This window comes from Algoriphagus chordae (assembly GCF_003254055.1).
Lineage (GTDB): Bacteria > Bacteroidota > Bacteroidia > Cytophagales > Cyclobacteriaceae > Algoriphagus > Algoriphagus chordae.
Genome location: NZ_QKZT01000002.1, coordinates 115,343 through 230,685 on the forward strand (window position 1 = coordinate 115,343; position 115,343 = coordinate 230,685).

Consider the following 115,343-nt stretch of genomic DNA (forward strand, 5'->3'; position numbering starts at 1 on the left):
TTTCGAGTGGCCGGATTGGATCGTAGAAGCTGAGAAACTCTCGATCAAGTCCACTGATATAGAATACAAAACTGCTGACACGCCTATCACCAAAGGCAAGTTTAATCCAGAAGTGATTGTGGTTTCTGACTTGGCTTTTGATGCATCAGATATAATCCTAAAAGATGAAAAACTACGGGCAAAGCTAGAGGAGTTTCATTTCCTAGAAGGTTCAGGATTTGAACTGAAAGAGTTTCATTTTGATCTGAGAGCTGGAAATAATGAGGCTAAGCTGGAAGATCTGCTGCTTGCTACCAATCGGAGTAAGTTGGACGCAGCTATCAGCATTGAGTACCCTTCTATCCAAGAACTCATAGACGATTACGAAAGCATATCCTTTGATTTGTCCGTGAACAAATCCAAGCTAGATGTACGTGACAGCTATTTCTTTGACCCTGCACTTGCTCAGGATACCCTCATTAGAGAAATCGCCTCTTTCCCCATTTTGCTGGACCTGGAAGCCTCTGGAGATTTAAGGGCAATGGACATTCCAAGTCTTAAGCTCAACTGGGGGAAAAGTGAATTCGATGCTAGCGGAGAGCTTCAGAATCCGATGGATGTGGATCAGCTAGCCTTTGATTTCCCGAAATTGAACTTAAAGACGAACCGAGAGACCTTATTGAAATTTGTCAATGAAGATGACTATGGGGTTCAATTTCCTGAAAGGATCGAATTGAAAGCAGGCGCTAGCGGAATGCTCGATGACATAATCGCAAACCTGGATTTGGAAACTGACCTGGGAAATATACTCCTGAATGGAGCATACCAAAATGACGGGCTGCTTGCTTTTGATGCAGATCTCAAGGTGAATCAGCTACAGCTAGGCAACCTATTGAAACAACCAGAGCTGGACACCTTGACATTTGAAATAATAGCAAACGGTTCTGGATCCACCCTAAATGATCTGAATGCTGAATTATCCTCCAGCTTTGAGCGACTACGCCTGTATGGTTCAGATTACTCTGGGTTGAAATTGGATGGGAAATTGGTCGACGGAATAGGAGATGTAGAAGCCGCTCTGAAATCAGAATTTTTGGATTTCGACTTGCTTACTAAGTTGGACCTAGATACGGCTAATTCTAAAATCGATCTAACACTTGACTTAAAAGGAGCAGATTTTTATGCGCTTGGTATGTCTGCAAAAGACTCGCGTGCTAAACTAAAGTTCGATGCAAATTTCGAAGGAAACTTGGATGAATTTGACCTTAAGGCACTACTGCATGACGGAACTATTCTATATGACGATCGAAATTATCCTTTGGGAAAAGTATCCGCTACTGCAAGCGTGAGAGAAGATTCTACCAGCGTTGACATTGCCAGTAATTTACTAAATGGCTTTGTGCGTACTAACACAAACCCTACTGAGCTAACGGATGCGCTCACCGCCCATTTCAAGCATTATTTAGATAAAAATGACAGCTCTTACACCAGTAGTGAACGAGATATTGTAATGAACATGGACATGAAGATCTCCGACGATCCTGTACTTACAAATGTGCTCGTGCAAGGCTTGGAGCAATTTGATTCCGCTAGAATTCAAGCTGATTATTTTCAAGACATTGACTCTTTGACAGCTACGATAGAATTCCCATACATCAAATACGGAGGAACAGAGGTGGATAGTTTGGGCATACGGGTAAGGTCCAACAAAGAGGAACTTCGACTTTATTTAGGTTTTCAGGACTTGACCTCAGGCCCAGTTAGTATGGATCAAACTTTCGTAACAGGTCAGTTGGCGGATAGAAGATTATATTTTGATTTTCATTCCTATGAGCAAAAAGATCGTACCTATCATTTGTCTTCAGATATAGGGTTAGACGGCGATACACTGAGTTACCATGTCTCCTCCATCGACTTGATATTGGATGGAGAGCAATGGAATATACCGGAAGAAAATAGCGTCAAATACTCAGGAAATAGCCTTGAATTCAATGAATTCACCTTCACAAAGGAAGGTCAAGAACTGTCACTATTGAATAATATAGAAGGTTTTACAGATGAAAACATCGCCGTTTTATTCAAAGGGTTTAGACTTTCCACGATTACTAGTTTGGTCAACCCTGATGAAATAATTGCTGGTGGATTGATGGATGGTAAATTGGTTGTGGAGAATCCTTTTGGAGCGATCGGCCTGATGGGTCAACTCGAGGTGGACAGTCTAAAAGTCCTGGATGTACCTCTGGGAAATCTAAATCTGGAAGCTACAGCAAAGAGTTTGGGGAATTATATTTTGGCACTAAAGCTCAAAGATGATGGGGTTGACCTAGATTTAAATGGGGAATTTGTAGCTGATGAAAGCGGTGGCAACTTTGACATAAAGTTAGATCTGAATAAGATTGAAATGCAAAAAATAGTAGGGCTTTCGCAAGACCAGCTATCGGAAGGCTCAGGTTATCTTTCTGGAACTATCACTGCAAATGGCACAACTACTGAACCCATTTATGAGGGCGAATTTCAGTTTCATGAGGCTTCCTTAGTTCCTGCTGAAGTTGGTACAAAGTACTTACTTTCTGACGAAAAGCTACGTGTGGACAATGCAGGTGTCTACTTCGAACAGTTCACCATTAGGGATGTGGAGAATAATACCTTTGCCATAGACGGTACCGTGTTCACCGAGAGTTATATCAACCCATCTTTTGACCTGAAACTAACTTCAGATAACTTCATGGCTGTAAATTCCACAGATGAAGACGGCGAATTAGTATATGGAAAAGCAACGCTAGATGCGGATGTAACCATCCAAGGAGATCTAGTGCTCCCTATTGTTAGGGCTAAACTGGGGATCCGAGACAATACTGATTTGACAGTGATCATACCGGAGTCTCAGGTAGACTTGGTGGAGCGTGAAGGAGTAGTACTCTTTGTCAATAAAGAAAACCCTGACGACATCCTTACCAGACAGACCGAAGTTACTTCCAATGCTTTTTCTGGATTTGATATTCAAGCAATATTGAACGTGGACCCGAAGGCACTTTTCACTATTGTCATAGACCCAGAAACAGGCGACAATTTGCAGATAGCTGGAGATGCTGACCTACAAATGGACATCAATCCAAATGGTCGAATCACCCTAAGCGGCAACTATGAACTCACCGGCGGACACTATGAGATGTCCTTATACAATCTAGTAAGCAGGAAATTTGACATCAATCCGGGAAGCCGAATCACTTGGAATGGCGATCCAATGGATGCCAATATGGATATCCAAGCCATCTACGAAGTAGAAACTGGCTCCACTGAATTGATGTCTTCGCAACTTACTGGTAGCGACAATGAAACCAAAAGCCAATACCAACAGCAACTTCCTTTCTTGGTCTATTTGAATGTCAAAGGTGAATTGCTCAAACCAGAAATCAGCTTCAGACTGGATATGCCGGAAAATCAACGAGGAGCATTTGGCGGAAATGTCTATTCTAGGGTCTTGGAGATCAATGAACAAGAAGATGAACTCAATAAGCAAGTATTTTCACTTCTGGTACTCAACAGGTTCTTCCCTTCCTCAGGCAGTGATGGATCCAATGGTGGTGCAGAGGCTATTGCCAGAAACAGTGTGAGTCAGATTCTTTCTGATCAAATGAATGCGCTGTCAAGCAAGCTATTTGGAGATAGTGGCTTCAAAGTTGGTTTCGATGTGGATAGTTATCAAGACTATCAATCGGGAAGTGCTCAAAACAGAACCGATTTGAACATCAACGCCCAGCAGACACTCTTTGACGACAGATTGACCGTACAAGTGGGAAGTCAGGTAGGTATAGAAGGAAGCTCGCAAAGTGGTGGCGAGGCCAATTCTATATTGGCAAATATCAGTTTCGAATACAAGTTGACTGAAGATGGACGCTGGAGAATCCGAGCTTTCAGAAAAAATCAATTCGAAAGTATCATTGACGGTCAGCTGGTAGTCACAGGTGGTGGTTTGATATTCCACCGAGAATTCAATGAATTCCCTGAGCTCTGGAGGGCACCTGTACCGCTGGAAGAACAGCACAAAACCAATCCAATAGATGAATTAGAAAACAAGGGCAAAAAGAAAGACAAAACAAAAAATAAAGCTACTGAGGAATCAAAAGAAAATGAAAACTAGGGGACTAATATCGACTTTACCAATACTACTACTTGCACTTGTTCTGAGCTGCAGTGTAAAGAAGTATATCCCCGAAGGTGAGTTTCTATACACAGGAGCCAAATTGGAGGTAAATACCGAAGAAAAAACCCAAGGCTTAGATGAGATAAAGGAGGAGTTGGAAGATTTGCTTAGACCTAAGCCCAACAAAAAATTCCTTGGTATGTATGTGAAACTTTGGGCTCACTATAAAGGGTCCCAAGATAGCGCTGGATTCGTCAATCGTTTCTTGAACAAAAAAATCGGAGAAGAGCCTGTTTATTTCAGTCAAGTTGACCCATCCCGGACGGAAGAGTTGATCGTAAACCGCCTAGAAAATCGTGGCTTTTTCTATAGCATGAGCAATTCGGAGGTGACTCGAAAAAAACAATACGCTCATGTAAATTATACCGCAAATATTTCCGTTCCATACAGGCTCAGCGAGTTGATTGTAGAGCGAGATAGTATGGAGATCGACAGAGAAATCATCGATATGATGCAAGAAACTCTGCTTGATTCTGGAAGTAGATTTGACCTCAATACGCTCAATGCAGAACGAGTTCGAATTGATTCTACACTGAAAGTAAAAGGCTATTACAATTTCAATAATGACTTCCTGATTTTTGAAGCCGACACAAATATTTCAGATAGCCTTCGCTTATTTAAGCTTTACCTTCGGTTAAAGAAAAATGTCCCAACAAATGGCATTATCCCATACACAATTGACACGATTAATGTATTCCCTAACTATTCGATCGATGAGGATGGCGAAAAGCTGGATACGACAGTAGTAGATGATAAAAATTTCATCCAAGGAAATCTGGTCTTCAAGCCAAAATTGCTTAACGAATATATCCTTATCGAAAATGGGCAACGTTACGACCCCAAACTTTCTCGACTTTCCAGCAATCGCCTTAGTTCTATTGGTAATTACAAATTTGTAAATCTTCGCTATGAGGAGCTAGCTAATTCTGACTCTTTGGGTCATCTCAAAGCCAACTTTTACCTTTCCCCAATGACCAAGAGATCCGTACGAGCAGAGCTGCTAGCCGTATCCAAGTCTAATAATTTCGCGGGACCAGCATTAAACATCGTCTATCGTAACAGAAATCTATTCAAAGGTGGCGAAACACTGAATGTCACAGCACAAGTAGGATATGAGTTTCAAGTTGCTGGTGGGGCAGATCGAAAAGGGCTACAATCATTGCAGCTAGGCCTAGGCGCAGACCTGATTATACCTAGGGTGATCTTTTTTGTCCCTGTCAATGAAAAATTCAGCTACTCAGTACCAAAAACTAAAATTGGAATAGGTACAGAATACCTAAGTAGAGGAGGACTTTATACGCTAAACTCTCTATCTACCAATTTCGGTTACCTCTGGAATGCCAACCAATATGCCTACCACGAGATCAATCCTATAAGCTTAAATGTGGTCAACCTTAGTAATACCTCACCGGAATTTGATCAAATACTGGCAGACAATCCTTTCTTACAGCGAAGTTTCGAGCAAAACTTCATTGCGGGAATTAATTACACTTTTCACTATAACAAACTCAATGACAGGTTCCGAACGCACGCCTACTTCTTAGGATTGGGATTGGATTTTGCCGGAAACACCATACATCTTATCGACCAAATTTCGAAAAAGGATGATGGGAAATTCCTAGGATTGGAGTATGCCCAATATGGTAAAATTGATCTTGATTTAAGATACCATTTCAACATCGACAAAGACCAAACAATAGCCACCCGTTTATTCGCAGGAATGGGCATGCCTTTCGGCAACTCCCAATCATTGCCCTATATCAAGCAATATTTTTCTGGTGGCCCTAATAGTGTGAGAGCCTTCCGAATCCGCTCTATAGGACCAGGCACCTATCGTCCTGACGACTTCGATGTCAATTCTTACTTTGATCAAACTGGTGACATCAGGTTTGAAGGTAATATTGAATATCGTTTTCCGATCGTCTCACTATTGAAAGGAGCACTATTTATGGATGCAGGAAATATCTGGCTGATCAACGAAAATGAGGCGCTTCCTGGCGGTAAATTCACTTCTTCTTGGTGGGATGAACTAGCTGTGGGTACAGGCGTAGGTTTACGCGTGGATATTCAGTTTTTTGTAATTCGTTTTGACCTGGCCACACCGATACGGATTCCTTATTTGCCTGAAGGGGAACGTTGGAGTAACTCCTTTGATTTTGGCAGTAAATCCTGGAGAAAAGAGAATCTGATTTTCAATTTCGCCATAGGATATCCATTCTAGGACCATAGTCTCAGCAAGTACTGGATAGATTAAATTTCATGTCCCGCAATTGTAAGCTATCTTAGAGTGAAATCATTTTTCACCAAAGAAATTCTAATGAAATTCCCGTCGATTGCTCAGCTTAAAGAGGAAGGAAGTACTGCGGCACTACGCTTTCCAGTGAGTTTGATTTTTGGTTTCTTAGCTGCAGGATTAGGCTGCTATTTGATCGAGATAGAACCAGCGGATGATCTCAGCCTACTCAATCTCCTACTCACTTTTGCCCTTGGAATTCCTCTTTATTTTTGCATTGACGTTCTGGCCGAAAGGAAAAAATTTACGGCTTTCCAACGGCAGATGGCATGGCTTATTGGCTTATTATTTTTAGGGTTAATCTATTTCAGCTTTCCTAGCCAAAATACTTTTACTAACACACGAGTTCCATATATCCGATACGCTATTTACAATTTAGCTATTCATTTGATGGTTGCCTTTCTCCCCTATTTTGGAAGCGATAATCAAGAAGAATTCTGGAATTATAACAAGAATCTATTCATCAGGTTTGTTCAAGGCTTATGCTATTCTTTGGTGATTTTCATAGGAATCAGCCTTGCATTGCTGGCTATAGACGCGCTCTTTGATGCAAAGATCCAAGGAGAGACCTATCCTCAAATCTTCGCCCTCACCTTTGGCATATTCAATACCTGGTTTTTCTTAGCTGGTATCCCAAAGAGTTTTGAAAGCAAAGTTTCCCTAGTACAATATCCAAAAGGGCTCAAGATTTTCACACAATTCATCCTAATCCCACTCCTGCTAATTTACCTCTGCATTCTGTACTTCTATGGCGCTAAAATCATCATAACTGGAGACTGGCCAAAGGGAATAGTCAGCTATATGATCATAGCTATAGCTGTGCTGGGGATATTCACCAATCTTCTGCTTTACCCCTATCAATATTGGAAAGAAGGTAACTGGATCAAGAGATTTCATCGAGCATACTATATATTTCTCATTCCTTTGATCATCCTACTTTTCTTGGCTATAGGCATTCGTATCCAAGATTATGGCCTCACTGTGAATCGCTACATTATCACCTTAATGGGTATTTGGCTAGCATTTATCGCTATTTATTATTCCCTAGGAAAACAAAACATCAAGGTCATTCCTATTTCACTTTCACTATTTATGATCCTTTCATCATTTGGTCCTTGGGGGATGTTTAGCCTAAGTGAATTGATGCAGAGAAATCGCTTGATTAAGATTTTGACTGAACACAATATCCTAGTGGATGACAAAATTCAAAATGAAGTCATGTGGGAAATAACTAATACAGGAAAACATAAGCCGATAGGAGATTTGCAACTGAACTCACTGCCGACTCCCGAACTGAATGAGGTAAACTCAATCTTACAATACCTCGAAGATTATCATGGAATGACAAACTTATACCCTTGGTTTGAACAGGATTTGGAAAGTATGATGAAGCAAGTAACCAGTAAACGATCTGCCCCCATCACTCTTCCCAGTGAATTCCTAGTGGAATCAATGGGCTTGACTTATAAGAACCGGTATCAACTACTGACACATGATGCACTACCACAAAATCTAACGCTAGAAGTAAATCAAAACATTCAGCTTGACATCACAGCATATGATTATTTGAGTTCTGTAGACCTGGGAGAATGGACGATTTCTAACCAATCGCCTAAGGAGGAAAAATATGCATTAGAAATTGACCCCAAATCTCAGGAAATACTGATACTAACCTGGGAAAATAGCCAGATACAAATCCCACTTTCAGACTACTTACAAAATTTAGTAAACCAATATGGCTATGACTTTCATAGAGTAGATAATGATGAATTGCTTATTACAAGTACTGGAGAAAACCTCCATGTACTACTTCAAGTTCAGACATTGCATATCGAACAGTCGGAAAAGGCAAATAAACTTATCAGCTTACGGGGCATTTTGCTTATTAAAGAAATCGAGCAGGAATAATCGCTCCGTTTTCCATTCTAGCGTCATAGTCAGTATATTAATGAAATGAAAACCAGCTGGGTTTTAACACATGATTTTTCCACACCTAAATAAATTCCAGTTAGAAATATGGCATTTATAGATTATTACAGCGTCCTAGGCATAGACAAAAATGCAAGCGAGGCGGATATCAAAAAAGCATACCGAAAGCAAGCTCGAAAATATCATCCTGATGTCAATCCTGATGACAAGGAGGCAGAGCATAAGTTTAAGGAAATAAACGAGGCAAATGAGGTGCTTAGTGATCCGGAAAAGCGTAAGAAATACGATAAGTACGGAAAAGACTGGAAGCATGCGGATCAATTTGAACAAGCAGGGGGAGGCGCAGGTAGACAGTATCAAAATCAAGGAAACCCAGGTGCAGGCTTTGGTGGCGGAGGCTTTGGTGGTGCTGACTATTCGGACTTCTTTGAGTCCATGTTTGGTGGCGGAGGCGGATTTCGACAAGGAGGAAGAAGTGCCAAATTCAAAGGTCAGGACTTCAACGCCAAGTTGGAGCTAAGCATACAGGATGCTTACAAAACCCATAAACAAGTACTCACCGTCAATGGTGAAAATATCCGATTGACCATCGCCGCTGGTATTGAAGATGGACAGACTATCAAGATCAAAGGAAAGGGAGCACCGGGTTCTAATGGCGGCCCAAATGGTGACCTGTACATAACCTTTGTGATCAAAAACAACACGAAATTCATGCGAGAGGGCGATAATTTATACTCCACCGTAGAGGTGGACCTCTATACTGCGATACTGGGAGGCTCACTTTTGGCAGACACTTTCGAAGGAAAAGTCAAATTGAAAGTTGCACCAGAAACTCAGAATGGAACTAAGGTACGGCTCAAAGGGAAAGGATTTCCTGTCTATAAAAAGGAAGGTGAATTTGGGGATTTGATCCTTACCTATTCTATTAAAAACCCTACAAACCTGAAGGACGAAGAGAAAAAGTTATTTGAAGAACTCCAAAAACTACGATAAGATGGCACAGCAAGAATTAATAGTCATAGAGACACTCTGTACGCATTATGAGATCGAAGTATCATTTGTAGATAGCCTTTACAGTTTGGGCTTGATAGAGATTCAGACAGTGGAGCAAACACGCTATATCTCTGAAGAAAAAGTATCTGATTTGGAGAAAATGATCCGTATCCATCAAGAACTGGAAGTCAACCCAGAAGGAATAGATGTGATATTCAATTTACTCCAAAAAGTAGATGAGCTAAAGAGCGAACTAGCTACCACCAAAAATCGACTCAAACGTTACGAACTAGAAAATCAATAAACCAATCACACCATACTGCTCATGAATATTTCATTCCATATCTGGAAAAACAATCGTGCTATTTACTCCAAATTTCTTCAGCATAATACCTTGGAGCAGCTGAACAAAATCCCCGTCGGATTCAACAATAACCTGATCTGGAATATTGGACACGTGATAGTCGTACAGCAGCGATTGGTCTACGGCTTATCTGGACTTCCTATGAATGTATCAGACGAGCTTTTTCAGAAATATAAGCCAGGAACCAAGCCTGAGACGGATGTAGATCAAGCCACGGTAGAGCTATTCAAAGAACTTTTGATGACTCCTATAGAGCAAACCATCGCTGATTTCGAATCAGGGAAATTCCAAAATTACAAGGAATACACTACCTCCAAAGGCTTTCACCTTGGGACTGCTGCAGATGCCATCACCTTCAATAATTACCATGAGGCACTACATCTGGGCACCATGACCAGCATACTTAAATTCCTCAAATAACCTCAAACAATTCTGTTATGAATCGACTGACCTTTTTCGCAATTGCTATTTCAATTTCTTTTAGCCTAGGGTTTCTCCTCAATTCATATATATATTCCAAACCAGCAATTCCATCGCAAAACATAAATCAATCAGCCATGAAACTAGGAGCCTTTTCTATCAGCCTCAGCGTCAAAGATCTTGCAACATCGAGAGAATTTTATGAGAATCTAGGCTTTACTAAGTTTGGAGGATCTATGGAAAGCAAGTACTTGATCATGAAAAATGAGCATACACTTATTGGCTTGTTCCAAGGAATGTTTGAAGGAAATATGATGACATTTAATCCTGGTTGGGATGACAATGCCAAAGAAATAGAGGATTACGAAGATGTGAGAAAAATCCAGCAGCATCTCAAATCTAAAGGAGCAGAAATCATCAATCCCGCAGATGAAACCACTACTGGCCCAGCTAGTTTTTTGGTCCAAGATCCCGATGGAAATACCATTCTGTTTGATCAACATTTGTAATACTCAACAAGTCTCCATTTTTATATCTTCCAAGCTCAATGAATAAATCTAGTACAGCAGAGATCCGTGCACGATTCGAAAACGATGTAGAACGATTTTCAAACCTAGACACTGGACAAGTGGCGACCATCGACGCCACTATTTCCCTTGAACTTATCACCGAGGCAGCCAAACGCATCGTCCCAAATGCCAGTTCAATTTTGGATGTAGGTTGCGGGGCGGGAAATTATTCACTCATGATGCTCACCAAACTGCCAGATTTAAATTGCACACTAGTGGATTTAAGTGGTAAAATGCTCGAAAAAGCTGTAGAGCGAGTTTCTGCCGAAACCGATGGGAAAGTTGCTGCTTTTGAAGGAGATATTCGTGATATATTCCTGCCAGAAGGCAGCTATGATATCATCTTAGCAGGGGCAGTTTTGCATCATTTAAGGGAAGATTCTGACTGGGAGAATACTTTTGCGAAGCTCTTCAAATTACTCAAACCAGGAGGATGCTTGATGATTTCTGATTTGATCACTCAGGATACTGACTTGCTCAATGACTATACCTGGGAGCGCTATGGCGACTATTTGGAAAGTATCGGGGGAAAAGAATATCGAGAAAAAGTGCTTGCCTATGTTGACAAAGAAGACTCGCCGAGATCAATGAATTATCAATTAGATCTGATGAAGCAGGTCGGCTTCAGTAAAGTAGAAATCCTTCACAAAAACATGTGTTTTGGTGCTTTCGGTGGAATAAAAGAAAAAGCAGCTCAGGAAATCTCGGAGGCAGATGTCACTAACAGAAAAATCATCCTTGATTTTCTCCAAGAAATCGGAATCCCTACGAAATCGCAAAAACTAGAAAAGACCTTCTTGCCTGGAATAAAAATCGATAAAGGAATCCTGCTTTACGATCCGGAAAACCTGTTATATCCTGGCGATTTACTTCATGAGGCTGGGCATATTGCACTGATGACTGAGGAAGAACGTAAAATAATCATCGGAAATGTAAAAGAATATAGATCGCCTGGGCAGGACGATGAAATGGCAGTAATGCTCTGGTCATATGCTGCCTTGAAGTACTTGAATCTCAGTCCAGAAGTAGTCTTTCATCCTGATGGTTATAAAGGGGATGCAAACATGCTTATTGCTAGTTATGAAAGTGCAGACTACAAGGGCTTGCCTCTTCTAGTATGGATGGAGCTTTGTGAAAGTTCGGAATTTCCAAAAATGAGAAAATGGCTAAGAGGCTAGATATGCAGTATTTACGTGCTATTTCCCTACTGCTTTTTCTTCAATTTTCCATTGATCAAGTAATGGATAATTCCAAAAATCATTTTCATATCTTAGAATACCCATTAACCATAGACCCTTTTCGATGACAGTGTTGAAACTTTCTGGCCAAGACAGGCTCGTTTCCCTAGATGTATTCCGTGGATTGACAATGTTTTTGCTAGTAGCAGAGGCTGCTTCAGTATATAGCAGCCTACTCGATGCGAACCCTGAAGGCACCTTCTTACATAGTTTCTTCCTGCAGTTCACTCATCATCCTTGGCATGGACTTCGTTTTTGGGATTTGATTCAGCCATTTTTCATGTTTATAGTAGGAGTAGCGATGCCATTTTCTCTGAATAAAAGAATGGCTGTAGCAGGCGATCGAGCTAAGGTAACTCGACATATCCTGAAGCGTTGTTTACTGCTTTTTCTCTTCGGTACAGGGCTCCATTGCGTGTATGCTGGTAAATTGGTTTTTGAGCTCTGGAATGTTTTGACTCAATTGTCCTTCACCATTTTAATCACTTATTTCCTTCTAGACAGATCATGGAAAATTCAATTAGGCGTTTCTATCGCTTTAATTGCCTTGACCGAAATCCTGTACAGACTTTATAATCCTGAAGCTGCATTTGAGCATGGGGCAAACTTCGGGAATTACATAGATCAAATCTTAATGGGACAAATTAATTCGGGCGGATGGGTAGCAATCAACATCATTCCAACAGCTGCTCATACGATCTGGGGAGCTATCTGCGGGAATCTGCTTTTGTCTTCTAAGACAGAAAAAGAAAAGATCAAGCTTTTGGTGATAGCAGGCCTTACGGTATTGGTGCTTGGCTATGGCTTGGATCTGGCAGGAATCACTCCTATTGTCAAGCGAATTAGCACTTCAGCCTTCACCTTTGCTTCTGGTGGCTGGGCAATTCTGGCTTTAGCCGTCTCCTATTGGTTGGTCGATGTCAAAAAAATGAATTCCTGGGTTTTCCCTTTTGTGATAGTGGGTATGAACTCTATTTTCATTTACCTATTTGCAGAGATTTTAGGACATCGCTGGCTATATGGATTTATCGATATTTTTAGCAGTGGGATACTAAGCCCTATTGGATTAAATGAGTCTAGCATAGCAGTGATTACAGCCTTCCTGACTTTGGGAGCGATGTGGTATTTATGCTATTTCTTATATAAAAAGAAAATCTTCTTTAAAATATAGTAGTCTCGCGGTGGCGCAGTGGCGCAGCAAAATAATAAAGTACAGCTGTACTCTCAACTTGTTTCCATAGCAAGGATTTTCACTGCTGAAAAACAAAAAAAATGTGATCCAGTTTCCCAGATCACATAATGAACTTTGAAGTATCCCAACTACACGTTCAAAGTCCCCTCAATGGAATCATCCATTGTTTTTCCGGATATTGCGCTGATCAAAACCTTGATACCCGCAACGGTATTCCCATGCTTATTATCCCAATAATATCCGCTGTCGGGAATAAACTGAATTACTGAGATTCTAGGATCATCTTTCCCTTCGGTAAACCAAGCTTTGACCGTTGGGTCCCAAAGCTCTTCAATTTTTGCTTTGTCATCCGTAATTCTCGCATGACCATTTAACTCCAAGAAATCAGAATAGGATGAACCTTGGAAATAGAGAGTCACATCAGTATCTGCGGCAATCTCCATGTTTTTCATACTGTCCTTTGCACTTAGAAACCATATATTACCAGCATCGTCAGTCTTCTGAACAGACATAGGACGTGACTTATGAGAATTGTTTAAGGTGGTAGATGTGACAAAAAAGCAGGACCCTGACTTATCTATCAGTTCTCTGATTTTCTCTACAGCTTTCGGACCTGCAAGATTTTCCCTATTGTGCTCTTCTTGATTTTCGTTAATTGAGTTCATGGTATAGTTGGTTTAATATTTCAAAAAAAAGCCCAAAATCTGGCTTCAACTATACTATTGCAAATGGATTGCCGAATGGAAAAAGCCAAGTCATGAAAACAGACCAACTTAAAAAAACAGCCTTCTGAGAGTATCAAGTGAGATATACCAATTTCTCCTCCTTGTTATTAAAAATCAAACACAGCCAAGAAACACCTCAATTATACCTGAATCGGGGAAATAGATTCCTAGGGAAAGGCAGAAAGAAATGAAGAGTAGAATTGAATTGGACTAGCCAAAAAGATCAGAACTCAAATATCGATCTCCTCGGTCACAGGTGATGCAGACGATAAGGCCTTCTTTCAAAGTCTTGGAAAGTTCAATGGCAGCATGAAGTGCTCCACCGCTACTCATACCTGCGAGTATTCCTTCTTCTCTGGCCATTCTTCGAGTCATCTCAGTGGCTTGCTCCTGACTCACATCTATCACCTGGTCTACCTTACTTGCATCAAAGATCTTAGGTAAAAATTCAGGAGACCATCTTCGGATTCCGGGAATACTAGATCCGTCGGTAGGTTGAGTACCTACTATTTGAATATCAGGATTTCTCTCTTTCAAGTACTGAGACACCCCCATAATAGTCCCAGTAGTCCCCATGGCTGATACAAAATGAGTGATCTCACCATCCGTATCTTCCCATATTTCTGGGCCGGTAGTTTTATAATGAGCGAGATAATTATCCGGATTGCCAAACTGATCAAGCATGAAGTATCCTTCTTTACTCATCTGTTCAGCGAGGGTCCTAGAATACTCTATAGTCTTAGCAGCTGGTGTCAAAATCACTTTAGCACCATAAGCTTCCATAGAGATCACTCGCTCTTTGGTAGAGTTGTCTGGCATAATTAAGGTCATCTCCAAGCCCAAGACTTTAGATACCATAGCCAAAGCAATTCCAGTATTACCACTTGTAGCTTCTACCAACTTGTCACCGGATTTGATTTCACCACGATCCATGGCTGCTTTAAGCATATTATAGGCTGCACGATCTTTCACACTTCCACCTGGATTCTGACCTTCCAGCTTACAAAAAATTTTAACCTTAGGATTTACTGAAATATGATCTAACTGTATTAGAGGTGTATTTCCTATTAGTTCAACTAGTTTCATGGACTTGGTATTGAAATTTGATAAGCAAAAATTCTTCTGAAATAAACCTAAGACATCTTAGTGGCTTACTTCATCTTGGTCATTTTTGAAAACATACATATCTGTCACTGCAGAATCTGCATGATACATTTGTGTTTGGTAATAAACCTTACTTCCAGCAGATACACTTTTCGTTAGCCATACATTTCCTCCTATCACAGAGCCTTTGCCGATAATGGTATTTCCTCCAAGAATCGTAGCTCCAGAATAGATCACCACATTATCTTCTATGGTCGGATGTCTCTTACTATCCGCATCAGCCTTATCCACACTCAGTGCACCAAGAGTCACCCCTTGATATACCTTCACATGCTTGCCGATTATAGTAGTCTCACCGATCACCACTCCTGTGCCGTGATCAATGCAAAAATACTGACCAATGCTAGCTCCAGGGTGAATATCTATGCCTGTACGACTATGAGCAAACTCAGTAATCATCCTTGGAATAAGATCCACGCCCAAGCTATGAAGTGCATGAGCAATTCTATAGGCAGATATGGCATAAAAACCGGGATAGCTTCTAAGGATTTCTGTTCTAGATTTGGCAGCTGGATCACCTGCAAACATCGCATCTACATCCTGATGTATCCAATCAAAAACCTGTTCAAGGTTTTGAAAAAAGGCATTTGCAGTGTCTGAACCTAGTCCTCTATGCAAATGCGGATTACGTTCAAGAATGGAGGACAAATCCTCTTGAAGTTGAAGTAATGAGGCCTCAATCTCTGATTTATCAGAGATTTTAGTTACTGTATATTCTGGAAAAAGCAAGCCTAGCAAATCTTCAAAAAACTGCTGAATCACCTTAGGAGAAGGGCATTCTGAGCAATCCTGATGCGCTTTGTATAATTTTGAAACAAAAGAATTCATGAAAAATGTGTTAGGTTTAGTTACAGCACAAAACCCACACGGATCACATAAGGTTCACCATAGGGAGAACGGAGATTATCATGCATCACATTATAGAGGAAGGTGAAATTAACGCCACCTCTTTGTCCAAATGGGGCAAAATAACCACCGCCTAAGAATAAAGCGTTAGACCATATTCGTTCAAACTCATTTGTCCCGTAAATGTTATTGTCAAAATTTATAGACTCAAACTCAGCATGAGCAAAAATATTAGGCATAATATTATATCGAGTAAAAATTTTACCACCATATGATGTGGATTCGCCTCCATAATAATTCCTGGCTTTGAAATACTGATAAGTTACTCCTACCCCAGAGGAAAATTTGGGAGTAATCATTACACCTACAATCGGAGAAATTTCAATCATAGTGGTCGAGCCAAATTGCATGCCGAAATTACCTCCGTAATACAGGCGATCCTTGAAAGGGATGGAATCCTCAGGGTAATATTCTCTTTGAGCAAAAGAAGATGTTTGGAACAAGCCAAAGGCTATAAAAAACAGAAGTAGGTACTTACTTTTCAACAATGACATAAAGGTCTTCAGTATTTTTTTTCATTAAGTACTTTTCACGAGCAAACTTCTCCAAGAGTTCAGGGTTGCTCATCAATTCCTCTCTCTCAGCTTTGATCTTCTCTCTTCGTTCTAAGTAAAACTCCTTTTGATCTTCGAGTTGTCCCAGCTTAGTACTCAACTTCACTTGGTTGACTACATTATTAGAATCAATAAAAATCATCCACGCCAGAAAAAAGACAATGCCCAGAAAGTAGAAACTCTTAGTGTACTTAAGGTATTTGCTCATTTGCCTTGCTTGATATGATACTTGAAGATACAAAAATGGTGCAAAAAAAAGACAGCTCACCAAAGCAAGCTGTCTTTTTACTAATATTTTGATAAGCTCTTATTAGAACTTACCCTTGAAAACAGCTGAATCGCCCAATTGCTCCTCGATTCTTAGCAACTGATTGTATTTGGCCATACGGTCAGATCTAGAGGCAGAACCAGTTTTGATCTGTCCACAGTTCAATGCTACCGCAAGATCAGCGATTGTAGAATCTTCTGTTTCACCTGATCTATGCGACATTACAGCTGTAAAACCAGCTTTGTGTGCAAGATTAACAGCATTGATAGTTTCTGTTAAAGTACCGATCTGATTCACCTTGATTAAGATAGAATTAGCAGACTTCTCTTCGATACCTCTTTGAAGGAACTTCACGTTTGTTACAAAAAGATCATCACCTACTAATTGGACCTTATCACCAATTTTGGCTGTCAACATAGCCCAAGCTTCCCAATCTTCCTCAGCACATCCATCTTCGATAGAATCGATTGGATACTTCTCAGTAAGTTCAGCTAAGTAAGCTACTTGCTCTTCTCTGCTTCTTGCTTTTCCAGTAGGACCTTCAAATTTAGAATAGTCATACTTTCCATCCACAAAGAACTCAGATGCTGCACAATCCAAGGCGATAGTCACATCATCACCTGCTTTGTAACCAGCCTTCTCGATTGCATCCAAAATACTACCAAGAGCTTCTTCAGTTCCTCCAGAGAAATTAGGTGCAAATCCACCTTCATCCCCTACTGCAGTGCTCAATCCTTTGTCATGAAGGATTTTCTTAAGATTGTGGAATATTTCCGTTCCCATTCTCATTGCTTCTGAGAAAGTAGGAGCTCCTACTGGACGAATCATAAACTCTTGGAATGCGATAGGCGCATCAGAGTGAGATCCTCCATTGATGATGTTCATCATAGGAACAGGAAGTGTATTAGCATTCACACCACCTACATATCTGTATAGAGGCTGATTTGACTCCATAGCTGCAGCTTTAGCTACTGCCAAAGAAACTCCTAAAATTGCATTCGCACCAAGGTTACTTTTGTTTGGTGTACCATCTAGCTCAATCATGATCTGATCAATCATGTTTTGTTCAAACACGTCAAATCCAACCAATTCAGAAGCGATAGTGTCATTTACATTAGCAACAGCTTTCATTACGCCTTTGCCCATGTATGCGCCTTTGTCACCGTCACGAAGCTCAACAGCCTCGTTGACACCTGTAGAAGCACCACTTGGTACAGCAGCACGACCAAAAGCACCATTTTCTGTGTAAACATCTACCTCAATAGTAGGATTTCCTCTTGAATCGAGGATTTGTCTTGCATGAATTGATTGAATCAACGTCATAGTTTTAAAAGGTTTAATGGAATTAATTTTTATTAATTAAAGAAATAAAATCGTCAAACAGGTAGCGCGAATCATGCGGGCCTGGAGATGATTCAGGATGATATTGAACTGAAAAAGCCGGCTTATTTTTAAGACGAATTCCAGCTACCGTATTATCATTCAAATGAACATGGGTGATTTCGATATCAGGATTTTGCTCTGTATCCTCACGCGTAATATTGAATCCATGATTCTGGGAAGTTATTTCACTCTTACCCGTCATCAGGTTTTTAATTGGGTGGTTTAATCCTCTGTGGCCATGGTGCATTTTGTAGGTAGAAATCCCACAGGATTCAGCTAGTAACTGATGACCTAGGCATATACCAAAAACCGGCTTGCCTGTCTCCAGGATATCTTTAGTAGTTTTTACAGCGTAATCCATCACTGCAGGATCACCAGGGCCATTAGAAAGGAAATAAGCATTTGGTGCCCATTCCTCCATTTCGGCTAAGGTAGCTTTGGCTGGAAATACCTTGCAATAGACTCCTCTGTCTGCCAGGTTTCTTAGAATATTCTTCTTAATGCCAAAATCCATACAGGCTACTTTGATCGCTGAATTCTCATCACCAAAGAAATATGGTTCTTGTGTACAGACAGTAGAAGAAAGCTCAAGGCCATTCATATCCGGTACTTTTTCAAGCTCAGCTTGCAAGCCATCTAAATCATCTTCAAATTCTGAACTGATGATCGCATTCATTGCGCCCTTAGAGCGAAGATGTCTAACCAGTTGCCTAGTGTCAATATCCGCAATACCAGTTACTCCATTCTTCACAAGGTAATCTTGCAAAGTACCTGAAGCATCTAGACGTGAATGCACCTCAGAGAAGGTATTGACCACGATGCCACCTATGGTAGGGTGATCAGATTCCACTTCCTCATCGATCACACCATAATTTCCGATGTGAGAGGTGGTAGTTACAATGATTTGTCCGGTATAGGATGGATCTGTATAGATCTCCTGATAACCTGTCATTCCGGTGTTGAAGCAAATCTCACCACCATTTGTACCAGGGTTACCGATTAAAGAACCATGAAAGACGGTTCCATCTGCCAAGAGTAAAGTCGCTTTTTGTTTGATCATTTTGCTAAGTAATTGCCCAAAGTTAAATATTTATTGGGAAGGAAGATAAATGAAAAGGGTATAAAAAAAGGATTGAACAAATGTCCAATCCTTTCAATATCGTGAAGCCACTGATCAACTTATTTGTTATCAGTTTCTTCTTCCGCTGAATCAGCAGAAGCTTCAGGAGCCTTAGGCTCTTCCACATCCTTTGCAGGAGCTTCTTCTTTAGCTTCAGCTGCTTTTTTAGCTGGAGTTTCTTTTTTGGCTGGAGCAGCTTCTGCTGCTGTATCTTCAGCACCTGCAGCTTTACCAGAACCTCTACGAGATCTTCTAGTAGTCTTCTTAGCAGGCTTAGTGTCTTTCAACATCAATTCGTTGAAGTCAACCAACTCGATGATACACATCTCTGCGTTATCACCTAATCTGAATCCAGTTTTGATAATTCTAGTGTATCCGCCTGGACGAGTAGCTACTTTAGAGATTACTTCACCAAATAGTTCGATGATAGCTTCCTTATTTTTCAAATAAGCAAACGCCATACGTCTATTGTGTGTAGTATCTTCTTTAGCTCTAGTTACCAGAGGCTCCAAATACTTCTTCAATTCTTTTGCCTTGGCAAGCGTGGTTGAGATACGCTTGTGAAGAATCAGCGAAGTTGCCATATTAGAAAGCATTGCTTTTCTATGAGCGGCCTTCCTTCCAAGGTGGTTAAATTTCTTACCGTGTCTCATTATTATTTATTCTTCATCAAGTTTATACTTAGAAATATCCATCCCGAAGGTCAGGCTTTTTTCTTGGATAAGTTGCTCTAGCTCAGCTAGGGATTTCTTACCGAAGTTTCTGAATTTCATCATATCAGAAATTTCAAGTTTGGCAAGATCACCCAAAGTCTTCACATCAGCAGCTTTAAGACAGTTGAACGCTCGAACTGAAAGGTCAAGGTCGCTCAAAGAAGTCTTAAGAAGCTTTCTCATATGCAAGAACTCTTCGTCGATTGGCTCCGGCTCTGCTACTCCAGTTGAATCAAGAACCATAGTCTGGTCAGAGAACAACATAAAGTGTTGGATAAGGATTTTGGCAGATTCCTGCAACGCTTTCTCCGGGTGGATAGAGCCGTCAGTAGAAACTTCCATGATCAATTTTTCGAAGTCAGTCTTCTGTTCTACTCGCGTATTTTCTACAGAGTATTTCACATTCTTAATAGGAGTGAAAACTGCATCAATAGCGATAGTACCGAATATCTGCTCTTTTGGTTTGGATTCTTCAGCTGGTAGATACCCTCTTCCCTTATCCATCGTCAATTCGATCTCAAAGTTTTTGGACTCGTCGATATGACAGATCACCAACTCTGGGTTCAAGATTTCGAAAGAAGAAGTAAACTTAGCAATGTCCCCTGCAGTAAGTACAGACTGATTTTTGACTTCCACTGTGATTTTTCCGTCAAATGCTTCATGCACTTTCTTGAATCTCACCTGCTTCAGGTTCAAAATAATATCTGTAACGTCTTCAACTACACCTTCGATGGTCGAAAACTCATGCACTACACCAGGAATCTTAATCGCAGTGATGGCATAACCTTCCAAGGAAGAAAGCAAAATTCTTCTCAGGGCGTTACCTATTGTAACTCCATAGCCTTTTTCGAGTGGTTTGAAAGTGAATAGGCCATGAAAATCATCGGCTTTTTCCATTACCACTTTCTCGGGCATTTGAAATGCTAGTATGGACATATATCTCGTTCTTTTTTAAAAGCTGAAAATATTAAAATATTACTTAGAGTAAAGTTCGACAATGAGTTGCTCCTTGATATTCTCAGGAATATCATCTCTGCCTGGAACACTGACGAATTTGCCGGTCAACGATGTGCCATCCCACTCTAACCAGGAATATTTATTAGCACCTCTACCAGCTAAGCTACTAGTGATTGCTTCTAGAGACTTTGATCTTTCTCTTACAGAAACTACATCACCTGGCTTAAGCGTAAACGAAGGAATATTAACTACCTCACCGTTTACAAGCACATGCTTGTGAGAAACTAGTTGTCTAGCACCTCTTCTGGTAGGGGAGATTCCCATTCTATATACCGTGTTGTCCAATCTTGCTTCTAGAAGCTGAAGAAGGTTTTCACCGGTAATTCCATTTTTCCTGGAAGCAATATTAAACATCTTAGCGAATTGTCTTTCCAATACACCATAGATGTATTTTGCTTTTTGCTTCTCAGCAAGCTGGATTGCGTATTCAGACTGCTTTTTTCTTCTACCTCTACCATGTTGTCCAGGAGGGTAGTTTTTCTTTGCAAGTGCTTTGCTATGTCCTTCTATAGCTTCGCCAAATTTTCTGGCAATCTTTGCTTTAGGACCTGTATATCTAGCCATTGTATTACAATTTTATGATTAAACTCTTCTACGCTTAGGTGGACGACAACCGTTGTGCGGCATTGGAGTCACATCGATGATCGTAGTCACATCCAATCCTACATTTTGCAATGTTCTGATCGCTGATTCACGACCAGATCCTGGACCTTTTACAAATACTTCGATTTTTCTCAAACCTAAGTCGTATGCTACTTGCCCACAGTTCTGTGCGGCCATCTGCGCTGCGTAAGGAGTATTTTTCTTAGAACCTCTGAATCCCATTTTACCGGCAGAAGCCCAAGATATTACTTGACCTGCATTGTTGGTAAGAGAGATAATGATATTGTTGAAGGACGCTCTAATGTGAGCTTGCCCTACAGCTTCTACCTTTACTACTCTTTTTTTACCTTTTGCTTTATCGTTTCTTTTCTGAGCCATAATCTAAATCAGGTTTTATTTAGTTGCTTTCTTCTTGTTAGCAACTGTTTTTCTCTTACCCTTCCTTGTTCTGGCGTTGTTCTTGGTATGTTGACCACGAACTGGAAGTCCTTTTCTGTGTCTCAAACCTCTATAGCAACCAATATCTTGTAGTCGCTTGATGTTCAATTGGATCTCTGACTTCAGTACACCTTCGGTTCTGAACTCTTCAGCGATAATGTTACGGATGGAAGTTGACTCATCGTCATCCCACTCACCAGCTTTCTTGTCGAAAGAGATACCAGCCTTGGTCAGGATAGCTTTGGCTGCAGATCTACCTATTCCGAAGATATAGGTAAGTCCGATTACGCCGCGCTTATTGTCTGGTATATCTACACCTGCAATTCTAGCCATAATTTAACCTTGTCTTTGTTTAAACTTAGGATTCTTCTTATTGATGACATACAATACTCCTTTTCTTCGGATTAGCTTGCAGTCAGCACTTCTCTTTTTGATGGATGTTTTTACTTTCATCTCAGTCTTATTTATATCGATATACAATTCTGCCTTTACTCAAATCATAGGGAGACAGTTCTAATTTAACTCGATCACCAGGAAGGATCTTTATGTAATTCATCCTCATCTTACCAGATATATGGGCGATCAGCTGATGCCCATTCTCTAGTTCCACTTTGAACATCGCATTAGACAATGCTTCCTTGATCGTACCGTCTTGCTCTATTGATGTTTGCTTGGCCATATTAGAATTTAAAATTCTCTTCTATGTATTTATGAGAGGTTAACACCTCTGTTCTATCTTCAAATATCGCTACTGTGTGCTCATAATGTGCTGAAGGTTTTCTATCCGCTGTTCGTATAGTCCATCCGTCGCGCTCTTGGACAATGTTACGTGTTCCAAGATTAATCATGGGCTCAATGGCGATCACCATTCCATCTTTCAGTAAAGGACCACTTCCCTTCTTTCCATAATTGGGAACTTCTGGTGCTTCATGTAGATTTCTACCTAATCCATGTCCGACAAGCTCTCTAACTACTGTGTAGCCTTTAGCTTCAACAAACTTCTGGATGGCATTGCCTACATCACCGATTCTTTTCCCAAAGACAGCTTGCTCAATTCCAACGTAAAGTGAATCTTTGGTGGCTTTTAATAATGCTTTGACAGCTGGGGAAACCTCACCAATAGGGTATGTATAAGCGGAATCGCTATGAAAACCTTGGTGAAAAACTCCACAATCTACTGAGATTATATCGCCATCTTTCAATTCATATTCGCTAGGAAAACCATGTACTACTACTTCATTCACAGAAATACATAGTGAAGCAGGAAATCCATTGTAGCCCTTAAATGAAGGAACTCCGTTGTGATCCCTGATAAACTCCTCAGCAATTTTGTCTAGAAAAGAGGTCTTTACCCCTTCCTTGATATGTTTCGCTACTTCCCCATGGGCTCTCGCTAGTATATCGGCACTTTCTTTTATTAACTTAACTTCCTCGGAAGTCTTGTAATTGATCATCTTAGGCAACTTGGTAATTGGAAGGATTATTCTTCACATTACCGCTCTTCATCATGCCTTCGTAGTGTCTCATCAACAAGTAACTTTCAATCTGTCTCAAGGTATCCATGATTACCCCTACCATAATAAGTAGAGATGTACCACCATAGAACTGAGCAAATTCACCACCGACTCCAGATATAATCGCAAGAGCAGGAAGTATAGCTACAGCAGCTAAGAGAATAGATCCCGGAAGTGTAATCTTGGAAATGATTCCGTCGATAAATTCCGATGTTGGAGCTCCTGGTTTAATACCCGGAACAAACCCTCCATTTCTTTTCATATCTTCTGCAATCTGCTCAGGATTAACCGTGATAGCAGTATAGAAGAATGTGAACAGAATGATCATCAGTGCAAAGAGCAAGTTGTATTGCCATGATGTGAAATCACTAAATGTAGCTCCAATGTAGTTGGCAATGTCATTCTCAGAAGCCCAGATCTGCGCAATAAGTGCAGGTACGAACATCAAAGACTGAGCAAAGATAATTGGCATAACACCTGACGCATTTACCTTGATAGGTATATACTGTCTTTGTCCACCATATACTTTACCTCCTACCACTTGCTTGGCATACTGTACTGGTATTCTTCTAGTCGCTTCTGTCAAGGCAATCACCCCAACAACCACGAAGAACAATACAGCCGCTTCAATAAGCAGTAGCAACATACCTGAAGTACCTTTCTCAAGACCTTCAGCGATAATCGCTCCAGGAAATCTTGAAATAATACCAATCATAATTAGCATTGAGATACCGTTACCGATGCCTTTTTCAGTGATTTTCTCTCCCAGCCACATGCAAAACATGGTACCAGCGGAAAGTAAAACCAAAGAACTAAACATAAACAAGGTAGAGCTAACCATCACCGCTCCAGTAGGCATAATCGTAGCGGATACATATCCGATACCCTGCGCTATTGTAATCAAGATGGTCAATACTCGAGTGATCTGGTTGATTCTTTTTCTTCCAGACTCACCCTCTTTCTGCATTTTCTGAAAATATGGTACTCCGACAGTCAATAACTGCAACACAATGGATGCAGATATATATGGCATAATGCCTAGACCGAAGATAGATGCGTTACTGAACGCTCCACCAAGGAAGGTATCGATCAATCCAAAGATCCCTTCTGGGGCATCACCTAAACGAGAAGGATCAACTCCTGGAAGAACTATGAATGACCCTAATCTGAATATGATCAAAAATCCGATCGTATTCATGATTCTAACTCTAAGGTCTTCGATAGAGAAAATGTTCTTAACTGTCGAAATAAACTTTTTCATTAACTTAAATTGTGTTTACCGTTCCGCCAGCTTTCTCGATAGCTGCTACTGCAGTAGCCGAGAATTTATGTGCAGTTACGTCTAATTTGGCTTTCAATTCACCTCCACCGAGGATTTTGATTTTGTCATTCTTAGAAGCAATACCATGAGAAACCAAAGCTTCCATGTCTATAACTTCAAGATTGTATTGCTCGGAAATGCCTTGCAATGTATCCAAATTTACTGGTTTGAACTCAACTCTGTTCAAGCTTTTGAATCCAAATTTAGGAACTCTTCTTTGAAGTGGCATTTGACCACCTTCAAAACCTAATTTAGACTTATAACCTGATCTTGATTTAGCTCCTTTGTGACCTCTTGTAGAAGTTCCACCTCTACCTGAACCTGTACCTCTACCAATTCTCTTACGATTTTTGGTAGATCCTTCAGCTGGTGTTAATGTATGCAGTTTCATAATTAAGCTTCCTCCACTTTTACAAGGTGATTAACTTTATTTACCATACCGGCAATCTGAGGCGTATTCTCTACGACTCTAGATTTGTTGATACGACCTAGACCTAGTGCAGTAATAGTTGCTTTCTGATCCTTTGGTCTATCGATGGTACTTTTGGTTTGCGTGATTTTGATCTTAGCCATGATGATTATCCGTTAAATACTTTAGACATTTTAACGCCTCTCTGTTGTGAAACAGCGATAGCATCTCTTAGCTGAACCAATGCTTCAATAGTAGCTTTCACCACGTTATGAGGATTAGATGATCCTTTGGACTTTGCCAAAACGTCTGTAACGCCAGCACTTTCCAAAACAGCACGCATTGCACCACCAGCGATAACACCAGTACCTGGCGCAGCAGGCTTGATCAATACAAATCCTCCACCGTATTTACCAATTTGCTCATGAGGGATAGTACCTTTCAAAACTGGCACTTTCACCAAGTTCTTCTTTGCATCTTCGATACCCTTAGTGATTGCATCAGTTACTTCATTGGCTTTACCCAATCCGTAACCAACCACACCTTGGCCATCACCCACTACAACAATTGCTGAAAAAGAGAATCTTCTACCACCTTTTACCACTTTGGCAACTCTATTGATAGATACTACTTTTTCTTTTAAATCTGTATCTGTAGCCCTGATAGGCTTTCTTCTTAGTTGAGACATAGCTTATTAAAATTTAAGGCCTCCTTCTCTGGCACCTTCTGCCAAAGCTTTCACATTCCCATGATACAAGTAGCCATTTCTGTCAAATACTACGGAGGCAACTCCGTTTGCAACAGCTCTTTCAGCAAGTTTTTTACCTACTTCTTTGGATACTGATACATTAGCGTTAGCCTTTGCTCCTAATTCTTTGGAAGAAGCTTGAGCCAAAGTCTGACCCTTAAGGTCATCGATAAGCTGAGCGTATATGCCAGTATTACTTTTGAAAACTGACAAACGAGGTCTGGAATCAGTACCAGAAATCTTTCTTCTGATACCCTGCTTGATTCTAAGTCTTCTGGAATTCTTATTAAATGCCATAACCTATTATTTTTTAGCGGCAGTTTTACCAGCCTTACGTCTAACTTGTTCACCAACGAAGCGCACACCTTTTCCTTTGTAAGGTTCAACCTTACGAAGAGATCTGATTTTTGCAGCAACTTGTCCAATCAATTCTTTATCTATCGATTCTAAGGTAATGATTGGATTCTTACCTTTTGCTGTCTCAGCTTTTATAGCCACTTCCTCAGGAAGCAACATAAAAATATTGTGAGAATAACCCAGATTCAATTCAAGAACCTGTCCTTGATTAGACGCCTTATAACCTACACCCACAAGTTCCAAATCCTTCTTGTATCCTTCAGATACGCCTATCACCATATTGTTGATAAGTGATCTATAAAGACCGTGAATAGATTTGTGTCTTTTGGAATCTGTAGGTCTAGTGACAACTACATCGTTGTCTTCTACTTTCACTGTAATATCAGGATTCACATCCTGAGTCAGTGTACCCTTTGGACCTTTAACAGTCACAGTTCCATGAGCTGTGACGTCTACAGTAACACCGCTGGGTATATTTATTGGTTTTTTACCTATTCTAGACATGATAGTAAATTAGTATACGTAGCAAAGAACTTCTCCACCAACACCCTCAGTGCGGGCTTCTTTGTCTGTCATCACACCTTTAGAGGTGGATACGATTGCTATCCCCAGACCATTGATTACTCTTGGAAGCTCCGTATGTTTCACATATTTTCTCAAACCTGGCGTACTAACTCTCTTCAAGCTTACAATTGCGTTTTGCTTTGTCACAGGATTGAATTTCAGAGCAATTTTGATAGATCCCTGAGGACCATTTTCTTCAAACTTGTAATTCTGAATGTATCCTTTGTCGTGCAATACCTTAGTAAGCTCTTTTTTGATGTTAGAAGCAGGGATTTCTACGATTCGGTGAGATGCCTTGATGGCATTTCTCAACCTCGTCAGATAATCAGCTATTGGATCAGTCATTGTATTTTATAGTCTAGCTACACCCGATTTGGGCGTGCAAAGTTACGAATTGATTTTTAGAATAAAAACTACTGTCGTTATTTTACCAGCTGGACTTAGTCACTCCAGGGATTTTGCCCGCTGAGGCCATTTCTCTGAAGGTTACCCTGTTGATACCGAACTTTCTCATGTAGCCTTTAGGGCGACCAGTAAGTTTACATCTGTTGTGAAGTCTTACTGGAGATGCGTTCTTAGGCAATTTATCAAGAGCTTCATAATCACCGGCTGCTTTCAGCGCGGCTCTTCTATCAGCATACTTGGCTACCAGACGCTCTCTTTTTCTCTCACGAGCTTTGATTGACTCTTTTGCCATGACTATTCTTCTTTAGTTTTTTTAACGAAAGGCATTCCGAAAGCCTTAAACAATTCTAAACTCTCTTCATCTGTTTTGGCAGAAGTCACAAAAGTGATGTCCATACCTGAGATTCTGTTCACTTTCTCAATGCTGATTTCAGGGAAGATGATTTGCTCTTGCACACCTAGTGTGTAATTGCCTCTTCCGTCAAAACCTTTATCAGAAATACCTTTGAAATCTCTCACACGTGGAAGTGCGATAGTGATAAGACGATCTAGGAATTCATACATTGTCTGACCTCTCAAAGTAACTTTAGCTCCGATTGGCATTCCTTCTCTCAACTTAAAGTTGGAAACAGAAGTCTTTGCGATAGTCGAAACAGCTCTCTGACCAGTGATCAAAGAAAGTTCTTCTACACCTTGATCAACCAATTTCTTATCTGCTACAGCAGCACCGATACCTTTGTTGAGAACAATTTTCTCCAACTTAGGCACTTGCATTACTGAAGAGTATTGAAATTTCTCTTTCAAAGCTGGGACGATATCGTCCACATATTTTTGCTTGATTCTTGGATTAGCCATTGATTACCTCCCCAGTTTTCTTAGAGTATCTTACTAATTTACCATTTTCGCCTGCTTTGCGACCTGTTCTAGTGGCTTCACCAGTTTTAGGATCTACAAGTTTCAGGTTACTAATATGCATTGAAGCTTCTTTCTTGTCGATTCCGCCCTGAGGCTTAGCTGCAGTAGGCTTCACATGCTTCGTGATCATATTAAGACCTTCTACAATTGCTCTACTTTTCAGTTTATCTACAGAAAGTACTTTCCCTGTTTTGCCTTTGTCATCACCTGCGATCACCTTAACAGTGTCACCAGTTTTGATATGCAGCTTGGTTTGCTTGTTCATTTTTCTTTCCATGATTACAATACTTCAGGGGCCAATGAAACGATTTTCATGAACTGCTTCTCTCTCAACTCTCTAGCCACAGGGCCGAAGATACGCGTGCCTCTAGGCTCGTCGTTGTTGTTCAATAGTACAGCTGCATTATCCTCGAAACGAATATAAGAACCGTCTTTTCTTCTTATTTCTTTACGAGTACGTACGATTACCGCTCTTGATACGGTACCTTTTTTCATACTGCTGGAAGAAAGAGCAGATTTTACTGTCACAACGACTTTATCGCCGATGGAAGCATATCTCTTTTTTGTTCCTCCCAATACGCGGATTACTAGTACCTCTTTGGCACCAGAGTTGTCCGCTACACCTAGTCTAGATTCTTGCTGGATCATAATTACTTAGCCCTTTCAATAATTTCAACTAATCTCCAACGCTTGTTCTTACTCAGCGGACGAGTTTCGCTTATTTTCACGAGGTCACCTGGGTTACACTCGTTGCTCTCGTCATGAGCCATAAATTTGGTTGTTTTGGTAACAAACTTACCGTAGATAGCGTGCTTTACGCGACGTTCTATCAATACAGTGATGGACTTGTCCATCTTGTTGCTTACCACCTTACCAACTCTTTCTTTTCGAAGATTTCTCTCTATCGTAGCCATATTCTTTTTGTTAGCTAGTTATTTGGCAGCCAATGCAGTCTTTAATCTTGCGATAAAGCGCTTGGTCTCGCGGATTCTGTTAGGATTCTCTATAGGAGATATCGAGTGCGCAAACCTAAGTTTGGTTAGACTCTCCTGCTCAGCGACAAGTCGCTCGGCGATTTCACTTACTGATAGTGAATTGATTTCTGTATTTTTCATAGTGCTTATAATTCAGCGTAATCTCTACGAACAACAAATTTAGTACTTACTGGTAGCTTTTGCTGTGCAAGTCTTAACGCCTCTTTAGCTGTCTCCAGGCTTACGCCTGTAGCTTCGAAAAGGATCGTTCCGGGTTTGATAACGGCCACCCAATACTCAGGAGCACCCTTACCTTTACCCATACGAACCTCTGCGGGCTTTTTAGTGATAGGCTTATCAGGGAAAATTCTGATCCAAACCTGTCCTTCTCTTTTCATTGCTCTCGTCATTGCGATACGAGCTGCCTCGATCTGACGGGATGTGATCCATCCTGGCTCAAGGGACTTGATGCCAAAGTTGCCAAAAGAAAGCGTGTGCCCTCTTTGTGCAATGCCTTTGACACGGCCCTTTTGCATTTTCCTATATTTAGTTCTTTTTGGCTGTAACATGAGTTCTCACTTATGGGGTGAAAATTAGTTATTTCTTTTTCTTCGTCTTGGACCATCATTTCTCTTAGGACCAGAGTTGCGCGCGCCCTTAGGCTCATTCGCTGCACCTTGGTTTGGAGATAGGTCTCTCTTTCCGTACACTTCACCTTTGAAGATCCAAACTTTGATTCCGATGATTCCATAGACCGTAAGGGCTTCTGAAAGTGCGTAATCAATATCTGCTCTCATTGTGTGAAGAGGAATTCTTCCTTCTTTGTACATTTCAGAACGGGCCATTTCGGCTCCGCCTAGACGTCCAGAAAGTTTAACTTTGATTCCTTCCGCTCCCACTCTCATGGACGCTGCGATAGCTTGCTTCATAGCTCTTCTAAAAGAAATTCTTGCTTGAAGCTGCTGAGCGATTGATTCACCTACCAATTTCGCATCCAATTCAGGACGCTTGATTTCGAAGATATTAATCTGAATATCTTTCTTAGTGATATTCTTTAGTTCTTCTTTCAGTTTATCTACTTCGGCTCCACCTTTACCAATTACAACACCTGGACGAGCAGTATGTATCGTAAGAGTGATTCTTTTGAGCGTACGCTCAATAATCACTTTAGAAATACCACCCTTAGGAATTCTGGCAAGGACGTACTTACGGATCTTCTGATCTTCGTATAGTTTTTCAGCAAAGTCTTTCCCACCATACCAGTTGGAATCCCAGCCTTTGACTACACCAAGTCTAAATCCTATTGGGTTGATCTTTTGTCCCATAGTCTGTTCTTAATTTGCCTTTTCGTTTGTTTCTACTACATCAGCGGTAACAGCCTCATCGTTGAATGAATCAACTACTAGGGTTACATGATTTGATCTCTTGCGGATTCTGTGACCTCTACCTTGAGGAGCTGGTCTTAATCTCTTAAGCATTCTACCTTCATCTACCATTACAGTTTTGATGAAAAGGTCAGCCTCTTCTAGTTTGGCATCAGGGTTTTTCGCTTGCCAGTTGGCTACAGCGGAAAGCAACAACTTCTCAAGTCGAATCGCTCCATGATTAGGAGTAAATTTCAATATGCTAAGTGCTAATCCTACTCTCTTGCCTCTGACAAGGTCAGCCACAAGGCGCATCTTACGCGGAGATGTAGGGACATTATTTAATTTTGCTAATGCTTCCATGATTATCTCTTTCCTTTATCTTTTTTGGCAATGTGGCCTCTGAAATTTCTGGTAGGAGCAAATTCACCTAGCTTATGACCTACCATGTTGTCTGTTACAAATACTGGAATGAATTTATTCCCATTATGCACAGCGAAGGTATGTCCTACGAAATCTGGAGAAATCATTGATTTTCTTGACCAAGTCTTGATTACCGACTTCTTTCCTGATTCGTTCTGAGCATCCACTTTCTTCACAAGATGGTGCTCGATATAAGGACCTTTTTTTAATGAACGTGCCATAATTATTTAGATCTTTTGCTTACGATGAACTTGTTTGAATACTTCTTAGGAGATCTTGTTTTCTTTCCTTTAGACAATAGACCTTTTCTAGATCTAGGGTGTCCTCCAGAAGAACGACCTTCACCACCACCCATTGGGTGATCTACTGGGTTCATCGCAACACCTCTTACACGAGGTCTTGATCCGAGCCATCTCTTACGACCGGCTTTACCCAATACTACGTTCATGTGATCACCATTGGAAACAGTTCCAACAGTTGCCATACACGTATTTAGTACAAGTCTCATCTCACCAGATGGAAGTTTTACAGTTACGTATTTCCCATCACGGGCTACGATCTGTGCATAACCTCCAGCACTTCTTACCATTGCGGCGCCTTTTCCTGGCTTCAATTCCACACAGTGTACGATTGTACCCATTGGAATATTAGCTACTGGCATCGCGTTGCCCACTTCTGGAGCAACTTGCTCACCGGAAATCACTGTCTGTCCCACTGACAAACCTTCCGGGGCGATAATGTAGGCCTTAGCACCATCTGCATAATATAGTAGGGCGAGACGTGCCGTTCTGTTTGGATCATACTCGATAGACTTAACTACCGCAGGAACACCAAACTTGTTTCTCTTGAAGTCTACGATACGTAGTCTTCTCTTATGACCACCGCCAATATTGCGGACAGTCATTTTGCCTTCATTGTTTCGTCCACCTGACTTCTTGATAGGAGCAAGAAGAGATTTTTCCGGCTTTGACGCTGTAATCTCGTCAAATGCTGGAGCTACTCTGAATCTTGTCCCTGGAGTTACAGGCTTCAACTTTTTAATTGCCATGATATAGATTCAATTAAATTTCTCCGTAAAAATCAATCACTTCACCATCGGCTACTTGCACGATTGCTTTCTTGAAAGCGTTGGTAAAGCCTGAAACCACTTTAGCTTTGGTGTATCTAGATTTATGCTTTGCAGCATATCTGATGGTTCTTATAGAAACCACTTTCACACCAAACGTTTTCTCTACAGCATGTTTGATTTCTGGTTTCTTCGCGGTTTTTTCCACGATGAATCCATAAACGCCTCTTTCGTTCATGGCAGAAATCTTCTCTGTAATTAAAGGCTGCTTTAGAATATCCATTGTCTTATTTCGATAAAATGGTTTCCAACTTACTGATAGAACCTTCACAGATCACTAAGTGATCAGCATTCAGCACTTGGTAAGTATTTACATCATTTACAGTCACAACTTTAGCTTTTGGCAAGTTTCTGCTGGCTAAGAATACATTGGTGTTTTCCTCAGGAAGTACCAATAATGTCTTCTTATCTCCTAGAGACAATCCATTAAGCAAAGCCAAGTAACTCTTAGTCTTAGGGGCATCAAATGAGATGCTTTCCAAAACTGACAAGCTGTTATCTTTCACTTTATAAGCAAGTGCAGATTTTCTGGCTAGTTGTTTTACCTTTTTATTCAATTTGAAAGAATAGTCTCTTGGCTGTGGGCCAAATACTCTTCCTCCTCCTCGGAATAGTGGCGACTTGATAGACCCAGCACGTGCACTACCAGTGCCCTTTTGCTTTTTGATCTTACGAGTAGAACCAGCTATCTCATTTCTCTCTTTAGACTTGTGCGTACCTTGTCTTTGGTTTGCCAAGTACTGCTTTACATCAAGGTAGATCGCGTGATCGTTAGGAACGATAGCGAAGATCTCATCAGACAAGCTGATTTTTCTACCTGTGTCTTCTCCGTTTTGATTAATTACTGCTAATTCCATGGCTTACTTCTCTAGAATAACGAAAGAATTTTTAGGACCAGGTACAGAACCAGAAACCAATAGTAGGTTTTTGTCAGCATAGATTTTCAACACTTTAAGGTTGATCACCTTTACTCTGTCTCCACCAGTTCTACCAGCCATTCTCATTCCTTTGAATACTCTGGATGGCCAAGAACATGCACCAATTGAACCTGGGTGTCTGCCTCTGTTATGCTGACCGTGAGTTTGTCCACCCACACCTGCAAAACCATGACGTTTTACCACACCCTGGAATCCTTTACCTTTTGAAGTTCCGATTGCATCTACGAAGTCACCTTCGATAAATACTTCATCAGCCTTCACAGTAGCTCCTAGATCTACCTGGCCTTCAAACTCGACCCGGAATTCTCTGAACTCAACAACTTTGCGCTTTGGAGTTGTACCAGCCTTTTTAAAATGACCGATCAATGGCTTAGGCGTATTTTTCTCTTTACGCTCACCATAACCCAACTGCACGGCGTTGTACCCGTCTGTTTCAACGTTTTTTACTTGCGTAACTACACAAGGACCAGCTTCTATTAGCGTGCATGCGACATTACGTCCATCGGCACTGAAAATGCTAGTCATTCCTACTTTTCTACCTATTATACCAGACATCTTTTATAAGATAATATAATAACCCACAAGCATTTATCTGCCGGGGCTCCTTTTAAAGGACTGCAAAGTTACTGAAATTAAATTCTGCAACAAATTCGAAATCCTATATTTTAAATGTATTTCAAAATATTTCAATTGTGCCTCAGGCTTTTACACCCTTCGCGACACCATATCCATATGCTAAAGCAAAAAAGACCTGCTCCGAAAAGCAGGTCTTTTGTATATCAATCCAGTTGGATCAAACCTTGATTTCTACATCTACTCCACTAGGAAGCTCGATTTTCATCAAAGCATCTACAGTTTTAGAAGAGTTAGAATAGATATCTACCAATCTTTTGTATGTACAAAGTTGATACTGATCTCTGGCTTTCTTACTTACGTGTGGAGATTTCAATACTGTGAATTTCTCCTTTTTAGTAGGCAATGGAATTGGTCCTACTACTACGGCACCAGTGGCTTTCACTGCCTTTACAATCTTCTCTGATGACTTATCCACCAGGCTGTGATCGTATGATTTTAGTTTTATTCTGATTTTCTGATTCATCGCAAATATTATTTAGTCCTTCTGACCGTTTACTGTAGCAATTACACCTTCGGCAATGTTGTTAGGTACTGCCTCATAGTGAGAGAATGTCAATGAAGCTGTCGCTCTACCAGAGGTGATAGTTCTAAGGTCAGTAATGTAACCAAACAACTCAGACAATGGTACAGAAGCCTTGATTACGGAAGAAGTACCTTTGGTATCCATTCCTTTCATCAAACCTCTTCTTCTGTTCAAGTCACCGGTAATTGGCCCAGTGTACTCATCAGGAGAAACTACATCTACAGCCATGATTGGCTCAAGCAATTTAGGCTGACATCTTTTAGCGGCATCTTTGAAGCCAAGTCTCGCTGCCAATTCGAAAGAAAGAGCATCTGAATCGACATCGTGGAATGATCCGTGAAACAATCTAACCTTCATAGACTCAATAGGATATCCTGCCAATGGGCCATTCTTCATAGACTCAGCAAAACCTTTCTGTATAGAAGGAATAAATTCCTTAGGAATCACACCACCTACGATATTATTCACAAAATCCAATCCTGGCTTGATCTCACCAGTCTCTGGGTCTGCATCTCTAGGGCTAAGTTCGAAGGAGATATCAGCAAATTTACCTTTACCACCTGTCTGCTTCTTGTAAACTTCTTTGTGTTCTACAGAACCAAATAGCGCTTCTTTGTAAGCAACCTGAGGAGCTCCTTGGTTGATCTCAACTTTGAATTCTCTCTTCAAACGATCAATGATGATGTCCAGGTGAAGTTCACCCATACCTCTCAAGATAGTCTGACCAGTTTCGTGATCTGTATTTACTACAAGAGTTGGATCTTCTTCTACTAGTTTGGCGATAGCCATACCTAGCTTGTCCACGTCCGCTTGAGTCTTAGGCTCAATAGCATAACCGATAACAGGCTCAGGGAAGACCATTGATTCCAAGATCACCTTACGGCTTTCGTCACAAAGGGTATCACCAGTTTTGATATCTTTAAAGCCTACCACTGCACCAATATCACCCGCTCTTAGCGCATCGATTTGGTTTTGCTTGTTAGCATGCATTTGGAATACTCTTGAGATACGCTCCTTGTTTCCAGAACGGCTATTGAAGATATAAGAACCAGAATTCAAGATTCCAGAATAGGCTCTTACAAAACAAAGACGACCTACAAATGGATCAGTTGCGATTTTGAAAGCAAGACCTGTGAAAGGCTCCGATTCGTCTGGAGAGATTCTTACATCTACTTCTTCATCATCTATATCATGAGCAAAGATATCGTCCTTGTCCATTGGAGAAGGAAGCAATTCCATTACAAGATCTAGCATTGTTTGAACTCCTTTGTTTTTGAAAGAAGATCCACATACCATAGGTACGATCTTCATATCAATCACCGCTTTTCTCAAAGCTGCAAGAATTTCTTGTTCGGTGATAGAATCAGAATCTTCGAAGAATTTCTCCATCAATGATTCGTCATAATCAGCAACTGCTTCGAGTAGATACTCTCTGTATTCAGCTACTTCTTCCAGCATATCTTCAGGAATAGGAATCTCTTCGAAAGTCATCCCGAAATCTTCCTCATTCCATACGATAGCTCGGTTGTTGATCAAATCAACTACACCACGGAATCTATCTTCTGCACCGATTGGAAGTTGCAAAGGAACAGCGTAGCTGCCTAGCATCTCCTTCACCTGCTTACATACTTCTAGGAAGTTTGCACCAGCACGGTCCATTTTATTTACGAAGCCAATACGAGCAACTTTATAGTTATCCGCAAGTCTCCAGTTAGTCTCTGACTGTGGCTCTACGCCATCTACAGCAGAAAACAAGAATACTAATCCATCGAGAACACGAAGTGATCTGTTTACCTCTACGGTAAAATCAACGTGACCGGGAGTATCGATGATGTTGATCTGATATTTCTTGTTTCTATAATCCCAAAAAACGGTAGTTGCAGCTGAAGTAATAGTAATACCTCGCTCTTGCTCCTGAGCCATCCAGTCCATGGTGGCTGCTCCGTCGTGAACCTCACCTATTTTGTGAGATACGCCAGAATAAAAAAGAATTCGTTCTGTCGTAGTAGTCTTTCCTGCATCAATATGCGCGGCGATACCAATGTTTCTGGTAAGTGTTAAATCTCTTTTAGCCATATTGATTAAAATCTAAAGTGGGAGAATGCTTTGTTGGCTTCTGCCATTCTGTGCGTATCATCTTTCTTCTTCACACCGGCACCTTCGCCTTTGGAAGCAGCGATAATTTCGCCAGCTAGTCTGTCCATCATTGTTTTCTCTCCTCTTCTTCGGGCGTAGCTGATCATCCATTTCATCCCAAGGGCAATCTTCCTGTCTGGACGGACTTCCATTGGAACCTGGAATGTAGCACCACCAACTCTACGACTCTTCACCTCTACAGATGGAGAAATATTGGTTAGCGCTTTTTTCCAAATTTCAAGACCATTCTCACCTACTTTCTCTTCAACTTTTTCTACTGCATCGTAGAAAATTCTGTAAGCAATACTCTTCTTCCCATCTACCATTAGATTGTTCACGAATCTAGTTACTAGCGTATCGTTGAACTTTGGATCAGGAAGAATATATCTCTTCTTTGGTTTCGCTTTTCTCATTTTTTCTAAATGTTATAAAGTATTATTTCTTTGCCGGGCCTTTTCCAGCCTTAGGTCTTTTAGCACCATACTTAGAGCGACCTTGCTTACGGTCTTTAACTCCTGCGGTATCTAGTGCACCACGGATGATGTGATATCTCACACCCGGTAGATCTTTCACACGACCACCTCTGATCAAGACGATCGAGTGCTCTTGTAGATTGTGACCTTCTCCAGGAATATAAGCATTCACTTCTTTTCCGTTTGTCAATCTCACCCTCGCCACTTTTCTCATTGCAGAGTTTGGCTTCTTAGGGGTTGTAGTGTATACTCTGGTACAAACTCCTCTTCGCTGTGGACATGCGTCCAAAGCTCTAGATTTTGATTTGGTCTCCAGTGTTACTCTACCTTTTCGTACTAACTGTTGAATAGTAGGCATTAACTGATAAAATTTAGTTTTCCCGTAAACTGTTAAATTTTGGACTGCAAAGGTAACCAAAGTAATAAGAGTAACAAAGCTAAGCAGTTATATTTTTGCTAGGCTTCTCCCGGTGTTCCGAAACTGATCGGAAACTGAGGTGCTCCTCCTGATTGATTGATTTTCCCAAAGGCGTCTTCGTACTTTTCAATATTATCTTTGAGAGCAGCGAGCAATTTCTTTGCATGATCCGGAGTCACAATTATCCGTGACTTTACTTTCGCCTTCGGCACACCTGGCATCAAGCGAATAAAGTCTATTACAAACTCAGAATTAGAATGAGCGATCATCGCCAAATTGGAATAAATACCCTCTGCTACTTCTTCTGATAGCTCCACATTGATCTGCTGATCTGCTTTTTTTTGTTCGTTGTCGTCTTGCATGATTTGTATAGTTTTTATTTACATTGATACCATTGGCCAAAATCCTTTTGCTCACTGGGTCAGATGACCGAAGTGGCGTCAATGCATATGATGACCTAATTCTATTATGCTTTTGTCTATTTATTTCAAATTAAGATTACGTTTCTATTAGCACTCCAGTAGTCTTATTTATTGAGTTGTCAAATCTAGTTTTTACGAAGATATATTGACTGTGTACTCTGCGAAAAACTCAGCGTCCACCTCGGTTATTTTAGATATTCACAAAAAAGGCCTGTCGCAAAACAGGCCTTTTATATTAATTTATTCGAATATTACAGGATTGCTTCGCTAGATCTCTTAGCGTTACGCTCCATGTTTTCTGAAAGCTTATCATACTCTTCCTGAGAACCCACGATGATTGGTTGCAATCTTCGCTGGCCTGTACCTGCAGGAATCAAATGACCTACCAATACATTTTCCTTCAGACCTTTCAACTCATCTCGCTTGCCTCTGATAGAAGCTTCAGAGAGAACTTTAGTAGTCTCCTGGAAGGATGCTGCAGACAAGAAGCTCTCTGTGCCTAAGGAAGCAGCTGTGATACCTTGTAGTGTAGGCTTAGAAACCGCAGTTTCAGCATCACGAACTTGTACCAACTTAAGATCCTTACGCTTTAAGCTTGAATTCTCATCTCTCAATCTTCTTGCAGAGATAATCATTCCTGGCTTCAAAGTAGAAGATTCCCCAGCATCCATGACCACTTTACGATCAAGAATATTATCATTCTCTTCTCTGAATGCCCACTTGTCCACTACCTGATTTTGTAGGAATCCAGTATCACCTGCATCAAGGATCTCCACTTTCTGCATCATCTGGCTTACAATCACCTCAATGTGCTTATCGTTGATTTTCACACCCTGAAGCCTATAAACTTCCTGAATCTCATTCACCAAGTACTCTTGAACAGCAGTTGGGCCTTTGATAGACAAGATGTCATTAGGAGTGATCGCTCCATCAGAAAGTGGCTCGCCAGCTCTGATAAAGTCATTCTCCTGCACCAAGATGTGCTTAGACAAGGATACCATGTATTTCTTGATCACACCATCTTTAGATTCGATGATGATCTCTCTATTACCACGCTTGATACCACCGTAAGTTACTACACCGTCGATTTCAGAAACTACAGCCGGATTGGACGGGTTTCTTGCTTCAAATAGCTCAGTTACTCTTGGTAGACCACCCGTAATATCTCTAGTCTTACCTACAGATCTTGGGATTTTCACCAAGATTTGTCCAGATCTAACCTTATCTCCTGCGTCAATTGCCAAGTGAGCTCCTACTGGGATATTGTATCCCTTAGACTCTTCACCATAGTTTACAATTATCGCTGGGTTCTTAGTTCTATCTTTAGTATCAATAATTACCTTCTCACGGAAACCAGTCTGATCATCGGACACTTCCTTGAAAGTAACGCCTTCTACAATTGCTTCAAATTCAATTTTACCATCGAATTCTGACAAGATTACTGCGTTGTATGGATCCCACTTACAAAGGGTCTGTCCTTTGGTGATTTTCTCTCCATCCTTCACATTCACAATAGCACCGTATGGAGCATGGTTAGACACAAGTGTCTTACCAGTCTTCGCATCATTGACTTTGATCTCACCAGATCTACCCATCACAACAGTGATATGCTCACCATCCTTATTAGTAGTCTCGATCAATCTCAATTCATCGTCAAATTCTACTACACCGTCGAACTTAGCAATCACAGAAGCTTCTACCGCCATGTTGGATGCTGTACCACCTACGTGGAATGTTCTAAGTGTAAGCTGCGTACCTGGCTCACCGATAGACTGTGCTGCAATAACACCGACAGATTCACCTTCCTGTACCATATGGCCAGAGGTAAGGTTTCTACCGTAGCATTTGCCACAAACACCTCTACGAGTCTCACAGGTCAATACAGATCTGATCTCAACTTCATCTATTCCTGATTCGTCGATCAATTTCGCTACTTCGTCATTGATTTCAAGACCAGATTCTACGATCAATTCATCCGTAGTAGGATGGAAAATATCGTGAACAGAAACTCGTCCTAGCACTCTCTCAGAAAGTGGCTCAACGATCTCGTCATTGTCTCTCAATGGTTGTACCAGCAATCCTCTCAAGCTACCACAATCGTCTTCAGTGACAATCATATCCTGAGCTACATCTACCAGACGTCTGGTTAGGTAACCAGCATCGGCAGTTTTCAATGCAGTATCGGCAAGACCTTTACGTGCACCGTGAGTAGAGATAAAGTACTCCAATACATCTAGACCTTCTTTGAAGTTAGAAAGGATTGGGTTTTCGATGATTTCACCTACAGAACCTTGAAGGTTTTTCTGTGGCTTAGCCATCAAGCCTCTCATACCACCCAACTGACGAATCTGTTCTCTGGAACCACGAGCTCCTGAGTGCATCATCATGTAGATAGCATTGAATCCTTGCTTATCCTCTTCCATCTGCTTCATCAGATTATTAGTCAAATGAGAGTTGGTACGAGTCCAGATATCAATTACTTGATTGTACCGCTCGTTATCCGTGATTAGACCCATAAGGTAGTTGTTCCAAACCTGGTCAACTTCTTCTTGAGCTTTGTCAATCATCGGCTGTTTTTCTTCTGGGATAATTACATCATTCAATCCCATAGATAGACCGCCTTTGTAGGCCATCTGGAATCCAAGGTGCTTGATATCATCCAAGAACTGAGCTGTACGTGCCATTCCACATACTTTGACAACCTTAGCAATAATCTGCTGAAGTTTTTTCTTGGTCAAAAGCTCATTTACATAACCTACTTCTTTTGGTACAAACTGATTGAAAATCAAACGACCGGCTACGGTCTCAATGATCTCATCCTTGTAACCTCCATCTTCGGTTCTTACTTGTACTTTACACTTGATATTCGCATGCTTGGAGATTTGCTCTTCATTCATTGCGATAATCACTTCTTCTACGCTGTAGAAAGTCATTCCTTCACCGAGAACAATCTCTTCAGGAGTAGATCTCTTACCCTTGGTCACGTAGTATAGACCCAACACCATATCCTGAGAAGGTACAGTAATCGGAGCTCCGTTAGCAGGGTTAAGAATATTGTGCGAAGAAAGCATCAAAGTAGAAGCTTCCAAGATCGCCTCATGTCCAAGAGGTACGTGAACCGCCATCTGATCACCGTCAAAATCGGCGTTGAATGCAGTACATACCAATGGGTGAAGCTGGATAGCTTTTCCTTCTATTAGTTTTGGCTGGAAAGCTTGGATACCTAGTCTGTGAAGCGTAGGAGCACGGTTGAGGAGCACTGGGTGTCCTTTAAGTACATTTTCCAAAATATCCCAAACCACTGGATCTTTACGATCCACGATTTTCTTAGCAGACTTTACAGTCTTTACAATACCTCTTTCGATCAGTTTTCTGATTATAAAAGGCTTGAAAAGCTCAGCCGCCATATTTTTAGGAAGACCACACTCGTGAAGCTTCAACTCAGGCCCTACCACGATCACAGAACGACCGGAGTAATCCACACGCTTACCGAGCAAGTTTTGACGGAATCGACCTTGCTTACCTTTCAACATATCGGAAAGGGACTTCAAAGCACGGTTTCCATCGGATCTTACCGCATTTACTTTTCTAGAGTTATCGAATAAAGAATCTACAGCTTCCTGAAGCATTCTCTTTTCGTTTCTCAAAATCACCTCTGGAGCTTTGATATCTATCAATCTCTTCAGACGGTTGTTTCTGATAATTACTCTTCTATAAAGGTCATTCAAATCGGAAGTCGCAAAACGACCACCATCCAAAGGAACCAAAGGACGCAATTCTGGTGGAATCACTGGAACCATACGAACGACCATCCACTCAGGGCGGTTTTCGATTCTAGTTCTAGCATCACGGAATGCCTCTACTACTTTCAGTCGCTTCAGTGCTTCTGCCTTTCTCTGCTGAGAAGTATCAGTAGCAGCCTGGTGACGAAGTGAGTAAGAAAGATCATCCAAATCGATTCTTGCCAATAGCATCTCCAAAGCTTCAGCACCCATTTTGGCGATGAATTTATTTGGATCTTCATCGTCAAGCATATGGTTTTCCTTAGGAAGCTTGTCCATAATATCCAGGTACTCATCTTCAGTCAAGAAGTCCAGGTATTGAACTCCTTCTTCTGCTTTGATACCTGCCTGAACAACCGCATAACGCTCGTAATAGACAATTTGATCAAGCTTCTTAGTTGGAAGACCAAGAAGGTAACCGATTTTATTAGGAAGGGATTTGAAATACCAAATGTGCGCAACTGGTACTACCAGTTCGATGTGGCCCATTCTCTCTCTTCTTACTTTCTTCTCTGTAACCTCTACACCGCAGCGGTCACAGATAATACCTTTATACCTGATGCGCTTGTACTTGCCACAATGACACTCCCAGTCTTTGACCGGACCAAAGATTCTCTCACAGAACAAACCACCCATTTCTGGCTTGTAAGTTCTATAGTTGATCGTCTCTGGCTGGGTCACCTCACCGTTTGAGCTATCCAGAATAGATTCTGGGGAAGCCAAACTAATGGTGACTCTGGAAAAATCATTGCTAAGTTTTTTATTTTTTCTGAACGCCATAGTTTTTTGAAAGATATGTAAAGGGCTCTTGCGAGCCCATTCGCTTTATTAATCTAGGGTAATTTCAAGAGCCAAACCTCTTAACTCATGAACCAATACGTTGAATGATTCAGGAATATTAGGCTTAGGAAGGTTTTCACCTTTCACAATCGCTTCATAAGCTTTTGCTCTACCGATTACGTCATCAGACTTCACTGTCAGGATCTCCTGAAGTACGTGTGATGCACCGAATGCTTCCAGTGCCCAAACTTCCATCTCTCCGAAACGCTGACCACCAAACTGAGCTTTACCACCCAATGGCTGCTGCGTGATCAATGAGTATGGACCGATTGAACGTGCGTGCATCTTATCATCTACCAAGTGACCCAGTTTCAGCATGTATGAAATACCTACTGTAATAGGCTGATCGAATTTCACACCTGAAAGACCATCGTATAGGTAGGTACGTCCATAAGCTGGTAAGCCTGCCAATTCCAATTCGTGAGATACCTCTTCCATAGAAGCACCATCGAAAATTGGGGTAGCATATTTCTTATCCAGTTTCTGTCCAGCCCAAGCCAATACAGTTTCAAAGATCTGACCGATGTTCATACGAGAAGGTACACCTAGTGGATTCAATACGATATCCATTGGAGTTCCATCCTCTAGGAATGGCATATCCTCGTCTCTTACGATTCTTGCTACGATACCCTTGTTACCGTGACGACCTGCCATCTTATCACCTACTTTCAGCTTACGCTTCTTAGCGATGTATACTTTGGCCAGTTGAACGATACCAGCAGGAAGTTCATCACCTACTTCTAGCGTAAATCTCTCTCGCTTGAACGTACCCGCAATCTCATTTCTAGAGTTGGTGTAGTTTTTCACAAGGTCAACAATCAAACCATTGATGTGAGCATCATTAGTCCAATCGTCAAGAACGATATCAGTAATTAGATTAGCTTCTTCTGGCACATTGTAATTACTCTCATCTCTGTAAGGATTCTTAGCAGGGAATAGGTTATTCTCAATGTTCTTCAAGTTGAACTTCTGACCTTTAGTGATGATCTCATCACCAAACTTATGCTTAACTCCCTGAGAAGATTTGCCTTCTAGAATAGTAACCATCTTATTGATCATTCTAGCTCTAAGAGCCAATAGATCTTTAGAGTATCTACCCTTCAGTTTTTCAACCTCAGCTTTAGATTTAGCTCTGATGTCTTTGTCCTTCTTAGGTCTTGCGAAAAGCTTAGTCTCGATTACCACACCATTCAAGGAAGGTGAAGCTTTCAAGGAAGCATCTTTCACATCACCAGCTTTATCACCGAAGATTGCTCTAAGCAATTTCTCTTCTGGAGTAGGATCAGTTTCTCCTTTTGGAGTGATCTTACCGATGATGATATCGCCTTCTTTGACCTCAGCTCCAATCGCGATGATACCATGCTCATCAAGATTTTTCACTGCTTCTTCAGAGACGTTAGGGATTTCAGAAGTCAATTCTTCTTCACCTCTCTTCGTGTCACGAACTTCCAATTGGAATTCTTCCACGTGAATAGAAGTAAAGACATCTTCTCTTACTACTCTCTCAGAGATTACGATCGCATCCTCAAAGTTGTATCCTTGCCATGGCATGTATGCCACTTTGAGGTTTTTACCTAGCGCTAGCTCACCGTTATTAGTAGAGTAACCTTCTACGAGAACCTGACCTTTTTTCACCTTCTGGCCTTTCAGCACCAAAGGAGTCAAGTTGATTGTCGTATCCTGGTTAGTTCTTCTGAATTTGATCAAGTCATAAGACTTGTATTCATCTGTGAAATTAACTAACAACTCATCATCAGATAGATCATACTTGATAGTGATTTTCTTAGCATCCACATAATCAACTACACCACTTGCTTCCGCAATGATCAGTGATCTAGAATCTACTGCAGCTTTTGCTTCAAGGCCAGTACCTACAATAGGTGCTTCAGCTTTCAACAAAGGAACTGCCTGACGCTGCATGTTGGACCCCATCAATGCACGGTTGGCATCATCATGCTCCAAGAATGGAATCAAAGATGCCGCAACAGATACAATTTGATTAGGAGCAACGTCCATATACGTGATTTTGGATGGTTCCAACACAGGGAAGTCACCTTCAAATCTCGCTTTTACTTTTTCATTGATAAACTTTCCAGACTCGTCCAAAGGAGCATTTGCCTGTGCAATGTTATGATCATCTTCTTCTTCAGCAGTAAGGAATAGAACATCCTCAGACTTCATACTTGCTTTGCCATCCTTCACCTTACGGTAAGGAGTCTCAAGGAAGCCCATTGAATTCACTTTGGCGTGCACACAAAGAGAAGAAATCAAACCAATGTTTGGACCTTCTGGAGTTTCGATAGTACACAGACGACCGTAGTGCGTGTAGTGAACATCTCGAACCTCAAATCCTGCTCTTTCTCTAGATAGACCCCCTGGACCCAAGGCCGAAAGTCTTCTCTTGTGAGTCAGCTCAGCCAATGGATTGGTTTGATCCATAAACTGAGAAAGTTGGTTGGTACCAAAGAATGAATTGATCACCGAAGAAAGCGTACGTGCATTGATCAAATCGACTGGTTTAAAGTCTTCATTGTCACGAACGTTCATTCGCTCACGGATTGTTCTAGACATTCTAGCCAAACCAACACCGAATTGACTGTAAAGCTGCTCGCCTACAGTTCTTACTCGTCTATTGCTCAAGTGATCAATATCATCGACCACAGCTTTAGAGTTGATAAGACCAATAAGGTATTTTACGATATGGATAATATCTTCCTTAGTAAGGACGATTTTAGCAGAATCGATGTCAAGACCTAGTTTTTTGTTGATTCTGTAACGACCAACTTCTCCTAGATCATAACGCTTGTCAGAGAAGAATAAACTATGAATCACCTCACGAGCCGTAGACTCATCAGGAGCTTCAGTATTTCTCAACTGACGGTAGATAACTTCCACAGCCTCTTTTTCAGAGTTGGAGCTATCTTTTTGTAATGTATTATAGATGATAGAGTAATCAGCCACATTCACATCTTCTCTATGGAGAATGATGCTTTTGGAACCTGATTCCAAGATCATTTCAATGTCTTCGTCTGAAAGAACGGTATCACGCTCTAGCAACACCTCATTTCGGTCGATGGAAACTACTTCACCAGTATCTTCATCTACGAAATCTTCTACCCATGTTCTTAGAACCCTAGCAGCTAGCTTACGCCCAGCCACTTTTTTCATAGCGGTCTTAGTAGCATTGACTTCCTCAGATAGACCGAACAAATCGAGAATATCTTTGTCAGAGCCATAGCCAATAGATCGTAACAAGGTTGTTACAGGGAATTTCTTCTTACGGTCGATGTATGCATACATGACATTATTAATGTCAGTAGCAAATTCAATCCATGATCCTTTGAAAGGGATAATTCTGGCAGAGTAAAGTTTCGTACCGTTTGTGTGCTTGCTTTGCGCAAAGAACACACCTGGAGAACGGTGAAGTTGTGAAACAATAACTCGTTCTGCACCATTAATTACAAATGACCCTTTCTCGGTCATATACGGAAGATTACCTAAGAATACTTCTTGCTCAATCGTTTCGAAATCTTCATTATCCTCGTCATGGCAAAGTAGTCTCAACTTTGCTTTCAACGGTACAGAGTAGGTCAAGCCACGGTCAATGCATTCGCTCACCGAATATTTCGGTGGATCCACTGCGTAATCAATAAATTCAAGAGTAAAGTTTTCTCTTGAATCAGAGATTGGGAAGTTTTCTGCGAATACTTTAAATAAACCGTCTGCCCGGCGTTTTTCTGCTGGCGTATCCAGTTGAAAAAAGTCTTTGAAAGACTGCAACTGAATATCTAGAAAATCCGGATAGCTTTTGACCACCTTAATGGAGGAGAAACTTTTCCTTTCGGTTTGATTCTTGATAGCCAAGGTAGTGTATGTTTATGGTGAAATATTAATAGCGATAAATTACAATTTTCGCTTAGAATAATGCAATTTTAAACCTGTGCATAAACAGGAAAAGACCTGACTAAAATAGTCAGGTCTTAGGTGTGAACCCCAACCTAATAGTTGCGGCTCAGCAAATTATTTGATCTCTACTTCAGCACCAGCTTCTTCCAAAGACTTCTTCAAGCCTTCAGCTTCGTCCTTAGCTACACCTTCTTTCAATGCTTTAGGAGCAGAGTCAACTAGTTCTTTTGCCTCTTTAAGACCAAGACCAGTTAATTCTTTTACAAGCTTAACAACTGCCAGTTTTGATCCACCAGCAGCTTTCAAGATAACGTCGAAAGTCGACTTCTCTTCTTCAGCTGCAGCTTCTCCAGCACCACCACCTGCTACAACTACTGCGCCTGCAGCAGCTGGCTCGATGCCATACTGATCCTTAAGGATATCTGTCAATTCTTTAACCTCTTTTACAGTCAAGTTTACCAACTGATCTGCAAGTTGCGTAAGATCTGCCATTGTATTTGAAATTTAATATTTGTTTGAATTATTTTTTTTAACTTATTTTTCTTCTCTATCTGCAAGCGTACTAAGCACACCAGAAATATTGTTCTGGCCACTTTGCAATGCAGAGATAAGATTCATCGCTGGAGATTGTAGCAAGCTGATAAGATCGCCTAACAATTCTTCCTTCGACTTCAACTTAGATAACATTACTAGGTTTTCTTCTCCGATGAATATATCTGCATCGATAGAAGCTCCTTTGAATGCTGGCTTCGTTGCTTTTTTACCTATTTTTTTTCTAAAATCCAGCAATACGTTTGCCGGAAGATTACTTGTCTCTTTTGAGAATAAAATTCCAGAGAATCCTTTCAGTGCATTATCTGACAACTCCGTAAAGTCGGCATCTAAATTTTCCAATGCTTTGCTGATCAAGGTGTTTTTGTACACTTTGTACTCTACTCCTTTTTCAAAACAAGCTCTTCGGAATGCATTCACTTGAGCTACAGAAAAACCTGAAGCGTCTGTGATATAGAAGAAAGGGTTTTCCTTAAATTTCTCAGTAAGACCGTCGATTATTACTTTCTTTTCGTCTCTAGTCATGATTAAATTCCTTGAATGCTACCCTTGTCCACTGCAATCCCAGGAGACATTGTACTGGATAAATAAATACTCTTGAAATACGTTCCCTTAGATGATGAAGGCTTCAGCTTAGAAATAGTAAGGATAAGCTCTTTTACGTTCTCTTCAATCTGCGCTGCAGTGAACGATGCTTTACCTATACCAGCATGAATAATTCCAAATTTATCTACTTTGAAATCGATCTTACCAGCTTTTACTTCTTTTACAGCTTTAGCTACATCTAGCGTAACCGTTCCTGATTTAGGATTTGGCATAAGACCTCTTGGTCCTAATACTCTACCCAATCTACCTACTTTCGCCATCACGTTAGGCATAGTGATAATGACATCAATGTCAGTCCACCCACCTTCGATCTTTGCGATGTATTCGTCCAAGCCTGCGTAATCTGCACCTGCTTCGGTCGCTTCTGCTACTTTGTCAGGAGTACAAAGAACCAATACTTTGATGTCTTTGCCTGTACCATGAGGAAGCGCAACAACGCCTCTTACCATTTGATCAGCTTTACGTGGATCCACACCCAAACGGATGTCAAGATCTACAGAAGCGTCAAACTTCGTCATAGTAATATCCTTCACGATAGTAGAAGCTGCCTCCAGGGAGTACACTTGGCTTGGGTCGTATTTAGAAAGAGCTTCTTTTTGCTTTTTTGTTAACTTAGCCATTGTTTTTTATTTATACTTCCCAAGGGGCTTTACCAGATACTGTGATTCCCATGCTTCTTGCTGTACCAGCCACCATTTTCATAGCAGACTCCACTTTGAAAGCATTAAGGTCAGGCATTTTTACCGCTGCTATTTCTCTCACCTGATCCCAGGTTACTGATCCTACCTTCTTACGGTTTGGTTCAGCAGATCCGCTCTTCAATTTCGCAGCCTCTAGCAACATGTTTGCTGCAGGAGGTGTTTTTACTACGAAGTCAAAAGACTTATCTGAGTAGATTGTAATCAATACAGGTAGCACTTGACCCATTTTATCTTGGGTACGTGCATTGTACTGCTTACAAAACTCCATTATGTTCAGACCCTTGGAACCAAGAGCTGGACCTACTGGAGGCGACGGGTTTGCCTGGCCACCTTTCACTTGTAGTTTTAAATAACCAGTGATTTCCTTAGCCATTGCTTAGTCTTGTTTTTCTACTTGTATAAAGTTTAATTCAACAGGAGTATTTCGGCCGAAGATCTTAACCATAACATTAAGTTTTTTCTTCTCCTCAAATATCTCCTCTATTGTTCCGGTAAATCCACTGAAAGGACCGTCCATTACTTTGACAGTCTCTCCGACTATAAATGGTGTATCCAGTTTCTCTGCGAACTCATCAATCTCCTCAACCTTACCTAAAATACGGTTGATTTCTGACTGACGAAGAGGCTCAGGGGTTTTGGAAGCCCCGCCTGAGCTAGATCCTAAGAAACCGATTACTCCCGGAATACTTGTAATTACGTGATTGGCCTCACCATTCGAGAGATCCGCATTAACTAAAACGTAGCCAGGAAAGAAGTTTCTCTCTCTCACACGCTTTTTACCGTTGCGCATCTCATATACCTTCTCAGAGGGTATTAAGACTTCTGGAATAAAATCCCCTATTTCCTGTCTGGAAATTTCATTATCCAAATAGGTTTTAGTTTTTTTCTCCTGTCCCGCTACTACTCTGAGTACGTACCATTTATGTTCAGCCATTCTGTAATGTCAATTCAATTAGAATAAATCATAAAACCATTTCATGATGTTCTCGAATCCCAAATCTACCACACCGATGAATAGGGCGAAGATCAGAGAGGCGACTAACACCAATACTGCACTATTTTGAAGAAATGAAAATTTCGGCCAGGTGACCTTATTTACCATCTCATCATAAGATTCTAGAACAAAGTTTTTCAGATTCATAGTGTACTTAACTTACTGGCACGGGCAGAGAGATTCGAACTCCCATCAACGGTTTTGGAGACCGCTATTCTGCCGTTGAACTATGCCCGTGTAAATGAACGCCCCGCTAATGGGAACGCAAAATTAGGTATTGATTACTAAAGAAACAAATGCGATCCCAAAATAATTTGAGATCGCATTATATTACTTAGTCAATCTGTGATTGATAATTAGTCAAGGATTTCAGTAACCTGACCAGCTCCTACTGTTCTACCACCCTCACGGATCGCAAAACGAAGACCTTTCTCAAGAGCAACTGCGTTAAGCAAAGTCACCTCGATAGTCACGTTATCACCTGGCATTACCATCTCAACGTTTTCTGGAAGCATAATCTCTCCAGTTACGTCTGTAGTTCTAAGGTAGAACTGTGGACGGTATTTGTTGAAGAATGGAGTGTGACGTCCACCTTCTTCTTTAGAAAGAACGTAAACTTCAGCATTGAAGTGAGCGTGAGGAGTTACAGATCCTGGCTTACAGATAATCATACCACGTTTGATTTGTGATTTTTCAATACCTCTTAGCAATAGACCTACGTTGTCACCAGCTTCACCTCTGTCAAGGATCTTACGGAACATCTCAACACCAGTAACTGTAGACTTAAGTCCTTCAGCACCCATACCGATAATGTCAACCGCTTCTCCAGAGTTAACAACTCCTCTTTCTATTCTACCAGTAGCTACAGTACCACGACCAGTGATCGAGAATACGTCTTCTACAGGCATCAAGAAGTCCTTGTCAATAGCTCTTTCTGGAAGAGGAATATAAGAATCAACAGCAGCCATCAATTCCATTACAGTATCAACCCACTTTTCTTCACCGTTCAATGCACCTAGTGCAGAACCAGCGATCACTGGGATGTTGTCACCGTCAAATTCATAGAAAGAAAGTAGCTCTCTGATCTCCATCTCCACAAGCTCAAGAAGCTCAGGATCATCAACCATATCCACTTTATTCATAAATACTACTAGCTGAGGTACACCTACTTGGCGAGCCAAAAGGATGTGCTCTCTAGTCTGAGGCATTGGTCCGTCAGTAGCCGCTACCACTAGGATAGCGCCGTCCATCTGGGCAGCACCCGTTACCATGTTCTTAACGTAATCAGCGTGACCTGGACAATCTACGTGAGCGTAGTGTCTGTTTTCAGTTTGATATTCTACGTGAGAGGTGTTAATGGTGATACCTCTTTCTTTTTCTTCTGGCGCGTTATCGATAGAAGAAAAGTCTCTTAATTCAGATAGACCCTTACTAGCCAGTACGGTAGTGATGGCAGCAGTCAAAGTGGTCTTTCCATGATCTACGTGACCAATCGTACCGATATTAACGTGCGGCTTGGAACGGTCGAATTGTGCTTTTGCCATGCGTGAAAATCCTCAGTTTAAGTTTAAAGATATATTTAATTTTTTTTCCTAATTAAGCCGAATGAGCCAACGAGGGGATTTGAACCCCTGACCCCTTCCTTACCAAGGAAGTACTCTACCCCTGAGCTACGTCGGCTTAGACTCTCTTATGCTTTCTTTCGAAAACACAGAGCGGGAGACGAGGCTCGAACCCGCGACCTGCAGCTTGGAAGGCTGCCGCTCTACCAACTGAGCTACTCCCGCTTGTAATCTTTCGAGATAAAATTTATCTCTGGCCGCTCTACCTCTAAGCACTTCACCTTGCGGCTAATACTCTGGAGAGCTACTTCCATTTCAATCTGGTCTTATCCAGATCTTTTTTCGCCCTGCAAAATTAGAAAAAAATTTTGCATTCCGGCAATGGTGTGGGGGAAATAGGATTCGAACCTATGAAGACTTAAGTCAACGGATTTACAGTCCGTCCCAGTTGGCCGCTTTGGTATTCCCCCAACTAGTGCTACTTTTCGAGCCCTTTTTCTCGGGCTTTTCTATCGTAACGGATGGCAAAATTATAGGCTTTTATTAAAGATTCAAAACATGCATTTCAAATTTGATGAGATTTTGTTGTTTTTCTTTCCAAACAATTAAAAATCAAGGCATTAATTTTCATCTTTTCTCGCATCTAAAAAATAATCGTAGTACAATATCAACTCATTGTCCGTTTCTTGGCTCGCTACCGCAGCAATTCTCTTCAAAATCTCTGGGTCCTCCGAAAAAATCAATAAGCTCTGAAATGCCCCCATACGTAGATAGCTTCTCGAATCATTTTTCATTTTTTCCAGCAAAAATTCAACTGCCTCTTCTGAACCTTCTTCTGGAAAACGACTGAAATACTCTGAAAAATACCCCATGAAATAGTACAAACCTTCTCCAGAAATAGATTTAGCTTTCAGCATAAACCATTTTCCCTTAGCAGGAATAGCGTTAATTATGTAATAATCAGCTACTGGGATTACGATACGGAAGTTGTTCTCATCTGCATAACCTTCCACTATTTCTGCATCTAGCACTCGCGACTCCATACCAACCAAGCCTGTCAGTGCAGACCCAGCAACCAAATAGGAAGAATCAGCAGCTAATTCCAGAAAAGTGTCGTAATAAGCATCTGGTGAAAAAGCAGAAAGTACATCCAGCGCTCCTGCGCGAACAGAGTTTCTTTCATCATGCTCAGCGATATAAGCAATCTTTCGAGCCAATTCCGGAAAATCCTCCAGCCATTCTGAGTTCCCTTGTAGCACAAATAAGGCTGATTCGCGTACAGCCCAAAATTCATCTTCTAGGGCATCAGGCATTATGGATTCTAACTCAGTCAGCGCATCCCATGACACCAAACTATCCAACGCCTCATATCTGGAAATACCGTATTTGCTTGTTCTGAATTGCTGACGCATTTGATCAGCCGTCATGTCGACAAACTTCTTAGCAAGCAGATTTTTCTCTTCATCGATAAACACCAAATCCACAGGATCTTCATTCTCCAAAGCAAATTGCTGAAATGCCTTCGTCATCATCACTCTTTTGCTTTTTCGCTTGGCACCATCATACCAACTCAGCTCCAATGGAAGCTGATACAGCGGTCTAGATGCTAAATCTTGCTCTTGCCTCACGGAAACCAGCACATTAGATTGATCAGAATAGTCCAGCTCAAAATGAAGTTCAGGATGACCTTTGGCCAAAAACCACTGATTAAAAAACCAATTCAAATCCTCTCCACTTACTCTTTCAAATGCCATTCGGAGGTCATTTACCTCCACATTTTCAAAAGCATGTTCCTCCAGGTAATCATGTAGCCCCACATAAAAAGCTTCCTGTCCCAGGTATTCTCGAAGCATGTGTACGATGGCTCCCCCCTTGGAATAACTATGCGAATCAAACAAGTCTTCAGCATTATCATATTCAAAGCGGACTAGGTCTTCCTCCTTTGTCTCAGCCTCCATAAAGTAATTCTCTGTCTCAGCAATCAGCTTCAGCTTAGCTTCATCTATGCCATACTTATATTCATTCCAGAGAAACTCACTGTAGTTAGCAAAACCTTCATTCAGCGTGATATTGGCCCAGGATTCTGTAGTCACATAGTCCCCAAACCACTGGTGAAAAAGCTCATGCGCAATGATATAATCCCATTCAGAATCTATGGCCTCACGCTCATTGAGACGCAGTTCTTCCATGAAAATCGAAGCGGTAGTATTCTCCATCGCTCCTGACACAAAATCCCTAACAACTATCTGATCATACTTAGGCCAAGGATACCGAACTCCTAGTAAATCTGAAAAGAAACCAATCATTTCTGGCGTATTTTCAAAGACCTTTTCAGCTCCCTTTTCATAGCCTTTTTCCACAAAATACCCCAAGGGAATATCCTCCCATTTATCTTCCACTTTACCAAAATCACCTATGGCAAAGGCCGCCAAATAAGCAGAATGCGGTAGCTTCATTTCCCAGAAATCCTTCCTAAAACCAGCTCCTAGATCCTCCTGTTTGATCAATTCGCCATTACCTATGGTCAGCAAACTGTCAGCTACAGTCAATTTGATCAGCTGAGTAAATTTGTCATTGGGAGAGTCTATCGTAGGAAACCACTTGGAATTATGTGCCGTCTCCCCCTGAGTCCAGATCATAGTAGGCTTATCCGGAACTGTGTCCAGGGGATCTATAAAATAAAGTCCTTTGGTATCCGTGATAGCTTCACTCCCACCACCTGCATTTCTCTCCGGAAATGCGGTATAATCGAAGGCAATTCGAAAAGTATCCGCCTTGGTCAAGACCCTTGGCAGATGTATATGTATTTTAACCTCATCATACTCATAGCTGACAGATTCTCTTTTTCCCTTTTGTATGAAAAATATTTCATCCAGCTCAAAATCCTGCGCATCAAGTATCAGTTCCTGACTTGGGTAAAAAAATGGCTTTATCGTTAATTCAGCCTTCCCTATTACAGTTTGAAGCTGATAGTCAAAAGAGAGATCTAGGTCAGTATGCAAAATATCAAAGTCCTTTTTTGCGGAAGGTTTATACCTGGCTATTGCCTGCTCCTTCTGTGCAATCAAGGCTTTTACGGCTGTGCTATCTATTTCCTCTCCCGTAATTTCACTTAGTTGATATTCGAATTCACCGAGTTCAGGCACTTGGCTCGATTTGCATGCAAAGGATAAAAGCAGTGAAAAAATGGCTGGAAATATGAGAGATCGCCCTCTTGCGCTTGGGGTTAAGATTGTCAATTGATTCATATTTAAAACGTATGAAAAAGAATCGGTTTTATGGGAAATTGTATATTCGGCTTCAAATTAACATGAATGTTTACAGTTACCATCCAAAATAAAAGCTATTCGGTAGAAAAAACCGAGGATACTATTCAAGTAAATAGCAAAACGATTGATTGGGATCTTCAGTGGATTTCAGATCGAAAAATTCACCTGATTTATGAAAATAAGTCCGTAGAAGCCGAGTTAATCTCCCTAGACAAAGAGGCAAAAACCATCCAAATCAAGTTTGGAAACAAGGTCTCAAGTCTCCAACTCCAAGATAGATTTGATATACTTCTGGAACAAATGGGAATGAACAATATGGCATCCCAAGCTCTGAAAGAAGTAAAAGCTCCGATGCCGGGACTCATATTGGATCTGAAAGTAAAACCTGGCGATGAAGTAAAAAAAGGAGACGTGCTACTCATCTTGGAAGCCATGAAAATGGAGAACATCCTGAAATCTCCAGGTGATGGACTGGTGAAGTCTGTAAAAGTCTCTCTGAATCAAAGTGTAGAAAAAAACCAAGTCTTGATTCAATTTTAGAGTTTAAGCCTAGCATTATGAATTGAAGAAATTATATTTGTCGGATTATTTAGTGCAAATCGGCAATCAACCGATCCTTTTTCAGTCAATTTGCTAATGCTAGTTAGCCGCACGCTGGGAATAATACGCCTCAAATAATCGCAGTAAAACAATAGCGATAAATAACCTCTGAAAAACAACAGCAAACACATGAAATCGAGCATACCACAGGGCATCACCCAGAGTTGTTGTCATCCTAGTTGCGAGATTCCATTTGGCCTTTGAAAAAGCAAATTACATACACATGAAATACAAGAGAATACTGCTCAAGCTCAGCGGTGAGGCATTAATGGGTGAAAAGAGTTACGGCATCGATCCAGAAAGACTTCAGCAATACACACGCGAGATCAAAAAAGTACATGACATGGGTGTAGAAGTAGCGATCGTCATCGGAGGTGGCAATATTTTCAGAGGCGTACAAGCCGAACAATCTGGTATTGACAGAGTTCAAGGCGACTACATGGGCATGCTGGCTACCTTGATCAATGCAATGGCACTGCAAAGTGCACTAGAGCAAGGTGGCATGTACACACGCTTGATGTCTGGTATCAAAATTGAAAGTGTTTGTGAGCCATTTATTCGTAGAAGAGCTATCCGACACCTAGAAAAAGGTCGTATTGTGATTTTCGGAGCTGGAATTGGCAATCCATATTTCACCACGGATTCTACTGCAAGTTTGAGAGCTATAGAGGTAGAAGCCGATATTGTATTGAAAGGAACTAGAGTGGATGGAGTCTATACTGCTGACCCGGAAAAAGACCCTACTGCCACAAAATATAAAACCATTTCGTTTCACGAAGTGTATGAGAAGAACCTAAATGTCATGGACATGACGGCATTTACCCTTTGCCAGGAGAACAACCTACCAATCATCGTATTTGATATGAATGTGTCGGGCAATCTCAGCAGCCTGGTACAAGGTGAAGAAATAGGTACTTTGATCACTTCTTTAAGCTAATAACCATGGAAGAAATCGAATTATACTTAGACGAAGCAAAAGAATTGATGCAAAAAGCAGTGGATCACACTTCCGCTGAGCTTTTGAAAATCCGTGCAGGCAAAGCAATGCCTAACTTACTAGACGGAATAATGGTAGAGTATTACGGTGCTAAAACGCCCTTGAATCAAGTATCTTCCATCAATACTCCTGATGCTCGTACCCTTGCTATCAAACCTTTTGAGCGTTCTTTGATCTCAGAAATCGAAAAAGCAATCATCAACTCTGATTTGGGACTAGCTCCTCAAAACAATGGAGAAATGATCATCCTGACGATTCCAACGCTTACTGAAGAAAGACGTATTTCTCTAGTGAAGCAGGCAAAACATGAATGTGAAGGAGGAAAAATCTCACTAAGAACTGTACGCAAAGACATCAATGACGAGTTGAAAAAGCTGCAAAAGGATGGCGCTGCAGAAGATGAAATCAAAAGAGCTGAGGAAGTAGTCCAAAAATTCACAGATCAATATTCGACGAAAATAGATGAGCTTCTAGCAAAGAAAGAAGTGGAAATCATGAAAGTCTAATCCAAACAAACCTCGGTCACAAACCGAGGTTTACTTTTTTAAAACATTTTTATCCTCATTTCGCTAGGCTAGCGTATCTGACGGGATCAATAAATTGACTTTCTGATTTTTTTGAGAATATACATGCTGGAACAAGTAAAGAAATTAAAAATGCCAACACCGCACATGAAAAACCTATTCGCAACAATCCTGATTCTTGCAGTAGTCTCCTGCTCCCCCAAACCCTACAAGCTGGCAGAGGAATATATGCTAATCCAAAAGCCAAAAAGAGAAACTAAAGACTGGAAATTAGTCTGGCAGGATGAATTTGAACTGGACTCCTTGGATGGTAGCAAGTGGACGAAGATCCCTCCAAATAAGGCTGACTGGGGTAATTACATGAGTGACGATGAGCGTTGTTATGATTTCAAAGATGGAAAAGTCTATCTCAATGGAATCGTCAATCAGAATAATCCTGTAGATGAAAGGCCATATCTAACCGGCGGAATCTACACCAAGGGGAAATTTGCCTATCAGTACGGCAAAATAGAAATTCGTGCGAAGCTGGGCTCTGCCCAAGGCGCTTGGCCGGCAATGTGGTTGCTTGCCGAAAAGAATAAGTATGGCAAGTATCCCAAGAATGGAGAGATTGATATCATGGAGCATATCAATTTTGAGGACATCATTTACCAAACAACGCATTCCTACTACACCCTAGAACTGCACCAAACAAACAAGCCCCCGCATGGAGGCACTGCTGCATTTGATAAGGATGTGTACAATACATTTGGACTGGAATGGTATCCAGAAAAACTGGTTTTCACCCTGAATGGCAAAGAGACCTTTACTTATCCCAGAATCCTAGGCGTAGATCCAAGTCAGTGGCCCTATGATCAGTCATTCTACCTGATGATCGATATGCAGCTAGAAGGTAGTTGGGTGGGAAAAGCAAATCCAGAACATCTCCCCGTTCAAATGATCGTGGATTGGGTTAGGGTATATCAGTAAACTTTTTTGATGAGTTGACTGGCTATTGAATTTGGATAAAAGTGGCAACCCCAAACCTTACTCCACCTCGAAGAAAATTCGCGTTTTCAAATCCAGCGCCCATTTCCAGTCTGAATATCCTGAAGAGGTTATCTAGTGAATAACCAACTTCCCAGTAATTCGGGGAATTGTCGGTTTTCAAATAATTGAAGAAAATATTCTCCCTCAAACCAGAAAATCTCAGCATTGGCAATTGCGTGAAGAGAAATTTCCTAAACTGATAATGCACTATCCCTGAGAAATACTTTGAGCTGGTACTGTACTTATAATAGTCCATAAAACGATAATTGGAGGCTGGACCAAAGTTGGAGAATATCGTTCGATTTCCTCCGAAGTGCTGAAAATCCGGAAAATACACCTGATCATTGGACAAGAAGGCTCCTGCGGAAAGATTAAAATCTAGCTTTCCACTGACTCCAAAACTGTAATTATGCTGGATGCCGAGTTCTACATGATCGAAATCCGCTGCAGTCCCATCGCTACTGATTCCACCAAATGCCTTATTGTAAGTGAATTTTATCAAAGGAGATCGATCATTCAAAGCATATTTTCGACCATTCCTTATCCCATATTTTATTCCAGGTCGCCATTCCACTTCAGCATTAAGCTTTAGTATATCATGATCAGCAAATGATTCTTGATCAGTTTCCACATTCTCTGGCTGGTTAGAACTATACTCCCGGCCCGACTTATTATAGAAACTATAATTATTTGTGTTAAACAACTCCCTTCGCTGGGCATAAGTCATGTTTACTCTATATGTAAGCCCTCCATTTACCTTATGTGCCCAATAGGCTTGCGCAAAAGTCTGCTCATAAAGCTTCATGTAATTTTGCCTGAAAAACAGGGAATACAGTGCATTTACCTGCTCGTTGATTGGTTCTCCACCGTTGAATTGATAGATATATCTTCCCCCTTTCACTCCGAAGGTAGTTCCAGAAACAGGCAATGTACTGGACCATCTGAAATCTACTTTTCCATAGAATCGATTACTTGAGAAACCATACCGTAGTTCAGGCTCTATATTGAAGCTCTTTCTATGGAAATTGACGCTATCAGCGAGAAGCGTTTCTGATTGTTTCCGATAAAACAGTCCCATTCCAAGCTTGAATCCTTCCAAGGTATTGAATGAAATCTTAGTCCAGTTTTGCTTAAAGCCAATAGAAACTCCATTCCCTAAGGGATAGGAAGCACCATTCATAAAATCTAGGACCTTGTATTTTCGTTTAGCCTTTTTAGCCACCGAATCCACATCGCTCATCTTAGCTGCCTCCACAGTAGCAACACTATCATCACGTCGGTACCCTTCAATCTCACTCTCAGTCAGCGGCACAGGACGAATACTATCCCAATAGGCTTGACCGTACTTTTTGGCCATGGAATCCACTTCATAATAGCTCTCCTGGATCACCTCGGGCTCTTTTTGCTCCTTCAGAGATTCCTTCTCGTACTCATTGAGCAGCTTTCTATATTCCTTGCGTGTTTTCGGTTCTTCCTTTGCAAGCTGTTCCAATGCAGATACAGACTTATCAAACTTCTCAGCCTCCTCAGGTACTTCTTGCACCTTTTCATCAATGATTTCAGGCACGAGTTCAAGATCAGGATTCAATTCTATTTCGTATTCTCGGGTAGAAGCTAGATACTTGAAGTTGCCTTCAAAACCGAAAATTTTACCTCCAAAATCATAGGTATGCGTCAGGGGCATCCAGACATTATCTGCTACCGGGGCATATTGCTGCTTGGCCTGGATTTTAAATCCCAAATAAGAAGTCTGCAGGTTCAAACTATGGATTGCCCACAAATCCTCAATAATATAAATAAAGCCTTCGAATACCTGTTCCCCTCGAGACCTAGGAGTCACTTTGATCTTATTGACCATGACATTCTGATCAAAGAAGCTTCCTTCATAGTGAAACTTATAATACTGAAAAGCTGAGCGAGAAAGCGGTGAGATGATCTCGTTGATTTTCTCTTGGTAGAAAGTAGTCTGAATATATGGCGCAGGCGAGGTGGATTGATTATCACCGTTGGTTCGGATAGAAATCACCTTTTCCTCCACTTTATTGGGCTGGGTGAAGATAATTCTCGACACGGACTCAGAAGTATAATCTTCGTTGAGCTTGAGACCCTCTTTTTCTATGGTTTTGCGAAGAAAGAAAGGAGCATCAGTCAATTTCCCGGTTCCTTTGAGATAGACGGTCATGCTGTATTTCTGTATTTGCAGCCGGTGATATTTGGCTTTCGCGATAGCTTTACGCATGATGGTGAGTGCTGGATCTTCTGCACCTGCCTTTACTTCTACCTCGGCCAAGGTGTATTCTTGCGGAACCAGCACAAAGTCTTTTACTACCCATTCATCGGTGATGATGATCGTTTCGAGCTGGGATTTGTATCCAAGGTATTGCACCAGCACATCATATACACCTTTCTTGAGCTTGTATTCGTAATTCCCCTCTTCGTTGGTAGGCACCCCATCTCCGAGATTTCTAACATAGACTGAGGCAAAAGCCAGTGGTTCCCCATCGGCGGTCGTCACTTTTCCCTTGATTCCTTGGGCATTTGCCGGATTGCCAAAAAGTAACACCGTAAAAGAAATACATAAGACAAGAATTAAGAGTACTTGTTTTTTCATAAAAGTCGGTTTGTACCTCAAGATAATCAGCTTTTCAAAAACGACCTTTTCTAGTCAAAAGTTTTAAGATGATTTAGGAACAAACTAACAGGATTTATCATACGAAATAAGAGAATCATCCAATCCTAGTTTCATTCTATCTGCAGAAAACAAATGCTAACTTTTTATTTAATAACAAGACTTTCCTAAAAATTTTAAATATGTTTTTTCTCTAAAAAAGCCATGGAAAATGAAAGGCACTTTTTTTTCAATTTTTTAAAAAAAAACCGATTTCGTGACTTTTCGAAAAAGGAAAACGATTTCCATTACCATTCTTACAACAAATCAATTGTTTTGATAAGTATTAAACAAATAATTCATTGTTCTGTTAAATCGATTTTTTCCATTCTATTTTAAGGGAAATGTTAATAATTGCAAAATTAAAATTAATACCACACTTTAGATTAGAAATATATGATCCCATATCTATTTCATATTGTATTTAACAATCAAACCTTATGAGAAACTATTTACTAAAAATCAAGACGTTGCTGCTTGTGATGCTACTGGTCACCAGTGCTTCGCTCGTCGCAAACGCCCAGTCCCGGACTATCACGGGAACCATCTTAGATGCAAACCTGGATGGGCCAGTTCCTGGCGCTACCATTATGGTGAAGGGCACTACACGTGGAACTGCTTCAGATATCGATGGAAAGTTCACTTTAGATCTCCAAGCTGGTGATCAGATCCTTGTTGTATCATTTATTGGATATGCAAACAAGGAAGTGGAAATCGGATCGAAAACCGAATTCATCATTAACCTAGAAGAAGATATACAAAGTCTTGAAGAGGCTGTTGTAATCGGTTATGGCTCTCAGGACAAGAAAGAATTGACTTCGGCAGTGGTCGCAGTGAAGCCTGAAGACTTTAACAAGGGTAACATTTCTAATCCTGCTCAATTGCTTCAAGGCAAGGTGGCAGGTCTATCCATTACACGTCCAGGAGGCAGCCCAAATGCTGGCTTCAATGTAAGACTACGAGGTCTTTCCACTTTTGGAGCTAACTCCTCTCCTTTGGTGGTCTTGGATGGGGTGATCGGAGCTTCTATAGACAATGTCGATCCAAATGACATTCAATCTATCGACGTATTGAAAGATGGATCTGCTGCAGCAATTTACGGAGCTAGAGGTTCTTCAGGTGTGATTCTGATCACTACTACTAAAAAGAACAAGAAAGACGGAATTGCTAACGTCTCCATTAATGCCTTTGGCACAATGAATCAAGCTACTAATTTGATCCCAATTCTTTCTGCTGACGAATTTGTTGCAAGAGGAGGAACTGATTTTGGTAGTGACACTGATTGGAGAAATGAGTTAATTGACGATTCATTTTCTTACACTACTAATGCCAGCATATCCGGTGGTTTCAATAACACGAACTATATGGCAGCAGTCAATTACAGAGATAATCAGGGAATTGTAAACGGTGTTTCCAACGAGCGTCTTAACACTCGAATAAATGTCTCCCAAGGAGCAATAAACAATCGCTTGAGATTGAATGTGAATCTATCCTTTACAAATATTGAGGCTAATTCTATCAATGACGCAGCCTTCAGATATGCTACTCTGTACAATCCTACTGCTCCCATATTTGAGGACACTCAAGATGCACAAGAGAGATTTGGTGGCTATTTCCAAAGAGACCTATTTGATTTCTACAATCCAGTAGCCTTAGCCAACCAGCAGAAGTTTATCTCTGAGACTAAATCAGCCTTAGTATCTTATAGAGCTGAGTTTGACATTCTACCAAACCTGACTATTTCAGCTCAATATTCTCAAGACCGAAGCAATACACTTTCAGGTGATTTCTGGTCAAGATTAGACTATAACGTAGGCCTTGGTACAGGAGGTTCTGCGCAGAGAAGAACTAATGATAGAGTGCAGAAAATATTTGAATCAACCCTACGGTATGAAATTGACCTTTCTGATGGACTGAACATGACGCTACTCGGTGGTGTCGCTACCCAGTCAACAGAAAACCAAGGATTTAACGCTAGAGTTAAGCAATATTTATTTGATTTAGGATGGGACAATTTGGGTGCTGGTTCTATCAGACTTGGTAATAGTACAGATGTAGCTTCCTATGCAAACGAAGATCAACTTAACTCTCTCTTTGGTAGAGCAAACTTCAACTGGCGCAATAGAATATTCCTTTCAGCTTCAGTAAGAGCTGAGACTTATTCTGGATTTGGAGCGAACAACCAAACTGGCGTTTTTCCGGCAGTAAGTTTAGGCGCTGACTTCACCCAGTTTTTCAACATGGGTATTTTCAGCCAATTCAAGCCTAGAGTTTCTTACGGTATCACAGGTAACCTTCCTCCATCACCTACCTTGGCACTTGGTGTCTATGGCAATGGAAACAGAGTTGATCTAGACGGAGATCCCTTAACTCAAAATGATGTGTATGTAGGAATCGTGCAAAACTCAAATCCAAACAAGGATCTCAAATGGGAAACCAAAAGTGAGATTGACGTGGGATTAGACTTCGGAATGTGGAATAACAAATTAACAGGTAGTGTTGATTACTATGTAAGAAACATCTCCGATCTACTATTCAATGTACCAGTAGCTACTGGCGCTCCAAACCCATTTGACCCAGGAAGATTCAACACCGCTTCCTCTACATGGGTAAACCTAGCTGACCTAAGAGCTGCAGGATTTGAATTTGCAGTGAGCGCCCATGATATCAAATTAGGGCCTATCATGTGGCATCCATCTTTCAACTTTACACTTTATGACAAGACTACCATTGAGAGTTTGTCAGCAGGTGACTTAGGATTCGATGAGCTAAGATTTGCAACGCCAGGTGCTCCAGGCCAAAATAACAACCCAATCATCTACAACAGAGTAGGTCAGACACTGGGTGACTTCTACGGCCCAAGACTGGAAGGACTGACTGAAGATGGACAATATATCCTTTCTACTACAAATCCTGACGAATTTGAGAAATTAGGAAATGGACTTCCTAAAGGAGAATTTGGTTTTGCCAACAACTTCGTATGGAACCAGTGGAACTTCAGCTTCTTCTTTAGAGGAGCTTGGGGACATGATCTATATAATTCTTATAGAGGATTCTACGAAAACCAAGATGCCTCATCCAATACTTGGAACTCAGTGAATACTACAAAGACTGAGGTGGTAACCTCCACCCCTACCTTCAATAGCTCATATATTGAGGATGCATCCTTTATTAGATTGGACAATTTGGAGTTAGGTTATAACTTCAAAACCTCTTCTAAAAACTTGAATGCATTCAGAGTTTATTTTGCAGCGCAAAACCTGTTTACAATTACTGATTACACAGGTATTGACCCAGAGGTTAGAGTAACAGACTCTGAGAATGGCGATGGTTTTACCACTTCATTGTCTCCTGGAATTGAGAGAAGAAACACTTACTTCCAGACGAGATCCTTCACTTTGGGTGTAACACTAAATTTCAAATAATTAAAATAATAACAGAGCTATGTTAAAATATATAAGTAAAATCTGTTTAGTGATCCCAATGGTATTCTTGCTGGGATCCTGCTGGGAACTGGACCAGGAAGTACTGGACGGTGTCACGCCTGAGGATGTAGCAAATAGTGACAATCCCGAATTGGTAGAGGTACTGAAAGCTTCTGCCTATTCTAGAATAGTAGGAAGCTGGGGTGGACACAACAGTATCTGGTCTATCAACGAAGTAGCATCTGATGAAATGGCAATTCCTCAAAAAGGTCCAGATTGGGAAGATGGAGGAATTTGGCTTCGTGTTCACCGTCATACTTGGGGAACATCTGAAGATGCTTTTAACAACTCATGGAACTATTGCTTTACTGCAATTGGAGAGATCAACAACTTGATTATTTCCTTCCCCGATGTAGAATTGCTGGTAGCAGAATTAAAGGTATTGCGTGCGCTTCCTTATCTATGGCTGTTGGATTCCTTTGGTAATGTCCCTATTGTAACGGAGGAATCCACTGGAGGCAATCCTACGAATAATACTCGTCAAGAGGTATTTGATTTCATCGAAAGTTCTATCCTTGAAAACATCGACTTGCTAGCAAAAGCAGACACCAAGACTACACTGAATTACTATTCTGCCCAAGCAATGCTTGCAAAACTTTACCTCAATGCAGAGATCTATACAGGCACACCAAGATGGGCTGATGCTGAAGCTGCTGCTAACGAAGTGATCTCAGGACCGTATTCTTTGAGTTCTAATTTCTTCTCAAACTTTGCGACAAGAAACGGTGGTTCCACTGAAAACATTCTTACCCTTCCATATGATGAAAACAATGCAGCAGGATTTAACCTGGCCATGATGACTTTGCATTACCTGAACCAGAACACATTTGATTTGAGTGCACAGCCTTGGAATGGTTATGCTTCTTTGGAGGAGTTTTATAATAATTTCGACGATGAAGATATAAGAAAGAATAGTTTCTTAGAGGGCCCACAATTTTCATCAGATGGATCTAGACTGGAAGATTTGTCTGCTGAGGAAAATGATCCTGACGGACCTCCACTTACCTTCACTCCGGACATCAATATGCTTGCACCAAATGCATTAAGACAAGCAGGTGTAAGAGTTGGTAAATTTGAGTTTGCTCCTGGAGCAGGACAAGAATTGAGTAATGATTACCCGCTATTCAGACTAGGCGACATTATTCTAATCAAATCAGAAGCTGCATTCAGACAGGGTAAAATGGCAGAAGCACTTGATGCATTGAACCAAGTGAGAACTAGAGCTGGTCTTACTCCTCTTGCTACAATCACTGCTGATGCAATCTATGAAGAAAGAGGCTTTGAAATGTTTGCAGAAGCAAGCAGAAGAACAGATATGATCCGCTTTGGCAAGTTCTTGCTTCCTTGGTGGGAAAAAGAATCTTCTCAAGAATTTAGACAGCTTTTCCCTATACCTCTTCAGCAAATCAACGCCAACCCAAGCCTAAAGCAAAACCCAGGTTATTAAGTAGGCACTATATAGTTTCAAAAGGAAGTGCAGGACCTGCACTTCCTTTTTTCACTTCTAACTTCCTGAAATTTCAGCAGGAAACTGGAATTGTCCTCCCAGGAAATTTCCGATTCACCCCACATCAGCTATCTTAACACCTCAATCAGCCTTACTTACTTAATAGCCTGATCATCCGATAGCATTACGCGAAATGAAAACCAACTACAGTTTCTTAAATCACCCTTATCTCGTATTGATACTGGCTAGTCTCATTCTATTTTCCTGTTCATCTGAGTATCAAAAAATGGAATCAGCCCAACTAGCTTCTGGAAAACTGGAAAACAGCCTATTCCTTGGATTAGAACTTGGAATGGACAAGAAAACCTTCTATGCAGAATGCTGGGAGATGAATAAAGAGGGGATATTAATAAACGGACCCACCGAACTCTCCGTCGAATACCAAGTAGACTTGCCCTCTGCCAAACCTGCAAAAATGCGATTTTACCCTAAATTCAACGATGACAAAATCTACCTTATGCCAGTGGATTACACCTACGAAGGATGGGCTCCCTGGAATGATGAGCTGGCAGTAGAAAAACTACGTGCAGATGTACTTGCGCTTTATGAAGACTGGTATGGAGAGGGGTTTATAGAAGTGAAAAGTGAAGACGGCAACCAAGTCGCATTTGTAAAAGTGGATGGCAACCGTCGAACAAGAATATTTAAGAAAAATCTTTCTACAGTTCGGGTAGAAATAGTAGATCTACCGATCTTACATCAGATAGAAAACCCAGCATGAAGAGACGCCTAATACTATATTCAGCACTCGTTTCTTTATTCGCTTGTCAGCCTAAAATAGAGAAATCTCCTACGCTTTTTGAATCGATTCCCTCCACCGAATCAGGAATTGACTTTGCTAACACCCTTCCTTTCAACGAAGAATTTAATATTTTCACCTATCGAAATTTTTACAATGGAGGAGGCGTCGCCTTAGGAGATATCAATAATGACGGTTTACTCGATGTGTATCTCAGCTCCAATCTTGGAGATAACAAATTGTATCTCAACAAAGGAGAGTTCAAGTTCGAGGACATTACCGAATCATCTGGAGTAAAGGGTTCACGTGCTTGGAGCACAGGAGTAGCCATGGCAGATGTAAATGGCGATGGATTTCTGGACATCTATGTTTGCAATTCTGGAGATATCGCCGGAGACAACAAGCAGAATGAGCTCTTCATCAATCAGCAGGATGGTACTTTCAAAGAAGAAGCAGAATTATACGGATTGGCTGATCAAGGCTTTTCTACTCATGCAGTTTTTTTTGATTACGACAAGGACGGAGACCTCGACACCTATTTGCTCAACAATAGCTACCAAGCAATCGGGAGCTTCAATAAAATGCAAAATGAGCGCCCCAAGCGGGATTCAGTGGGGGGCGACAAACTCTTTAGAAATGATGATGGTAAATTCGTTGACGTCAGTGAAGAAGCTGGTATATACGGTTCTATTATAGGCTTTGGGCTAGGCATTACCATTGGAGATGTGAATCAGGATTCTTGGCCGGATATTTTCATTTCAAATGATTTCTTCGAAAAGGATTACCTCTACATCAATAATCAAGATGGAACCTTCAGCGAATCTCTAGAAACTGCCATGAGATCAATTTCTGCTGCATCTATGGGAGCTGATATTGCAGACATCAATGGCGATGGATGGCTGGACATCTTTGTTACAGACATGCTTCCCGAGCCTCCAGAACGCTTAAAACAAGTAACTACTTTTGAAAATTGGGATAAATTCAAGTTCAACAAGGAACACGGCTATCATTACCAGTATTCCCGAAATATGCTCCATATCAACAATGGAGATGGCACCTTCAGTGAAATGGGGAGAATGGCAAATGTAGAAGCTACTGACTGGAGCTGGGGAGCCTTGATTTTTGATATGGACAATGATGGCAAACGAGATATTTTTGTAGCAAATGGCATATATCAAGACATCACTGACTTAGATTATTTGAACTTTATAGATGATGATGCTACCAAAAGCAAAATTATCTCTCAGGAAGGAGTCGATTATAAAGCCTTGATCGACCCTATCCCGATTAATGCTATTCCTAATTATGCCTATAGAAACTTAGGTAATCTGCAGTTTGAAAATATGGCCGACAGTTGGGGATTAGCTGAAGCCATCCACTCAAATGGTGCAGCTTATGGAGACTTGGATAATGATGGCTCACTGGATTTGATTGTCAGCAATGTCAACCAGCCTGTCTCTATTTTCAAAAACAATGGGAAAAAACTACTGCCTCAAAATCACTCCGTTCAAATCAAGCTTATAGGAAAAGGGAAAAATACACAAGCGATTGGCGCGCAAATTAAAATACATTCAGGAACGCAGGTTTTTTATGCTGAGCAGATGCCTAACCGCGGTTTTGAATCTTCAGTGGATCCAAAAGTCAGCATTGGCCTGGGCGGAATTAGTACTATCGATCTCATTCAAGTGCTTTGGCCAGATGGCTCCTATTCCAAATTAGAGCATGTTCCCTCCGATACGCTAGTAACCTTAAATTGGGCAGAATCCAGCCCAATGCCAGATAGCGATGTATTCTTCGAAAAACCAAACGCTCCCTTTTTCCATAAGTATGAGGCTAGTCTAATTGATTTCCACCATGAGGAAAACCCAGTAGTAGATTTCGATCGAGATCGCCTTACTTTCCATATGTACTCAACTGAAGGGCCTGCTTTTGCCAAAGGAGACGTAAACGGAGATGGAGTAGATGACCTGTATTTCGGGGGAGCCAAAGGATTCTCCGGCAAATTATACGTAGGATCAAGATCAGGAAACTACACGCTTTCAGAACAAAAATCGCTCAAAGACGATAGTATCTCGGAGGATGTTGATGCTGTATTTTTCGATGCCAATGCAGACGGCTCACTTGACCTATTCGTAAGCTCAGGAGGAAATGAATCTGGACTTGGTTCTCCCGAACTTACCGATAGACTTTATCTCAATGACGGTAAAGGAAATTTCACTAAAAGCTCTCAACCTGGTTTCAATGCAAATCGGGGAAGCACCTCTTCAGTTCAAGTTTTAGATCTAAACTCCGACGGAAGTCCTGACCTCTTTATCGCCGGGAGATTGGTTCCATTTGTCTATGGCGCACCAGCAAGTAGCAGCGTTTGGATCAATGATGGCAAGGGGAATTTCACTGACCAAACCTCAACTTTGGCTCCAGAACTGAACGAAATCGGCATGATTACAGATTCTAAAGTTCTTGATTGGGACGCTGATGGGAATGAAGATTTGGTGTTGGTTGGTGAATGGATTGCGCCAGTTTTCTTTAGAAATAATGGGCAAATGCTGGAAAGAATTGAGATGCCCGAACTCGAAAATTTAAAGGGCTGGAACAGAACCTTAGAAGTGGCAGACCTTGACGGAAACGGGCTACCTGATTTGATACTAGGAAATAATGGTTTGAATTCAAGGTTCAAAGTTTCACAATCTACCCCTGTGAAAATGTACCTCAATGATTTCGACCAAAATGGATCTATCGAACATCTCTTTATCCGGCAGGTAGGTGAAATGCAAATCCCATATACCCTCAAGCATGAATTGGAACGTCAAGTCCCTTCAATCAAAAAACAATATATGCGATACAGCACCTATAATAACCAACAGCTCGCAGATATATTCCCGCAAGAAGTCCTGGACAAATCCATTATCAGCGAACTGAACAATTTAGCCTCTGGTGTGCTGATGAATGAAGGGAATGGCAAGTTTACTTGGAAACCTTTCCCAAGGATGGCTCAGCGATCTTATGTTTTTGCGATCCAAACTGCCGACTTCAATAAGGATGGAATATTGGACCTACTCCTTGGAGGAAATCTCTCGCAAGCAAAACCTGAAGTCGGAAAATATGATGCTAGTTATGGAGATGTCCTCCTTGGCAATGGCGACGGCACATTTAACTTTTGGCCAAATGCAGAAAACGGCCTCAAACTTGAAGGTGATATAAGAGCCTTTTCTGACTTAGGTGATGGAAAAATCCTGGTTGTGAAGAATTCTTCGGCAGCAGAAATCTGGGAATACAACAAGTGAAGCTCTCTCAAAATACAAGCCTTTTCTTTTTAGGGTTTTGCCTGCTAATTTCCTGTCAGGAAAAAAAACAGCCTAGCCTCTTTGAAATGATTAAGCCTGAAGAGTCTGGAATCGACTTTGAAAACAAAATAGAATCCACTCCTGAGCTTAATATCCTAGAATACCTCTATTTCTACAATGGAGCTGGCGTGGCAGCGGGTGACATCAATAACGATGGCTTGGCGGATTTGTACTTTGGGGGAAATCAGGTTTCGAACAAACTTTACCTCAATCGAGGAGATTTCAAGTTTGAAGATATTACTGAGAAAGCTGGAGTTACTGGAGAGAAAGGCTGGACCACTGGAGTCACAATGGTTGATGTGAATGGAGATGGATTACTCGATATCTACGTCTCTCAGGTCGGAGGCTACAAAGGAATTCAGGGCAAAAATAAACTATACATCAATCAGGGTGATGAGACCTTTGTTGATGAAGCAGAGATCTATGGACTCGCTTTTGAAGGATTGAGTACTCAGGCAGCATTTTTTGATTTCGATCAAGATGGGGATTTGGACATGTACTTGCTCAATCATTCGGTAAAAAGCCCCGAAGTTTTTGCGCCAGCCAAAGCAAGAAATAATACTGACCCACAAGGTGACAAGCTATTTATGAATCTAGCATCTCAAGGTGAAAACAGGTTCGAAGATGTTACAGAGCAAGCTGGTATTTATAGCAGCATGCTTGGCTTTGGATTAGGCATAGGCATAAGTGACATCAATGGCGACGGCTGGGTGGATATTTACGTTTCCAATGATTTCACAGAGAATGATTACCTCTATCTCAATCAGCAAAATGGCACTTTCAAGGAGTCTCTAGAAACGATGCTTAGCTCCAGCAGTAGGTATAGCATGGGAAATGATCTGGCTGATATTAATGGCGATGGATTCCCTGAAATCTTCACTACAGACATGCTGCCTGAAGACCCATCGATCTGGATGAAGTCTGTGGGCGAAGACAAACCAGAAGTTTATCATATCAAAAAACAGTTTGGCTACGGGGATCAATATGTAAGAAATCATCTCCAACTCAATCAAGGCGATGGGGAATTCAGTGAAATCGCCTTATTCTCAAATGTTTTTGCCTCAGATTGGAGCTGGTCCCCATTGATTTTCGACATGGATAATGATGGGCTTCCTGATATCCACATCACCAACGGCATAGTCAAAAGACCAAATGACCTTGATTTTGTGCAGTATTTTGAAGAAGGCACAGGGAAATTATCTGAGAAAGAACTGGAAGCAAAGCAGATAGAAATGCTCCCTACCGTCAAACTTCCAAACTATACTTATCGCAATACTGGTAATTTGAATTTCCTCTATCAAAGCCAAGAATGGGGCTTGGATCAACCTTCCTATTCCAACGGCTCTACCTATGCCGACCTGGACAATGATGGAGACTTGGATCTGATCATCAATAATATCAATCAGCCAGCTTTCATTTATCAAAATCATAGTGACTCTACCAATAATTTCCTCCGAATAGATCTAAGCGAAGATTCCAACAATGTATTTGCAATAGGGGCTAAGGTCAAGCTTTATGCTGCTGAGATGTCCTGGTCACAGACCTTGAGTGCTACGAGGGGATTTTTATCAGGGCCTTCTACCACATTAGTTTTTGGCTTAGGGAAAACTGAAAAAATTGATTCCATTGAAGTGAATTGGCCTGAAAGCAAGACAGAAAGATTCTATGACTTTACCGCTAACGAACACTTAAATCTCAGGCGAGGAACTGGGTCAGAAACTCACCTAGCAACTATAGCAAAGTCTGATAATCATGAAACGTCTCCCAGCATACTTTGGAACCATCAAGAAAACGCAGTTCCAGAACATATCAAGCGAGAGTACCTGCTACCAAGAAGTTTCTCAGAAATGGGCCCGGCGCTAGCCGTAGCAGATGTGAACTCTGATGGTCTGGAGGATATATTTGTAGGTGGAGCTGTTGGCCAGGCTAGTAGCATCTTCTTACAAGGTTCAGACGGTTCTTTTATAGAAGCGGCCAATCCTATTTTCCAGCTACTTGCCCGAGCAGAAGATACCGCTGCAGCCTTTGCTGACTTCAATGGAGACGGAAACTTAGATCTCTATATCGGAAGCGGAGGTCAGGAATTCCTGTCAGGCACACTGTTTTTAAATGACAGACTGTTTTTTGGAGATGGAAAAGGAAGTTTTTCCTTTGATCCGAATGCCTTGCCTCAGCATGCAGAAAACACTTCAACTATTGCCGTCAATGACATAGACAACGATGGCGATCTAGACATCTTTGTGGGCTCTTCGGTTGTTTTTGGAGACTATGGGGCCGCACCCAAAAGCAGCCTCCTTATAAATCTAGGTCAAGGAAAATTTCAAGATGTCACTAAGGAATGGTTTGGTGCGGAAATAAATCTAGGCATGATCAATTCAGCAGTCTGGGCGGATCTGACCGGCAATGGCCAAGCTGAATTAGTACTAAGTGGCGATTGGCAGGGTATCCGAGTTTTTGAGAATAAGACTGGAAAATCGCTCCAAGAGAAAGAACTACCGGGATTGGAATATTCTTCTGGCTGGATTCAAAGCCTCGTCATTGCTGATGTAAACGGCGATGGGAGACCAGATATTTTAACAGGAAATCTAGGACTCAACACTAAACTCAAAGCAAGTATGGAAAAACCTCTTTGGTTATATCATTCAGATTTTGATGAAAACGGGCAGGCAGATCCACTGATCTTTCACTACATGGGAGAGCGTCTGGTTCCATTAGCCAGCAGAGATGAACTGATCAAACAGATTCCTGGAATCAAGAGAAAGCATAATTCCTATCAGAACTATTCTGAAATTACTGGTCCTACAGATTTATTTACCGCAGAGTCTTTGGCCAATGCCTCCAAACAAGCCGCTTACGAATTTCGGTCTGGAGTATATTTTCAAGAAGAAGACGGAAGCTTTGCTTTTGAGCCATTTCCAGATCAGGCACAACTCTCTCCTATTTTCGCTATCCTCTGGGAAGAATCTCAAAAAACAGTCCTACTCGGAGGGAATTTCTCAGGATTCAGAGTTGATCTTGGGATCAATACAGCATCCGCTTTCACAGCCTATCGTTGGAAAGATGGAGCCTGGGAAACCAAAGCATTTCAAGATAGCATTCCCTCCAAAGCTGAAATCAGACAGCTTAGCAAAATAACTGTAAACAAGAAGCCATTTAGCATAGGAGCAAGCAATTCGGGGCCTCTATACTGGATCAATCTTGATTAAAATCATTTGATACTTGCTTTATTTCCAATAGCTTTGGGGTCCAAACAGAACAACTTGAAATCTGCTTCCTCGAAGTTACTCCCCGATTTCAGAAACAAACCTTTCATACAAACTCAAAATATATGCGTATCGTCAAATTCATGCTATTTTCAGGATTACTCCTGATTGCAGTCTCTTGCGCAGAACCGGTCGATTATTCCCAAGCCATTACAGATGGTCAATATATTAGTCAAGCTCAGGATAGAATCACAGAAGTAATCATTCACGACATATTCTCCCCGCCTGTGGCAGCGAGAATTTATACCTATGCCTCGCTTGCTGCTTATGAAGTAGCAGCATCAACAGATCCAAATTACGCTTCTTTGATGGGTCAATTAAATGGCTCAGAAGCAGTAACCTTTTCTCCTTCAGAGAAAGTTTATGCACCATTAGCCTCTTTGGCTGCCTATTATTATGTGGGTACAGGATTGATTTTCTCTGAAGAATTAATGAATGGGCATAGGGATGAAGCTTATGCGAAGTTGAAAGACAAAGGGATTCCTGATGATGTATTTGAAGCTTCGATAGCCTTCGGCAAAGAAGTGGGAGATGTCATCAAAGCTTACTCTTCTAAAGACAATTATCACCAGAGTCGCTCTTTTCCGAAATTCACGGTAACTGGAGAAGAAGGAACCTGGCAACCTACTCCTCCGGCATACATGGAAGCCATAGAGCCACATTGGAATAAAATCAGAACTTTCGTTCTCGACTCAGCCTCCCAATTCACACCTTTACCTCCTCCTCCATTTTCTACTGAGCCAGGAAGCGAGTTTTTCAAGGTAGCCAAGGAAGTTTACGATATGGACAAAGCGGCTACGCAGGAGCAAAAAGACATTGCGCTTTTCTGGGATTGCAATCCTTACAAGATGAATGTGAAAGGTCATGTGATGTTTGCTGAGAAGAAAATCACTCCTGGCGGGCACTGGATGAGCATCACCGCGATAGCTTCCAAAGCAGCCGATAAAGATTGGAAAGGAACAGCTGAAGCTTTTGCTATGACGGGAATCTCACTCAATGAGGCCTTTATTTCTTGCTGGGATGAAAAATACCGAAGTAACCTGATCAGACCTGAAACATATATCAATCAGCACATAGATGAGCAGTGGGTACCTCTTCTACAAACCCCTCCTTTCCCTGAGCATACCAGTGGACACAGTGTTGCCTCTTCGGCAGCGGCCTATACCTTAGCTCACTTGTTTGGAGATGAATTTCATATTGTCGATAGCTCGGAAGTAGCTTATGGTCTTCCGATAAGAGAATATAGTTCCTTCTCTCAAGCGGCCGAGGAAGCAGCCTTGAGTAGGTTTTATGGAGGAATCCACTACCGCCCAGCCATTGAATACGGCATTACTGAAGGCCGGGATTTAGCAGCCTTCATCTGGACCAAGGTGGACACCAAGGCTAAAAATGTAGCAAGCAACTAATCATCAAAGCATCCGACATCTCGGATGCTTTTTTTATGCACAAAACTCAAAATCTAGGACGAAATTGAAGATAGCTTCGCTCTTGATGTTTTTATTCCAACAGATATTCTGTACCTTTTCTTGTCACCTTTTTGAATTGGATTTTTCCACTTCTTGTTTTTAAACCAATTATTTCATGTCAAAAACCATTATCGTTTCCAATCGCCTTCCTATTAGTTTAAGACACCGCAATGGCCGATTTGAGTTCAAACCAAGTGCAGGAGGTTTAGCCACAGGCCTTGGATCTATTTATAAAGAGGGAGATAACATTTGGATTGGATGGCCCGGAAATACCGTAGATGATCCCGAGCAGCGAGCAGAAATCATCCTTGAACTTCATGACCTGAAAATGGCGCCTGTTTTCCTTTCCAAGGAAGATGTGGAAGAGTTTTACGAGGGATTCAGTAACGAGACGCTGTGGCCAGCATTCCACTATTTCACCCAATACATGGTCTACAACCCTGAGCACTGGGAAGCTTATGTACGTGTGAATCAGAAATTTTGCGATGCCATCCTGAAGAAAGCTGGGCCAGACGATACGATCTGGATCCATGATTACCAGTTGCTCTTGCTTCCGCAAATGCTCCGTGAAGTATTACCTAATGCTACGATCGCTTTTTTCCAACATATCCCCTTCCCTTCCTACGAGATTCTCCGTATGATCCCTTGGCGAAAAGAACTCTTAGCAGGTGTATGCGGTGCAGATTTGATCGGCTTCCACACCTACGATGACATGCGTCACTTCCTTAGTGCGGTGGGGAGAATCAACGGTTTGTCCAGCGAAAGCGGCTACATCCAAGCCGAAAATAGAATCATCAATGTGGATTCTTTCCCAATGGGAATTGACTACGATAAATTTGCGAAGCAAGCAAAAAGCAAGAAAACGCTTCGCTATGTAACGGAATTTGGCAAGCAGGTAGAAAATCAGAAACTACTTCTCACCATAGATCGCCTAGATTATTCCAAAGGAATACCACAGCGTATTCAGGCTTTCAATCAATTGCTAGAACAACATAAAGAATTGCACGGCAAAGTATCTATGATCATGATCGTGGTGCCTAGCCGTGATAAAGTACAGTCTTACAAAGAACTCAAAGAAGAAATTGACCTGCTGGTAGGTCGAATCAATAGTGAGTATTCTACACTGAACTGGGTGCCTGTTCATTATTTCTACCGAAGCTTTCCTTTCGAAGAACTCAGTGCATTCTACAATATGTCAGACATCGCGCTAGTCACCCCACTGCGTGACGGTATGAACTTGGTCTGCAAGGAATTTGTAGCCAGCAAAACTGATCAAACGGGCGTACTGATCCTTTCCGAAATGGCTGGTGCATCTAAAGAGCTTCAAGATGCAATTCTCGTCAATCCTTACGACAGACAAGGAGTGGTAGATGCGATTTTCAATGCGCTATCCATGCCGCAAGAAGAGCAAATCGCTCGAATTAGCAGTATGCAGGAGAGCTTGAAAAAGTACGACGTGTTCCAATGGGTGAAAGTATTCATGGATCGTCTGGATCATGTGAAGAAAAAGCAGGAGGAGCTCACCTCCAAAGATGTGGACACCAAAGTGATGAATGAGATCCAAGCGAGCTTCAAGAATGCTAAAAACGCCGTTTTGTTCCTTGACTATGACGGAACTTTGACCGGGTTTCACTCAGACCCACAAAAAGCAGTACCGGATGATGAACTGAAAGGAATCGTAAAAGACCTCAGCGAACTCGCACAGGTAGTCGTCATCTCAGGAAGAGACAAAGACACGCTGGGCAGGTGGTTTGAAGGTCAGAATATCGACATGATCGCTGAGCATGGCGTGTGGGTGAAAAAGAAAGAGGATAAGGGAGACTGGGAGCTCTACGCAGATGTAGAAGATGGCTGGAAAGATGACATCCGAAAAGTGATGGAATATTACGTACTCCGAACTCCTGGAGCCTTTATTGAAGAAAAACACCACTCACTCGTTTGGCACTACCGAAAAGTGGAGAGTGGTCTGGGAGATCTCAGAATGCGTGAGCTATTCAGTCACCTGAAATACATGGCGAGAGGTCACAACTTGCAGGTCTTGGAAGGAAACATGGTGCTAGAAATCAAGCGGCCTGATATCAACAAAGGTCGCGCAGCTACAGCGATGATGAAAGGAATGGAATATGACTTCATCTTGGCAATCGGCGATGACTGGACAGATGAAGATACCTTCAAGGCTATGCCGAAAAATGCCTATTCTATCCGAGTAGGTTATGCATATACCCAAGCTAATTTCAATATCAAATCAGTCAAGCAGGTGAGGCAATTGCTTCAGAAGCTGACTTCTTGATATCCGTATTAATTATCAGAAATGAGGTAGGGGTGAAAGATTTTTCGCCCCTTTTTCATGATTGAAATTTTTCAAGCCTGTCTGCTGTCGGCGGGTCTCATGATTTGGACCAGTTGATCTCGTATAATCCTAATTGCGTACTCTGCGTTACCCTCTGCGAGCTTCGTGGCTAATAATCACAAATATTTCTTATACAAATTATCCAAGATCCTCTTATCGGTTTCGCTTAATCCTGCTTCTATATCCCGCTGTATAAAATGCAGTTTGAATGCACGGATAGCTGCCTTAGGATCTGATACATCATAACCTATAATCCTTAATGCCAACACCGGGTCTAAGGTCTTTGATGGCAATGAATCCGTATTTTCTATTGGGAAAGAATCGGTATTCTGGCTGGATAGAACTGGAAAAACTTCCTCTTCATCATACCACAATCCATATCCTTCTTCCGCCAATTTTCTCCAAGGGAAATAAGTACTTGGATCTACTTTTCTAGAGGGAGCGATGTCCGAATGCCCGATGAAATTGGCAGTTGGAATTCGGAACTTCCACTTGAGCCTCTTCAGTAACAGCAACAAACTTTCTATCTGTGCTTCAGTGAATGGCTCGCTCCCATTGTTATCCAATTCAATGCCTATGGAAGCTGAATTCAAATCCGTATCAGATCCCCAGCGGCCACTTCCAGCATGCCAGGAACGTAGGTAATCATTCAGCATCTGCACAATCTCCCCATCTCTGCCTACCACATAATGTGAACTCACCTGTGTACGGCTAACTGTGAAAGTATTAATCGTCTGCTTCAAAGAATCCTGAGCCGTATGATGAATGATCACATAATTCGGCTTTCTGATACTGAAATTCGTTGTACCAATCCAGTCATCAGTAATGCTCAATGTATCGTAATCCAGTTCTGCCTTAGTTTTGGGGATTTCTTGAATGAAAGCTGTGGCTTCTTTGACTGCCTTCTCATGGGCCTTATTATTCTTTTTATAAATGTCTTTGGAGCAGGAGACAAAAGTGAGTGTGAAAATTACTAGGAGAAAGGAAGAGAGATAGTGTGGGAACTTCATCTGTAGGAATAGTTAATCTGAATTCGAAGCTACAAGTATTGTACTAAGTCTGAAAACTAACACTTGAAAATTGATGGATTATGAGGATAACCTTTGAGGTCTTTTTTGGACCTCGAAGGTTTTTTGTTCAAAAAATTAAAACCTTCGAGGAGACCCTTCGACTTCGCTCAGGGTGACACCCCAAAGGTTAATTGAAAAAGTCCTGCTTCTGGAGAAGCAGGACAACATTTATATCATTAAGATCACCGTAAATCTGCGCTATTTATCTGCGAGAATCTGCGGGAAATAAAGAAGATATCTGCTGGAAATTTATTTAAAACCTACAAGAAATTCGGTCTATCCAGCTTCTTCCCGATACGGAAAGCGGCATTCATCAATCCTACATGAGAATATGCCTGCGGGAAATTACCCCACTGACTTCCTGTCTTCTGATCCACATCTTCGGAGAATAACTGTAAGTGATTGCAATATTTCACCAACGTCTCAAAACCTTCCACAGCCTCATCCAATCTTCCTACACAGGCCAGCGCTTCAATATACCAGAAAGCACAGATCAGGAAGGTAGTCTCAGGCACTCCAAAGTCATCCATGTGCTTGTAGCGATAGAATAAGAAATCTTTCGCCAGCAACTCGTCTTCCAAGGCTTTCAAGTGGTCATTTGCACGCTCTAGATCTTCTCCGAAGTAACCCATGGTAATCAACTGCAGCGTAGATGCGTCCATATAGGTCGAGCCGATTGCCTGACCATAAGCCTTACGATCTGGAAGATAACACTCTTCTATTTTGACCACTGCCATATCTCTAAGTACGATGGCTTTTTGGTACATCGCATCATCTTTCAGGCGGATGCCGATTTTTGCGGCAGCGCAAGCTCCTGCCCAGTGAAATAAGAAGGTATAGCAATGCTGTTGTGCCAAATTCCTAAATTCCCAAAGTCCCGCATCCTTCTCATTCATCGTTGCTTCGATCTTATTCAGGAGATTCATAATCATCGGACGAGAACTGCTTCTCTCCTCTTCCGTAAATCGCTGATCAGAATAAAGCGGCAACAATGAAACCAGAACTTGGCCGTACAAATCATTCTGAATGTGTGTGTAAGCTTGGTTGCCAAAGCGTACTGGTTTCTCTCCCAAATAACCATCCAAATCAGAGATCTCCTCGGTCAACAATGAATCTCCTGTAATTGAATAAAGTGGTTGGTATCGTCCATCCTCACCAGGACGTAAATTATGTATAAACTCAAAGTATTTTTCCAATTCCTCAAAGTGCCCCAAAGAGTTGAAGCAGGTCAAGGTATAATAACTGTCCCTAATCCAGCAGTAGCGATAATCCCAATTTCGTGTAGATCCTGGAGATTCCGGTAGGCTGGTCGTAGAGGCGGCGATAATAGCTCCTGTATCTTCGTACTGGTGGATCTTAAGTATCAGAGCCGACCTCAGAACCAGCTTTTGATGAAAATTAGAAATACTGGTAGATTTGATCCACTCCTGCCAGTAGGCAGTGGTGGCCTGTAGAAAACGCTCAGAGGTAGTCTCTATCGCTGCTTCCAATGGCCTGCCATATGTCAAGACCAAATAGATAGGCTTGTTCAGCGCAAAAGCTTTTCCGTCCATAATATAACTTAGCGGCGCATTAGTAGACAGTCTTAACTCCTGATCCGTATCCATAAACCGGATGTGATTTGATCCCATGCTAGACTTCAATAATCTACCTCCATGCTCAGCCGAAGGCTGACATTTGATAAGTATTTTTGGAGAACCCGATACTGCTTCGATTTTTCGAATCAGCATCAAGGGTTTGTAATAGCGATCAAAGTTTTTGAACCGAGGAGCAAAATCTGTCACAGCATAACTCCCCTCTTCTGACTTAACAGTAGTTTTGAGAATATTGGTATTCTCCAGATAGACTTGGCTTGACTTGAAGTCTCCGGATTCCGGGTGTATGGTAAACTGCCCGCCTTTCTCACGATCCAGCATTCCCCCAAAAATAAAATCAGAATCAAATCTTGGTAGACACATCCAACTGATATTGGTGTCCAGTTCCACATGGGCGATATAGGCGCAATTGCCGATCACCCCACTTCCGTAGGTATGCTTTTTCATTAAGGTTTGGTTTGGTTTGAAAAGTCAGGCTTCTGGGTCAGCTATCAAGAAAGCAAAAAAGACTTAGGGATGCAAAGAATCCAAGAAATTCAGAAAATAGAATTTCTTCTCAAGGAAGTAATTACTTCTGATTTAATTCTACCGTTCGTTGGTAGATAATCAAGACTTTAAAGACCCAACAAAATCTTATAATTCACTTTATTTTAGTTTGCGGACCAACCCACATCCCCTCTCTTTTCTAGATGGGGAGACTTTTATCAAAAAGATTGGATAGAATGTATAAAAAAATCTACCCTATTTAAATTTATCCACTTAAATTGCTGTAAATGAGAACCTAACAAACCTTAAAATGTTAAAAAAATTCAATTCATTACTATTAATTATCCTAATTCTCTTCGCAGGTTGCCAGCCTGAAGATTTAGTTGACCCTTTTTTAGATGATGATCCAGATGATTCAGGTTCTAAATCAAGTATTTCTTATAAAGTTGACGGTGAACTGATACAAGGGACCTTCAGTGAGGACAATATTATTGATATAGGCTCTTTAACTGGCGAGGTGATTAAATCAACCAATTTAACAAATATCACTATAGGTGGAGCTATTCTTAAAAACAGCAAGATGTACGGGATAGTGATTTACCTAACTACGGATAAAACATATGACCAATTAAAGAATGGTGATTCCTTCGTAGGGAATATAAGTAACCTTTCGCAATTGACTTTTGCAGGTTTTGGGATAGAAGACCTAATAGATGATACTGTATTTTCTTCTAGTGGTGATGAAGATGAGATAGAAAACCAAAATCTAGTTGTATCAATCACCAAAATTGATCATGATGAAGATATCATTTCAGGCACCTTCTCATTTGATGCACATGACGAGGAATTGAATCTCACTAAAAAGATTACAGAAGGTAAATTCACCAATGTATTCTTGGAAGAAAAATAATACTGGTTATTCAAAAATTATGTAGGATTTTGGACAGTTCAGAATATTAGCCTCTATATTTAAAACCTGCAATACCTGAATTCTGATCATTTGTTATAGTATAGGTAATCCTTTCAGAATCGATAACAGAAATTGTGCCTATAGGAATGTCCAAAGAATATTGTACGAGAGAGCTAATTTCCCACTTAAGACTTCGGTGTAAGGTTACTATTCTTTTTTAACAGCAAGAGTTAGCTTGAATAGTAACAATAAGTAAATATTCAAAACTTAAATTTTGGTTTTGAATGCAGTTTGCTTTAAATCAAAGCACTGTGATTTCTACAAATACAATCTCTTATCCCGTGTATAATCTGCCACCCCATCAGGAAGGAGAACTAAAAATTACTAATACTTGAAAACCGCAATTCCTGGGTCCTTATCGCTTGTCAATGCATAAATCTTTCGATCTTTCTCTGAAACGGTAATGGCACTAATTGAAACACTTGTTTTATATAGAGTTAGGGGGTTACCTTCCATGTCAAATTCGAATATCATATCGGAATTGATACCGGTTTTCTTTCTCTCTGAACTTGTTTTACCTATATAAACTAGGAAAACAGATTTTTCTCCAATAAAAATATCAGAATATCCTTTTTTAGTCTCCTCAGACACAAAAGCTAAGAGTTCATTCCCTTGTTGCTCAACTGTATAATCGACCTCATAATTCTTGGGACCAACTAGTGAGATAGATTGGCCCGAATTCAGATTCATCAACTGAAAATACTCAAATTGAATAGCCGCGTGACCTAGAATGTTATTTTTCGGATTATAATCAATAGGCCCCTGATACAAATTAGATAGTAAATACCCTGTTTGCTCATCTACCTGTTCTTCTTTTTTCCAAGGTTCAATAGAACCTGTCCTATTCCCAAGCGTATCAAATATTCCGAATTGGTAAGAGTCTCTCGTGACATAAGAAATTATCTCATTTGGACTCTTCCAATGCATAGAGTAACCTAAAAACCAAGCCTCATTCTGCCGGATAGTACGATTGGCAAGTGGAGAAGTGTCATTAAGCAAAAATTCATAAGAGCTTTTTCCGTTCAGATCATAGGCCCAAAAAGAATCTTTGGCTAAGCCCGCGTCTAATTCCCATATGCCTGATCGAATCTCCCCTGGCCCTTCGCCTATTTTCCCCACAGCCTTTCCATAAACTAAAGTATTTTTATCAAGAAAATGCAACTGCTTACCATTTCCCCCGAGATTGGAAACAATTATATATTCCTCTTTTAGAATAATTTCCCTAGCATTTAAAATACTATCATAAACATACTTTTCTCCAACTAATTCTTTGACTTTAGGAAAGGAATCAAAACTAAACGTGATTTCACCAGTACTATTTTTATTTTCTGAACTGCACGAAAAAATAGCTAAGACACAAAATATTACAATAAAATTCTTAAACATGTATTATAAAGTTAACCTACACCCATTGAATAGGTGTAGGATTTGTGTTGAAATAAATTTAAGGGCAAAAAGGCCCAGGCTTCTTAGTGGAATCCCCCCATGCACCACCTAAGAAATCAGTGCAGTATTCACGAAGTTCGAGACAACAAACCCATTTTTCACCTTCCACAGGTATCTCCTCTCCAGCCTGAATATCTCCACTGCTAAACATCATCGCTCCAAAGAGGAACGCCATTCCAAATAATAACTTTTTCATAAAATTGAATAATTAGATTATTTTAAAAAATCCCGGCCAGAATCAACCCACACCTTGTATTAGGATTCGAGATGATGATCAAAATTGCAAAAAAATCAGGCTATTTGGAGACTGAGGCATAGCACCGCTATGGTGAAGGCGAAAATAGCAACGGAGTGACTGATTTTAAAGCAATTTAGGTCAGCACTAGAACAGCTAATACAGGGTGTGGGTTACTGTCTCACTTAAGACTTCGGTGTAAGTTTATAGTTTTTTTTTTAATCGCAAGAGTTAGTTTGGATAGTAACAATAAGTTAATACTCAAAACTTAAATTTTGAATGGGAATACAGATTGCTTTAAGTCAAACGATTACGAACCTACAAATACAACTTCTTATCTCGTATATAATCTGCCACTCCATCAGGAAGAAGGTACTTGACAGATTTTCCGGCAAGAATGGATTTACGGATAAAGGTCGCTGAGATATCCAGAAGCGGTGCGTCGATCAGGGTAATATTCGGATGGTCAAAAGTCTTGGCTTCTCCTGGTCTAGGATAGACGAAGATCTCATAGTTGTCCAGAATAGTCTGGTAGTTCTTCCAGCGCTTCAGCTGAGTGAGATTATCCGAACCTAAAAATAAGCAAAACTGATGCTGTGGATATTGGTCAGTCAGGTAAGCGAGGGTGTCTATGGTGTAGCTTGGCTTGGGCATGGAAAACTCCACGTCTGAAGCCCGAAACTGATAATTGTCCTCGATCGCCAGCTCCACCATTCGCAGTCTATCAAACTCATGAATCAAAGACTGGCGTTTTTTGAGCGGATTCTGCGGGCTCACCACAAACCAAACCTGATCTAAATCTGTGCGGTCATGAAGCGTGTCTGCTATGATCAGATGACCAATATGTATGGGGTTGAAAGAACCGAAGTATAGACCGATTTTCAAGATTTTATCTAGCTAAAAATTCACTAACCAAATACTCAGCCTCTGCAGAGGACTTTGAGAATTCATCATTGACTACGGTGACGTCAAACTGTGGCTCAAACTTGGATTCAAACTCAGCTTTGAACAGGCGACGGGAAAGTGATTCCTCAGATTCTGTCCCACGATCATTCAAGCGTGCAGCTAATACTTCCAGGCTTGGTACTTTCACAAAAATGGCTAACGCATGTTCTCCAAAGTATTTCTTTAAAGCTAATCCACCTTTCACATCCACATCGAAAATGACTGCTTTGCCAGAATCCCAGATACGCTGGATTTCTTCTTTCAGTGTGCCGTAGAAGTTGCCTGCATAGACTTCCTCCCACTCTATAAATGCGTTCTCGTCGATTTTCCTGATGAATTCTTCCTGAGAAAGGAAGTAGTAATCTTTGCCATGAACCTCATGTCTTCCCCGCTTGTCGCGTGTACAGGCGGAAATAGAAAATCCCAAATTTGGGATGTTTTGGATCAAATGCTTCACTAAAGAAGTCTTGCCTGATCCTGATGGGGCCGAAAAAATAATGGCTTTACCTTGTGTCATGACTATTTGATATCCTGAATCTTCTGACGGATACAATCCGCCAATTCAGTAGGTACAGCGTGTTTGGTACATTTGGTTTTCAATACATCTCGGATAGCCTGCTCCAGGTGGTAATGCTCGAAGCATGGCTGGCATTTGGCGAGCTTCTCCTTCAAGATTTCCTTGCCAGAATCTTGAAGTTCTCCGTCCAAAATACTTTCTAGCAGCTCCAAGCATTTGCTTTCGTCACTGCATTGCACCTTTTTCTCTCCGGATGGGTTGTCATTCATTTCCATGGGTAATATTCTTTAATTATGCCTCCTCTTCCTCTTCGTCCGTATTGTATCCCATATTCTGGGCATATCCTTGAAGTTTCTCTTTCAATAGATTTCTTGCACGATGCAATCTAGATCTCACTGTTCCGATAGGAATGTCCAGGATCTTGGCCATCTCCTCGTAAGTGAACCCTTCCAAATCGCACAAAATAATCACTGTACGGAAATCCACTGCCAAGCTATTGAGTGCATTTGAGATCTCATCACCGAGCATATCCTTGACGGATTCTGCCCTGAGATCGCTAGTGCTTTGGTAGTGAACATCATCCGAGTTGTAATAAGTTTCAACTTCCTGATAATCTACCTTCGTGGGCTGTTTGGATTTCTTCCTGTACTCATTGATAAAGCTGTTTTTCAGAATTCTGAAAAGCCAAGCTTTGGCATTTGTGCCCTGCTCAAATGAGTTGATAAACCGATAGGCCTTCAGGTAAGTGTCCTGCACAAGATCTTTGGCATCATCTTCATCGAAGGTGAGCCTGTAGCCAAAATTGTACATTGAGTCTATGTGTGGCATAAACTCCCCATCGAAGATGGCATTTTTCTCTTCCTGAGAATATATTCTGCGCTGAACTTCCGACATATGTCTCAAAAGTAATGATTGGGTCAATTTATAACTAGAAAATGAGCATAAATCGAACGCATCTGTTGTGAAATGCGTTCACAAATCTTCTTATTACAAGCAATTAACTTTAGTCTTAGCCGAGATGTTTTTACTTAGACTCCTCTCCAGGTTACCTTTATCGGTACTTTATATTTTTTCAGACACCCTCTATTTAATCGCAAGATATGTAGTTGGGTACCGCAAAAAAGTGATCGACGAAAATCTACTTTATGCTTTTCCTGAGAAAACTCCCGCTGAAAGAAAGAGCATTCGAAACAAATTCTACAGGAACTTCACCGATGCTTTCTTCGCCGAGACATTCAAGATGCTGACTATTTCAGAAAAAGAACTCAAGCAAAGATTCCAGGTAATCAATCAGCATTTGGTCGATGATCCAGTCAAAAATGGAAAAAGCTCTCTGATGATGGCTGGTCACGTATTCAACTGGGAAATGGCAATACTTGGAGTTGCACTAAACACTGAAGTGACAGCAGAAACGGTATTTCTTAAGCTAAACAATCCTTTCTTTAACAAACTGATGCTGGCGATCAGAACTCATTTTGGAGGTATCATGACAGAGAAAACTGCCTTTAGACGTAGCATGATTACGATGAGAAATACGCCTAGAATTGTTCATTTGGCAGCAGATCAACGACCTCCTATCTCGGATAGTCGCTACACACGTGAGTTTATGAACAGACCGGCGCTATTTTTCGAAGGAGGGGAAGTTCTGGCCAAGAAAATGGAGCTCCCGGTTTTCTTTGGAACGATGACCAAAATCAAGCGCGGACACTACAGGTTTGAATTTTCTCCACTGGCAGCTCCCCCATATGCTGACCACGCACCACACAGCATCACGGATGAGTTTTGCCGAAGGCTAGAAGAGAACATCAGAACCCAGCCTGACCTGTATCTCTGGAGTCACAAAAGATGGAAATTATAAAAGAGTGGATAGACGCAGTTCTGCGAAATTAGGGCCGTTCAGTACTCATTATAACAGATAAGTTTTTAGGACTGCAAGAATCCGGGTGATTTTACTTTCTTTGTGTGGAATTGACCTGACGTCCGCGAAACACCCAAAACCAAATGACCTTTGTAATAAGGCTCTTCTCTTATCTTCCACTTTCTATACTATATTTATTCTCTGATTTACTTTATTTGGTAGCAAGGTTTATACTGCGCTATCGACAGCAAGTCATTGATGAAAATCTGTATAATGCTTTCCCTGAGAAATCAAAAAAGGAGCGCATTAAAATCCGGAATCAGTTTTATAGAAACTTCACTGACTCATTTGCAGAGACAATCAAACTGCAGACTATCTCAACCAACGAGTTTGAGAGAAGATTTGAAATGATCAATACCGCTTGTCTAGATGAAACTGTTTCTTCAGGCTCCTCAGTCTTGCTCGTTTCAGGACATCTATTCAACTGGGAAATGGGTGTGATTGGCATCAACCATGCCATCCAAGCTCCGGTAGAAACGGTTTACTTAAAGGTGAATAATCCATTTTTCAACGAGCTGATCAATACTATTCGGACACATTTTGGCGGAATAGTTACAGAAAAAAAGGCTTTTCGAAGGACCATGCTTACCTTAGCAAAATCGCCAAGAGTAGTATTGCTTGGTTCGGATCAGCGTCCCCCAAGTTCAGAAAAAAGATATAAGAGGGACTTCTTAAATAGACCCGCAGTCTTTTTTGAGGGAGCAGACTTCCTTTCCAAAAAGATGAACCTGCATGTTGTTTATGGCAAAATGACCAAGATCAAAAGAGGATATTATCGCTATGAGATGATCAAAATAGCAGAACCTCCTTTTGATGAACATCAGGAGCATAGCATTACAGATCAGTTTTGTGAAATGCTCGAAGATAACATCAGACTTCAACCAGACTTATATCTCTGGAGCCACAAAAGGTGGAAGATCTAATTTGTGAATTGAAAGAACTTGTGTGCGCGGATGGATTGAAAAATCACTCATTCCTAACCTCGTCTATTAATACTTGAGACATGATGTCAATTCTTACTTCTTGAATCTAAAATCTTGATACTAGCTACTTAAAACTAGTGTCTTGAATCTAATAAATAATGGATTACCTCGATAGTTTAAACCCAGAGCAGCGACTAGCAGTAGAACACACCGATGGCCCAGTGATGATTATCGCTGGTGCTGGCTCCGGCAAAACCCGTGTGCTCACCTACCGCATCGCTCATCTGATTTATGAAAAAGGCGTAGATGCCTTTAATATTTTATCGCTGACATTTACCAATAAGGCGGCGGCAGAAATGCGTCACCGTATTGAATCTTTAGCAGGTTTGGAAGCAAGGAACACCTGGATGGGTACTTTTCACTCGGTCTTTGCTAAGATCCTGAGAGTGGAAGCTCCCAAAATCGGATATCCTTCCAATTTCACGATATATGATTCGGACGATTCCAAATCACTGATCCGTACGATTGTCAAAGAAATGCGTCTGGACGACAAGGTCTATAAAGCCAATGCCGTACTATCTCGGATTTCTGGCGCCAAAAACCGACTGATTACCTGGAAGGTTTACCAAGACGATCCCTATGTGAAAGCAGATGATGAAGCAGCGATGAAACCCAAAATAGGTGAAATCTATCAGCGCTACCAAGACAGACTTTTCAAAGCTGGGGCCATGGATTTTGATGATTTACTTTTCAATACCAACATCCTATTCCGTGATCATCTCGACGTATTGAACAAATACCAGCAGCGCTTCCGCTATGTGATGGTGGATGAGTTTCAGGATACAAATCTTTCCCAATACCTCATCACCAAAAAACTGGCAGCGGTACATCAGAACATCTGTGTGGTAGGTGATGATGCGCAGAGTATCTATGCTTTCCGTGGAGCAGATATCCAAAACATCCTGAATTTCGAAAAGGATTACCCGGATCTATTTGTAGTGAAACTGGAGCAAAACTATCGCTCTACCAAGACTATCGTAGATGCAGCTAATTCTATCATAGATAAAAATAAAACGCAACTCAAGAAAAGCGTATGGACTTCCAATGGTGAGGGAGATCTGATCGAACTAGTCAAAGCAAGTACCGACAGTGAGGAAGGCAGAATAGTGGCCTCCACTATTTTCGAAGAAAGAAACACCAAAAAACTTAACAACAGCGATTTCGCTATTCTCTACAGGACCAACTCCCAGTCCAGAGCGATGGAGGAAGCCTTGCGAAAGTTGAACCTTACTTATAAGATCGTGGGTGGACTTTCTTTCTACCAACGGAAGGAAATCAAAGACCTAATGGCCTATATGCGATTTACGGTGAATCCTGTGGATGAAGAGGCTTTCAAACGTATAGTCAATTATCCTAAGCGAGGCATAGGAAATACCTCGGTGGACAAGATACTAGTTGCAGCCTTTGACCATGACATCCCACTATGGAAAGTCGTGCAGAATGCCCATAGCTTCATCGGAGGCCGAGCAGCCAGTCAGCTGGATGACTTTGCGACGATGATCAAGTCCTTCAAGATCGAGGTGGAGCGCAAGGATGCTTTCGAAGCAGCCAGTAGCATTGCCAAGCAAAGTGGTCTTTTGCGGGAGCTCTATGAAGACAAAACTATCGAAGGACTCAACCGCTATGAAAACGTCCAGGAATTGCTCAATGCAATCAAAGAATTTGTAGATAACGAGGAGAATGAGGACAAAAGTTTAGGCTCTTTCCTACAAGAAATTGCTCTGCTCACCGATAACGATCGGGACAAAGACATGACCGATGCCATTACGCTGATGACTATCCACTCCTCAAAAGGCCTGGAGTTTAAGCAGGTTTTTGTAGTTGGTATGGAGGAGGATTTGTTTCCTTCTCAGATGATGATGCAATCTCGGGAAGATCTGGAGGAAGAAAGGAGATTGTTCTATGTAGCGACTACTCGAGCGATGGAAAAGTTATATTTCACCTATGCACTTACTAGATATCGCTACGGAAGATTGCTAAACTGTGAACCGAGCAGATTCCTGGAAGAGGTATCTCCAGACTGTATCAAGGTGAGCAAAAAAGTATCTTCCAAGGAAATGTCAGGGGCTTTCCGTAGAGAAGGATTACCAGGATCATCCGAATCCTCAGGCTATATTGGCATCAAGAAGAAACCGGAAACTAGGATGCCAACAGCCATGAAGCTGCATACCCCTAGCCCTGATTTCAAACCTTCAAATACCAACAATCTTCAGGCTGAGCAATTGATAGAGCATCCGAAATTCGGATTTGGCAAAGTTCAAAAGATTGAAACAGAAGGAATTAACCGAAAAGCCACGATTAAATTCGAGCATTTTGGTGAGAAAACATTATTACTTAGCTTTGCGAAGCTCAGAATTATAGACTAATCACCTGCTCCCCTGCCTTTTGGTAATTTTTTTGTTACCTTAATTAGCGCAAAATAGGGATGCATTATGGAGCACTTTGAACCAGACAAACAAAAACTCATTTTGAAAGAATACGGCAAAAACATTCAACGCCTCGTTGATCATATCACGGCGATTGAAGATCGGGATAAGCGTACCCAAAGCGCTTATACGGCAATTGAAATCATCAAACAGTTGAATCCCACCATGAAGCAGGAGAACGACCAAAGGCTTTGGGACGACTTGTACATCATGTCGGATTTCAAACTGGAGGTAGACGCGCCTTTCCCCATGCCCGAAAAGGAATTACTCGGAAAGAAGCCACTTCCTATCGGTTATCCTAAAGGAGAGATTCGCTTCAAGCATTATGGTAGGAATATCGAAAAGCTAATTGCAAATGCCATTGAAATCGAAGATAATGAGGAGCAAGAAGCTGCCGTTATTTTCATTGGTCAGCTGATGCGAAGCTTTCATTCTACCTGGAACAGAGAAAATTTTGACGATGCCATAATCTTAGACGACATCAAGACGTTATCCAAAGGTAAATTGCATATCGATCTGGAGAAGGTGAAAGAAAATGGTTTGTTTGAATCCAATACACATCGTGATTTCAAATTACCGCTGCAAGAGGAACGAAGCAACACCAAAAACAAGCGATCAAATCACAATAATAAACGTCGTTCGAATAACGGCCACAACAAAAAAAGAAGAAATTAATGGGTTCATTTCGGGTCAATGGTGGAATTAAACTCAAAGGCGAGATAATTCCTCAGGGAGCAAAAAACGAAGCACTTCAAATTCTTTGCGCAGTTCTCCTAACACCGGAGAAAATTACAATTGAAAAAATCCCAAACATCGTAGATGTCAATAAGCTCATCGAGCTATTGAGCGATATGGGAGTGAAAGTCACCAAAGAAGGCCCAGAAACTTATTCCTTCCAAGCTGATGAAGTCAATCTTGATTTCATGGAAACGGAAGAATTTTTGAAAAAGGCATCTGCCCTCAGAGGTTCTGTGATGCTTCTCGGTCCCTTGCTGGCAAGATTCGGAACAGGCAAGCTTTCCAAGCCAGGAGGAGACAAAATTGGCCGTAGAAGAATGGATACCCACTTTACGGGTTTTCAGAAACTAGGAGCCAAATTCAACTACGACTCAAAAAATGAGATTTTCCACATCGATGGAAAAAACCTCAAAGGCTGCTACATGCTTCTAGATGAAGCATCTGTAACAGGCACAGCTAACATCGTGATGGCAGCAGCCATGGCAGAAGGAACGACGACTGTATACAACGCAGCTTGCGAACCTTACCTTCAGCAGCTTTGCGACATGCTCAACCGCATGGGTGCAAAAATCTCTGGAGTAGGATCCAATCTTCTGACCATCGAAGGAGTAAAAAAACTCGGAGGTACCACACACAAGATGCTTCCTGATATGATTGAAATTGGGTCATTCATCGGTCTGGCGGCCATGACTCAATCTGAAATCACCATCAAAGACTGTCAAATCCCAAGACTAGGAATCATTCCGGAGACTTTCCGTAGAATGGGCATCAAGTTGGAATTCAGAGGTGATGATATTTTCGTCCCTGCGCAAAAGCATTACGAGATCGAGACTTTCATTGATGGTTCTATCCTGACGGTAGCAGATGCGATCTGGCCTGGTTTCACTCCTGATTTGCTAAGTATCGTTTTGGTTACTGCCACTCAGGCGAAAGGAACTGTCTTGGTACACCAGAAGATGTTTGAATCCCGCTTATTCTTTGTAGATAAGTTGATTGACATGGGCGCTCAGATCATCCTTTGTGATCCGCATAGAGCCACTGTAATCGGCTTGGACAGAAAAACTGAACTACGAGGAATCCGAATGACCTCTCCTGATATCCGAGCTGGAGTAGCTTTGCTTATCGCAGCACTTTCTGCTAGTGGTACATCTATTATCGATAATATCGAGCAGATCGACCGGGGCTATCAAAACATCGACGATAGACTGAGAGCACTTGGAGCAGAAATAGAAAGAATATCCTAATCAAGTCCGGCCTCTGTGCCGGATTTGCTTTTTTTATACCCTTATTTTTAAATTTAGTTGGAAGAAATCAAGGTCACTAGGAAGCCACCTGCCAATCTTCGAAAGGAAGATGAAAAACTCTTTTCAGATGCCTATGAGGCGAATTTCAGCATTGAGACGATACGCCATCTTAAAAACACTTTAGTACTTCAAGACACCGTTTTTTCACTTTCACGCCTGCGTTTTTATTCGAGTCATACGCATGTACATTCCTTAGGTATTCTGCCACTTGGAAAACGTGCAGTTTACTGTATGACTAAGAAATGGAAAAGAATCCCTCATGCTATTTGGATCACAGACGAATGGAGTGCGAATTACTTCCATTGGATTACCGATTGCCTGCCGCGACTTTGGATCGGCTTGAACAGGGAGATTTCTGATCAGGTGATTTTACCTGACTCTTATCAGCATCTGCCTTTCGTATGCCAGAGTTTAGCATTGCTTAATATCAACCCCATCTACTATCAATCAAATGAAAACCTCTTGGTAGAGGATTTGGTACTCACTCCTAGGACTGCAACTTTCCCCAACTTCAATCAGGACCTTGTCCAAAACACCAGAAATAAGCTTCAGATAAGTCCATCGATAGAGCCATTCCGAAGGGTATATGTAAGTAGAAAATTTGCCCCCAAGCGAAAAATACACAATGAAGAATCTGTAGAATCTATGCTAGCAGAATATGGCTTTGAGGTGATTTATGCGGAAGATCTCAGTTTTCAAGAGCAAATCAGATTGATGTCCGAGACCAAGATTTTAGTTTCTCTGCACGGAGCAGCACTTACCAATATGATTTTTTTACCTGAGGAAAGTAAAGTTGTGGAGCTTCGAAACCAAGGTGATTCTATCAGCCAATGTTACTTCAATTTGGCAAATGCACTAGACCTACCCTACTATTACACTTTGAATCAGGGAGATAGCAAAGATTCCATTATGTCAGATTTCACGGTAGACATAGAAGCATTGAAGAAACTGCTCGACCTTCTATGTGATTAATTGCTATTCATTCCTGGCTACTTTCTTTCCTTCTCAATTTTTTTGGTAAATTCTAACTCGATTAGCCAAAATAACCTATATGTCAAAGGAAAAACTCCGTAGCCAAGACTGGTACGGGCGCACTGGAAAAGACGGATTTATTTATCGCTCCTGGATGAAAAACCAGGGATTCCCCCATCATCTTTTTGAAGGAGATAAACCCGTAATTGGAATTTGTAACACCTGGTCAGAACTCACTCCCTGTAACGCACATTTTAGAGATCTTGCTGAAGCGCTGAAGCGCGGAATCTGGGAAGCTGGCGGTTTCCCCTTGGAATTCCCCGTAATGTCGCTTGGAGAATGCTCCGTAAAACCTACGGCAATGCTTTTCCGCAACCTTGCCAGCATGGATGTAGAGGAAAGCATTCGCGCCAATCCTATGGACGGAGTAGTCTTGATGTGTGGATGTGACAAAACAACACCATCCCTCGTCATGGGTGCTGCTTCGGTGGATTTACCAGCGATGGTTCTTTCTGGTGGTCCTATGCTAGTAGGTAGATTCAAAGGTAAAAAAATCGGAACCTCAGATATCTGGAGATTTGCGGAAGATTTCAAACTTGGCAAAATCACCCAAGAGGAAATGATAGAAGCGGAATCTGCCATGTCACGCTCAGTAGGCTCCTGTGCTCCTATGGGAACAGCCTCTACTATGGCCGCAATGGTTGAATCCCTTGGTCTTTCATTACCAGACAACGCAACCATACCAGCCGCTGATTCTAGACGAAAAGTACTTGCTCATATGACTGGCATGCGCATCGTGGAAATGGTGAATGAAGATCTGAAAATGAGTAAAATCCTGACTCGAAAGGCTTTTGAAAACTCCATCATGGTAAATGCTGCATTGGGTGGATCTACCAATTTCATCCTGCACCTCACTGCAATAGCCAAGCGAATTGGAGTTGAAATAGATTTGACCGATTTCGATAAGTTTTCTTCCATGATTCCACTGATCGCTAATGTGCAACCATCAGGTGAGCACTGGGTGGAAGACTTATTTTATGCAGGCGGACTTCCTGCCGTAATGAAAGAAATAGAACCCTATTTACATCGGGAATCTATCACAGCCAATGGAAAAACTATCGGTGAAAACATAGAAAAAGCGCAATGCTATGATAGAAACCTTATTGGCACCTTTGATATGCCAATCAAACCTGAATCTGGAATAGCTGTCCTGAAGGGTAATCTCTGTCCAAATGGCGCTGTTATCAAACCATCAGCAGCCACTCCAAGCCTCCTAACTCATACAGGACGTGCGGTTGTATTTGAAAACATAGACGATTACAAAGCTAGAATCGACAGTCCAGAATTAGACATCGATGAGACTTGTGTGATGGTCATGAAGAATGTGGGACCAAAAGGCTACCCTGGTATGCCTGAAGTAGGCAATATGGGTTTGCCAGAAAAACTCCTCAAGAAAGGAGTCAAAGACATGGTTCGGATTTCTGATGGCCGCATGAGCGGAACGGGATATGGGACGGTTGTACTTCATGTTTCTCCAGAATCAGCAATTGGCGGACCATTAGCCTTCGTTCAGACAGGAGATATGATCGAGTTAAATGTCCCTGCCAGAACATTGAATCTGATGATCTCCGATGAAGAATTCGAAAAGCGCAGAACTGAATTTAAGCCCCTGAATTTGCCATATGATCGAGGATATGTCAATCTATTCCTAGACAAAGTAAATCAGGCACATGATGGAGTTGATTTCGACTTCCTCCAAGGCAGCTCAGGGTCTGAGGTAAAACGAGATTCGCATTAAGAATTGAGTAGTAATTAAAAAGCTTTCAGGTTTTCTAAATCTGGAAGCTTTTTTCTTTACAAGAATCTTTAAAAACATATGCTGAATTGTATTCGATCTCAAAGGTTTATTATAAGACACTTCCACCATGCATACCTACAGGATGCTAATTCAAAACTTATCCTCTTTGCTACAGACCAGCCGTCCCAATGGGACGGTTTCTGACTTTGACGTCACATTCTATTTTTTATTCTTGTTTATTCATTATAATTCTACCTACGATTACCCCAGGGGGGGGGTAATTCGTCTGTAGAGAATCATACCGAACCGAAGCCCCAACCTGTAGGGTTGGCTGGTGGTAAAACCATAACCACTGTCCATTAGTCTAGAAACTATCACTGCAAAGATCGAATTCAAACCAAAACTCCTTTGCTTTCTGATTCTGGAGGCCTTTTTCATTCGCACATTTCCTTGAAAATATATGCTTCGTTGTAATCTATTTCAAAGGCTCTAAGTAGCTCCCGATATTCCGTTAAGAAATCTTTTTTAGTATGATGAGCCTCCTGATTAACGATGTAGGAAATGACCTTGGATAGTTGACTTCTGGAATGAGAATATTCATTAAAATTCTACCTACGATTACCCCAGAGGGGTAATTCGTCTGTAGAGAATCATACCGAACCGAAGCCCCAACCTGTAGGGTTGGCTGGTGGCGAAACAATAACCACTGTCCATTAGTCTAGCACTGCGAAGATCGAATTCAAACCAAAACTTCTTTGCTTTCTGATTCTGGAGGCCTTTTTCATTCGCACATTTCCTTAAAAATGTAAGCTTCGTTGTAATCTATTTCAAAGGCTTTAAGTAGCTCCCGATATTCCGTTAAGAAATTTTTTTTAGTATGATGAGCCTCCTGATTAACGATGTAGGAAATGACCTTGGATAGTTGACTTCTGGAATGAGAAAACGCACCATAACCATCCTGCCACGCAAAAGGAAATGAACAAAACCCTTCTCGTTTGATCCACTTTGTTGATTCGGATTTGACATTCCCGACTATAGATGAAATAGACTGATCAGGATTTAGACCTATAAAAATATGAATGTGGTCAGGCATGCTGTTGATTTGAATCATTTTGTGCTTGTTCTTCTGAAAAATACCTGTCAGGTATTTATGGAGTCTTTCCTTCCAACTTTTCTGTATGGATGCATTTCTAAATTTTACAGCAAAAACAATATGCACGTAGAGTTGAGTGTAGGTATTAGCCATGATTATTTGGGATACGTTTCACATAAAAACATCAATTTATGTATAATTTTATCACCATGCATCCCTACAGGATGCCGATATCACACGGACATTTATACTACAAACCAGACGTCCCGATGGGACGACTTGAATCGCCAATTTGACTTCTTAAAGTTATATTCTCTGCTTCTTCCGCTAACACAGTTCATTGCTTGCCCCAGCGGGGCAACTCGTTTGTAGCAAACATGTCCAATCGATTTCCCAACCTGTAGGATTGGCTCGTGAATAATTATACGACAATACCATGCATCCCTACAGGATGCCGACTTCCCACAGATATTTAGGCTACAAACCAGACGTCCTGACAGGACGTTTTCGATGGATCATCCACACATTCCAATGCTTTTCCCCACGCTTATTCCAAATAAAACTCAATTCTACCATTGCCCCAGTGGGGCAACTCGTTTGTAGCAATCAGCTACCGAACCGGATTCCCAACCCAAAGGGTTGGCTCGTGAATAATTATACGACAATACCATGCATCCCTACAGGATGCCGACTTCCCACAGATATTTATGCTACAAACCAGACGTCCTGACAGGACGTTTTCGATGGATCATCCACACATTCCAATGCTTTTCCCCACGCTTATTCCAAATAAAACTCAATTCTACCATTGCCCCAGTGGGGCAACTCGTCTGTAACAAACATGTCCAATCGATTTCCCAACCAGTAGGATTGGCTCGTGAAAATCACACGACACCACCAAGCATCCCTACAGGATGCCGACTTCTCACGGAAATTTATACTACAAACCAGACGTCCCGAGGGGACGATTAGAATTCCCAATTACAATTCATAATAGATATATTCTCTAATTCTTCCGCTAACACAGTTCATTGCTACCCTTGCCCCAGCGGGGCAACTCGTTTGTAGCAAACGAGTCCAATCAATTTCCCAACCCTTAGGGTTGGTTCGTGAATAACTATACGGTACAACCATGCATCCTTACAGGATGCCGACTTCCCACAGATATTTAGGCTACAAACCAGACGTCCTGACAGGACGTTTTCGATGGATCATCCATACATTCCAATGCTTTTCCCCACGCCTATTCCAAATAAAACTCAATTCTACTATTGCCCCAGCGGTTAACTCGTTTGTAGCAATCAGATATCGATCAAATTCCCAACGAATAGGATTGGCTCGTGAATAATTATACGACAATACCATGCATCCCTACAGGATGCCGACTTCCCACAGATAATTATGCTACAAACCAGACGTCCCGAGGGGACGATTAGAATTCCCAATTACAATTCTTAATAGATATATTCTCTAATTATTCCGCTACAGCAGTTCATTGCTACCATTGCCCCAGTGGGGCAACTCGTTTGTAGCAAACATGTCCAATCGATTTCCCAACCTGTAGGGTTGGCTCGTGAAAATCACACGACACCACCAAGCATCCCTACAGGATGCCGACTTCTCACGGATATTTAGGCTACAAACCAGACGTCCTGACAGGACGTTTTCGATGGATCATCCACACATTCCAATGCTTTTCCCCACGCTTATTCCAAATAAAACTCCATTCTACTATTTCGATTTCCCAACCTGTAGACGACAATACCATGCATCCCTACAGGATGCCGACTTCCCACAGATATTTATGCTACAAACCAGACGTCCCGAGGGGACGATTAGAATTCCCAATTACAATTCTTAATAGATATATTCTCTAATTCTTCCGCTACAGCAGTTCATTGCTACCATTGCCCCAGCGGGGCAACTCATTTGTAGCAAACATGCCCAATCGATTTCCCAACCCTTAGGGTTGGCTCGTGAAAATCACACGACACCACCATGCATCCCTACAAGATGCCGACTTCCCACGGATATTTAGGCTACAAACCAGACGTCCTGACAGGACGTTTTCGATAGATCATCCACACATTCCAATGCTTTTCCCCACGCTAATTCCAAATAAAACTCCGAGCTACCATAGCCCCAGCGGGGCAACTCGTCTGTAACAAACATGTCCAACCGAATCCCCAACCTGTAGGGTTGGCTTGTGAAAAAATGCGTACCAAACATTTTTTACCTACAAATACCAATTCAACTTGAATTTCGTGTTCCATTTATTCCAATTATTTATACATTAATGAAAACAAAATAATTATCTATTTGAAACCCCAAAAAACCGCCATAATCACCGGTGCTGGACAGGGAATTGGACTGGCTATCGCTGAGAAACTTGCAGCCCAAAGTATTAATCTAATCTTAAATGACCTGGAGGAAGGCTTGGTCACAGAAGCTTGTGAGCGAATCTCTCGTATTCACGGAGTATCAACTATTGCTATTGCTGGAGATGCTAGTTCGGAAAAGGTCATCGAGTCGATGATAAAAACTGCACTTTCTAATTTTGGAACAGTTGACATCGTCATTGCTAACTCGGGCATCACACTTTTTGGAGCTTTCTTAGAATATTCCAGGGCGGATTTCATGGAAGTATCACGTGTCAATCAAGCAGGCACTTTTTTCCTTGCTCAAGCAGCTGCTAGAGTAATGAAGGATCAACTAAACGGCGGCGCTTTGCTATTCACCTCCTCGGTTACTGCTCATCAGAGTCACGAAAATCTCGCTGCTTATGCCATGAGCAAGGCCGCACTGGAGATGCTTGCGAAGAACTTGGTGCTAGAACTTGCCCCTTACAACATTCGCGTCAACACCATTGCTCCGGGAGCGACCGCGACTAACAGAACAATACTTGATCCCGAATACGAAAACACCTGGTCGAAAATCACGCCTTTAGGCCGTGCTGCTTCTGTGCAAGACATCGCAAATGCCGCTGCATTTTTGGTCTCCGAGGAAGCAAGACATATTACCGGACAAACCTTAATCATCGATGGAGGCTGGACCAGCGTCAGCCCTTCTCCTTATGCCTGAAAATCATCAAATTGTTCTCAATAGCCTGAAGCTCTACAAACAGGCTCCCGCTCCATGGAAATTGCAAGGAGAGGGGATAATTTTGATTTATAAATTCTCCAAAGACTGGGTGGAAACTCATGGCAATTTACCTGATCATCTCAAGGGAAAGTTCAATGGAGGTTTAGGCTACCTGATGCTGGTAAACTATCAGACATCACCCGTCGGGCCTTACAAGGAACTGCTTTTTATCCCTGGGAAATTTGGACCCTACGGCAAGCAGGCTATCACCAAAATCTATGTGAGCTCGGAATCAAGCACACAAAATGGTCATGCTAACTGGGGAATCCCCAAAGAGACCCTGCCGATCAGCTGGGAGAAAAAGGATGGTAAGGAAATAATTGAAGTAAAAGACGGGGACAAAATTGCCTTCTCCTGTGAGCTAAAAACAGGTAAAATCCCCTTTCCTATTTCCACCAGCCTTTTGCCAATCGACTTACATCAATTGTGGGATGGAGTGGATTTTTTCACCAGACCATCGGGCCATGGCTGGGGTAAACGTGCTAGCATAAAAAACATACAAATCGATCCTACTTATTTCCCTGATTTAAGTGGTCAAAAGCCTCTCTTTGCAGTCAAAATAGATCCCTTCAAAATCATTTTCCCCGAAGCTGACTATGCTTTATAAGCCATTTACAGAAGCACATATTATCGTCACCGGTGCAGCTTCTGGAATCGGCCTTGAGTTAGTAAAACAACTATTGCCTTCCAATCCTCAGATCCTTGCTGTGGATTTCGATCAGGAGAGGCTGGAGATATTGAAAAGCCAATTCCCAAAACTCTATATTCTTCAAGCTGACTTAAGCTTAAAATCAGGAAATGAAGATATTTTAAACTGGGTTTCTGACAATTGGAATCGTGTAGATTTTTGCTTTGCAAATGCAGGAAAAGCAGAATTTGCTCCTGCGGAAGACCAAAACTGGAAGGCCATGGATCAGCTCTTCCAACTGAATGTCTATAGCCCTATACAGATTGGCATGGCTATTCGCAGCCTTTTTCCCGGAGCTAATTTCCGTTTGATCATCACCGCTTCTGCGATGTCATTCTGGACGATCCCAGGCTACAGTTTATATGCAGCTACCAAATCTGCCTTGCTCCAGTGGGCAAGAACTGTTTGGCTAGAAAAAACCGGAAACTGGCTAAGCTTGGTATTTCCCATCGCTACCAAAACCCAGTTTTTTGAAACTGCCGGTAAAGACATCCCAAAAGCATATCCTGTCCAATCACCAAGTTGGGTTGCCACAGCCATATTGAGAGGAGCAGCTAAAGGAAAAAAGAAAATCTTCCCCTCTCCCCTTTTTGTAAGCATGCTGGTTTTGAATCGCTTTTTCAGGTTTATCCGAAGGCTATATCAAGTATTTGAATACCAGAAATATAAAAAGTGGCTTAAAAAACAATCTGAAGTCTAAGTCTGTTAACTTTATGAAAAACCAAAGCCATGAAGAATTTAACACTCATACTCCTTGTGGTCTGTGTATTACAGGCCTGCCAACCTAAAGAAACTACTCCAGACACCTTACCTATGAAAGTAGCTATGGCTTATGGATTTGATAAGTTTGACGAGGTCAATTCTATCGCCTACACTTGGAATGTGCAGCGTGACTCTGTCAATGTCATGACTCGGGACTGGAAATGGAATATTAAGGATCGTACCGTTTACTATGCCAGTTCAGACACGAGTTTTACTTACAGCTTGGACATGCCTGCGGACTCCCTCCCTGCCATGGACAAAGGATTTATCAACGATAAATACTGGATGATGTATCCCTTCCAATTAGCATGGGATTCTGGCTATGAATACGAGACTGAGGAAAATGTACCTTCTCCCATCGCTGGCACCAATTCAACCAAGCTAACTATCATCTATAATGGATCTGACGGCTATACTCCTGGTGATGCTTATGATCTGTATTTGGATGAAAATCATATGATACTAGAATGGGTTTTCCGTAGAGGAAACGGTCCCGACGGCAGACCTTTCACCTGGGAAGATGTAGAGCAATTTGGCCCTATCAAAATGGCAACGACCCATGCTAACAAGGATGGTCAGAAGTTCATCTGGTTCTCAAACATCTCTGTCAATTAAGAGAGAGGATCTTCAAAAAATAGCCGTTTGTCTCTAGCAAACGGCTATTTTTATATCTTCAGGATCTGAATAGGTCCGAAATGCAAGTGAAATAAACAGGAAGCTTGGCATGATTGCAGATAATCATATATATTATATTTGACTTTGGGTTATCTAAAACCTAACTAGAAATTCCAATTACTAATGAACGAAAGACCGATTAAACTTTTGCTGGCTGACGATGATGTAGATGATCGGTTCTTTTTTAAAGACTCCCTTTCTAAGCTTCCCTTCGAAACCAAGCTCACCACCGTCACCAATGGCGTAGAATTGATGGATCTGCTTATGACCTCAGAGTCAGACCTTCCAGATGTAATATTTTTAGATCTCAATATGCCCATGAAGTCAGGCTTCGAATGCCTAGCTGAAATAATGGCGCATGACAAGTTCAGAAATTTGCCTATCATCATTTACTCCACCTCCATGGATGAGCCAGTGGTAAAATCTCTCTATGAGCAAGGCGCTTTCCATTACATAAGAAAGCCTGGAGAATATTCTAAATTAAAGGATGTGATTTTTAAAGGGCTGAGCAGCTTGACCAATAAATCAACAAAACCTTCTATAGACAATTTTGTAATCCAATCCCTGTAAGCATCATTATGACAGTTCAACGTTCAACTACTTCAGGCCTCCCTATAGGCGGCGGTGAAATGGGCCAATTAATTCGGGAAAAAGACTGGAGCTCAACCCCCTTAGGACATCCCGACCATTGGCCACAAAGTCTTCGAACTACTCTGAACATCCTCCTTGCCTCCAAATTCCCAAAGTTTCTCTGGTGGGGAAAAGAACTGACTTGTTTTTATAATGATGCCTATAGACCAAGCTTAGGTTCAGAGGGAAAACACCCCTCCATATTGGGCATGGCCGGGAAAGAAGCTTGGCCAGAAATTTGGCACATCATCAAACCATTGATGGATAAGGTTTTGGACAATGGAGAGTCACTCTGGTTTGAAAACTTACTCGTCCCGATCCATCGAAATGGGAAAATCGAAGATGTGTATTGGACTTTCAGTTATAGTCCCGCCAGAAATGATGACGGAACAATCGCAGGCGTATTAGTTACCTGTGCAGAAACTACGCAAGAGGTACTTTTAAAAAGAAAACTTGAAAGTAGTGAACGTAACCTTAGACTCATCATCCAGCAAGCCCCAGCTTCAATAGCCACTTTCAAAGGACCAGATTATGTGACTGAAATTGCTAATTCCAATGCCCTTGAACTTTGGGGTAGAAAGGCAGAAGAGGTGATGCATAAACCAATTCTGGAAGCTATGCCTGAACTTGTTGGGCAAGGCATTAAAGACCTACTTGACGACGTTTACACAACAGGAAATCGCTTTGCCGCATCAGAATTACCTGTTCAGCTTCTTCGTGACGGCAAGCTAAAAACCGTTTATATCAATTTCAGCTATGAAGCGCTCTACGATGCCAATGGCAAAATAGACGGAATAATCAGCATAGGCCATGATGTCACTGATCAAGTCATTGCCCACAAGAAAATCGAGGCAAATGAGGAAAAACTAACCATGGTCATAGATGCCTCAGAACTAGGTACCTATGATTTCAATATCAAAACCAAGAAGCTGGATGGTTCGAAAAAACTTCATGAAATTTTTGGATTGAATGAAGCTGATGACATCGATCATGAAAGCTTTGTAAACAGCATTTACACCAAGGACCAAGCTATTAGAAATGCTGCCTTTGAGAAGTCTTTCAAAGATGGAAATTTAGCCTATACCTGCAGGATAAATACACCAGAGCAACATACCCGTTGGATAGAAGTAAAAGGAAAAGTCCACCTTGACGAGGAAGGAAATCCTCATAAAGTCTTAGGAACCGTTCGTGACATTACCACTGAAAAAGTAAACATTCAAAAATTAGAAGAAAGCGAACAGAAATTCAGACTCTTGGCCGATTCACTTCCACAACATATCTGGACTGCTGATCCAGAAGGAAACCTAAACTACTTTAACCAATCTGTCTATGATTTCTCAGGATTCAGTTCTGAGCGCATTGAGCAAGAGGGATGGATTTCCATCGTTCATCCAGATGATAAGGCAGGAAACATTAAGGCTTGGACAGAGTCTGTTTCCACAGGTAAAGACTTCTTATTTGAACATAGATTTCGCAAGTATGATGGAACCTACAGATGGCAATTGAGCCGCGCCAAACCTCAATTCAATGAAGATGGGCAGATTCAGATGTGGGTAGGTTCGAGTACAGATATTCACGATCAAAAAGAATTCACTAATGAGCTAGAGCGATTAGTCATAGAGCGTACAAATGAGCTAGCTCAAAATGTAAAGGATTTAGCCAGTATGAATAAGGAGCTTCAGTCCTTCGCCTACATATCCAGCCATGACTTGCAAGAGCCGCTGCGCAAAATCCAGACTTTTTCCACACTTCTTCTAGAGAATGAATACGATAACCTTACGGATGACGGTAAGGAGCATTTCAAAAGAATGCAAAACGCAGCCAAGCGAATGCAAGCTCTAATCTCTGACTTACTTGCTTATTCCAGAACGAGCATATCGGATCGAAAATATGAGCCTACCGATTTGAATAAGTTAATTGTCGAAGTGAAAATGGACCTCAAGGAAGAATTAGCGCATCATCAGGCAATACTGGAATCCGAAGAACTTTGCACCCTAAATATCATTCCATTTCAATTTCGGCAGCTACTACAGAATTTGGTTAGCAATTCTTTGAAATTTTCAGCTAAGGACAGAGAACCACATATCAGCATTTCCAGTGAAAAAGCATTTGGAAGTGAATTGGAGTTGGATCGCCTATCCCCAAATACTAAGTATTGCCATCTCAGGATTTCCGACAATGGTATTGGCTTTGAAGAAAAGTACGCAGAACGGATTTTTGAATTGTTTCAGCGACTCCATGGAAGGGAGAAATTTCAAGGCACTGGAATTGGGCTGGCAATTGTGAAGAAAATCGTCGATAATCACAATGGTTATATCACCGCTCATGGCAAACCTAATGAAGGCGCCACCTTTGACATCTACCTTCCTGAAAAACAATAACTAGCTGAAAAGGCATTGCAAAACCATCTTATGACGAAGGCCTATTCAGCTTCTTTAGGATTTGTCACAGCTCTGCCCGCCGTTCATGTCATACGAATGGTAACGTAAATCAAAGTCCAATTTATAATTCAGTTCAGCGCTAGTTGATTTGAATTACACTTATTCAAATGAAAAAATTAATTGTATTTGTTATCATATTCGGAGCATTCCTAGCAGCTTCTGACTCACATGGTTTAGGAGGCTGGGCAAGAAACTCCACAGCAACAGAACTGTGGCATATTGATAGTACATCAATTAAGATTGGGCATCCACCATTTTTTAGTTTTTCTTTTTCAAAAATAACCTGTTGTGTGGATGGTACAGAGATGAGTGCCTGTAATCGGGAGGCAGAAAACCCGAAGTGCGAAAAAACAGTAGTTAGAGGAGCTTATGCACCTCTCAAAGTAGCCAGTTAATTAAATCCTCGGGCATCAAACTTAACCTTACCTATGAGAAAATTTATTATACCTCTCAGTCTTATCATTGCATTTTTTTCTTGCAAAGAGTCAGACCCTATGCTTATAGATTCAAGTAAAAAGTCTGATTATTTTGATTTAGCTACCTACTATCAGGCTACAGATTACATAGGCTTGAGTTTCCCTGATTCTGTTCCTTTAGTAAGGATCTTTAGTTCAAAAATTAAAAATAACAAGTTGTATATCCATGATAATGGCACAAATCAAATACTAGTTTTTGATCTAAAAAATGAAAGCTATTTATATTCTATTTCTGAAATAGGTGAAGGACCCGAAGAGTATAAAACTATCAATAATTTTGATGTTGATGAGAATAATATTTTATACATCTATGACTATGGAAGAAAGGTGATTTCATTTAAAGATGGACAGTTTCAAAAGGAATGGAATGACTTAAAATTACATGTGAGAGGTTTTCAAAAGACAGTAAATGGCTTTCTGCTAATATCTCCTGACAATGGTTATAAACTGAACAAAAAACCAATAATAGAAATCGACGAAAACGGTAAAGTCTTACATTCAATGGGTGGAGAATTGGTGGAAAAATTGGCAATCCCAATAAAATACTTTCAAAGAATAGGTAACTCCATTTATATCAATGACATGCTCAACACTAACATCGTTAACTTTAATGTGGAGACTGGTAAAATTGATTCAACAAAATTCAACCTTAAGAACAACTCAAATTTTTCTCTTATTGATTTTTGGCAGATCAATTCTGATGATTTTTTCTTGATGATAGTACCCACTTCGACTGAATTGGAAGCAGGATTAATCCCTTACTTTAAGGAAAATAAATTTGTATCAAACTACAGTTCCTTCCTCTGTTCTTTGGACTTAATTGCCATGAGTTCATTTCCAACGAACGATGATAAAGGGGAGTATGATTACACATTAATGACTGAAGAATTCTTCCCTAGCTTCGAAGACTATTTGACAAATATCACAGTAGAGAAGGGAGGAAGTTTAGAGTTGGATGGACATCACTACATTTTTGAAGATTATAAGCTAGAGAAAGAAAAATTTGATGCTAACCGAGGAAAAATTCAAGGGATTTTAACTAACAACAAAATTCTCATGAGAAAGTATATCCGAAAATAAAAAGCAAGAAAAGTTGAAAACCTAACACCAAGCCGTTTGCTAGATACAAGCGGCTATTTTTATGTGTAAATCATCTTCGGGATATACCACAGCTCTGCCCTCCGTTCATGTCACACGAATGGTAACGTAAATCAAAGCCTAGCACATAATTCAGCTCAGCGCTAGCTGAGATTCGCAACGCCCTTTGAGTTCTGAGTTATCAGGATGAAATCTCGAAGGAATACAACGCAGGGTTTGCCACCCGAAATGGGATAAGGATTGCAAATCCTACCATACATACTCGGAATTACAAATTCCTAGCAGCAGCGCTAATACCAATCCTACTATAATTTGCATCGCTTCAGGAAGAGGCTTATCTTATTTGGCTAAACCCTATAGCCATGCCCGCCTTTTCTATCTTCGTCTTATTACTCACACTTTTTTCAAGCCATCAAGAGACTGAGGTCATCAAAGTAAGACAACCTAACATTCTGTTTTTGATAGCTGATGACTGGTCTTATCCACACGCTGGAGTATATGGAGATCCGGTGATCCGAACTCCAACCTTCGATCGTTTGGCTGCCGAAGGAGCATTATTCACCAATGCTTACACAGCCTCTCCTTCTTGCTCTCCTTCCAGGGCAGCTGTTCTCTTGGGCAGGTATCCCCACCAAAATGAAGCTGGAGGTAATCTATGGTCAGAATTCCCAGCTCAATACCCTACTTATGTGAGTCTCTTGGAAGAAGATGGCTATTTCGCAGGATCAACCAGAAAAGGCTGGGCGCCGGGAGATTTCAAAGTGTCTGGCTTATCGCACAATCCTGCAGGGAAAACCTATGAGGATTTTAAAACATTTTTCTCCCAAAAACCCGATGATCAGCCCTTCACCTTTTGGTTTGGTAGCACGGACCCACATCGAGAATATGTCACTAATACAGGAATCCAAACAGGCATGGCCTTGGATGATGTGATAGTTCCTGGCTTCTTCCCAGATCTGGATTGTGTCAGAAATGACATCTTGGATTATTACTTTGAGGTAGAGCGATTTGATCGGGAATGTGGTCAATTGATCAAAATGCTAGAAGAAGCCGGTGAGCTTGACAATACCATTATCGTGATGACTAGTGACAATGGCATGCCTTTTCCGCGAGCCAAAGCCAATTTGTATGATTATGGCACACGAATGCCCCTGGTGATCAGATGGCCAGAGAAAATCAAGCCTGGAACTGTCATCGATGACTTTGTGAACTTCGTGGATTTTGCCCCAAGTTTTATCGAAGCGGCAGGACTTACTGCTGAGACTATGACTGGGCAATCACTTTGGCCACTGCTGGCAGGAGAAAAACAAGATCGAGCACAAGTCTATCTAGAACGAGAGCGACATGCCAATGTTAGAAAAGGTGATCTATCCTATCCCATGCGGGCAGTCAGGGATCATCAATACTTATACATTCGAAATATGATGCCTGAGCGCCTGCCTGCCGGAGATCCTACCGTGCATCAATCGGTGGGACAATATGGAGATGTGGACAATTCTATCACCAAGTATATTATCATGGCTATGGAAGGAAGAGCCAAGGCAGGCTTACCTGATTACTTCAAATTAACTTTTGACTTAAGACCTGCAGAGGAACTCTATGATGTGGTCAAAGATCCTTATCAATTGAATAATTTGGCAGAGGACAAATCCCTTGCTGGGATCAAGGAAAACATGAGTAAAAAGCTACAAACTTGGATGGAAGAAACCGGAGATTTGAGAGCCAGCGAGCCAGGATCATTATATTGGGACGAACTCCGCTATACACCAAACTACCAGATGGAAAATTATGATTTCCAACAAAGATTGGAGGATTATCGGATTAAGCCGCCTTTCGGAAAATATGCGAAAGAAGGGATTCCATGCCTTTGATTAGAATAATTATTCAACTTTTCATTAGGGTCAAACTAGTTTTTTATCTCCATTATCTAAAAACTTATAAATGAGATTAAAAGGAAAAACTGCTATCATAACCGGAGCTACCAGCGGTATGGGAAAAGCCATGGCAGAACGATTTGTCAAAGAAGGGGCTTACGTGATTTTGAGCGGTCGTGATGAGGTGAGGGGAAAAGAACTGGAGAAAAACCTTGTGTTAAAAGGTGGAAAAGCGCTGTTTATTGCAGGCGACATTTCTCAAATAGCTGAGAATAAAAAGCTCGTTGACGAAGCTGTTCATAATTTCGGAAAACTGGATATAGTAGTTACAAATGCGGGAAAGTTAGGCTTGGGATCGGTGACAGATATATCTTTTGAAGATTGGAATGAAACCATTAGCACCAATCTGAGTTCGGTATTTTACCTGAGTCGATTTGCTATTCCCGAGATGCAGAAGAATGGCGGGGGAGTTATCCTTGCGAATAGTTCTATTGCAGCATTTAAAAGTTTTCCCAATCATGCAGCCTATTGCGCAAGCAAGGCAGCCTTAGTTGCTTTAGTGAAAGAGATGGCCTTGGACTACGGACCAACAATACGTGTTAACACGATCTGTCCTGGCCCAGTTGACACTCCCATGATTTGGGATTCTGCCAAAGCATTTGACGATCCTGATACAATAGTGGAGCAAACCGCTAATACTACCTTGATGAAACGTCTTGGAAAACCAGAAGATATTGCCTCGCTGGCATTATTTCTGGTTTCCGATGAAGCATCTTGGATCACTGGTGCTGCTTACACTATTGATGGTGGGATTTTAGCAAGGTGAAATTTGATGATAGGTTTATAAGAAGCAATTTGAAAATCCTATGGTAGGGTAGCTGCTCTCAATCGCAAACTCGAAGTACCCTCAAAAGGTTTGAAACCTTCACATACCATGATGACGACTACTTCAACACCAACGCATTCTCACTTGGCTCAAAACCTATTCGATGTGCCAGCACATAAAGTGAATCGCCAGCAGTCATTTCAAAGGGAAACTGATATACTGACCAAACATCTGAAGCACTTTTTCTAAATCCTACTGAGGCTCCTTTGGTAGCGGAAGTAAGCGAGACCATGCCATCTTCATAACGAACTTCCACGGACTCAGTCATCGGCGCATGATCTTCACCATTCCACCAGTCTGAGACCATTTCCATTTCCGCCAACTCACCCAGATCACCGTATTCATCAACCCATTGCAAGTGTGCTTTGCGAAGCTCAGAAAGCTTGTCGGCATAGTCAGGATCTCCTGCAAGGTTATTAAACTCATAAGGATCTGACTGAGTATCATACAATTCTTCTTCTGGCTTACTCTCATCAAACCAGCGATCTTGATTTGCATTCAACTTTCCTTCTTCATGCAACTGCAACAAATGAACCATCAGAGGATTCTGCAATCTGTAGCGAACATTCTGGTAGTTAGGCTTATCTGGCATGTAATTCTTGATGTATTTGAATCTACCATCAGAGACAGCTCGCACTCGATCTAATTCCGAATCCACTCTATCTCGTGCTGCGTAGATATACTCTCTAGGTGCAGATTTCTGATTTCCCATAAAAGCCTGTCCCTGCATATTATTTGGGATTTTCACTCCTGCTAGAGAAAGTACAGTCGGTCCGAAATCAACAAAGCTCACCAACTGATCATCCACAGTTCCCGGCTTAATGAAGGGAGCCTTGACGAAAAGTGGAACTCGTAAGCCTCTGTCGTATAGCTCGCGCTTGTAATATGGCATTCCGTCCCCATGATCAGAATAATAGAAAATAATCGTGTTCTCATACAGCCCATCATCCTTCAACTGCTGCAAAAGTTTGCCTACTAGCGCATCAAAACGCATTACATTGGTGATAAATCTCGCTATGGTTCTTCGTGAAATCGAGTCATCAGGATACACCGGTGGCACCGTTACCTCTGCTGGATCCACCAGTAGATCTTCGTTCTCCCTTGCCCAAACCTGTGATTCGTGCGTGATGGTATAATTGAAAATGGAGAAAAATGGTTGGTTAGGATCCTTTCGATTTCTCCAGTGGGCTTTATTACTACTCTCATCCCACATAGTCTCTGGCGGATCAAACTGATAATCCTCCTTTACATTATTACTTGTATAATAACCCGCCATTCGCAGGTATTCTGGAAAACCATGCATCCCTTCAGGGATCATCGCAGAATATGATTTGTGCCCAGAAGGATAGGCGGATTCATTCCCCTTAGACATCCCTAAAGTCCGCATGTGCATAGCGCCGATCGAGGCTTGATAGGCTCCTGTGATCAATGCGGCTCTACTTGGCGAGCAAACACCCGCTGTGGAAAAAGCATTGGTAAAAATCACGCCTGCTTTGGCCAGAGAATCCAATACTGGAGTTTGACCTCCAGTGCCACCAAATGCTCCTAAATGCTCAGGTGACATGTCCTCATTCACAATCCAAACAATATTAGGTCGCTCAGGATATTCAATCTCCTTAGGAGATTTGGATTTCTCCTGACAGGAAAAAAACAAAATGGAAAGAAGACAAACGGACAATAAATACTTCATGTGCAGATGGTTTAGAATAATTCAAGGTATTCTATTTAACCTAAAAATTAAAACCTTCTACGTATCATCTTAAAGAAAACCATACAAGATTCCTCCATTTTGGCTATTGACCCTGAAAAATTTGGAATCAGACAAAGCTTTGGTAACTTAAAAGCCCAACACTTTGAATCCAACTTATGGCTCCGATTAAGAATTTGAACCGAAGAGAATTTATTGGTTCCGCCGCCACTGTCGCTGCTTCCATATCTATTGTTCCTTCTAATGTAATCGCTGGTCTCGGCAAAATTCCGCCATCCGACCAAATCACTGTGGCAAACATTGGATGTGGAACACAGGGCTTAAGAGAAATGGGTGAGCTCTTACAAAACCCAAAGGTTAGACTTGTAGCAGTATGCGATGTAAATAAATACACCGAAAATTACATTGACTGGTCTCCCTATGGAATCCGAGATGGAATCCGAAAAACCCTGGGAGATGATAGTTGGTGGAGCGGTGTAAAAGGTATAGCAGGAGGCAGAGACGTGGGTCAGGCTTATGTGGAGAAGTTTTATACTAAAAACAGTCCTACAGGCACTTATAAAGGCTGTGCTTCCTATGAGGATTTTAGAGAGTTTTTTGCAAAAGAAAATGGAATCGATGCCGTCAAAATCATGACTCCGGATCATACCCATGCTTCTATTGCCCTTGCCGCCATGAACATAGGAATACATGTGGTTACGCACAAGCCTATTTCCAACAGGCTTCTGGAAGGAAGAACTGTGATAGAAAAAGCTAAGTCAAGTGGCGTTATCACACATTTACTTGCCTGGTCGGATCGCCCAGAATATCGGCAGATCAAAGCTTGGATGGATGAAGGTCTGATCGGTGAGTTAAAAGAAATTCACAATTGGTCCTATCGACCAGTTTGGAAGCAATGGACCAAGCGTCCCACAGGAAATGAAAGCATCCCAGATGGATTCAATTGGGATCTATGGCTTGGACCAGTTCCTGAAATGGATTACCACAAAAACTACACACATAATGTCTTCCGGGGCTGGTACGATTTCGGCGGAGGCTCGGTAGCTGACATGGGGCATTATAGTCTCTTTCCTCTATTTGAAACGCTTGGTATTGACCGTTCCCCGATCAGCGCTAAGGCATTTGGCACCACCACTCGCGAGGAAGTCAACAGCGTGTATCAATGGGTGGAAAATGACGTGGCTTTTCCTGCTAGCTGCATGATCAAATGGAAATTCCCAGAACAAACAAGTCTTCCAGCTTTTGACCTATTATGGTACGATGGAGGCATGAAGCCTTTTGCTCCAGAGGAGCTGGAAATAGATGGAAAAGACACGCCAAATGAGGGATTGATGTTGGTAGGCACGAAAGGAAAAATCTTGGGTGGATTCAGAGGAGAAGATCCTGTATTACTTCCCGAAAGTAAAATGGCAAGCCGCCCAAATTCAGAGAAAATTGATTCTGATACGGTTGAAAGGAATACCTCAGCTTGGATAGAAGCTATACAGGCTGGCAAGCAAACGGCAGGAAGTTTCATCCGAGCGCAGAGCATCACAGACACAATCAACTTAGGAGCAGTAGCCTTGCGAGTAGGAAAAAAAGTGGATTTTGATGAGAAAAACCTTCAAATCACCAATGATCCCGAGGCAAATAAATTCTTAACAAGAGCCTATAGAAAGGGCTGGGAGATATAAGCTGAGTCCAACAATTATCTATGGACGATCCAAACAGTACTCATTTATTTATAAATTAGACAAAAACCACTTAACTCTTAAACACTAATTAACCATGAACAAAAGAAGGGATTTTCTCAAATCGGCTGGATTAGCTACAGCTGCAATAGGCCTTGGGGTACCACAAATGGCTTTTTCCTATAAAAAAGCTGACCCACTTTTTAAAATTTCTCTCGCCGAATGGTCGCTAAACAAGCAGCTTTTCTCTGGCAAAATGGATCACCTAGACTTTCCTATACTCGCCAAAAAGAATAATATAGATGCCGTAGAATATGTCAATCAGTTTTTCAAGGACAAAGCTACTGACATGGCTTACCTGAAGGAAATGAAAACCCGAGCTGATGGCGAAGGCGTAAGGTCTGTGCTAATCATGTGTGATGGTGAGGGAATGCTCGGCGCAGCTACTCCCGAAGGAAGAAAACAAACAGTAGAAAATCACAAAAAATGGGTGGAAGCAGCAAAGTTTCTCGGTTGTCACTCAATCCGTGTGAATGCCTATTCGGCTGTTCCTTGGAGCACTTCAAAAAAAGATGAACAAACCGCCATAGATATCACTAGTTCTGGATTGCGCCAACTCTGTGAATTCGCTGAGGATTTCGACATCAATGTACTGATCGAAAACCATGGAGGATTCTCCAGCAACGGAAAATGGCTAGCCAAATTGATCAAAGAAACTGAGCATCCTCGTGCAGGCACTTTGCCTGACTTCGGCAATTTCAGAATAGCTCAGGTGGAAGGCAAAAATATATCCTACGATTCCTACCGGGGAGTGGATGAGCTGATGCCAAAGGCCAAAGGCGTTAGTCTGAAACCAACTGTATGGGATGATGCTGGTATAGAACATCCGCTAGACTATACCAGAATGATGAAGATCGTTCTTGCCCATGGATTCCATGAATATGTAGGAATAGAACATGGTGCAGAAGGTCGTGAATGGGAAAGTATTTTTGAGATCCGTAGAGACCTGGAGGATGTAAGAAGAACCCTCGAAGCAGAAAGATAAATCAATCCGGCTCTGAAACTAGAATCAGAGCCGTTTTAACAGCTATAATGAAAACTGAATTTATCTCCACAGTGCCAGTTTTGCCATCACAGCATATCGCCCGAGATCTCGATTGGTATGCTCATAACTTTGGTTTTGTCAAAACCTTCGGTGATCACATGTATGCTGGCATGCGCTTGGAAGAAATCGAACTGCATTTACAATGGCATGCCGACACAGCTGATGATCCACTTTTAGGCGGTTCGGTGGTGAAAATTTTTGTCAAAAACATAGAGCCCTATTTTGAAGCTTTGGTGATCAAGGGGATATTGAAATGTGATAAGCTTCGCAAAAACACTCCTTGGGGAACGCATGAATTTGGGCTCTACGATTTGAATAACAATGCCATTTTCATAGTCGAGGACATTGAATCCTCTGCCGAAAAAACATCTTAAATACTTCAATTGATTTTCAATTCAGATAGGTTTTAGCCTATTTTGAAAATGCAACAACTTGGACAAATCGCTCTTTTGGTAAGAGATTACGATGAGGCGATTCAATATTATACCCAAACTCTGGGCTTTGAACTAATCGAAGACACACATCTCAGCGATGTAAAACGATGGGTACGTGTATCGCCGCCAGGTTCTGCTTGTCAATTACTCCTTGCAAAAGCAGCCGACGAACTCCAGCGTAACCAAGTTGGCTTTCAAGCTGGTGGCAGAGTATTCCTGTTTTTATACACTGACGACTTCTACAGAGATTATCATAACTACACCGCCAAAGGCGTAGAGTTCATCCGAGAACCTTCCGAAGAAGCCTTTGGTACCGTTTCAGTATTTAAAGACCTGTATGGCAATCTCTGGGATTTGATAGAAAGGAAATGAAAAATTGTTTGATGAGCGATGGTAGATGTGCGGTGAAGCTCCACATATTTTAAGCATATTCTAAAAGGCTTACCTCCTACTTTCGAGCCAACTAACCGAGTTATTCAAAACAATTCATAATTTTAAATTCACTCATTTTAAATTCCCTTTGGAAACCCAGCCTAACAACCCTCTTCACGGAATCAAACTCGCTGATATAGTAGCACATCTCGTAGAATTCTACGGATGGGAAGAACTCGGCGAGCGCATTACTATTCGCTGCTTCACCCACGATCCTTCAATCAATTCGAGTTTGAAATTCCTCCGAAAAACTCCTTGGGCACGAGAGCGCGTAGAAGGCTTGTATTTAAAAGCGTTGAGAGACGCGAAGAAAAAGTGATTTTTTCTCGTAGTGGCACAAAGACTTTTCTGGTTCAAAAAAAGTTCGACCCACTCCTTCTGTTCTAGCCAATTTTAGAAGAAATACACTAATTTAAAACAAAACACTTTCGCTGCGCCGTTGCGCCGCCGCGGGAAACTAAAAACCAAAGATCTTCAAGAATGCCACTTTGTGGTTTCAAAAAACAAGACCTTCGAGGAGATTCCTCCTACTTTGTAGTCGGAATAACACCTCAAAGGTCACAAAAAAACCCGAAGAAATCTCCGGGTTTATCGTTTTATAGTCTGTGGTTATTATACGTAGTTATTCAACATCACTGGCATTACCAGCATTAGGATGTCTTCATTTTCGTCTTGCTCAGCTGGAAGGATCAAACCTGCACGGTTAGGCGCAGAGAACTTCAGGCTAACTTCTTTGCAAGAAAGGTTGTTTAGCATCTCAACCAAGAATTTCGCATTGAACCCGATTTCGATATCCTCGCCATCGTGGTCACAAGAAAGTCGCTCATTCGCTTCATTGGAGAAATCCAGATCTTCGGCAGAAATCACTAATTCACTACCTGTTAATTTCAATCTCACCTGATGCGTAGTTTTATTCGCATAAATCGCGATTCTTCTCAAGGAACTCAATAGCTCAGAACGATCAATTGTCATCACGTTCGGGTTTTCCGCAGGGATTACGTTTTCGTAATCTGGGAAACGCTCGTCGATCAAACGACAAATCATCTTGATGTTATTGAAGTTGAAGTAAGCATTTGACTGATTGAATTCAACCGTCACAGGAAGATTTTCAGAAGGCAAAGTTGACTTCAACAAGTTCAAAGCCTTGCGAGGAATAATCAATGTAGCAGGCTCCTGAGAAGCAATATCTACTCTTCTGTATCTCACCAATCTATGTCCATCAGTTGCGACGAAAGTAGTATTGGTAGGACTTAAGTTGATGTAAACACCGGTCATCGCTGGACGAAGTTCATCTGAACTAGTAGCGAAGATTGTATTGGAAACTGCCGAGGAAAGCACCTCAGTGGACATATCCACAGATGTTGCGTTGCTTACAGTTGGGATTTTAGGAAAGTCAGTAGCATTCTCACCTGCCAGTCTATAGCGACCGTTGTCAGAGCTGATTTCTACTGCGTAGGTATCGTGATCGATACTGAAAGTCACGGGCTGCTCAGGAAGATTTTTCAGCGTTTCAATCAAAATCTTTGCAGGCACCGCGATATTTCCATCTTCTTTGGCCTCCACGCTGATTTCTGTAATCATTGAAGTCTGCAAATCAGATGCAGTAATGGTCAACTGACTCTCTTTGATCTCAAAAAGGAAATTTTCCAAAATTGGCACTACGGGATTGGTTGTCACCACACCGTTAATTGCCGAAAGCTGCTTTAATAAGGCAGAAGAGGAAACAATGAATTTCATATGATTATAATTTGTCTGTTGAAGGCCATATGGAATCTCGCAAGCATTATAATCATACTAGCCTGACCAGCTTAGTAATGCTCGATTTCATATCGTAGGGCTTAATTAATTTTTACTTTTGAATGGAGGTAAATTTATAAATAAATTCTAATTCGACCCTCCGTATAATTGATTCTCTAGAAAATTATTGAAATAGATGCTATTTTATTTAGGCTAGTGTTTCTTTCGGCTGTATTTATTTCGCCTCATCCACCAGACAGATCCACCGAAAAGCATCAAAACCAGAACTGGAACCAATACATTCAATCCCTGCCAAAAGGTCTTTTGCTGCGCAACCTTCACCTTATTCAAAGGACGAATTTGGAAAGTGCGTGTGCGGGAAGCAATGATCCCCTCAGGTTCGGCTAGATATTGGGCTAGATTTTTCAAGAATAGCTTATTGGCAAAGGTAGTCTGACTAAAAGGATCTTCCCCTAGCGCTAGCGGAGCACCGTTTTCCAGGTTTGTTTGAGCCTGAAAAACATCCCCATCACCGATCACGACGACTTTGCCTTTTCCACTTTCCTTAAAGTCTGCTTTCGCAAATCCATCAGGGAGAAAACGGTTTTTGTATAAAGAAGTGAATTCCCCTTCCAGCAAATAGGCAAGTGGCAAATTCTTCATCCCGAACTCTTTCACATCAGGCTCTTGATCCATATCGCTGAAAGCAACACGAACTGGTGCTGGCAAGATCCTAGATAGGTCTGAACTGAAGATCAGTGGGGTTTTGATGATTCCATCGGCTTTCACCGTGTCCAAACTACTCGCAAATCGGAAGCTCAGTACATCTAATCCCTTGGTAATCGGATGTTCCTGCATTCTTCCCGCCATGATATAAAACGGCCAAGGCAAACGTACCATTTGCTGCTGATCGCCGAAATTACCACCCATCACCGGAAAATAACCAAAATTTAAATCCTGAATCAAATCCTTATTAACTCGGATTCCATAGCGAAAAAGAAGCTTATCCAATCCCAAATCAACAGGCATTGCTATCGTTCCTTCACCTCCAGCATTCTCTATTTCCACAGCCACGCCATCTAGTAATACTACTAGATTTCCGCCTCCCATGACATACTGATCAAGTAAATACACTTCCTGCTCTGTATAACTTTCTTTGGGACCTTGG

General features: G+C 41.4%; 107 protein-coding genes and 4 tRNA genes (2 of these 111 running past the window's edge). 43 read left to right on the plus strand and 68 right to left on the minus strand.

Annotated features, from left to right (window positions below; genetic code table 11):
* The 9 genes from LV85_RS02470 to LV85_RS02515 form a co-directional block, all read left to right on the plus strand.
* Nucleotides 1–4,120, plus strand: partial view of a translocation/assembly module TamB domain-containing protein gene (locus tag LV85_RS02470; RefSeq protein WP_245942116.1) — the 3' portion only. It extends 917 nt beyond the left edge of the window; 4,120 of the gene's 5,037 nt are visible here — the last part of the coding sequence; its start codon lies off the left edge, out of view; its stop codon occupies nt 4,118–4,120.
* Entirely contained in the window at nt 4,110–6,404 is a 2,295-nt protein-coding gene (gene tamL / locus LV85_RS02475; RefSeq protein WP_111316616.1) for a translocation and assembly module lipoprotein TamL, read from the plus strand. Before LV85_RS02470 ends, tamL begins: the two co-directional genes overlap by 11 nt.
* Nucleotides 6,405–6,470: 66 nt before the next feature.
* Nucleotides 6,471–8,384 carry a DUF4153 domain-containing protein gene (locus LV85_RS02480; RefSeq protein WP_146260413.1) on the plus strand — a complete coding sequence of 638 codons (1,914 nt, stop codon included), beginning with the start codon at nt 6,471–6,473 and terminating at the stop codon, nt 8,382–8,384.
* Nucleotides 8,385–8,492: 108 nt separating this feature from the next.
* Nucleotides 8,493–9,398: a DnaJ C-terminal domain-containing protein gene (locus tag LV85_RS22525; protein WP_111316618.1), complete on the plus strand. Its 906-nt coding sequence runs from the start codon at nt 8,493–8,495 to the stop codon at nt 9,396–9,398.
* 1 nt (nt 9,399) lies between these two features.
* The gene (locus LV85_RS02490) at nt 9,400–9,702 is read left to right on the plus strand and encodes a chaperone modulator CbpM (RefSeq protein WP_111316619.1); all 303 of its coding nucleotides are present in this window, start codon (nt 9,400–9,402) and stop codon (nt 9,700–9,702) included.
* A gap of 21 nt (nt 9,703–9,723) precedes the next feature.
* Nucleotides 9,724–10,182, plus strand: coding sequence for a DinB family protein (locus LV85_RS02495; RefSeq protein ID WP_111316620.1), 459 nt, complete (start codon nt 9,724–9,726; stop codon nt 10,180–10,182).
* A 137-nt stretch (nt 10,183–10,319) separates the two neighbouring features.
* Nucleotides 10,320–10,691: a VOC family protein gene (locus tag LV85_RS02500; RefSeq protein ID WP_111316836.1), complete on the plus strand. Its 372-nt coding sequence runs from the start codon at nt 10,320–10,322 to the stop codon at nt 10,689–10,691.
* A gap of 38 nt (nt 10,692–10,729) precedes the next feature.
* Nucleotides 10,730–11,929 (plus strand): class I SAM-dependent methyltransferase, encoded by a 1,200-nt coding sequence (locus LV85_RS22300; RefSeq protein WP_245942117.1) that lies wholly within the window; start codon nt 10,730–10,732, stop codon nt 11,927–11,929.
* Between the two features lie 124 nt (nt 11,930–12,053).
* Nucleotides 12,054–13,160 carry an acyltransferase family protein gene (locus tag LV85_RS02515; RefSeq protein WP_111316621.1) on the plus strand — a complete coding sequence of 369 codons (1,107 nt, stop codon included), beginning with the start codon at nt 12,054–12,056 and terminating at the stop codon, nt 13,158–13,160.
* 149 nt (nt 13,161–13,309) lie between these two features.
* On the opposite strand, the gene LV85_RS02520 is transcribed toward LV85_RS02515, so the two are convergent.
* The 55 genes from LV85_RS02520 to LV85_RS02790 form a co-directional block, all read right to left on the minus strand.
* On the minus strand, nt 13,310–13,846 hold the full coding sequence (locus LV85_RS02520; RefSeq protein ID WP_111316622.1) for a pyridoxamine 5'-phosphate oxidase family protein: 537 nt from the start codon (nt 13,844–13,846) through the stop codon (nt 13,310–13,312).
* Between the two features lie 270 nt (nt 13,847–14,116).
* The gene (gene cysM / locus LV85_RS02525) at nt 14,117–14,992 is read right to left on the minus strand and encodes a cysteine synthase CysM (protein ID WP_111316623.1); all 876 of its coding nucleotides are present in this window, start codon (nt 14,990–14,992) and stop codon (nt 14,117–14,119) included.
* A gap of 57 nt (nt 14,993–15,049) precedes the next feature.
* Nucleotides 15,050–15,898 (minus strand): serine O-acetyltransferase, encoded by an 849-nt coding sequence (locus LV85_RS02530; protein ID WP_111316624.1) that lies wholly within the window; start codon nt 15,896–15,898, stop codon nt 15,050–15,052.
* 20 nt (nt 15,899–15,918) lie between these two features.
* Nucleotides 15,919–16,470, minus strand: a complete 552-nt coding sequence (locus LV85_RS02535; protein WP_111316625.1) for a hypothetical protein — start codon at nt 16,468–16,470, stop codon at nt 15,919–15,921.
* Complete coding sequence (locus tag LV85_RS02540) at nt 16,451–16,738, minus strand: FtsB family cell division protein (RefSeq protein ID WP_111316626.1); 288 nt, start codon at nt 16,736–16,738, stop codon at nt 16,451–16,453. Before LV85_RS02540 ends, LV85_RS02535 begins: the two co-directional genes overlap by 20 nt.
* Nucleotides 16,739–16,840: 102 nt before the next feature.
* Nucleotides 16,841–18,121 (minus strand): phosphopyruvate hydratase, encoded by a 1,281-nt coding sequence (gene eno / locus LV85_RS02545; protein WP_111316627.1) that lies wholly within the window; start codon nt 18,119–18,121, stop codon nt 16,841–16,843.
* Between the two features lie 22 nt (nt 18,122–18,143).
* Nucleotides 18,144–19,241 (minus strand): glutamine-hydrolyzing carbamoyl-phosphate synthase small subunit, encoded by a 1,098-nt coding sequence (gene carA, locus LV85_RS02550; protein WP_111316628.1) that lies wholly within the window; start codon nt 19,239–19,241, stop codon nt 18,144–18,146.
* 119 nt (nt 19,242–19,360) lie between these two features.
* Nucleotides 19,361–19,954, minus strand: a complete 594-nt coding sequence (gene rplQ / locus LV85_RS02555; protein ID WP_111316629.1) for a 50S ribosomal protein L17 — start codon at nt 19,952–19,954, stop codon at nt 19,361–19,363.
* Between the two features lie 6 nt (nt 19,955–19,960).
* On the minus strand, nt 19,961–20,950 hold the full coding sequence (locus LV85_RS02560; protein ID WP_111316630.1) for a DNA-directed RNA polymerase subunit alpha: 990 nt from the start codon (nt 20,948–20,950) through the stop codon (nt 19,961–19,963).
* Between the two features lie 39 nt (nt 20,951–20,989).
* Nucleotides 20,990–21,595 (minus strand): 30S ribosomal protein S4, encoded by a 606-nt coding sequence (gene rpsD / locus LV85_RS02565; RefSeq protein ID WP_111316631.1) that lies wholly within the window; start codon nt 21,593–21,595, stop codon nt 20,990–20,992.
* An 18-nt stretch (nt 21,596–21,613) separates the two neighbouring features.
* Nucleotides 21,614–22,012, minus strand: a complete 399-nt coding sequence (rpsK, locus tag LV85_RS02570; RefSeq protein WP_057939435.1) for a 30S ribosomal protein S11 — start codon at nt 22,010–22,012, stop codon at nt 21,614–21,616.
* A gap of 15 nt (nt 22,013–22,027) precedes the next feature.
* Nucleotides 22,028–22,405 (minus strand): 30S ribosomal protein S13, encoded by a 378-nt coding sequence (rpsM, locus tag LV85_RS02575; RefSeq protein WP_092894620.1) that lies wholly within the window; start codon nt 22,403–22,405, stop codon nt 22,028–22,030.
* Between the two features lie 3 nt (nt 22,406–22,408).
* Nucleotides 22,409–22,525 carry a 50S ribosomal protein L36 gene (gene rpmJ, locus LV85_RS02580; RefSeq protein ID WP_082632371.1) on the minus strand — a complete coding sequence of 39 codons (117 nt, stop codon included), beginning with the start codon at nt 22,523–22,525 and terminating at the stop codon, nt 22,409–22,411.
* A 7-nt stretch (nt 22,526–22,532) separates the two neighbouring features.
* Entirely contained in the window at nt 22,533–22,751 is a 219-nt protein-coding gene (infA, locus tag LV85_RS02585; RefSeq protein WP_057939437.1) for a translation initiation factor IF-1, read from the minus strand.
* Between the two features lies 1 nt (nt 22,752).
* Nucleotides 22,753–23,526, minus strand: a complete 774-nt coding sequence (gene map, locus LV85_RS02590; protein WP_111316632.1) for a type I methionyl aminopeptidase — start codon at nt 23,524–23,526, stop codon at nt 22,753–22,755.
* 1 nt (nt 23,527) lies between these two features.
* Nucleotides 23,528–24,847, minus strand: coding sequence for a preprotein translocase subunit SecY (gene secY, locus LV85_RS02595; protein WP_111316633.1), 1,320 nt, complete (start codon nt 24,845–24,847; stop codon nt 23,528–23,530).
* A 4-nt stretch (nt 24,848–24,851) separates the two neighbouring features.
* The gene (gene rplO / locus LV85_RS02600) at nt 24,852–25,298 is read right to left on the minus strand and encodes a 50S ribosomal protein L15 (protein WP_111316634.1); all 447 of its coding nucleotides are present in this window, start codon (nt 25,296–25,298) and stop codon (nt 24,852–24,854) included.
* 2 nt (nt 25,299–25,300) lie between these two features.
* Complete coding sequence (gene rpmD / locus LV85_RS02605; protein ID WP_111316635.1) at nt 25,301–25,480, minus strand: 50S ribosomal protein L30; 180 nt, start codon at nt 25,478–25,480, stop codon at nt 25,301–25,303.
* A 5-nt stretch (nt 25,481–25,485) separates the two neighbouring features.
* Nucleotides 25,486–26,004, minus strand: coding sequence for a 30S ribosomal protein S5 (rpsE, locus tag LV85_RS02610; protein ID WP_111316636.1), 519 nt, complete (start codon nt 26,002–26,004; stop codon nt 25,486–25,488).
* A gap of 6 nt (nt 26,005–26,010) precedes the next feature.
* Nucleotides 26,011–26,361 carry a 50S ribosomal protein L18 gene (gene rplR / locus LV85_RS02615; RefSeq protein ID WP_111316637.1) on the minus strand — a complete coding sequence of 117 codons (351 nt, stop codon included), beginning with the start codon at nt 26,359–26,361 and terminating at the stop codon, nt 26,011–26,013.
* Between the two features lie 6 nt (nt 26,362–26,367).
* Nucleotides 26,368–26,925, minus strand: a complete 558-nt coding sequence (gene rplF, locus LV85_RS02620; protein ID WP_111316638.1) for a 50S ribosomal protein L6 — start codon at nt 26,923–26,925, stop codon at nt 26,368–26,370.
* A gap of 9 nt (nt 26,926–26,934) precedes the next feature.
* Nucleotides 26,935–27,330: a 30S ribosomal protein S8 gene (rpsH, locus tag LV85_RS02625; protein ID WP_111316639.1), complete on the minus strand. Its 396-nt coding sequence runs from the start codon at nt 27,328–27,330 to the stop codon at nt 26,935–26,937.
* Nucleotides 27,331–27,412: 82 nt separating this feature from the next.
* Nucleotides 27,413–27,682, minus strand: coding sequence for a 30S ribosomal protein S14 (gene rpsN / locus LV85_RS02630; RefSeq protein ID WP_057939446.1), 270 nt, complete (start codon nt 27,680–27,682; stop codon nt 27,413–27,415).
* Between the two features lie 2 nt (nt 27,683–27,684).
* Nucleotides 27,685–28,245, minus strand: a complete 561-nt coding sequence (gene rplE / locus LV85_RS02635; protein ID WP_111316640.1) for a 50S ribosomal protein L5 — start codon at nt 28,243–28,245, stop codon at nt 27,685–27,687.
* The gene (gene rplX, locus LV85_RS02640; RefSeq protein ID WP_111316641.1) at nt 28,238–28,582 is read right to left on the minus strand and encodes a 50S ribosomal protein L24; all 345 of its coding nucleotides are present in this window, start codon (nt 28,580–28,582) and stop codon (nt 28,238–28,240) included. Before rplX ends, rplE begins: the two co-directional genes overlap by 8 nt.
* A gap of 2 nt (nt 28,583–28,584) precedes the next feature.
* On the minus strand, nt 28,585–28,953 hold the full coding sequence (gene rplN / locus LV85_RS02645; RefSeq protein ID WP_111316642.1) for a 50S ribosomal protein L14: 369 nt from the start codon (nt 28,951–28,953) through the stop codon (nt 28,585–28,587).
* A 2-nt stretch (nt 28,954–28,955) separates the two neighbouring features.
* Nucleotides 28,956–29,219, minus strand: coding sequence for a 30S ribosomal protein S17 (gene rpsQ / locus LV85_RS02650; protein WP_111316643.1), 264 nt, complete (start codon nt 29,217–29,219; stop codon nt 28,956–28,958).
* Between the two features lie 18 nt (nt 29,220–29,237).
* Nucleotides 29,238–29,420, minus strand: a complete 183-nt coding sequence (rpmC, locus tag LV85_RS02655; RefSeq protein ID WP_092894631.1) for a 50S ribosomal protein L29 — start codon at nt 29,418–29,420, stop codon at nt 29,238–29,240.
* A 5-nt stretch (nt 29,421–29,425) separates the two neighbouring features.
* Entirely contained in the window at nt 29,426–29,848 is a 423-nt protein-coding gene (gene rplP / locus LV85_RS02660) for a 50S ribosomal protein L16 (protein WP_111316644.1), read from the minus strand.
* A gap of 24 nt (nt 29,849–29,872) precedes the next feature.
* Nucleotides 29,873–30,604: a 30S ribosomal protein S3 gene (gene rpsC, locus LV85_RS02665; protein WP_111316645.1), complete on the minus strand. Its 732-nt coding sequence runs from the start codon at nt 30,602–30,604 to the stop codon at nt 29,873–29,875.
* A gap of 9 nt (nt 30,605–30,613) precedes the next feature.
* The gene (gene rplV, locus LV85_RS02670) at nt 30,614–31,006 is read right to left on the minus strand and encodes a 50S ribosomal protein L22 (RefSeq protein ID WP_111316646.1); all 393 of its coding nucleotides are present in this window, start codon (nt 31,004–31,006) and stop codon (nt 30,614–30,616) included.
* A 2-nt stretch (nt 31,007–31,008) separates the two neighbouring features.
* On the minus strand, nt 31,009–31,287 hold the full coding sequence (gene rpsS, locus LV85_RS02675; protein ID WP_057939455.1) for a 30S ribosomal protein S19: 279 nt from the start codon (nt 31,285–31,287) through the stop codon (nt 31,009–31,011).
* Between the two features lie 2 nt (nt 31,288–31,289).
* Nucleotides 31,290–32,114 (minus strand): 50S ribosomal protein L2, encoded by an 825-nt coding sequence (gene rplB, locus LV85_RS02680; RefSeq protein ID WP_111316647.1) that lies wholly within the window; start codon nt 32,112–32,114, stop codon nt 31,290–31,292.
* Between the two features lie 13 nt (nt 32,115–32,127).
* Entirely contained in the window at nt 32,128–32,415 is a 288-nt protein-coding gene (gene rplW, locus LV85_RS02685; RefSeq protein ID WP_086500264.1) for a 50S ribosomal protein L23, read from the minus strand.
* 4 nt (nt 32,416–32,419) lie between these two features.
* Entirely contained in the window at nt 32,420–33,049 is a 630-nt protein-coding gene (gene rplD / locus LV85_RS02690) for a 50S ribosomal protein L4 (RefSeq protein ID WP_111316648.1), read from the minus strand.
* A 3-nt stretch (nt 33,050–33,052) separates the two neighbouring features.
* A complete protein-coding gene (gene rplC / locus LV85_RS02695) occupies nt 33,053–33,685 on the minus strand; it encodes a 50S ribosomal protein L3 (RefSeq protein WP_111316649.1) in 633 nt (210 codons plus the stop codon).
* A 238-nt stretch (nt 33,686–33,923) separates the two neighbouring features.
* Complete coding sequence (rpsJ, locus tag LV85_RS02700) at nt 33,924–34,229, minus strand: 30S ribosomal protein S10 (RefSeq protein ID WP_008203035.1); 306 nt, start codon at nt 34,227–34,229, stop codon at nt 33,924–33,926.
* Between the two features lie 12 nt (nt 34,230–34,241).
* The gene (gene fusA, locus LV85_RS02705) at nt 34,242–36,365 is read right to left on the minus strand and encodes an elongation factor G (protein WP_111316650.1); all 2,124 of its coding nucleotides are present in this window, start codon (nt 36,363–36,365) and stop codon (nt 34,242–34,244) included.
* A gap of 5 nt (nt 36,366–36,370) precedes the next feature.
* Nucleotides 36,371–36,838 carry a 30S ribosomal protein S7 gene (gene rpsG / locus LV85_RS02710; RefSeq protein ID WP_111316651.1) on the minus strand — a complete coding sequence of 156 codons (468 nt, stop codon included), beginning with the start codon at nt 36,836–36,838 and terminating at the stop codon, nt 36,371–36,373.
* 22 nt (nt 36,839–36,860) lie between these two features.
* Nucleotides 36,861–37,256, minus strand: a complete 396-nt coding sequence (rpsL, locus tag LV85_RS02715; RefSeq protein ID WP_111316652.1) for a 30S ribosomal protein S12 — start codon at nt 37,254–37,256, stop codon at nt 36,861–36,863.
* Nucleotides 37,257–37,354: 98 nt separating this feature from the next.
* Nucleotides 37,355–37,678, minus strand: a complete 324-nt coding sequence (locus tag LV85_RS02720; protein WP_111316653.1) for a DUF3467 domain-containing protein — start codon at nt 37,676–37,678, stop codon at nt 37,355–37,357.
* A 311-nt stretch (nt 37,679–37,989) separates the two neighbouring features.
* Nucleotides 37,990–42,300 (minus strand): DNA-directed RNA polymerase subunit beta', encoded by a 4,311-nt coding sequence (rpoC, locus tag LV85_RS02725; protein ID WP_111316654.1) that lies wholly within the window; start codon nt 42,298–42,300, stop codon nt 37,990–37,992.
* Between the two features lie 48 nt (nt 42,301–42,348).
* Nucleotides 42,349–46,224, minus strand: coding sequence for a DNA-directed RNA polymerase subunit beta (gene rpoB / locus LV85_RS02730; RefSeq protein WP_111316655.1), 3,876 nt, complete (start codon nt 46,222–46,224; stop codon nt 42,349–42,351).
* A 156-nt stretch (nt 46,225–46,380) separates the two neighbouring features.
* Nucleotides 46,381–46,758 (minus strand): 50S ribosomal protein L7/L12, encoded by a 378-nt coding sequence (gene rplL / locus LV85_RS02735; RefSeq protein WP_111316656.1) that lies wholly within the window; start codon nt 46,756–46,758, stop codon nt 46,381–46,383.
* 42 nt (nt 46,759–46,800) lie between these two features.
* Nucleotides 46,801–47,343: a 50S ribosomal protein L10 gene (rplJ, locus tag LV85_RS02740; RefSeq protein ID WP_111316657.1), complete on the minus strand. Its 543-nt coding sequence runs from the start codon at nt 47,341–47,343 to the stop codon at nt 46,801–46,803.
* A gap of 2 nt (nt 47,344–47,345) precedes the next feature.
* A complete protein-coding gene (gene rplA / locus LV85_RS02745) occupies nt 47,346–48,044 on the minus strand; it encodes a 50S ribosomal protein L1 (protein ID WP_111316658.1) in 699 nt (232 codons plus the stop codon).
* A gap of 10 nt (nt 48,045–48,054) precedes the next feature.
* On the minus strand, nt 48,055–48,498 hold the full coding sequence (gene rplK / locus LV85_RS02750; RefSeq protein WP_111316659.1) for a 50S ribosomal protein L11: 444 nt from the start codon (nt 48,496–48,498) through the stop codon (nt 48,055–48,057).
* A 3-nt stretch (nt 48,499–48,501) separates the two neighbouring features.
* Nucleotides 48,502–49,059 carry a transcription termination/antitermination protein NusG gene (gene nusG / locus LV85_RS02755; RefSeq protein WP_111316660.1) on the minus strand — a complete coding sequence of 186 codons (558 nt, stop codon included), beginning with the start codon at nt 49,057–49,059 and terminating at the stop codon, nt 48,502–48,504.
* Between the two features lie 18 nt (nt 49,060–49,077).
* Nucleotides 49,078–49,266 carry a preprotein translocase subunit SecE gene (gene secE / locus LV85_RS02760; RefSeq protein ID WP_086543367.1) on the minus strand — a complete coding sequence of 63 codons (189 nt, stop codon included), beginning with the start codon at nt 49,264–49,266 and terminating at the stop codon, nt 49,078–49,080.
* A 16-nt stretch (nt 49,267–49,282) separates the two neighbouring features.
* Nucleotides 49,283–49,356 (minus strand) — tRNA-Trp (locus LV85_RS02765).
* Between the two features lie 119 nt (nt 49,357–49,475).
* Entirely contained in the window at nt 49,476–50,663 is a 1,188-nt protein-coding gene (gene tuf, locus LV85_RS02770) for an elongation factor Tu (RefSeq protein ID WP_111316661.1), read from the minus strand.
* A gap of 64 nt (nt 50,664–50,727) precedes the next feature.
* Nucleotides 50,728–50,799, minus strand: a tRNA-Thr gene (locus LV85_RS02775).
* Nucleotides 50,800–50,833: 34 nt separating this feature from the next.
* Nucleotides 50,834–50,906, minus strand: a tRNA-Gly gene (locus tag LV85_RS02780).
* A gap of 162 nt (nt 50,907–51,068) precedes the next feature.
* Nucleotides 51,069–51,151 (minus strand) — tRNA-Tyr (locus LV85_RS02785).
* 150 nt (nt 51,152–51,301) lie between these two features.
* A complete protein-coding gene (locus LV85_RS02790; protein WP_245942119.1) occupies nt 51,302–53,827 on the minus strand; it encodes a M1 family metallopeptidase in 2,526 nt (841 codons plus the stop codon).
* 168 nt (nt 53,828–53,995) lie between these two features.
* Here LV85_RS02790 and LV85_RS02795 point away from each other — a divergent pair, with 168 nt between their 5' ends.
* The 4 genes from LV85_RS02795 (at nt 53,996) to LV85_RS02810 (ending at nt 57,040) form a co-directional block, all read left to right on the plus strand.
* A complete protein-coding gene (locus LV85_RS02795) occupies nt 53,996–54,490 on the plus strand; it encodes an acetyl-CoA carboxylase biotin carboxyl carrier protein subunit (protein WP_111316663.1) in 495 nt (164 codons plus the stop codon).
* 283 nt (nt 54,491–54,773) lie between these two features.
* Entirely contained in the window at nt 54,774–55,487 is a 714-nt protein-coding gene (gene pyrH, locus LV85_RS02800) for a UMP kinase (RefSeq protein ID WP_111316664.1), read from the plus strand.
* 5 nt (nt 55,488–55,492) lie between these two features.
* Complete coding sequence (gene frr, locus LV85_RS02805) at nt 55,493–56,053, plus strand: ribosome recycling factor (RefSeq protein WP_111316665.1); 561 nt, start codon at nt 55,493–55,495, stop codon at nt 56,051–56,053.
* Nucleotides 56,054–56,218: 165 nt separating this feature from the next.
* Nucleotides 56,219–57,040 carry a glycoside hydrolase family 16 protein gene (locus LV85_RS02810; RefSeq protein WP_111316838.1) on the plus strand — a complete coding sequence of 274 codons (822 nt, stop codon included), beginning with the start codon at nt 56,219–56,221 and terminating at the stop codon, nt 57,038–57,040.
* A gap of 22 nt (nt 57,041–57,062) precedes the next feature.
* Here LV85_RS02810 and LV85_RS02815 read toward each other — a convergent pair whose 3' ends face one another.
* A complete protein-coding gene (locus LV85_RS02815) occupies nt 57,063–59,711 on the minus strand; it encodes a DUF5686 and carboxypeptidase regulatory-like domain-containing protein (RefSeq protein WP_111316666.1) in 2,649 nt (882 codons plus the stop codon).
* Between the two features lie 497 nt (nt 59,712–60,208).
* Between LV85_RS02815 and LV85_RS02820 the strand changes: the two genes are divergently transcribed.
* The 7 genes from LV85_RS02820 (at nt 60,209) to LV85_RS02850 (ending at nt 75,862) form a co-directional block, all read left to right on the plus strand.
* On the plus strand, nt 60,209–63,193 hold the full coding sequence (locus LV85_RS02820; RefSeq protein WP_111316667.1) for a SusC/RagA family TonB-linked outer membrane protein: 2,985 nt from the start codon (nt 60,209–60,211) through the stop codon (nt 63,191–63,193).
* 19 nt (nt 63,194–63,212) lie between these two features.
* Nucleotides 63,213–64,700, plus strand: coding sequence for a RagB/SusD family nutrient uptake outer membrane protein (locus LV85_RS02825; RefSeq protein ID WP_111316668.1), 1,488 nt, complete (start codon nt 63,213–63,215; stop codon nt 64,698–64,700).
* A 286-nt stretch (nt 64,701–64,986) separates the two neighbouring features.
* Nucleotides 64,987–65,481 (plus strand): hypothetical protein, encoded by a 495-nt coding sequence (locus LV85_RS02830; RefSeq protein ID WP_111316669.1) that lies wholly within the window; start codon nt 64,987–64,989, stop codon nt 65,479–65,481.
* Nucleotides 65,478–68,783: a VCBS repeat-containing protein gene (locus tag LV85_RS02835; protein WP_111316670.1), complete on the plus strand. Its 3,306-nt coding sequence runs from the start codon at nt 65,478–65,480 to the stop codon at nt 68,781–68,783. The genes LV85_RS02830 and LV85_RS02835 overlap by 4 nt, the downstream gene beginning before the upstream one ends.
* A gap of 86 nt (nt 68,784–68,869) precedes the next feature.
* Complete coding sequence (locus LV85_RS02840) at nt 68,870–72,049, plus strand: VCBS repeat-containing protein (RefSeq protein WP_111316671.1); 3,180 nt, start codon at nt 68,870–68,872, stop codon at nt 72,047–72,049.
* 122 nt (nt 72,050–72,171) lie between these two features.
* Nucleotides 72,172–73,512 (plus strand): vanadium-dependent haloperoxidase, encoded by a 1,341-nt coding sequence (locus LV85_RS02845; RefSeq protein WP_111316672.1) that lies wholly within the window; start codon nt 72,172–72,174, stop codon nt 73,510–73,512.
* A 175-nt stretch (nt 73,513–73,687) separates the two neighbouring features.
* Nucleotides 73,688–75,862, plus strand: a complete 2,175-nt coding sequence (locus LV85_RS02850) for a bifunctional alpha,alpha-trehalose-phosphate synthase (UDP-forming)/trehalose-phosphatase (protein ID WP_111316673.1) — start codon at nt 73,688–73,690, stop codon at nt 75,860–75,862.
* A gap of 176 nt (nt 75,863–76,038) precedes the next feature.
* On the opposite strand, the gene LV85_RS02855 is transcribed toward LV85_RS02850, so the two are convergent.
* Complete coding sequence (locus tag LV85_RS02855) at nt 76,039–76,932, minus strand: N-acetylmuramoyl-L-alanine amidase (protein WP_111316674.1); 894 nt, start codon at nt 76,930–76,932, stop codon at nt 76,039–76,041.
* Nucleotides 76,933–77,252: 320 nt separating this feature from the next.
* On the minus strand, nt 77,253–79,034 hold the full coding sequence (locus LV85_RS02860) for a glycoside hydrolase family 15 protein (protein ID WP_111316675.1): 1,782 nt from the start codon (nt 79,032–79,034) through the stop codon (nt 77,253–77,255).
* A gap of 349 nt (nt 79,035–79,383) precedes the next feature.
* Between LV85_RS02860 and LV85_RS02865 the strand changes: the two genes are divergently transcribed.
* On the plus strand, nt 79,384–79,983 hold the full coding sequence (locus LV85_RS02865; protein WP_111316676.1) for a hypothetical protein: 600 nt from the start codon (nt 79,384–79,386) through the stop codon (nt 79,981–79,983).
* Nucleotides 79,984–80,367: 384 nt separating this feature from the next.
* Here the strand turns inward: LV85_RS02865 and LV85_RS02870 are convergent, their stop codons facing one another.
* The 6 genes from LV85_RS02870 to LV85_RS02895 all read right to left on the minus strand — a co-directional run bounded on the left by LV85_RS02870 (nt 80,368) and on the right by LV85_RS02895 (nt 84,080).
* Complete coding sequence (locus LV85_RS02870) at nt 80,368–81,429, minus strand: BF3164 family lipoprotein (protein ID WP_111316677.1); 1,062 nt, start codon at nt 81,427–81,429, stop codon at nt 80,368–80,370.
* Nucleotides 81,430–81,487: 58 nt separating this feature from the next.
* A complete protein-coding gene (locus tag LV85_RS02875; RefSeq protein WP_111316678.1) occupies nt 81,488–81,685 on the minus strand; it encodes a hypothetical protein in 198 nt (65 codons plus the stop codon).
* Between the two features lie 357 nt (nt 81,686–82,042).
* Nucleotides 82,043–82,609, minus strand: a complete 567-nt coding sequence (nadD, locus tag LV85_RS02880) for a nicotinate (nicotinamide) nucleotide adenylyltransferase (protein ID WP_111316679.1) — start codon at nt 82,607–82,609, stop codon at nt 82,043–82,045.
* Nucleotides 82,610–82,613: 4 nt separating this feature from the next.
* Nucleotides 82,614–83,186 (minus strand): guanylate kinase, encoded by a 573-nt coding sequence (gmk, locus tag LV85_RS02885; RefSeq protein WP_111316680.1) that lies wholly within the window; start codon nt 83,184–83,186, stop codon nt 82,614–82,616.
* Between the two features lie 2 nt (nt 83,187–83,188).
* Nucleotides 83,189–83,461, minus strand: a complete 273-nt coding sequence (locus tag LV85_RS02890) for a mycothiol system anti-sigma-R factor (protein ID WP_111316681.1) — start codon at nt 83,459–83,461, stop codon at nt 83,189–83,191.
* A gap of 16 nt (nt 83,462–83,477) precedes the next feature.
* The gene (locus tag LV85_RS02895) at nt 83,478–84,080 is read right to left on the minus strand and encodes a sigma-70 family RNA polymerase sigma factor (protein ID WP_111316682.1); all 603 of its coding nucleotides are present in this window, start codon (nt 84,078–84,080) and stop codon (nt 83,478–83,480) included.
* Between the two features lie 67 nt (nt 84,081–84,147).
* Between LV85_RS02895 and LV85_RS02900 the strand changes: the two genes are divergently transcribed.
* The 7 genes from LV85_RS02900 (at nt 84,148) to LV85_RS02930 (ending at nt 93,325) form a co-directional block, all read left to right on the plus strand.
* Nucleotides 84,148–85,044 (plus strand): lysophospholipid acyltransferase family protein, encoded by an 897-nt coding sequence (locus tag LV85_RS02900; RefSeq protein ID WP_262510132.1) that lies wholly within the window; start codon nt 84,148–84,150, stop codon nt 85,042–85,044.
* Nucleotides 85,045–85,187: 143 nt separating this feature from the next.
* On the plus strand, nt 85,188–86,027 hold the full coding sequence (locus LV85_RS02905) for a lysophospholipid acyltransferase family protein (protein WP_111316684.1): 840 nt from the start codon (nt 85,188–85,190) through the stop codon (nt 86,025–86,027).
* A 158-nt stretch (nt 86,028–86,185) separates the two neighbouring features.
* Nucleotides 86,186–88,453 (plus strand): ATP-dependent helicase, encoded by a 2,268-nt coding sequence (locus LV85_RS02910; protein ID WP_111316685.1) that lies wholly within the window; start codon nt 86,186–86,188, stop codon nt 88,451–88,453.
* Between the two features lie 66 nt (nt 88,454–88,519).
* Nucleotides 88,520–89,188, plus strand: a complete 669-nt coding sequence (locus LV85_RS02915) for a DUF4290 domain-containing protein (protein ID WP_111316686.1) — start codon at nt 88,520–88,522, stop codon at nt 89,186–89,188.
* The gene (gene murA, locus LV85_RS02920) at nt 89,188–90,495 is read left to right on the plus strand and encodes a UDP-N-acetylglucosamine 1-carboxyvinyltransferase (protein ID WP_111316687.1); all 1,308 of its coding nucleotides are present in this window, start codon (nt 89,188–89,190) and stop codon (nt 90,493–90,495) included. The genes LV85_RS02915 and murA overlap by 1 nt, the downstream gene beginning before the upstream one ends.
* A gap of 57 nt (nt 90,496–90,552) precedes the next feature.
* Nucleotides 90,553–91,527 carry a glycosyltransferase family 61 protein gene (locus tag LV85_RS02925; RefSeq protein WP_111316688.1) on the plus strand — a complete coding sequence of 325 codons (975 nt, stop codon included), beginning with the start codon at nt 90,553–90,555 and terminating at the stop codon, nt 91,525–91,527.
* A 79-nt stretch (nt 91,528–91,606) separates the two neighbouring features.
* Nucleotides 91,607–93,325 (plus strand): IlvD/Edd family dehydratase, encoded by a 1,719-nt coding sequence (locus tag LV85_RS02930; protein ID WP_111316689.1) that lies wholly within the window; start codon nt 91,607–91,609, stop codon nt 93,323–93,325.
* Nucleotides 93,326–94,106: 781 nt separating this feature from the next.
* On the opposite strand, the gene tnpA is transcribed toward LV85_RS02930, so the two are convergent.
* Entirely contained in the window at nt 94,107–94,571 is a 465-nt protein-coding gene (gene tnpA, locus LV85_RS02935) for an IS200/IS605 family transposase (RefSeq protein WP_111316690.1), read from the minus strand.
* Between the two features lie 2,166 nt (nt 94,572–96,737).
* Between tnpA and LV85_RS02940 the strand changes: the two genes are divergently transcribed.
* From LV85_RS02940 to LV85_RS02985, 10 genes are all read left to right on the plus strand, one after another.
* Nucleotides 96,738–97,499, plus strand: coding sequence for an SDR family NAD(P)-dependent oxidoreductase (locus LV85_RS02940; RefSeq protein WP_111316691.1), 762 nt, complete (start codon nt 96,738–96,740; stop codon nt 97,497–97,499).
* On the plus strand, nt 97,492–98,166 hold the full coding sequence (locus LV85_RS02945; RefSeq protein ID WP_111316692.1) for an acetoacetate decarboxylase family protein: 675 nt from the start codon (nt 97,492–97,494) through the stop codon (nt 98,164–98,166). The genes LV85_RS02940 and LV85_RS02945 overlap by 8 nt, the downstream gene beginning before the upstream one ends.
* Nucleotides 98,156–98,947 (plus strand): SDR family NAD(P)-dependent oxidoreductase, encoded by a 792-nt coding sequence (locus LV85_RS02950; RefSeq protein WP_111316693.1) that lies wholly within the window; start codon nt 98,156–98,158, stop codon nt 98,945–98,947. The genes LV85_RS02945 and LV85_RS02950 overlap by 11 nt, the downstream gene beginning before the upstream one ends.
* 29 nt (nt 98,948–98,976) lie before the next feature.
* The gene (locus tag LV85_RS02955; protein ID WP_111316694.1) at nt 98,977–99,624 is read left to right on the plus strand and encodes a hypothetical protein; all 648 of its coding nucleotides are present in this window, start codon (nt 98,977–98,979) and stop codon (nt 99,622–99,624) included.
* 183 nt (nt 99,625–99,807) lie between these two features.
* Nucleotides 99,808–100,254, plus strand: coding sequence for a response regulator (locus tag LV85_RS02960; RefSeq protein WP_111316695.1), 447 nt, complete (start codon nt 99,808–99,810; stop codon nt 100,252–100,254).
* An 8-nt stretch (nt 100,255–100,262) separates the two neighbouring features.
* Nucleotides 100,263–102,695 (plus strand): PAS domain-containing protein, encoded by a 2,433-nt coding sequence (locus LV85_RS02965; RefSeq protein WP_111316696.1) that lies wholly within the window; start codon nt 100,263–100,265, stop codon nt 102,693–102,695.
* Nucleotides 102,696–102,862: 167 nt separating this feature from the next.
* Entirely contained in the window at nt 102,863–103,150 is a 288-nt protein-coding gene (locus tag LV85_RS02970; RefSeq protein ID WP_111316697.1) for a hypothetical protein, read from the plus strand.
* A gap of 33 nt (nt 103,151–103,183) precedes the next feature.
* Nucleotides 103,184–104,311 carry a 6-bladed beta-propeller gene (locus tag LV85_RS02975; RefSeq protein WP_111316698.1) on the plus strand — a complete coding sequence of 376 codons (1,128 nt, stop codon included), beginning with the start codon at nt 103,184–103,186 and terminating at the stop codon, nt 104,309–104,311.
* Between the two features lie 380 nt (nt 104,312–104,691).
* A complete protein-coding gene (locus tag LV85_RS02980; protein ID WP_111316699.1) occupies nt 104,692–106,200 on the plus strand; it encodes a sulfatase family protein in 1,509 nt (502 codons plus the stop codon).
* Nucleotides 106,201–106,270: 70 nt separating this feature from the next.
* Nucleotides 106,271–107,029: an SDR family NAD(P)-dependent oxidoreductase gene (locus LV85_RS02985; protein ID WP_111316700.1), complete on the plus strand. Its 759-nt coding sequence runs from the start codon at nt 106,271–106,273 to the stop codon at nt 107,027–107,029.
* 118 nt (nt 107,030–107,147) lie between these two features.
* On the opposite strand, the gene LV85_RS02990 is transcribed toward LV85_RS02985, so the two are convergent.
* Nucleotides 107,148–108,779 carry a sulfatase family protein gene (locus LV85_RS02990; RefSeq protein ID WP_111316701.1) on the minus strand — a complete coding sequence of 544 codons (1,632 nt, stop codon included), beginning with the start codon at nt 108,777–108,779 and terminating at the stop codon, nt 107,148–107,150.
* A gap of 176 nt (nt 108,780–108,955) precedes the next feature.
* On the opposite strand from LV85_RS02990, the gene LV85_RS02995 reads away from it, so the two are divergent.
* The 5 genes from LV85_RS02995 (at nt 108,956) to LV85_RS03015 (ending at nt 112,757) form a co-directional block, all read left to right on the plus strand.
* On the plus strand, nt 108,956–110,470 hold the full coding sequence (locus LV85_RS02995; RefSeq protein ID WP_111316702.1) for a Gfo/Idh/MocA family protein: 1,515 nt from the start codon (nt 108,956–108,958) through the stop codon (nt 110,468–110,470).
* A gap of 94 nt (nt 110,471–110,564) precedes the next feature.
* Nucleotides 110,565–111,512, plus strand: a complete 948-nt coding sequence (locus LV85_RS03000) for a TIM barrel protein (protein ID WP_111316703.1) — start codon at nt 110,565–110,567, stop codon at nt 111,510–111,512.
* 47 nt (nt 111,513–111,559) lie between these two features.
* Entirely contained in the window at nt 111,560–111,946 is a 387-nt protein-coding gene (locus LV85_RS03005) for a VOC family protein (protein ID WP_111316704.1), read from the plus strand.
* A 48-nt stretch (nt 111,947–111,994) separates the two neighbouring features.
* Complete coding sequence (locus tag LV85_RS03010; protein WP_111316705.1) at nt 111,995–112,378, plus strand: VOC family protein; 384 nt, start codon at nt 111,995–111,997, stop codon at nt 112,376–112,378.
* A 148-nt stretch (nt 112,379–112,526) separates the two neighbouring features.
* A complete protein-coding gene (locus tag LV85_RS03015) occupies nt 112,527–112,757 on the plus strand; it encodes a VF530 family protein (protein ID WP_111316706.1) in 231 nt (76 codons plus the stop codon).
* Nucleotides 112,758–113,050: 293 nt separating this feature from the next.
* Here the strand turns inward: LV85_RS03015 and dnaN are convergent, their stop codons facing one another.
* Together dnaN and gldG are read right to left on the minus strand one after the other, a co-directional pair.
* On the minus strand, nt 113,051–114,175 hold the full coding sequence (gene dnaN, locus LV85_RS03020) for a DNA polymerase III subunit beta (protein ID WP_111316707.1): 1,125 nt from the start codon (nt 114,173–114,175) through the stop codon (nt 113,051–113,053).
* Nucleotides 114,176–114,388: 213 nt separating this feature from the next.
* Nucleotides 114,389–115,343, minus strand: the 3' portion of a protein-coding gene (gene gldG / locus LV85_RS03025; protein ID WP_111316708.1) for a gliding motility-associated ABC transporter substrate-binding protein GldG. The gene runs 734 nt beyond the window's last position; only the last 955 of its 1,689 coding nucleotides appear in the window; the start codon falls outside the window, past its right edge; it ends in the stop codon at nt 114,389–114,391.

What these genes read in the sequence shown, in the direction of transcription:
- LV85_RS02895 (WP_111316682.1), bottom strand. Translation starts at nt 84,080, where the DNA reads ATGTCGGAAGTTCAGCGCAGAATATATTCTCAGGAAGAGAAAAATGCC.
- rplB (WP_111316647.1), bottom strand. Translation starts at nt 32,114, where the DNA reads ATGGCAATTAAAAAGTTGAAGCCTGTAACTCCAGGGACAAGATTCAGA.
- LV85_RS02965 (WP_111316696.1), top strand. Translation starts at nt 100,263, where the DNA reads ATGACAGTTCAACGTTCAACTACTTCAGGCCTCCCTATAGGCGGCGGT.
- rplA (WP_111316658.1), bottom strand. Translation starts at nt 48,044, where the DNA reads ATGGCTAAGTTAACAAAAAAGCAAAAAGAAGCTCTTTCTAAATACGAC.
- rpsC (WP_111316645.1), bottom strand. Translation starts at nt 30,604, where the DNA reads ATGGGACAAAAGATCAACCCAATAGGATTTAGACTTGGTGTAGTCAAA.
- rpoC (WP_111316654.1), bottom strand. Translation starts at nt 42,300, where the DNA reads ATGGCGTTCAGAAAAAATAAAAAACTTAGCAATGATTTTTCCAGAGTC.
- tnpA (WP_111316690.1), bottom strand. Translation starts at nt 94,571, where the DNA reads ATGGCTAATACCTACACTCAACTCTACGTGCATATTGTTTTTGCTGTA.
- rpsL (WP_111316652.1), bottom strand. Translation starts at nt 37,256, where the DNA reads ATGCCTACTATTCAACAGTTAGTACGAAAAGGTAGAGTAACACTGGAG.
- LV85_RS02850 (WP_111316673.1), top strand. Translation starts at nt 73,688, where the DNA reads ATGTCAAAAACCATTATCGTTTCCAATCGCCTTCCTATTAGTTTAAGA.
- dnaN (WP_111316707.1), bottom strand. Translation starts at nt 114,175, where the DNA reads ATGAAATTCATTGTTTCCTCTTCTGCCTTATTAAAGCAGCTTTCGGCA.
- gmk (WP_111316680.1), bottom strand. Translation starts at nt 83,186, where the DNA reads ATGACACAAGGTAAAGCCATTATTTTTTCGGCCCCATCAGGATCAGGC.
- cysM (WP_111316623.1), bottom strand. Translation starts at nt 14,992, where the DNA reads ATGAAACTAGTTGAACTAATAGGAAATACACCTCTAATACAGTTAGAT.
- LV85_RS02870 (WP_111316677.1), bottom strand. Translation starts at nt 81,429, where the DNA reads ATGTTTAAGAATTTTATTGTAATATTTTGTGTCTTAGCTATTTTTTCG.
- LV85_RS02955 (WP_111316694.1), top strand. Translation starts at nt 98,977, where the DNA reads ATGAAGAATTTAACACTCATACTCCTTGTGGTCTGTGTATTACAGGCC.
- LV85_RS02540 (WP_111316626.1), bottom strand. Translation starts at nt 16,738, where the DNA reads ATGAGCAAATACCTTAAGTACACTAAGAGTTTCTACTTTCTGGGCATT.
- LV85_RS02985 (WP_111316700.1), top strand. Translation starts at nt 106,271, where the DNA reads ATGAGATTAAAAGGAAAAACTGCTATCATAACCGGAGCTACCAGCGGT.
- rpsJ (WP_008203035.1), bottom strand. Translation starts at nt 34,229, where the DNA reads ATGAATCAGAAAATCAGAATAAAACTAAAATCATACGATCACAGCCTG.
- LV85_RS02975 (WP_111316698.1), top strand. Translation starts at nt 103,184, where the DNA reads ATGAGAAAATTTATTATACCTCTCAGTCTTATCATTGCATTTTTTTCT.
- rplL (WP_111316656.1), bottom strand. Translation starts at nt 46,758, where the DNA reads ATGGCAGATCTTACGCAACTTGCAGATCAGTTGGTAAACTTGACTGTA.
- LV85_RS02855 (WP_111316674.1), bottom strand. Translation starts at nt 76,932, where the DNA reads ATGAAGTTCCCACACTATCTCTCTTCCTTTCTCCTAGTAATTTTCACA.
- LV85_RS02860 (WP_111316675.1), bottom strand. Translation starts at nt 79,034, where the DNA reads ATGAAAAAGCATACCTACGGAAGTGGGGTGATCGGCAATTGCGCCTAT.
- rpsQ (WP_111316643.1), bottom strand. Translation starts at nt 29,219, where the DNA reads ATGGCTACGATAGAGAGAAATCTTCGAAAAGAAAGAGTTGGTAAGGTG.
- map (WP_111316632.1), bottom strand. Translation starts at nt 23,526, where the DNA reads ATGATCAATTACAAGACTTCCGAGGAAGTTAAGTTAATAAAAGAAAGT.
- rplR (WP_111316637.1), bottom strand. Translation starts at nt 26,361, where the DNA reads ATGGCATTTAATAAGAATTCCAGAAGACTTAGAATCAAGCAGGGTATC.
- rplJ (WP_111316657.1), bottom strand. Translation starts at nt 47,343, where the DNA reads ATGACTAGAGACGAAAAGAAAGTAATAATCGACGGTCTTACTGAGAAA.
- LV85_RS02950 (WP_111316693.1), top strand. Translation starts at nt 98,156, where the DNA reads ATGCTTTATAAGCCATTTACAGAAGCACATATTATCGTCACCGGTGCA.
- LV85_RS02810 (WP_111316838.1), top strand. Translation starts at nt 56,219, where the DNA reads ATGAAAAACCTATTCGCAACAATCCTGATTCTTGCAGTAGTCTCCTGC.
- LV85_RS02865 (WP_111316676.1), top strand. Translation starts at nt 79,384, where the DNA reads ATGTTAAAAAAATTCAATTCATTACTATTAATTATCCTAATTCTCTTC.
- LV85_RS02815 (WP_111316666.1), bottom strand. Translation starts at nt 59,711, where the DNA reads ATGAAAAAACAAGTACTCTTAATTCTTGTCTTATGTATTTCTTTTACG.
- LV85_RS02835 (WP_111316670.1), top strand. Translation starts at nt 65,478, where the DNA reads ATGAAGAGACGCCTAATACTATATTCAGCACTCGTTTCTTTATTCGCT.
- pyrH (WP_111316664.1), top strand. Translation starts at nt 54,774, where the DNA reads ATGAAATACAAGAGAATACTGCTCAAGCTCAGCGGTGAGGCATTAATG.
- rplK (WP_111316659.1), bottom strand. Translation starts at nt 48,498, where the DNA reads ATGGCTAAGGAAATCACTGGTTATTTAAAACTACAAGTGAAAGGTGGC.
- rpsS (WP_057939455.1), bottom strand. Translation starts at nt 31,287, where the DNA reads ATGGCACGTTCATTAAAAAAAGGTCCTTATATCGAGCACCATCTTGTG.
- tuf (WP_111316661.1), bottom strand. Translation starts at nt 50,663, where the DNA reads ATGGCAAAAGCACAATTCGACCGTTCCAAGCCGCACGTTAATATCGGT.
- LV85_RS02945 (WP_111316692.1), top strand. Translation starts at nt 97,492, where the DNA reads ATGCCTGAAAATCATCAAATTGTTCTCAATAGCCTGAAGCTCTACAAA.
- LV85_RS22300 (WP_245942117.1), top strand. Translation starts at nt 10,730, where the DNA reads ATGAATAAATCTAGTACAGCAGAGATCCGTGCACGATTCGAAAACGAT.
- LV85_RS02930 (WP_111316689.1), top strand. Translation starts at nt 91,607, where the DNA reads ATGTCAAAGGAAAAACTCCGTAGCCAAGACTGGTACGGGCGCACTGGA.
- rpsK (WP_057939435.1), bottom strand. Translation starts at nt 22,012, where the DNA reads ATGGCTCAGAAAAGAAACGATAAAGCAAAAGGTAAAAAAAGAGTAGTA.
- LV85_RS03005 (WP_111316704.1), top strand. Translation starts at nt 111,560, where the DNA reads ATGAAAACTGAATTTATCTCCACAGTGCCAGTTTTGCCATCACAGCAT.
- LV85_RS02995 (WP_111316702.1), top strand. Translation starts at nt 108,956, where the DNA reads ATGGCTCCGATTAAGAATTTGAACCGAAGAGAATTTATTGGTTCCGCC.
- LV85_RS02905 (WP_111316684.1), top strand. Translation starts at nt 85,188, where the DNA reads ATGACCTTTGTAATAAGGCTCTTCTCTTATCTTCCACTTTCTATACTA.
- rplN (WP_111316642.1), bottom strand. Translation starts at nt 28,953, where the DNA reads ATGATCCAGCAAGAATCTAGACTAGGTGTAGCGGACAACTCTGGTGCC.
- rplE (WP_111316640.1), bottom strand. Translation starts at nt 28,245, where the DNA reads ATGGCTAATCCAAGAATCAAGCAAAAATATGTGGACGATATCGTCCCA.
- rpmJ (WP_082632371.1), bottom strand. Translation starts at nt 22,525, where the DNA reads ATGAAAGTAAAAACATCCATCAAAAAGAGAAGTGCTGACTGCAAGCTA.
- LV85_RS02980 (WP_111316699.1), top strand. Translation starts at nt 104,692, where the DNA reads ATGCCCGCCTTTTCTATCTTCGTCTTATTACTCACACTTTTTTCAAGC.
- rplC (WP_111316649.1), bottom strand. Translation starts at nt 33,685, where the DNA reads ATGTCTGGTATAATAGGTAGAAAAGTAGGAATGACTAGCATTTTCAGT.
- LV85_RS02530 (WP_111316624.1), bottom strand. Translation starts at nt 15,898, where the DNA reads ATGAATTCTTTTGTTTCAAAATTATACAAAGCGCATCAGGATTGCTCA.
- LV85_RS02795 (WP_111316663.1), top strand. Translation starts at nt 53,996, where the DNA reads ATGTTTACAGTTACCATCCAAAATAAAAGCTATTCGGTAGAAAAAACC.
- LV85_RS02915 (WP_111316686.1), top strand. Translation starts at nt 88,520, where the DNA reads ATGGAGCACTTTGAACCAGACAAACAAAAACTCATTTTGAAAGAATAC.
- LV85_RS02830 (WP_111316669.1), top strand. Translation starts at nt 64,987, where the DNA reads ATGGAATCAGCCCAACTAGCTTCTGGAAAACTGGAAAACAGCCTATTC.
- LV85_RS02890 (WP_111316681.1), bottom strand. Translation starts at nt 83,461, where the DNA reads ATGGAAATGAATGACAACCCATCCGGAGAGAAAAAGGTGCAATGCAGT.
- carA (WP_111316628.1), bottom strand. Translation starts at nt 19,241, where the DNA reads ATGATCAAACAAAAAGCGACTTTACTCTTGGCAGATGGAACCGTCTTT.
- rpsG (WP_111316651.1), bottom strand. Translation starts at nt 36,838, where the DNA reads ATGAGAAAAGCGAAACCAAAGAAGAGATATATTCTTCCTGATCCAAAG.
- rpsD (WP_111316631.1), bottom strand. Translation starts at nt 21,595, where the DNA reads ATGGCTAGATATACAGGTCCTAAAGCAAAGATTGCCAGAAAATTTGGC.
- rpsH (WP_111316639.1), bottom strand. Translation starts at nt 27,330, where the DNA reads ATGACTGATCCAATAGCTGATTATCTGACGAGGTTGAGAAATGCCATC.
- LV85_RS02970 (WP_111316697.1), top strand. Translation starts at nt 102,863, where the DNA reads ATGAAAAAATTAATTGTATTTGTTATCATATTCGGAGCATTCCTAGCA.
- rpmD (WP_111316635.1), bottom strand. Translation starts at nt 25,480, where the DNA reads ATGGCTAAGATCAAAATCACGCAAACCAAAAGTACCATCGATAGACCA.
- rpmC (WP_092894631.1), bottom strand. Translation starts at nt 29,420, where the DNA reads ATGAAAAATACAGAAATCAATTCACTATCAGTAAGTGAAATCGCCGAG.
- LV85_RS03000 (WP_111316703.1), top strand. Translation starts at nt 110,565, where the DNA reads ATGAACAAAAGAAGGGATTTTCTCAAATCGGCTGGATTAGCTACAGCT.
- LV85_RS02560 (WP_111316630.1), bottom strand. Translation starts at nt 20,950, where the DNA reads ATGTCCATACTAGCATTTCAAATGCCCGAGAAAGTGGTAATGGAAAAA.
- LV85_RS02520 (WP_111316622.1), bottom strand. Translation starts at nt 13,846, where the DNA reads ATGAACTCAATTAACGAAAATCAAGAAGAGCACAATAGGGAAAATCTT.
- eno (WP_111316627.1), bottom strand. Translation starts at nt 18,121, where the DNA reads ATGACGTTGATTCAATCAATTCATGCAAGACAAATCCTCGATTCAAGA.
- LV85_RS02960 (WP_111316695.1), top strand. Translation starts at nt 99,808, where the DNA reads ATGAACGAAAGACCGATTAAACTTTTGCTGGCTGACGATGATGTAGAT.
- secY (WP_111316633.1), bottom strand. Translation starts at nt 24,847, where the DNA reads ATGAAAAAGTTTATTTCGACAGTTAAGAACATTTTCTCTATCGAAGAC.
- secE (WP_086543367.1), bottom strand. Translation starts at nt 49,266, where the DNA reads ATGAATCTGAAAAACTTTGTTCTAGAATCTTATGATGAGATGGTAAAT.
- LV85_RS02720 (WP_111316653.1), bottom strand. Translation starts at nt 37,678, where the DNA reads ATGCAAGACGACAACGAACAAAAAAAAGCAGATCAGCAGATCAATGTG.
- rplO (WP_111316634.1), bottom strand. Translation starts at nt 25,298, where the DNA reads ATGAAACTGCATACATTAACACCAGCTGAAGGATCTACCAAAAATCGT.
- LV85_RS02490 (WP_111316619.1), top strand. Translation starts at nt 9,400, where the DNA reads ATGGCACAGCAAGAATTAATAGTCATAGAGACACTCTGTACGCATTAT.
- tamL (WP_111316616.1), top strand. Translation starts at nt 4,110, where the DNA reads ATGAAAACTAGGGGACTAATATCGACTTTACCAATACTACTACTTGCA.
- rplD (WP_111316648.1), bottom strand. Translation starts at nt 33,049, where the DNA reads ATGGAATTAGCAGTAATTAATCAAAACGGAGAAGACACAGGTAGAAAA.
- LV85_RS02910 (WP_111316685.1), top strand. Translation starts at nt 86,186, where the DNA reads ATGGATTACCTCGATAGTTTAAACCCAGAGCAGCGACTAGCAGTAGAA.
- rplV (WP_111316646.1), bottom strand. Translation starts at nt 31,006, where the DNA reads ATGGAAGCATTAGCAAAATTAAATAATGTCCCTACATCTCCGCGTAAG.
- rplX (WP_111316641.1), bottom strand. Translation starts at nt 28,582, where the DNA reads ATGGAAAGAAAAATGAACAAGCAAACCAAGCTGCATATCAAAACTGGT.
- LV85_RS02535 (WP_111316625.1), bottom strand. Translation starts at nt 16,470, where the DNA reads ATGTCATTGTTGAAAAGTAAGTACCTACTTCTGTTTTTTATAGCCTTT.
- frr (WP_111316665.1), top strand. Translation starts at nt 55,493, where the DNA reads ATGGAAGAAATCGAATTATACTTAGACGAAGCAAAAGAATTGATGCAA.
- fusA (WP_111316650.1), bottom strand. Translation starts at nt 36,365, where the DNA reads ATGGCTAAAAGAGATTTAACACTTACCAGAAACATTGGTATCGCCGCG.
- LV85_RS02495 (WP_111316620.1), top strand. Translation starts at nt 9,724, where the DNA reads ATGAATATTTCATTCCATATCTGGAAAAACAATCGTGCTATTTACTCC.
- rplF (WP_111316638.1), bottom strand. Translation starts at nt 26,925, where the DNA reads ATGTCTAGAATAGGTAAAAAACCAATAAATATACCCAGCGGTGTTACT.
- murA (WP_111316687.1), top strand. Translation starts at nt 89,188, where the DNA reads ATGGGTTCATTTCGGGTCAATGGTGGAATTAAACTCAAAGGCGAGATA.
- LV85_RS02500 (WP_111316836.1), top strand. Translation starts at nt 10,320, where the DNA reads ATGAAACTAGGAGCCTTTTCTATCAGCCTCAGCGTCAAAGATCTTGCA.
- LV85_RS02875 (WP_111316678.1), bottom strand. Translation starts at nt 81,685, where the DNA reads ATGAAAAAGTTATTATTTGGAATGGCGTTCCTCTTTGGAGCGATGATG.
- rpsM (WP_092894620.1), bottom strand. Translation starts at nt 22,405, where the DNA reads ATGGCTAGAATTGCAGGTGTAGATATACCAGACAATAAGCGCGGCGTA.
- rplQ (WP_111316629.1), bottom strand. Translation starts at nt 19,954, where the DNA reads ATGAGACACGGTAAGAAATTTAACCACCTTGGAAGGAAGGCCGCTCAT.
- rpsE (WP_111316636.1), bottom strand. Translation starts at nt 26,004, where the DNA reads ATGTCTCAACTAAGAAGAAAGCCTATCAGGGCTACAGATACAGATTTA.
- LV85_RS02820 (WP_111316667.1), top strand. Translation starts at nt 60,209, where the DNA reads ATGAGAAACTATTTACTAAAAATCAAGACGTTGCTGCTTGTGATGCTA.
- LV85_RS02825 (WP_111316668.1), top strand. Translation starts at nt 63,213, where the DNA reads ATGTTAAAATATATAAGTAAAATCTGTTTAGTGATCCCAATGGTATTC.
- LV85_RS02515 (WP_111316621.1), top strand. Translation starts at nt 12,054, where the DNA reads ATGACAGTGTTGAAACTTTCTGGCCAAGACAGGCTCGTTTCCCTAGAT.
- LV85_RS02840 (WP_111316671.1), top strand. Translation starts at nt 68,870, where the DNA reads ATGATTAAGCCTGAAGAGTCTGGAATCGACTTTGAAAACAAAATAGAA.
- LV85_RS22525 (WP_111316618.1), top strand. Translation starts at nt 8,493, where the DNA reads ATGGCATTTATAGATTATTACAGCGTCCTAGGCATAGACAAAAATGCA.
- nusG (WP_111316660.1), bottom strand. Translation starts at nt 49,059, where the DNA reads ATGGCTGAACATAAATGGTACGTACTCAGAGTAGTAGCGGGACAGGAG.
- rplW (WP_086500264.1), bottom strand. Translation starts at nt 32,415, where the DNA reads ATGGATATTCTAAAGCAGCCTTTAATTACAGAGAAGATTTCTGCCATG.
- infA (WP_057939437.1), bottom strand. Translation starts at nt 22,751, where the DNA reads ATGGCCAAGCAAACATCAATAGAGCAAGACGGTACGATCAAGGAAGCA.
- LV85_RS02845 (WP_111316672.1), top strand. Translation starts at nt 72,172, where the DNA reads ATGCGTATCGTCAAATTCATGCTATTTTCAGGATTACTCCTGATTGCA.
- LV85_RS03010 (WP_111316705.1), top strand. Translation starts at nt 111,995, where the DNA reads ATGCAACAACTTGGACAAATCGCTCTTTTGGTAAGAGATTACGATGAG.
- rpsN (WP_057939446.1), bottom strand. Translation starts at nt 27,682, where the DNA reads ATGGCAAAAGAGTCAATCAAAGCTCGTGAGAGAAAAAGAGAGCGTCTG.
- LV85_RS02990 (WP_111316701.1), bottom strand. Translation starts at nt 108,779, where the DNA reads ATGAAGTATTTATTGTCCGTTTGTCTTCTTTCCATTTTGTTTTTTTCC.
- rplP (WP_111316644.1), bottom strand. Translation starts at nt 29,848, where the DNA reads ATGTTACAGCCAAAAAGAACTAAATATAGGAAAATGCAAAAGGGCCGT.